We start from the raw sequence: 113017 nt of genomic DNA, 5'->3' as shown, positions 1-113017 counted from the left end.
AAACCCCCCCACGCCTGCCAAGAGCCACAGCCGAATCGCATGGCAACAACAAGAACAGCCACCTTCAAAATTTCACGGACACACTCATCCAGTACCGGCGCCCATCCTCGACATGCCCATAGTCGGTGTAGTTCACCTGCTTGTCGAAGAGGTTGTAGATCCCGGCAAACACCGACACGTTCCTGGTAACCGTGTAGGTCGCCCCCAGGTCGACAAAGGTGTACGACGGCGCCACCACGGTGCTGGATGACGGCCCCGTGATCGGCTGGCTTTCCTTGCCGCGGTAGTTGACGCGCGCCCAGGCGTTGATCTTCTCGCTCGGCCGCCAGTTCAGCGTGGCCACCAGCAGGTGCATCGGCAACTGGTTCAGCGGCTGGCCCTGGTACTGGCCGCTCTTCTGTTCCGACTTGGTATAGGTATAGCTGCCGGTCAGCGACCACGCTTGCGCGATCGGCCAGCGCAGGCTGGCTTCCACCCCGCGCGAGTAGGCGCGGTCCACGTTCATGTAGGTGGTCGGGTTGGCGCCGAACCGGTTAGGTCCGTCGGTGCACTGCGTGGCCGGGCAGGCGACGCGCGTGATCTTGTCCTTGAAGTCGTTGTTGAACAGCGTCACGCCCGCCTGCAGGCCGTTGCCCTTGTCATAGAGCAGGCCCAGTTCCTGCGACAACATCGTCTCGGGCTTCAGGTCGGGGTTGCCGTACATATTGCCGCCGCGGCTGGTCTGGCCCCAGCCGGCCACGGTCTGGCGCAGGTCCGGCGCACGGAAGCCGGTCGACACCCCGCCCTTGACCGTCCAGCGCTCGGCCGCATGCCACACGCCGTACAAGCGCGGGCTGTAGTGCTGGCCGAAGTTCTGGTCGTGATCAATGCGCACGCCGCCGGTCAGGGCAAAGCTCTGCGCCAGGCGCCACTCGTCCTCGGCAAACAGCGCCCACTGGTAGCGCTCGACCTGGTTCGGGCCGCCGGCGATCTGGTTGCCGGTCTGGTCGTTCAGGCGCTGGTTCAGGTATTCGCCGCCGACCGACAGCATATGGTTGCCCAGTGGCATGGCCCAGCTGGTGCGCAGGTCCAGGTTCTTGATCTTCATCCGGCGGCTGCGGTTGTCGAACTCCTCCTGCTGGATATAGCTGTCGGAGACGCCGAAGCCCCAGCGGCCGGTATGCGACAGCGCGTACTTATCGCTGCGGTAGTCGGTCTCGGAGGAGGTGGGGCAGCCGGAGCGCGGGCAGGCGGTGCCGGGCGGCAGCGGCGGCACGGTCTTGCCCACGGTCTCGCTGCGCAGCTGGCGCATGCCGGTGGCCTCGAACACGATGTCGTGGTTGCGCGTGGGCGTCAGCGCCAGCTTGGCGGTCAGGCTCTCGGCGCGGCGGCCGCGGAAGCCGTAGTCGATATCGTCTTCGATGCGGTGCGTGCTCTGGCCGTACAGCTGCAGGCCCAGCAGCTCGCTCTTGAGCGGCCCGGCCAGGTAGAAGTTGCCCTGGTAGAGATTGCCGGAGTCGCTGTTCTCCTGCAGCGTGGCGTCGCCGCGCAGCTCGCCCGTCCACGTCCTGGGCACCTTGCGCGTGATGATGTTGACCACGCCGCCCATGGCGTCCGAGCCGTACAGCGACGACATCGGCCCGCGCACCACCTCGATGCGCTCGATCGCGGACAGCGGCGGCGTCCAGCTGCTTTCCACGCCGGACGAGTCGGAGTTGGTGCGGGTCTCACGCGAGTTCTGGCGCTTGCCGTCGATCAGGATCTGGGTGTACTTGGCGCCCATGCCGCGCAGGCTGATGTCGGTCCGGTCGCCGCCGCCGCTGACGATCACGCCTGGCACTTCCACCAGCGCATCGTTGATGTCGCGATAGGCCTTGTTCTCCAGGTCTTTGCGCGTGACCACGCTGATCGACGCGGGCGCGTCGCGGATGTCCTGCTCACTGCCGGCCGCCGTCACCACCACGGTGGCGAGGGTGGCTTCCGTCTTCAGCGCCTGCGCCTGTGCCCAGGCTCCCGTCATGCCGGAGGCGGCGCATGCCGCCGCCAGCATCCGCATCCATTGACCCCGTTGTACGCCCGCCGGTGCTGGCAACCCTGCCGCCGCTCTTGTTGCCGCCCCGATCCCGGCGACCTGCCTGAACTTCATCATTTTCCCTGTCTTCTGTAAATAACAATCATTCTCATATTAAAATTCGAGATGAAGGTGCCTACCAGTCACTTTGGATAGCTTTTGTTTTCTTGACGTTTCTTGACGGAACCGGGGACCGGCGGCCACGTCCACGTCCGCAAGGCCCCGGCAAGCTGCATGCTGATGTGCTTCCACACGCCGCTCGCGCGCGTGCTGCTGATCGACGACGACCTGGAACTGGCGCAGATGCTGCGCGAGTACCTGGAGCCCGATCACTGCACCGTCACGCTGGCGCACACCCGCCAGCAGGGCGAGACCCTGCTGGCCCGCAACGACTACGACGTCGCCCTGCTGGACCTGATGCTCCCCGACGGCAACGGCCTGGACCTGCTCAGGCTGCACCGCGCGCGCTCGCAGCGCCCGGTGATCATGTTCACCGCGCACGGCGATGAAGCCGACCGCGTGCTGGGGCTGGAACTGGGCGCCGACGACTACCTGAGCAAGCCGTTCAGCCCGCGCGAGCTCAAGGCGCGCATGCATGCGGTGCTGCGCCGTTTCCACCGCGCCGCGCCTGCCGCGCCCGCACAGGCGCCGTGGCTGGAGGCTGGCGCGCTGCGCCTGAACCTGGCATCAGGCCTGGCCATCCACGGCAACGCCGAGGCGCCGCTGACCGGGGCCGAGCAGCGCGTGCTGGAAATCCTGATGCGGGCGCCGGGCCGGGTGGTCGCGCGCGCCGAGATCGGCCGGTTCGCGCTGGGCCGCGCGCCGGAACGCTACGACCGCAGCCTCGACACGCATATCAGCGCGCTGCGCCGCAAGCTGGCGCTGGACGGCATCACTTCGCCGCTGCTGATCCGCAACCTGCGCGGGCAGGGCTATTTGCTGGTGCAGGCGCCGTGAACTGGCGCCGCCGCGTGCGCGCGCTGTTTCCGCTGCCGCTGTTCTGGCGCAACTTCCTGACCTTCTGGCTGGGCATGGCCGCGATCGTCGGCATCGGCATGGCGCTGACGGCCGCGGTGGCCTGGTACCGCTTCGACGCGCTCGATGGCCTGAGCCCCGCGGTGCTGACCGAGGATGCGCTCGAGGTCGCCCAGACCCAGGGGCGCCCCGGACTCGAGCGCTGGCTGCGGGCGATCGATTCGCACGCCTCGGCGCTGGACATCTACATTGTCGACGACACGCTGCAGGAACTGCTGGGCCGCCCGTTGCCGGCGCGGCTGCGCAACCGCCTGGCCGACCGGCTGGTGCCGATGTGGCGCGCGGGGTTGATCGGCCATGCTGTCGCGCATGTGCCCGGGCCCGGCGCGCGCGTGTCATGGTGGGACCCGCAACCCATCGCGCTGCCGCAAGGCGGCGAGTTCCTGATGCTGTTCCTGCCGTTCGATTCGTCGCGTTGGGAGGTGCTGCACCTGTCGCCTGTGGTGCTCTCCCTCGGCCTGTTCGCGCTGGCCGTCTCGGCGCCGCTGTGCTGGGCGCTGACGCGGCATGTCACCGGCCCCGTGCGGCGCCTGCGCGAAGCCACGCAAGCGCTTGCCGACGGCGAGCTGGCCACGCGCACGCCGCCCGTGCTGGCCCGCCGCGCCGACGAGCTGGGCCAGCTCGCGCGCGATTTCGATGCCATGGCCGACCGCCTGCAGCGCCTGATGGACTGGCGCGAGCAGCTGCTGCGCAATATCGCGCATGAACTGCGGTCGCCGCTGGGGCGGCTGCGCCTGTCGCTGGAACTGGCGCGGCGGCGCGATGCCATGCTCGACCTGCAGTTCGAGCGCATCGAGCGCGAGACGGAACGGCTCGACGCGCTGGTCGAACGCACGCTGCAGCTGGCGCGGCTGCATGCGATGGCGCCGGTGCTCCGCCCGATCGACCTGGCGGAACTGCTCGACGTCATCGTCACCGATGCCCGCTTTGAAGCCGCGGCCCGGGGCGTGGCGATCTGCTGGACTCCCCCGGATGAACTGATCGTCGACGCAGATGCCGCGACGCTGGGCAGCGCCATCGAGAACATCCTGCGCAATGCGATCCGGTACACCGACCCCGCCGCGCCCGTGACCGTGACGCTGCAGGCTGATGAGACGGCGATCCGGATCGACATCGTCGACGGCGGGCCCGGCGTTCCGCAAGACGCGCTGGCGAGCCTGTTCGAACCCTTCTACCGCGTACGCAGCGGTCCGGGGCATCCGACCGGGGCGGGACTGGGTCTCAGCATCGCACAGGCGGGCATTGCCGCGCATGGCGGCACGGTGTCGGCGCACAACGTGGCGCCGAGCGGGCTGGCGCTGCAGGTCTGCCTGCCGCGCAGGACGTGTGACGGCGCTGTTGGCACGGCCGGGACTTTGGCCAGTTAAGGGCGGACGGATGCTGCGGAGATGGCCTTTGCACCATGCAGTCGCTGCAAGCGGCGCGTACCCTTTGGCGTAGATGCAGCGCTTCAATGCGGCTGCCATGATGCAGATCAATCCGGCGCCTGTCTCCTCACCGTCCAGGCTCTTCGCAGGCACATCTGCCTTGCGCCGGCAAGTCAGATTTACACCTCATGACGCATAAGAACCACGGCGAGCTGTTCGCGGCAAAGGAAAAAATTCCGAGCAAGATCTAAGGCTTGCCTGATTGGTGGCATTAGGTGCCATACATATAGTTCAGCTGTCCCCGGGGCAACCGGCAACTGCAACACAGATCTGGCGGTTCAATGGCGGCACGGGGCGGGGCGGGATCCGTTGGATCCGAAAGCCATCTACCTATCAACTTATTTGAATCACCCATCATGACCCATACCAAGCTCCTCGCTGCTCTGATCGTCGCCGGTACCGCCATGGGCGCGCAGTTTGCACATGCCGCAAATGCCGACGGCCAGATCACCTTCAACGGCCAGATCACCGCCCAGACCTGCACGATCAACGGCAACGGCACGGGCAGCAAGAACTTTACCGTGACACTGCCGACCGTTTCGGCCTCCACCCTGGTCCAGGCTGGTGACACCGCTGGCCAGACGCCGTTCTATATCGCCCTGACCAACTGCACGCCGAACACCGGCAACGTGCATACCTACTTCGAGGCTGGCCCGACCACCGACACCACCACCGGTAACCTGATCGTGGACGCCGGCGGCGCCACCAACGTGCAGATCCGCCTGCTGAACGGCGGCACCGATAACAGCCCGATCAAGGCCGGCTTTGCCGACGCCGCGCAGAATTCCGGCGTAGTCGCCATCAACAGCGGCGCGGCCAAGCTGGAGTACTACGCACAGTACTACGCAACTGGCGCGGCAACGGCCGGTGCCGCCAACTCGACCGTGATGTACTCGATCGCTTACCAGTAAGCCCTGGTACCACAGGGCGCGGAGCGTGTTACCGGCGCGCTCCGCGCCTTCCGAATATTGAGTGTGTGCCGCTTCACCCGGTCAAGTCCGCTGCAACCATCATGAAAACGTCCATCAAGTCCCTGATTTCCGCCGGCGTGATTGCGCTGGGGCTCATGAGCGCGCTGCACGCGCAAGCTTCCGTGGTCATAGCGGGCACGCGGGTCATCTACAAGGCAAAAGACACCGAGACCACGATCAAGCTGACCAACGAAGGTCAGTCGCCGGCGTTGACGCAGGCGTGGATCGACAAGGGCGACGCGAAGGCTGCGCCGTCGTCCATCGACGTACCGTTCACCGTGACGCCGCCGGTGTCGCGCATCGACCCGAAAAAGGGCCAGACGCTGCGCATCATCTACACCGGCGAGCCACTGCCGCAGGACCGCGAATCCGTGTTCTGGCTCAATGTGCTGGAGATCCCGCCAAAGCCCACCGCCGAAGAAGCCGATGTCAACAAGCTGCAGCTGGCTTTCCGCTCGCGCATCAAGCTTTTCTTCCGCCCCGCGGGCCTGGAGGGCAACGCCGACGACGCCCCTGGCAGCATCAGCTGGCGCGTCACCCATGCAGGCGGCAAGCCGGCGCTTGAGGCAAGCAACCCCAGCAAGTATCACGTTTCTTTCGCCAACCTCGAACTGGTTGGCGGCGGCAAGACCGCGAAGTTTGAAGAAGGCGGCATGGTCGGCCCGGGCGAAGCCAAAACGTTCCCGCTGACCGGCGATGTTGCGCAAGGCACCGAAGCCAGGGTTCGCTACAAGGCCATCAATGACTACGGCGGCGCCGTAAGCGGCGAAGCCGCACTGGGCAGCAGCGCCACCAAGGCCGCTTCGCGCTGACCACACGCCGGGCCGCGTCCGGCGTTCTTCCGAGCTGATTTCTCCGATTGACGATGCCGCAACCAGCGGCAGGGGCAAGTCTTGCCCGCGCAAGGCCAGATATCCGGCATAAACCCATGAAAACCCAGAAGACCTCTTCCTTCCCGTCCCGGCTGCGTCCGGCCAGTGCGGTGGTATTGTCCTTGTTCGCCGGCGTGGGGGCATGGGCCGCGCCCGGTGGTAACAGCGCGCCGACGCTGGTGGCGGAAGTGGAATTCAACGACACCTTCCTGCAGCAGCCCGGCGGTGCCCGCATCGACGCGAGCCGCTTCAACAAGGGCAACGTGGCCTTGCCGGGCAACTATCGCGCAGAGCTGTACGTCAACCAGGTCTGGTTGGGCCGTGCCGAAGTGACGATGCGCCAGGTGGGCGAAGACAGCCGCAACGTGCAGCCGTGCTTTGACCGTGCCGCGATCGAGCGCATGGGCGTGGACCTGGCCAGGTTGTCACCGGAGGCGTCGGCGCGGCTGGACACGGGGTGCGTGTCGCTGCCCGACCTGATCCCCGATGCCACGGCCAGCTTCGACAACGGCGAGCAGCGCCTGGACGTCTCGGTGCCGCAGATCGCCATGTCGCGCTCGGCGCGCGGCTATGTCGATCCCAAGTACTGGGACGAAGGCGTGACCGCGGCGCGCCTGCAGTACAACGCCAACGTCTATCACTCCGACTCCAGCGGGATATCGACCACGCAGAGCTACGTCGGGGTGAACGCCGGACTCAACTTCGGTGGCTGGCGCTTTCGCCATCTGGGCAACCTGACGCACGGCGACGTCGAGGGCACGCGCTACCAGAGCGTGCAGACCAACCTGCAGCGCTCGATTGCGCCGATCAGGAGCCAGCTGATCATCGGCGATGCCTTCACCGACGGCACCCTGTTCGACAGTTTCGGCTTCCGTGGCGTGCAGATTGCCAGCGACGACCGGATGTACCCGGAATCCCAGCGCGGCTATGCGCCGGTGGTCCATGGCATTGCCAACAGCAACGCCCGCGTGCAGGTCCGCCAGGGCGGCAACACCATCTACGAAACCACGGTTGCCCCCGGCGCATTCGAGATCAATGACCTGTATCCGACCGGCTACGGCGGCGATCTCGAGGTGGTGGTCACGGAAGCCGATGGCAGCGTCCATACCTCGCGCGTGCCCTACGCCGCAGCCGTCAATGCGCTGCGCCCGGGCGTCACGCGCTACAGCGTGACCGTCGGCCAGTACCGCAATACGTCGATCCAGAGCAGGCCGATGCTGATGCAGGCAACCGTTCAGCACGGCATCAGCAATATGCTGACCGGCTACGGCGGCGTCATCGCGGCACAGGACTACACGGCGGTGATGGGCGGCGGGGCGCTGAACACGGACTTCGGCGCCTTTGGCGCCGACGTGACCCAGGCCTGGACCAACCTGCAGAATGCACCCAACCGGAGCGGCCAGAGCATGCGGCTGTCGTACAGCAAGCTGGTGGCACCGACCAACACCAACCTGACGCTGGCCGCCTACCGCTATTCCAGCAGCGGCTACCTGAGCATGACCGATGCCATGGCGCTGCGCGACCTGGACCAGCGCGGCCTGGGCCCTGGCACGTTCCTCGGCGGCATCCAGCGCGGGCGCCTGCAGGTGACCATCAACCAGATGCTGCCGCAAGGCTATGGCTCGTTCTACCTGTCCGGCTCCACGCAGAACTACTGGAACCGCGGCGGTTCCGATACCCAGTTCCAGGCGGGCTATAACAACAGCTACAAGCGCATCAACTATGGCGTCTCGGCGTCGCGCCAGTTCAACGTCGGCTCAGGCAAGTGGGACACCCGGGTGATGCTCAACGTGGGTATCCCGCTGGGCAAGGGTCAGCACGCGCCGTACTCGATGACCAGCCTGAGCCACGATTCCACCGGGGGCACGTCGCTGCAGGAAACAGTGACCGGCACCCTGGGCCAGGACAGCGCCTTCACCTACGGCGTGAACGCCGGCTACACCGGTGGCGGCGACACCAGGGATGCAGCCACTGTCGGCGCCAACGTCGGCTATGTGTCGCCGATGGCGACCATGACGGCCAGTGCCAGCAAGGGCCGCGACTTCTCGCAAGCAGGCCTGGGCATCAGCGGCGGCATCGTGGCCTATGCGGGGGGCGTGGCCTTCACGCCCACGGTGGGCGACACCATGGCCATCATCGAGGCCAAGGATGCCGCGGGTGCGCGCCTGGCCAACGGCAGCGGCCTGCGCGTGGACCCCTGGGGCCACGCCGTGGTGCCGACCCTGACGCCATTCGCCACCAACCAGATCGAGATCGACCCGAAGGGGCTGCCCATGAGCGTTGAGCTGAAGACGACGCAGCAGAACGTGGCGCCGACCGCAGGCGCGATTGTGAAGATGAAGTTCGAGACCGACAACCCTGGCCGTGCGGCGCTTCTGCGGGCCAACAGACCGGATGGCAAGCCGCTGCCGTTCGGGGCGGAGGTCTTCGATGCACAAGGCCAGAGCGTCGGCACTGTCGCTCAGGGCGGGCGCATCATTGCGCGCGGGCTGAAGACGGATGCAGGCCAGCTGAGCGTGAAGTGGGGTAGGGCCGTTGCGGAAGCATGCAAGCTGGACTATGTCCTGCCGAAGCTTGAAAAAGACGCGAATGCCTCGTATCAGACCGTGGAAGCGGTTTGCCGCTAAAGCTGGAGCGAATGGTGCCGCCCCCATTTTCTTAATGCATGCCAGCCACGGCATGCGCAGGACATCAGGATGTTGAATTCTACAAGCCCATATCAAAGCCAGCGCGGTGGCGCCTTGCACAAGATATTGTCTGTCCTCACACGATCAGTGAGCAGAGGCCAGGCGACGGCCAGGCCATGGCACGGCATACTGAAGGCAGCTGCGCTGCTGTTTTGCCTGGCACTGCATGGACAGTCGTTCGGCGCGACCTTCTCCTGCACACCGAGTGCCGGTACACTGGACTTCACCGCGCCCACTGGTACATACGGCGTGCCGCGCGATACCCCGGTGGGCACGCATCAGAACAAGGAGTTTGCCGGGCCGGGCACTTATACGTCATCGCCGGGATTCAATATCGCGCTGAACAACTGCCCGGCCGGCATGACTTCGGTGAGCTATCGCATCGATGCCGTGACCCCGGCTCTCGATGCCGCCAACTCGGTGGTATCGCTCGATGCCTCCTCGACGGCATCCGGCATCGGCGTGCAGTTGCTCGATGATTCCGGCAATGTTTTCCGCTGGGGACCACCAAGGTCTTGAGCGACTATAGCCAGCACTGGTGGCAGCTACGTCATTCCACTGAAGGCACGCTACTACCAGACCGGAAGCACGGTGGCGGCCGGCGCCGCCAACTCGGGAATGACGTTCACCATGACCTACCAGTAGGGACGAGTCCCTCCGCGTAATGCCACTGAGCCCTGTGCGGCGCTGTATGCTGCCGCGCTGGGTTTCTTGTTTTGGCCGGCGATGGGATTGGTGAGGACATCTGTCGTGCTGCAATGTGATGCATAATCCCAGAGACAGTATTTCACCCACTTTGGGCGCTTGCCGATCCCCGCGCCGGGCGCTACGCGGCGTCAGGCAGGCTGCCGAGACGGAGCCCGCCAATGGTCAGCTGGCTGTCGCGCGCGAACCGGCAGGTGCACAGCAGCCTGCTCACCGTTGTCGTTGGCCTGCTGATCTTCGTGATGAGCGGCTTCCTTGCCCTGTTTCTCCATAGCCTGTTCCAGCGCATCCTGTGGGAACAGGCGTCGGCCAACCGCTTGCATTTTGGCGCGGTGCTGGAAGTGAAGGCCATGCACGAGTATTTCATACGGCGCATGGCAGAAATCTCCGGGCCGGAGTATCGGCTGGTGCGCAGCGACCGGCTGGCGGGCCAGCTCGAAGCCATGCTGACGGGCGTGCCTCCAGGCAGTGCCCGTGCCGTCGAAGTGCCTGGACTGACCAATCCTGCCACCATGCTGATGGGCACGTCCGCGCCAGCGGCGCAGCGTCCCGCCACGGTTTCGCACATCGTTCGATTCGCCATCTTCGAGCGCGCGTACTGGGGTAAGGCGCCGCAGAGGATGCGCTCGGCTTTCCTGGCTGCCGACGGGAGCCAGGCATACGTGACACCAGCGCTTCCGGGTGCGCCGGGGTTGAACGGGCCGCTGCTCGCTGAGGTTGTCAGCAACTGGGCCAAAGCGCTGGCGAACCGGTCGCGCGAAGCGCAAGCCGAGACGCCGGTCGCCTCACCGCTGTGGACCGGGCCGTACCAGGGCACCATCGAGCGGGGCCCTATACTGAGCTGCTTTCTGCCAGTCCTTGACGCCAGCGGCAATCTCGTGGCGTATGGCGCGACTGCCATTCCCGTACGCGCGCTGATGGACGACGTCAGTATCCCGGATGCCACGCATACCGCGTCAGGCAGCCGGGCAATGTTCTTCGATGGCCAAGGGCGCCTGCTGTACCGGGGCAGCGACGCCGGCTGGCTGCGCCCGCAAGCGCTGGGTGAGCGGGTGGCGCGTGAGTTGGGCAGCGGCGGGCAAAGCGTAGCCTACTGGTTCGAGCAGGGCAGCCTGATGATTGGCCGCATGGAACGCGACCATGGCTGGCGCGCGGCTTACGCCTATCCGCTGTCGCAGGCGCTGGCCGATCATGGCTCGGCGCTGGCGGCCGCGCTTCTGCTCTACGGGCTTGGTGTGCTTGCGGTGCTGACCGGTGCCGGCATGCTGCGGCGCCGGATGTTGGTGCCGATGCAGGAAGACGCCGAACGGATCGAGGACAGCGAACGCTTCAACCGTACCGTGATGCAGGCCGCTCCGGTAGGCCTGCGGGTGGTGCGCACAGCCGATGCCCATGTACGGCTCGAGAACGCGCTGGCTGCGCAATGGCTGCCGCTCGACACGCGCACTGCGGGCCGCCCGTGGCTGGACCAGATGCTGGCGCGGCGGGGCGACCAGCCCGCGCGGCTGGAGCTGCAGGTGCCATCCGGCCATGGGGGTGCACGCGACGTGCTGGTAGTCGGCCGCCACACCCGCTTCGAGGGTGAAGACGTGCTGCTGTGTGCGATCCACGATGTCACCGGCGAACGCGAAGCGCACCGCGCTCTCGCGCGCGCGCGTCGGCTGGCGGATGAGGCAAGCGCTGCCAAATCGCAGTTCCTGGCCGCCATGAGTCACGAAATCCGCACGCCGCTGTACGGGATGCTGGGCACGCTGGAGCTGCTGTCCCTGACACAGATGGCGCACAGCCAGCGCGAGATGCTGTCGACCATCCAGTCCTCGTCGCAGGTCCTGCTGCAGATACTGGATGACCTGCTGGACTACTCCCGCGCGGAAGCCGGCCAGATCGAACTGGACGCCGTGCCGTTCGATCCGGTCGACCTGCTGGAATCGACGGTTCGCGCGCAGGCGCCGATCGCGCTGCAAAAAGGCATCGCGCTGCCGTGCTATCCACAGCCCGGCCTGCCTTGCCTGATCGGGGATCCGGTGCGGGTGCGCCAGATTATCGGCAATCTGCTCGACAACGCGCTGAAATTCACGGCACAGGGCCATGTCATTGTGCGCCTGCAGCGCGCGCCGCAGAGTGAAGCGCCCGATGCGGACGGCAGGATCGGCATCCAGCTTGAGGTGGCGGATACCGGGCCAGGCATTGCGCCCGAGGTCCAGGCGCGGCTGTTTGAGCCTTTCGTGCAGGCAGATGCTTCCACTGCAAGGCGGTTTGGCGGGTCGGGCCTGGGCTTGTCGATCTGCAGACGCCTGGCCGCCCTGATGGACGGCAGCATTTCCGTGCAGAGCGAACCGGGCAAGGGCAGCGTCTTCCGGGTATTGCTGAGGTTGCCGGAAGCCGGGCCGCGCGAACAGGTGGAGCCGGTGCTGCCGCCGGTGGCCGTGCTGTCGGAAAATGATGAAATCCGCAACAATGCCATCGACAATCTGCGCGCCATGGGCTGCAGGGCGATCGCTTGCCGCGGGCCGGCGCCGGAACCAGGGATGGTGCTGTTGGTCGCCACCCGCCACGTCGAGGCCATTCCCGATGGCTATGCCGGCGTGGTCTTTGCGCGCGCCGACGGCCCGGCGGAACCACAGCAGATCGCTGGCAGCTGGCTGGTCAGTGCCTATCATCAGGCGGGCATCCTGCGGGCTTTTTGCAAGTCGGCCGGCATGACGCCGGTCAGTGCGCCACCGCTGGCTGCGCCTGTCGACCCCACGCCGCAGTTGGGGCTGGAGATACTGGTGGTCGACGACCATCCCTACAACCGGCTGCTGATGCAGCAGCAGCTTGAGCGCCTTGGCTGCCGGCCGACGCTTGCTGCCAGTGGCGAAGAAGGGCTTGCGGTGTTGCGCCAGCACAGGTTTGACCTGATGCTGACGGATATCCATATGCCCGGCATGGACGGCTACGAACTGAGCCGCACGCTGCGTGCGCAGGGGGCGACGCTGCCCATCGTCGGGCTCACCGCGAGCATCGCGCAGGGTGAGGCCGAGCGCTGCCTCGAAGCCGGCATGAATCGCTACCTGTCCAAGCCCATCCTGCTGGGCGACCTGGCCGAGTGTCTGCGCGCCGTGCTGCCGGCACAGGCATCCGGCCTGGCACAAAGGGCCGCGGGCGCGGCGGGCGCCGCCCATGTGGAGGATAACGTTGCCAGCTTGGCGTTGCTGGAGCGCACCATGCGCGAGGATTTCAGGCAACTGTCCGCGGCCGCAGCCAGCGGGGAAATGAAGGCGATCCGCCACCATGCCCATCGTATGAGGGGCGCCATGGCGCATGCCGAAGATGGCGAGGAGATTGTCGAACTGTGCCGGGAACTGGAGCTGGGTGCGGCCCAGGCGCTGGCGGTCGTGCAAGCCCATGTCGACAACCTGGCGTTGTATCTTGCAGCATACTTTGACGACCCTGAAAGCGATAAGGGCAGCCAGGATGCGGCACGACGCAATTGGCCGGATACTATTTAAGGAATTCCTTAATTCAGTCTTCTCGGAAGACTCCTAATATTCAGAGCAGCGAAGATGACCGGCATTGAATGCCGGCAGTTCGGCGGCGCACCGCTACGCGGCCGCAGAATCGATAAAAAACAGGGGGATCGTAAATGATCAAGGTAATCATTGCAGATGACCACCCCGTCGTCCTTGACGGGATGAGCCGGGTGCTGGCGAACGAAGTGGGCGTGCAGATCGTGGGGAGTGCCGCCAATTCGACCCAGTTGGTGGAGTTGCTTGAAAGCACGGATTGCGACGTTATCGTGACCGACTACTCCATGCCGGGCGGCCAGTTTGGCGACGGCCTGCCAATGCTGCAGATGCTGCGCCGCCGTTATCCCACCACCCGGATCGTGGTGATGACCATGCTGGATAATCCGGCGCTGATTCGCAATATCCAGAAGGTCGGCATTTCCGTGATCCTGAACAAGACCGATCCGGTCCAGGAGTTGGTGCCGGCGGTGCGTGCCGCGTTCAGCGGGCTGAGCTACCAGCCCGCATCGGTGCGTGCGATCCTGGCTTCGGGCGGCCTCGACGAGCCGTCACAGCGGCCGGTCCTGACGCGCCGCGAACTGGAAGTGATACGGCAGTGTGCGGCCGGTGTCCCGGTCATCGAGATTGCGCGCCAGGCCAACCGCAGCAGCAAGACCATCAGCGCGCAGAAGAGCATCGCCATGAAGAAGCTGGGCCTGACCAACGACTACGAACTCTACGAATACGCCAGGACAAACGGCCTGCTGGGCGGCCCCTGATCCTGGCATCATCCCCTTCCTTGCGGCCGGTCCCCGGGCCGCGTTGCATTTCCCCTCCCTCCGCTGAATAGCATCCCTGGCTGCGCCGATGCCGGCCGGCTCCTCCCGTGCGGCGGCGCGTGCGCTATTCCTCTCCTCGGAAATATCCCCGCTTTTTTCAGGCTTGGCTGATTTCGAAAGCCAGGCGCATGGTTCATCCTGAATGCAGGAACGACAACGCTGGAGCCTAAGGCGGCCATGGAAAAAATCCGGGTGATCATCGCGGACTCGCAACCTGTCATGCGGCGCCTGCTGGGCCGGCGGCTCGCGGCCAGCGCCTGCATCGAGCTGGCTGGCGTGGCGGGCGACGAACCGAGCCTGGTGCAAGCGCTGCAGCAAGGCTCGTGTGATGTCGTGACACTGCGTTACCCGCTGTGGGACACCAAAGACCGCGAGCCTTCCGGCTATGCGCGCATTGGCACGCGGCTCGCCGAGCTGGGCGGGCAGCGCGTGGTCGCGATCGCCAACGTCGTCGACCGTGCCGCCGTGCTGCAGTTGCTCAAGGACGGCTGCCGCAATGTCGTGACAGCCAAGGACGGTGTCGACGAGATCATGAAAGCGGTCTGGATGGCATACCTGGGGCTGGCTTCCGTATCGGAAACCGCTTGCACGCTGATCTGGGGCAGGCCCTGCAGCGGTCCGCCGGACGGCGATTGGGCGGAGCTGCTGACCAGGCGTGAAAGCGAAGTGCTGCGCCTCTACCTGTCGGGCATGTCCGTGACCGGGATCGCCATGCGCACCGGCCGGACCGTCAAGACGATCAGTACGCAAAAGCAGAGCCTCATGCGCAAGATCGGCGCCGAGAACGACGTGGAGCTTGCCGCCATTGCCATCCGGCGCGGCATGTTGTGAGGCCCGGTACGTCGCTTGCCAAGTGCACTACGACCCATGCACTGTCCGGACGCTCCGGACAGTCTCGATGTCAAAACGAGGTATTCAATGAAACGGCTGATGTCGATCGACAGCAGCTCCGCGTTGCCGTTGAGCATTCGCCAGATCCGTTATCTGGTCTACCTGTTCTCCGCCTGCGTGCTTGGGCTGACCGTGTTGTCGTGGGGGGTGCTGCTGCGCTACCGCCTGCACGAGGCGGTCGAGCGTCAGGAGATGGTGCTGCAGTCGCAGTCCGAGCAATTGCAGGCAAAGCTGCACGGGGCCGAGGCGCTGACCGTGCGCGCGCTGGGATCGCTGACGCGGCTTTCCGATATCGGCCTGGCCGATGAACTCGCCGCCGTCAGCGATGAGCAATGGACCGACCGCCTGCGGCGCCGGGGCGACCGGCAGTACATCCCGCTGCTGGTCCCGCCCGCCAGCGCCAGGGCGCCGGGCGCCAGGCTGAAGAGCCTGGCCGACGTGATGACATTCACCTTCCGCGTGAACAACCTGCAGTACCGCGACGTGCAGAACGCCTACCTGGTCGACCTGCAGGCCGACCAGCTCTATGTCATCCCGCGCCGGCTGGACCCGGCACGCGCGCTCATGCAGCGCGATGACGTGCGCCAGACCTTCCTGCGTGACACGCTCGCGCGCCTGCGCAATGACGCGCTGGTCGCACGCCTGCGCGCCCATCCGGGCCAGGCGGTGGTGCTGCCGCCGGCGCTGGACTGGGTCAGCGGCATGCGCACCGTCACTTTCGCCACGCTGGTGCAAGTCGGTGGCGAACCGGCCGCGGTGCTGGCCATGGAGTTCCCGCTGTCGCCGATGCTGCCGGACGGACAGACCATTGACGGCGATTTCGTGCTGGTGACCGATGCCGGCATGGCACTGAGTGCGGATGGCATGCCGGCCGGCACCCTCGGCCAGTCGGTCACGGCATCGCTGGCCGCGCCCGGTACGCGCCCGGGTAGGGTGAGTTCGGCGCTGGTACGGCAAGGGCTGCTGGACTATGTCGTCGTGCTGGAATACCAGTTTGACGCGTGGGGCTGGCGCACGGTCGGCGTGATCGCACTGGGCCAGGTATGGCACCAGTTCCGGCAGAACGCCTTATGGATGCTGGGGCTGACCGGCTCGCTGTCGATGCTGATCCTGGCGTGGATCTGGCTGATCGACCGCCGCATCATGCGCCCTGCGCAGCGTCAGTCCTTGCGCCTGCAGGAAAGCGATGCGCTCGGGCGCTTCGTGATCGAAGTGGCCGGCGTGGGCCTGATGATCGTCGAGCGCAGCACCCGGCAGGTGCTGCTGGCAAATGCCGCGGCCCACTCGATCACCGACCAGGCCACGCCCGCCGGCCTGGCGCAGTTGCAGGATGCCTGTGACGCGCGGCTGACGAGCGAGGGCACCACAACCGAAGGCATGCCGCGGGTGCAGCCCTGCTTCGATGTCGATCTGGTCGGCCGCAACGGCCAGACCCGGTACCTGGAAGTGCGCCAGGTGGAGATTACCTATGAAGGGCGGGCGGCCGTGCTCCGCGCGCTGAACGACGTGACCGACGCGCGCCGCAGCGAGGCGCGCCTGCGCGAGGCGATCCGCGCCGCGGATGCCGCCAACCACGCCAAGTCCTCGTTCCTGGCCACCATGAGCCATGAAATCCGCACACCGCTCAACGGTATGCTGGGCAGCATCGAGTTGCTTGGCCTGACCCGGCTCGATTCGCGCCAGCGCGACCAGCTGGCGGTCATGCAGCACGCGTCGCAGTCGCTGATCTACATCATCAATGACGTGCTCGACTTCAGCAAGATCGAGGCAGGGCAAATGTCATTGCAGTTGCGGCCCTGCCGCGTCGAGGAGATCGTCGAGGACGTGACCCGGCGCTTTGCCGTGGAAGCGGCGCGCAAGCAGCTGCGCCTGCTGTGCGTCAATGATCCTTCGCTGGTTGAGCCGGTGATAGCTGACGTGGTCAAGCTCGAACAGATCCTGAACAACCTGGTCAGCAATGCGGTGAAATTTACCGAACAAGGCAAGGTGATCGTCACGGCCATGCGCAAGCCGGGCGGCGGCGTGGAAATCCGCGTCATCGACACCGGCATCGGCATCGCCGCGCGAGACCAGCGCCGGCTGTTCGAGCCCTTCGTCCAGGCCGAGCAGCCGGACACGCGCCACTACGGCGGCACAGGCCTCGGGCTGTCGATCTGCCGCCGGCTGGTCGGGCTGATGTCTGGCGAGATACGGCTGGTCAGCGAGCCCGGCCTGGGCAGTTGCTTTACCGTCAGCCTGCCGCTGGCCAGCGCTGGCGCCGAGGCGCCGGCCGATGCCTGGCCGCGGACCGCGTTGCGGGGACTGACGGTCGGCCTCAATGTCACCTTGCGCGAGCTCTACCAGGGCGTGGAGCAGTTGCTGCAGTTCTATGGCGCACGGGCGGTCAAGTATGACCCCGCCGCGCCGCCGGCCACGCCGGTCGATGTCCTGGTGTGCGATGAGCAGGCCATGCCTCGCTGCAACGACGCCGATGTGGTGGTGTCGGCCATGGCGCCGGCAGTGCCGGACCTGACGCAGACCCCGGTGGTGGCATCGCCCTATGCCTGGCGCGGCTTGCTGGCGGCGATCGCGGCAGCGGCAGGCGTGGAGGTGACGGCAACGCAGGCGCCCGTGCCGGCGCGCGACGATACGCCTGCCGTGCAGCTGGCGCTGCTGCTGGTGGAAGACCATCCGATCAACCAGGTGGTGATGCGGGAACAGCTTGAAAACCTGGGGCAGAAGGTCGATCTGGCCGGTGACGGGCCCGAGGCCCTGTTGATGGCATCGGGCCGGCATTACGACCTGGTCCTGACCGATCTGCAGATGCCTGGCATGGATGGCTTCACGCTGGCGCGGTGCCTGCGCGATGCCGGCCTCGCCACGCCGATCGTTGCCGTCACCGCCAGCGTGGGGCCCGATGTCGCCGAGCGATGCCAGCAGGCCGGCATCGACCGATGCCTGACCAAGCCGGTGGGGCTGGGCACGCTGCGCAAGCTGCTGGAAGATCTGTCCGGCACCCATATGGCGACGCGGGCAGCGCCGGGCGCGCATGCAGGCGGCGACACACTGCTGCATGCCGACGCGCTGCGGCGGGACCAGCGCGCACTGGCCGAGGCGCTGCTGGCGGGCGACGCCGAAGCGTTTGCCCAACGTTTGCACGGCTTGGCCGGGGCGCTGTCGGTAATGGGCCATGCGCTGCAGAGCCAGGCGTGCCGCTGGCTGGAGCAGGCGGTCCGGCGCTCGGGGCTGGTTGCCATCGGTCCGGACTGGCAGGCCTTCCATGCCGAACTGGAACTGCTGGCAGACGGGCTGGAGTCGCAAGGCGGCACGCAGGGTGCCAACTACACGGCCGATTTAAGGCATGCCTGATGGAGCGGTCACGCGCCGGGCGCGATACTGCATTTGTGGAGCGTCTTCCCGATCGCTCCGCATTCTCCCGGGTGCGTCCCGTCGCGAGAATTTTCCCTGCCGCCTGCTTCCCCAGCAGGCGTTTTTTTTTGCGTGTTTCACAAATTCGTGAAATGAAAGCGCTTCGCCGAGCCCGGATGCGCGGATGTGCTCGACGACGCGACCGGCCGCAATCTGGAGCCAGCCCCGCTTAGCCTACCTGCGCACCTCCCAGCAGATGTTGGATCTTGCCCCTCTGAGCTTGCTTTCAATATCAGTCGCCCAATAGCACGAGGAGATGCCCAGCTCAGTGCCTTCGAACCTGCCGATGATGAAGATGTTTCCCGAGGCGCCGCTGAGGAAGACCTTCTCGCCATTGCTCTGGATGATGACCCGATTCAGCACCCTGCTGGTTTCAATGGCAACGTCCCGATAGGGCCTAAGTGCCTGTTGCAGGGCAAAATCGGCAAGCTGAGGTTCGTCATTGAATGCCTGATGGATGAGAAAGCGGCGCAAGTGGTCGCCAGCCAGAGGGTTCAGGCCATCAAACAGGCTTTGAACCAGTGGTTTCGGGTTGACGGCGAGGCGGTTGTAATCTGCCAGGGTCAGCTGTATGCGCAGGAAATCCCACCAGAACATGGTTTCGGCAACGCCGACTTCGAGCAGCAACGGTTGCCGGCAGACATGCTTCAACGCATGGGCGCGCAGGTTGGCATCGGGATTGCCATGGTCGCCCGGCCCCCAGCGCGTATATCCCATGAATCCGCTCAACGGAGGATGGGCACGCAGCATCCTGGCCAGCGCAACAATGGTTCTGGACGTGATGCCGGCAGCGTTGCCCCCGTTTTGCATTACGGCTTTCATCACGCGCAGCGCATCATCGCCCATTCCTTCCTTGTTGGCGGTGTAAAAGATTTCCTCGATATCCGACAGTGCGCTTCGGGCATTGCGAGTCCGATAGAAGCGATCGAGATAGATCCTGTCCTGCTGTGCCACGCGAGCGCATGCCTCGCCAAGCGCCTTCCATCGCGACAGGGAGTTGATCTCCGGGAGGGCGCTTGCCGTGATGTTGAATGCGGCATTTATGCGCTTGATTGCATCGACCTTGATGGTAGCGAACTGGCTGGGCCGCAGGTAATCCAGGAAGGAGACCAGCCACTGGTACTTTCTGTCACAGCAGGCTCGCAGTTCGTCGGCAGCATCGTACGCGGCATCCAGGATCGGGCGCCCATATCCCGTCAGCCGGGTGACCTGTCCATGTTGAATGTTGGCGATGGAGTATGCCTGGACCAGATGGGAGGCTGCTGTCATTAGCGGCATGGACAATGGAAGGGGCATGGGATTCTCTCCGGGTCGGTCAATGCGTGCCAGCAGGCGGCCAAGCCCGATGTTACTTATCGCAGGAATGGTCGGAAATCCCTGAAATCGGGTAGGCCGGCGGCATGGGCGCGGCGTCAAATTTGGTCGCGCCATGACGCGCTGGCCGAACCGTGTCTATAATGCTTGACAACGCAACGATTGATCGGGCAATAAAAGTGACCCCACAGCCAGAAAAGTCCGAGGCCAACGGCCAGGTGCTGCCGTTTCGCGAGTCCCTGCTGGCCATGCTGGGCGTGGCCTTTGTGGTGATGCTGGTGGCGCTGGACCAGACTGTGGTCGGCACGGCGCTACCGACCGTGGTGGCCGAGCTGCAAGGCTTCGAGTACTACGCCTGGGTAGCCACGGCCTACCTGCTGACATCGGTGATCACCGTGCCGGTGTTCGGGCGGCTGGGGGACTATTACGGGCGCAAGCCGTTCGTGCTGGCATCGATCGTGGTCTTCTCGGTGGCCTCGGCGCTGTGCGGCATGGCGCCGAGCATGCCGTTCCTGGTGCTGGCGCGCGCGCTGCAGGGGATTGGCGGGGGCATGCTGGTCGGCACTGCCTTTGCCTGCATTGCCGACCTGTTTCCGGATACGCATGTGCGGCTGCGCTGGCAGGTGATGATGAGCGCGGCTTTCGGCATTGCCAATGCGGTGGGGCCGTCGCTGGGCGGGCTGCTGACGGAGTGGTACGGCTGGCGCGCGGTGTTCTATGTCAACCTGCCGATCGGCGTGCTGGGGCTGTGGTTTGCGTGGCGCTACCTGCCGCACCTGCGCCAGCAGGCCCATAGCGGGCCGATCCGCGTGGACTGGCTCGGCGCCTTGCTGATCGCAGCCGGGCTGGGGTGCGTGCAGCTGAGCGTTGAACTGCTGCCGGCGCGCGGGTTCGATGCCTATACGGGGGGCTTGCTGGTGCTGGCGGCGGTGGCACTGGTGGCGCTGTGGCGGTGGGAGCAACGCTGTACCAACCCGATCCTGCCGGTGGAGATGTTCCGCAACCCGGGGCTGGCGCCGTTGTTCCGGCTGGCGGTGTTCACGGGCTTCACCATGTTCGCGCTGCTGCTCTATGCGCCGCTGCTGTTCCAGGGCGGCTTTGGCTATTCGCCGAAGGAGGCGGGCATCCTGATCACGCCACTGGTGGTCTGCATCACCGCGGGCAGCATACTTAACGGCCGCATCGTCACGCGCATCCACCGCCCGAATACCATGCTCTATGCCGGCTTTGGCATGCTGGCGGTGTCCTGCCTTGGCCTGTCGCAGGCCACGCGCAGCATGCCGCACGGCGTCTTGCTGACGATCATGCTGATCGGCGGGTTCGGGCTAGGCTTCATCATGCCGAACCTGACGGTGTTTGCGCAGCAGACGGCAGGGCGCGAGCACCTGGGCATTGCCACGGCCATGCTGCAATCGCTGCGCATGGTGGGCGGCATGGTGGGCACCGCCATCGTGGGCACGCTGGTCACGCGCAGCTATACCGGTGGTGTGGAACATGCGCTGTCCGCCGCCAATGCCGGACAATGGACGGCGCGCATGGCGGATCCGCAGGTGCTGATCGACAAGGCCTCGCAAGTCGCGTTGCTCGGCCAGCTGGAGCAGGCCGGGCACAATGGCGCCCTGCTGCTGGAACAGGCGCGCGTATCGCTGGTCAGCGCCATCCACCTCGGCCTGGTGGTGGCTGCGGTGGCTGCCGCGCTGGGTGTGTGGTGCGCCCGCCGGGTACCGTCGATCAAGCTGACCCGGGCGCCGGCGCCCGCCATGGCAGCCGACTGAAGAACGTAACCTGAGGAAAACGGATGGAACTGGAGCGACAAAGCGTGGCCGTACTGCAGCAGTTCGGCCGCACCTACCGCGCCTACGCGGCCGCGTTCGAACAGCGCCTGGGGCTGCCGCTGCCCCGCTGGCGCATCCTGCATGCGCTGCATCACCAGGAGGGCGCGATCGGCCAGAAGGCGCTGGCTGACCTGGTCGGCATGGACCCCGGCGCGCTGACGCGCCAGCTCAAGGCCATGCAGGAACTTGGCTGGGTGGAGCGCAGCACCTCGGAACGCGACAACCGCGTGACCCACGTCACGCTGTCACGGACCGGCCAGCAGGTGGTGGCGCACGCCATGCCGCTGCGCTCAGCCTTTCTGGAGGATGTGCTTGCCGAGGTGTCGCCGTCGACCATGCGCGAGCTGTCGCGCGGACTGGCGCGGCTGGAGGCCGGCATTGCATACGCGCAGGCCCATGCGGCACAGGCAGCCGACGCCGCCTGATACGGCCGCGCCCGTGCCGCTGGCGCTCAGGCAGTCAGCAGCATGCCGTTCAGCGCCGCGAATTCAAACAGTTCCCGGTCGTTGGTGACGCCGAGCTTCTGCATGGCGCAGTTCTTCTGCCGGCTGATGGTCTTGACGCTGCGGCAGAGCAGGACGGCGATCTCACTCACGGACCGTCCGGTCAGGTACAGCCGCAATACTTCCATTTCACGCCGGGACAGGCGCTCCGCGCCGGCCTGGCCGGGTGTGGCCGGGTTGCCGGGATCGGCCTGCGACAGTACTTCAAGCGCGGATTTGCCGATGTAGTGGAAGCCCCGCTGGATACGGCAAACCACAGTCACCAGTTCTGACAGGGGCGAGTCCTTGAGCAGCAGGCCGTGCACCTGGGTGTCCAGGATGGAGCGCAGCACCAGCGGATTGGTGATCATGGTCAGCACGATCACGGCCAGCGACGGATGCCGCCGCCGCAGGCTGGCAAGCAGGCGCAGGCCGTCGCTGTTGCCTTCGCCGTGCGCGGGCATGTGGTAGTCGGTGATCACGACATCGGGACGCAGGCTTTCCACGCTGTTCAGCAAGGCCGTCGCGCTGGTCACGCAGCCGCACACCTCCCACCCGGTCTGGGTATGCAGGCGGTCCGCGACGGCTGCGCTGACCAGGGGGTGGTCGTCGGCAAGCAGGATCCTCAATGTCATCTGGTTGCTCCTCGATTCTTGTTCGTGGCAGCGCCGGCATCAAGAAAACGCCGCACGTCAGCGAGACGTGCGGCGCAAAAACGACGCCAAACAATACGACGCCAGACAACTGCGTGCATTGCCCCGGGACCGGGCCAAACGGGAGACGGCCGGACCGCGGCAATGCCATTGCAGGATATCGGCCGCGCGGTCTGGCGAAACTAGGAGGATTCGCAAAGCGCCGCCGTGGCGCAGCGGCCTGCACCGGTCAAATTGGCGCGAGTGTAGCGCAGGGTCAGCGCTCGGAAAAATGTCTCAAGACTGTAATAAGAACGCCGCCGCTTCTGCGCAGCCAAAGAAAAAGGCGCTGGCGCCATGGGGCTGCCAGCGCCTTGCGGGCGCCGCCGCTGCGGGGCGTTGCGTCACGCCAGTGCGGATTGCGCGTGGGCTGCGGCGCGGCCGTTGCGGCGGCTGTCGATGGCCTTGAGAGGGGCGCGCAGCACGGCGCTGCCGACATCCATGATGTCGCGCAGCACGCCCTTGTCGCCGCTGCGCTCCGGTGCCCAGAAATGCAGTGCGGCCCATTCCGGGAAGCTGCTCGGCGGTGCCAGCAGGCGCGTCTTGCGCTCGCGCGTGACCAGCGGCACGTTGAAGTCCAGCACCGGGCAGATGCCCCCGGCCGAATGCAGCAGCGTGATCTGGGTATGCCATGATGGGACCACGGTCTCGCGATGCCCCGGAGTGCTGGCCTGGCGGCTCAGGAAGGCCCGCAGCGGGCTGCCGGCCTCGCAGTCTTCCTGCAGCAGGATCCAGTCGCTTTCGCCTTCGTCATGGCTGCCGCCGCGCGTGGCGCTGACCAGCCGGCGCGGCGTGGCCATGATGTTGTGCTGGCGCACGCGTTCGGGATCGTGGCCGCTGTCGACGATGAAGGCGCAGTCCAGTTCGCCGCTGCCGAGATGGCCGGCAAGGGTGGCGTCGGCGATCACCGGGCGCGTGATAAAGCTGTCGCGCGGAAACTGCTCGCACAGTGCGGTCAGGATCTCGGTGATGACCGGGTCGCCGATCGACGATGAAAAGCCGATCGAAACGCGTCTGCCGTCGTCACGGCGCTTGCTCAGGCCAGGCTCGCCGGGGCGCACCAGCTGGTTCCATTTGGCCAGGATCTGCCGCGCCGTCTGCTCCAGGCGCAGCGCATGCGGTGTGGGTTCGAGCATCCCGTTGCGCTTGACGAACAGCGGATCGCCGGTGATTTCGCGCAAGCGCGCGAGGCTGTAGGCCACCGTCGGCACGCGTCCCTGCGTGCAGGCCGCAACGGCGCTGAGGTCCCGGTATTCCATGACCAGGACAAAGACATGCAACAACTTCGTGCTGACGTGACGCATTCCGACTTCTCCCGATCCATGACTTTGTTTTCTCTATTTTCTTGTTGGTCCGACACCTACAGCACTGCGTCGAAACAAAGGGCGCAAGCGCGGCCTGGTGTCAGGGCAACGATCCGGTCCCTGACAGTGACAGGCGCAAGCGGCATGCACGGCGCGCGCTGCGGGCATGTCCGGATGAAAGACAGGTGGGCGAAAGCCCGGGCAGGATGCTGCGAAAACGCATGGCACGACTCCTAAATGTCCGACTTGCGTCGACAAATGGCGCAGTGACGATTCGATCCTTCAGGCCCGGTACTGTTGGCAGCGTGAACGCGCACCACGTCTGGGTGGTGCGGGCTGCCTGGCCGCTCTTCTGCCGGCGCCGCCAGGGCGCCGCGCGAAGGCGTGCGAAATTTAGTTGTGCCGAGGAATCTTAATACATGCTCAGCAAAAGTCATAGAAACTTGAATTGATGGCAGTCTTCTAATTTTGTTTAGTACCTCTTTGTCTGTACATCAATACATGGCTTGAAATCGGGGCCACCGGGCGATTCATCCACGATCACTGCCGTGCAGAAGGTCGTCATGCCCATGTGTTATCGCGGCCGGCATCTTCGTTTCCGCGATGCGCAGCGCGAATGATCTAACTGGACTCCAAATTGGCTTAACGAAATTTGGCAATGCGCGCCAGCGCCGGCGGCAGCTTGTGCAGAGATAATTTTCTTAACTCGCGCAGCGAAGACACTGAATTGCTTTTTGGCGCGGCCGTGGGCTAACGTAGGGCCAGAGTCGGCACGGTTGGCGGCGCGGCTGGCGCCGCTTGTGGCCCGCCGTTGTGATGCGGAGAGATTCGTGAACAGACGGTATTCGGAAGAGCAGATCCGCGGCTACCTGGCCGAGGCGGCCAGCGGCGTGCCGGTGCGTGAGCTGTGCGCGCGCTATGGTTTCAGCGATGCTTCGTTCTACGGATGGCGGGCCCGTTACGGCCAGCCCAGCCAGGGTGATGCACGTGACGGCCGCAAGCTGCGCGAGCTGCAGGAAGAGAATGCCCGGCTGAAGAGTATGCTTGCGGATGCGCTGCTCAAGCTTGAGCTGATGCGCAACCGTACCGGCCGCCGCAATGGCACTGGCAAGGATCGCTAGCGGCGGACGGTTCTTGCAACTTGCAATGCGCCGCGGTGTCGCTTCCACGTGCCGCGGAGGGTTCTGGAGTATTGGTTTGACGAAGTTTCTGATCAAGGCGGGCGTGCTGGCATGCGCCGCCATGGTGGTTGTCCCGGCGTGGGCAGCCAGTGCTGCATCGGCGGCTGCGGCCGCCGGCACTCCGATGGTGGCCCCGCCGCCGCCACGGATGCTGGACGAAGCCACGGCCGTGGTGGAAGGACCTGATGGCAAGGTGTCTGCGTCGCAGCGGCAGCACTGCCAGTCATTGCTGGACCAGGTCAACGCGCTGCCCGGCGGGCCGCAGTGGTCCACTGGCAAGTCGTCGGTAACCACTGCCGACGGGCGCACATATCCGACACTGGAACGCCAGGCAGACCGCAAGCGCCTGGAAGAGGCGTATCGCCAGGAATGCACGCAGCAGCGCCGCTGAGGCGCCCCCCGGCAGCGGGCCGTCACCTGCGTATTTGTGGAGAGCCGACATGCACCGTTTCAAACACCTCTTCGCATGGTGCCTGGCACTGATGCTGATGGCGCCGCTCGGGCCAGCGATGGCGCAGTCCAAGCTGAGCAATGCCCAGCTTGACCAGCTGACCGCGCCGATTGCCCTGTATCCCGATGCGCTGTTGTCGCAGGTGCTGATGGCTGCCACCTATCCGGCCGACGTCGCAGCTGCGGCGCAATGGTCCAAGGCCAATCCCAGCCTGTCTGGCGATGCCGCGACCAAGGCGGTCGCCAGCCAGGCCTGGGACCCCAGCGTGCAGTCGCTGGCCGCGTTCCCCTCCGTGCTCGACATGATGGGCCGCCAGCCGCAGTGGGTGCAGTCGGTCGGCGACGCTTTCCTGGCCCAGCCCAATGACGTGATGGATTCGGTGCAGCGGCTGCGGGTGCAGGCGCAGAAAGCCGGCACGCTGAAGACGACCGAGCAGCAGAAGGTCGTGACGCAGACCACCGGCGGCACCACGATCGTGCAGATCGAGCCGGCCAATCCGCAAGTGGTCTACGTGCCGACCTACAACCCGACCACGGTTTACGGTACCTGGGCGTATCCCGCGTATCCGCCGGCCTATTACCCGCCGCCGCCCGGCTCCGTGTTTGCCACGGCACTGGTAACGGGCATCGGCTTCGGGCTTGGCGTGGCGGCGGTCGATGCGATGTGGGGCGGGTTCAACTGGAATAGCCACGACGTCAACATCAATGTGAACCGCTACAACAACATCAACGTCAACCAGCGCCTGGACGTCAACCGTGCCAACGTGAACTGGCAGCACAACCCCGCCAACCGCGGCAACGTGCCCTACAACAATGCGGCGGTGCGCGGTCGCTATGACCAGCAGCGCCAGTCCGGCCTCGCCAGCCGCCAGCAGGCTGCGCAACCCGGCCAGCGCGTGGGGGCCGCCGGCGGCGGGGTGCAGCGCCAGCCTTCCGAGCGCGACCAGGCGCGTGAGCGCGCCGCGCAGTCGTTCGAGGGCCGTACCGGGCAATCCATACCGGGCCATGCGGGCGGGGTGGCAGACCGCTCGCGCCCGGGTGCCGCCGGCGGTGGCGTGCAGAATCCGCGGCCGGCCGGCGCCGACCGCCAGCGCGCAGACCAGGCCCAGGCCCGCGACCGTGCGCGCAATGCCAACCGGGACAGCGCGCTGCGCGATGCCGGCAACGGCGACCGCGTGCGCCAGCAGACCCAGCGCGCGGCGACGCCGCAGCGGGAAGCGCCGCATGCGCGCCCGGCCGGGCTCCACCAGGGCGGCGGGCACCAGGGCGGTGGTCTGGGCGGCGGCGGTGGAGGCCGGCTCGGCGGCGGCGAACATTTCGGCCATGGTCGGAGGTAAGTCATGATGCACATGACCGCTAATCCCTTCTCTGCCGCAGCCCGAGCGCGCGCGCTGCGCACGCTGGCGGCGGCCGCGGCCCTGTCCCTGGCCCTGCCGGCGATGGCCCAGCAGGTCTTCCCCAGCCCTGACGCTGCCGCCGAGGCGCTGGGTGATGCCATCGCGCGCAGCGACGGCGATGCATTGCAGCGCGTGCTGGGCAAGCAATACCAGTCGCTGGTGCCGGAGGGCTCCATCAACCGCGACGACGTGTACGAATTCCTTGGCGCCTGGGCGCGCCACCATGCCGTGCAGCCCGATGGCGAGCGCCGCGCGCTGATCGCGGTCGGGCAGAGCGGATGGACCTTCCCCGTGCCGCTGGCAAAGCAGAAGGACGGTTGGCAGTTCGACCTGCGTGCCGGCCAGCAGGAAGTGCGCCGCCGCCGGCTCGGGCGCAATGAACTGGTGACGATGGAAACGCTGCTGCAGCTGGCCGATGCCCAGCAGCGCTACGCGGAGCAGGTGGGGCTGGGGCGCTACGCGACCCAGTTGATCAGCGCGCCGGGCAAGACCAACGGCCTGTACTGGCCCGCGGCCAGCGAGCAGGACGCCAGCCCGATCGGCCCCGATGCGCTTGCCATGGGCCCGGATACGCCCGCCGCAGATGCTTTCTACGGCTACCATTACCGGATCCTGCCGCCGGCCAAGGGCAGCGACGCCAAGTATGGCCTGATTGCCTGGCCGGCCCGCTATGGCGATACCGGCGTGCATAGCTTCATGCTCGGCAGCGACCGCGTCTTCTATGAGCGCGACCTCGGGCCCGGCACCGCATCGCGCGCCAAGGCCATCCGCAGTTTTTCGCCTGCCGGCTGGCAGCGCGTGGCGGACCGCTGAGCCCTTGGCCCCTGCGCCCCGGCCAGCCGTCTAGGCCAGCCGGGGTTCGCCGAACTCCCCGCCGTAGGCTTCTGATCTGGCCGCCGCCTGGCGCGGGGCCGGATCCAGGTCGGCATAGACCGCGGCCAGCCCGTCGCGGTCGATGATGCGCAGGTGCCGCTGGCGCACCGAGATCAGCCCGACCGAGGCAAAGCGCGACAGCAGCCGCGACACCGTTTCCAGGGTTAGCCCAAGCAGGCTGGCGATGTCCGTGCGCGACATCGCCAGCGTCAGCGCGCCGTCGCGGTTGCCGTCGCGGCGCGCCTGCTCGCCGGCGAGGTCGAGCAGCAGCATCGCCAGGCGCTGTGGCGCCCTCATCGACCCCACCGCCACCAGCAGCACGCGTTCGCGCTCGGCGTTGCGGCGCATCGCTTCCAGCACCGTTTCACGGAATGGGGCGGCCTGCATGAGGGTGCGCAGGGATTCGACCGAGACCGCACAAACCATTGCATCCTGCAGCGCGATTGCACCAGTCCCATAGACCGGACCTTCGTGCGGCTCAAGCCCCAGCACGTCGCCGGGCAGCGAAAAACCCGTTACCTGCCGCCAGCCCAGCGGCGATTCATAGACCTGCTTGGCGCTGCCATGGCGCAGCGGGTAGACCGTCAGCGCAGGGCGGCCCTGGCGAAACACATGCTCGCCGGTGCGCACCTCTACCAGCTCCGGCTGCAGCGCCATCGGCGCGTGCGGCAGGGGGGCTTGTGGCCCGGCATTGTGGCAAACGTGGCGAAAGAGGCAGAGCAGGCAGGCTGGGGCGCCGCTGTCCGGCATGGTGTCATTGTCCTCCGGTGACGATGGCCAAGTATAAAACGCCGGCAACGCAAGCCATCTCGCTGCGATCTGCATTCTTTCGTATGGCTGGTTTAAAAATTTCGCATTACGGGGGCGAGGCTCGTTGCGTTTGTGCCATAAGCGCGGGAGCACGCCGGCGGGCGTAATGCGGATTGTGATATGCTGCAACGCAACAATAAAGGCATAGGAGGAGATCGCGTCACACGATCAGGAGTCCTCATGACCAAAAGCTTTGCCGCTGACTGGCACGCGCAGATCCGGCGACTGAGCCGTGCGCAAGCCCGCACGGAAGCCCAGGTGAAGTCCTGGCTGGACCGCGTGGATTCGCTTAATCCGCTCACGCCGGCTCGGCCTGACCGCCCGCCGGGCAAGGTCCGGCCCGCCCGGCCAGCACCCGCGCCGGGTTCCCTGCCCGGTACCTGGCAGGCGCACAGGCTGCGCCTGGCGCCGCTGCCGGGCGAACTGGTGCCGCAACTCTCGTATCACCTCTACATACCGTCCAAGGCCCATCGCGGCCCGTTGCCGGTGGTGGTGGTGCTGCATGGCTGTCGCCAGACGCCGGATGACCTGTCGGCCGGCACCCGCATGAATGCGCTGGCCGAGCGCGAGGGATTTATCGTGGCCTACCCGCAACAGCCCTTGCGGCGCCAGGTGCAGCGCTGCTGGCAGTGGTTCGACCTGGGCGCCGCTGAGGGCGGACGCGAGGCGCAGGCGGTGGCCGCGCTGATCGATGCGCTGGCTGCGCGCCACGACGTGCGCGAGCGCGAGATCTACCTGGCCGGCATGTCCGCCGGCGCGGCCATGGCCGCGGTGGTGGCGTTGCGCTACCCGGGCAAGGTGGCGGCCGCGGCGCTGCATTCCGGCGTGGTCATCGGCGCCGCCGACAACCCGCGCGCCGGCCTGCGGGCCATGCAGCAAGGCTCGGCGGCCGATCCGTCATGGCTGCTGGATGCCGCCGGCGTGACGCCGGGCGGTCCCGAGATGCCCGCGCTGGTGATCCACGGCCTGGCCGACGACGCGGTCCATCCGGTCAATGGCCGTCTGCTGGCGCGGCAGTTCCTGGCTTACAACGGCCTGGAAGACCGGCTCGCCGGTGCGCCCGCGCAGTCCGGCCCGGAGGACGAAGCGCCGGGCCGGTCTCATGAATACCGCTTCGGCCGCTGGCGCCGCGACCTGGTCACGCTGGTGGAAGTGGAGGGCTTGGGCCACGCCTGGAGCGGCGGCGATGCCAGCTATGGCTACCACAGCGATATCGGCCCGGATGCCAGCACGATGATGTGGCAGTTCTTCAGCCAGCACCGCCGTTGAAGTCGGGCAGCACCAATGCGCATCAAGCGCGCACAAGTAAAGGGAGGGCGCCTGCCCTCCCTTTTTCCTTGCAGCAGCCGCGTCAGCCGCGCGAGCGGTCCTTGACGAACAGCGCAGTCACCATGCCCAGCACGCACAGCGCGACCACATAGTGGGCCGGTGCCAGCGGATCCTGCTTCAGCATCAGCGTGACGACCATCGGCGTCAGCCCGCCGAAGATCGCATACGACACGTTGTACGAGAATGACAGGCCCGAGAAGCGCACCTGCGCCGGGAACGCATTGACCAGCACGAACGGCACCGCGCCGATGGTGCCGACCAGGAAGCCGGTCAGCGCATAGAGCGGCAGCAGCAGGTCGGGGCGGGTGAAGATCGTCGTGTAGAACATATAGGCGCAGATGGCCAGCAGCAGGCCGCCGACGAACAGCGTGCGGCGCGCACCGATGCGGTCGGCTAATGCGCCGGAGACGACACAGCCGATCGTCAGGCACAGCGTGGCGACGCTGTTGGCGACCAGTGCCGTGCGCGCGTCAAAGCCATACAGCTTCTGCAGGAAGGTGGGCGTCATCAGGATCACCACCACGATGCCGGCCGACAGCATCCAGGTCAGCAGCATCGACACCGCGACGCTGCCGCGGTGGTTGCGCACCACCGACTTCAGCGGCATTTCCGCGGCCAGCGCCTTGCGCTTCTGCAGTTCGGCGAAGACCGGCGTCTCATGCAGCCAGCGCCGCAGGTACATCGAGGCGATGCCGAACACGCCGCCGATCAGGAACGGCACGCGCCAGCCGTGGTCGGCCAGCTCGGCCGGGGTGAAGACGCTGTTGATGCCGGTGGCGACCAGCGAACCCAGCAGGATGCCGGCAGTCAGCCCCGCGGTCAGCGTGCCGCAGGCATAGCCGACATGGCGCGCCGGCACGTGCTCCGATACGAACACCCAGGCGCCGGGCACTTCGCCGCCGACGGCCGCGCCTTGCAGGATGCGCAGCACCAGCAGCAGCACCGGCGCGGCCAGGCCGATCGACTGGTAGGTGGGCATCAGGCCCATCAGCAGCGTGGGCACCGACATCAGCAGGATCGACAGCGTGAACATCTTCTTGCGGCCGAGCAGGTCACCGAAGTGCGCCATGATGATGCCGCCCAGCGGCCGGGCCAGGTAGCCGGCCGCGAAAATGCCGAAGGTCTGCAACTGGCGCAGCCAGTCCGGCACCGACGGCGGGAAGAACAGCTGCCCGATGACCGTCGCGAAAAAAACGAAGATGATGAAGTCGTAGAACTCAAGGGCGCCGCCAAGCGCGGCAAGGGCAAGGGTCTTGTAATCCTGGCCGGTCAGCGGGCGCGCGCTGGCTCGCGGCGCGCCGATACCTGCGGCGGTACTGCTGGTGGTAGACATGAATGGACTCGCATGGAAGAGATCGCATGCGAAGCGCGCAGCACGGAATACGTGATGGGTGTGGCCGGAGGGTACAGCGCAGGGGAGGCAGGCCCGATGTGGCGGGTAAGCCGCAGGCTTGCGACGAAACGCTTCGCAAAGGGCGTAAAGATACCAGATCGGCCTACGCAGCGTTGAGGGGTCAATTCTGATTTCTTTGCTTTGTCCGAAACCGTTGCCATAATGTCGAAAAATGTGAAATCCGGGGCACAAACCATCGTGCAGCGCCGGAATGCGGGGTCAGATCTTCTGGAACGACATGGCTTTCAAGCAATCCATCCAGGCAGTGGCTGCCACGCCACGCGGCCGGCTGACGACGCGCGTCGCCGGCGGCGTGGTCGCGGCGCTCGCGGTGTTTGGGCTGGCCGGGTATTTTGGCGGCCCGCCGCTGCTCAAATACCTGATTGAAAAGAACGCGACCGACGCGCTGGGGCGCAAGGTTACGCTGGGCAGGGCCCACGTGCGCCCGTTCGAGCTGGCGGCCACGCTGACCGATCTCACTATCTATGAGCGCGATGGCAAGACCCCCGCGCTGACGCTGGGCGAGGCCGAGGCCAATACCTCGCTGGCCTCGGTCTGGCACCTGGCGCCGGTGGTGGACAACCTCCACGTCGACCGGCTGGCCGTGCACGTGGTGCGCGACGCCGACGGCCGCATGAGCTTTGCCGACGTCCAGGAGAAGCTTGCTGCCCTGCCGCCCAAGCCGCCCGATGCCAAGCCGGCGCGCTTTTCGGTCAACAACATCGCAGTTACCGGCAGCAGCTTCGGCTATGACGACAAGCAGCTCGGTTCCAGCCTGCGCGTCGACAACCTGACGCTGACCCTGCCGTTCCTGTCGAACCTGCCGCATGACGTCGAGATCGTGACGCGGCCCACGCTGAGCGCACGGGTCAACGGCACGCCGCTGGCGCTGGACGGCGAAGTGCTGCCGTTTGCCGATTCGCGCCAGACCCGGCTCAACGTCAACCTAGACGGCCTGGAGGTCGCGCGCCTGATGGCGTTCGCGCCGCCGCTGCGCGATGCCGAGGTCAAGTCCGGCAAGCTCGATACGCGCCTGACCGTGGCATTCCGACAGCAGAAGGACACGCAGGAGATGCTGGTGATGGGCACGGCCGCGTTGCGCGATGCCGAGGTCGTCACGCGCGTCGGCCAGCCGCTGGTCAAGAGCGGCCGCCTGGCGGTGGATATCGGCAAGCTCGAGCCGCTGGCTCACCGCGCGCAGCTGCGCAGCGTTGAGATCGAGGGGCTGGGCGTGGAAGCCGCGCGGCGCGCGGATGGCTCGCTGAACCTGGCCACGGCGTTCCTGCCACAGGCGGTCAGCAAATCCACGGATGGCGTGGCGCCCGCGCCGGCGCCTGCCTCGGCGCCGGCAGCGGCCGCCGCCTCGGGGGTGCAGGCGGCGCCGGCCAAGGCGGCGCCAAAAGACGTGCCGTGGCGCTATGCGGTCGACCGCATCGTCGTCAGGCAGGCCCGGCTGGGGTTTGAAGATGCGCTGGCGCCATCGGGCCCGGGCAAGCTTGCACTCGGCCCGCTCGATGCCGAGGTCAAGGGCTTCGCCGGCACCGACGGCGACAAGCCGGCCAGGATCGAGGCCACGCTGACCGTGGCCGATGGCCAGACCCTGCACCATGCCGGCGACCTGCTGCTGCGCGACGGCTCGATGGCCGGCACGCTGGAAACCACCGGCCTGCGGCCGCAGGGGTTTGCCGCATGGTGGCCGCGCGAGCTGCGCAGCCAGTTCGGCACTACCGCGGTCAATGCCGAACTGAACTACCGCATGTCGTGGGGCACGCCGCAGTTCCAGTTCGTGCTGGAAAAATCGCGGCTGGAACTGGCGCCGCTCTACGTGGCCACGCGCGATCCGGTGACGATGCCGGTTCCGGCCGCCGCACGCGATGCCGATGCCAGTGCAAGACCCGCCGGCAACGACAATGCCGCCCCGCGCAGCGCACGCCGCGCGCGTGAGCGCGCCGCCGACCGCGAGGGCGCCAACCTGCCGCTGCTGCAGGCTGAAAAACTGGTGCTGGACGATATCCAGTTCGACCTGGCCAAGCAGACCTTCGCCACCAGCCAGGTCACCCTGGCCAGGCCGCAGCTCGCTGCCACGCGCGACCACAGCGGCGAGCTGATCGAGATGGCGCGCCTGTGGGCTACCGAATCGGCGCAGCAGGTGCGCGCCACGCCGCGCCGGAATGGAGCAGCCGCACCCGCCACCAACGGCAAGCCAGCGGGTGGCGGCTGGAAGGCAGACATCGGCAAGGTCACGGTGGAAGGCGGCAGCGCCCGCCTGGCCGACTACCAGCCGGCCGGGGCCAACCGCGGCCGCCCGGTGATCCACCAGTTCCGCAATATCGCGCTGAGCACCGGCTCGGTCGCCTGGCCGCTGACGCCGGCGGCGGTGCCGCTCAAGCTGCATGCCGAATCCGGTCGCCGCGGCGTGATCGGCGTCGATGGCACGGTGTTGCCGACCGTCCCCGCCAGCCGGCTGCAGCTGGACCTGCGCGAGGTCGAGGTGAGCCCGCTCCAGCCCTATCTGGCTGACCGCTTCAACGCCGCCCTGCGCACCGGCACGCTGACGGCAAGGGGCAAGCTCAATGTCGATGCGCCAACCGGCAAGCCCATCGCCGCGCAGTTCAGCGGCAACGTGCAAACCGGCAACGTGCGCACGGTGGACCGCGTCAGCGGCGAAGACTTCCTGCGCTGGCGTTCGCTGGCGGTATCGGGCATCGACTTCGCCATGGACGAGAGCAAGGGCCCGATGCGCGTGAGCCTGGGCAATGTCGCGCTGTCTGACTTCTATGCCCGCGTGATCCTGAACGCCAACGGCCGCCTGAACCTGCAGGACGTGATGGCCGGCGGCGCCGAGAAGGGCGAGGCGGCGCCATCGACCAGCCTGACGCAGGCCAACCCGGCCTCGGCGCCGGCAACGCCGCCGGTGCAGACCGGTGATACGCGTACGGCCCAGGTCGAGCAGAAGCCGGGCGGCCCCAAGCCGCAGGTGCGCATCGGCGGGGTCTCGGTCGAGAAGGGCAATATCAATTTCTCGGACTTCTTCGTCAAGCCCAACTACACGGCCAACCTGACCGGCATGAAGGGCAAGGTGTCCAAGGTGTCGTCGGGCGACCCCACGCCGGCCGACCTGGTGCTGGATGGCCGCATCGACGACGATGCGCCGGTCAATATCAGCGGCAAGCTCAATCCGCTGGGTGAGCAGCTGTTCCTGGACATTGCCGCCAAGGCCTCGGGCGTGGAACTGACGCGGCTCACGCCGTATGCGGCCAAGTACGCCGGCTACCCGATCACCAAGGGCAAGCTGACGGTGGACGTGGCCTACAAGATCGAGAACGGCAAGCTCGATGCGAGCAACCACCTGTTCCTGGACCAGCTCACCTTCGGCGAGCGCGTCGACAGCCCGGATGCGACCAAGCTGCCGGTGCTGCTGGCGGTGTCGCTGCTGAAGGACCGCAACGGCGTGATCGACGTGAACCTGCCGGTGTCGGGCTCGTTGTCGGATCCGGAGTTCAGCATCGGCGGCGTGATCGTGCGCGTGATCGTCAATCTGCTGACCAAGGCGATCACGTCGCCGTTCTCGCTGATCGCCTCGGCCTTTGGCGGCGGCGGGGGCGAGGAGCTGGGCTATGTCGAGTTCGCGCCCGGCACCGCGGCGCTGACGCCGGCGGCCAGGGACAAGATCACCAAGCTGGGCCAGGCGCTCAATGACAGGCCCGCGCTGCGGCTGGAAATCAGCGGCCGCATCGACCCGGCCACCGACGAGGCCGGCGCGCGCCGCGCGTGGCTGGATGCGCGCGTGGCCGAGCAGAAGCGGCGCGACCAGCGCGACAGCGCACAGGTGGGCGGCGAGGCCGACAACGACGAAGCCGGCGAGCAGGGCGCCGAGATCAAGGTCTCGAAACAGGAGTACCCGAAGTACCTGGAGCAGGTCTACAAGCGCACATCGATGAAGAAGCCGCGCAACTTCGTCGGCTTCACCAAATCCCTGCCGCCCGAGGAAATGGAAAAGCTGCTGATGGCCAACGCCACGGTCACCGAGGCCGACCTGAAGCGCCTGGCCGAGCAACGCGCACTGGTGGTCAAGCAGTCGCTCGAACGCGAGGGCAAGGTGTCGGAGAGCCGGCTGTTCCTGACCGCGCCCAAGCTCAGCGCCGAGGGCATCAAGGACAAGGGCGCGCCCAACCGCGTGGACTTCTCCATTCGCGGCTAGCCGGGGCGGGGGGGGGGGGGGGGGGGGGGGCCGCACGGTGCGGCGCCGCCACAGGCCCGGCCCGGAAAACCGGTATGATTCGGCCCGGACAATCCGTTCCATAGCCGATTCAGGAGTGTGTTTTGCAGCAGGATCAATTGGAAGCCGCCGTCGCCTACAAGACCTGGGTGTGCGTGATCTGCGGCTGGGTCTACGACGAAGAACAGGGCTGGCCGGAAGACGGCATCGCCCCCGGCACGCGCTGGGAAGACATCCCCGAGGACTGGCGCTGCCCGGAATGCGACGTCGGCAAGGCCGAATTCGCCATGATCGAGCTGTAACGCCGCACGCACTTTCCTGTCCGGCCGACCCATGCGGGCTCAGCCCCGGGCTTGCGCCAGCATGGCGGCAAGCAGCACATTGGCGCCCGCCCCGAGATGCTCGGGCCTGGCGTCCTCGATCTCGTTATGGCTGATGCCGTCCTTGCACGGCACGAAGATCATTGCCGCCGGCGCTACCCTGGCCAGGTAGACCGCGTCGTGGCCAGCGCCGGTGACGATGTCGCAATGCGTGTAGCCACGCGCCGCGGCCGCGTGCCGGACATGGGCCACAAGCTCGGGCGCGAAGGGCGTCGGCTCGAAGCGCTGGATCGCTTCGACTTCCACCGCCAGCGCGGCACCTGTAGTGCTGCCGCTGGCCAGCGCCGCGCACGCTGCGCGCAGCCTTGCTTCCATCCGGTCGAGCTGGCCGCCATCGAGATGGCGAAGGTCGACGCTGAACTGTACCCGCCCCGGAATGACGTTGCGTGAAGACGGGTGGACATTGACCACCCCGACCGTCCCCCGGCCATCGGGGGCAAAGTCGTCCGCGATCTTCGCCACTTCCTGGAACAGGAACGAAGCGCCATGCAGGGCGTCCCGGCGCAGCGGCATGGGGGTGGGGCCGGCATGCGCCTCCATGCCCGTCACCGTGACGTCATACCAGCGCAGGCCAAGCGACCCCGTCACCACGCCGATGACCTTGTCCTCGGCCTCGAGGATCGGGCCTTGCTCGATATGCGCCTCGAAGTACGCGCCAACCTTGTGGCCGACCGGCGCGGTGCCCGCATAGCCGATCGCCGCGAGTTCGCCGGCAACGGACTTGCCGGCGTTGTCGGTTGCCGTCAAAGCGGTGGCTTCGGGGAAAACGCCGGCGAACACGCCCGATCCCATCATCACCGGCACGAAGCGCGCGCCTTCCTCATTGGTCCAGATCGCCAGTTCCAGCGGCGCCTCGGTGGTCACGCCGTGCTGGTTGAGCGTGCGCATGACTTCCAGCCCGGCCATCACGCCATAGCATCCGTCGAACTTGCCGCCGGTGGGCTGGGTGTCGATATGGCTGCCGGTCATGACCGGGGCAAGCGCGTCGTTGCGGCCCGCCCGGCGCCCGAAGATATTGCCCACGCGGTCGATGCGCACCGCCAGGCCGGCGTCGCGCATCCAGCCGGTGACGAGGTCGCGCGCCTGCCCGTCCAGCGCGGTCAGGGCCAGACGCGCATTGCCGCCCCTGGGCGTGGCGCCGATCCGCGCCAGGTCCATCAGCGCTTGCGACAGGCGTTCGCCATTGATCGTGATTGCGTTCATACGCCCGTCCCTGACTGTTGGATGCCGCCGAAGAAGGCCGTTGCATTGGCGGCGAGCGAATCGAGGTGGTAGCCGCCTTCCTGCACGACCAGCGTGGGCAGGCCCAGTGCGGCAACGGCGCGGCCGAGGCGGCCGAAGCCTGCGGTGGACACGTCCACCAGCGACTGCGGATCCTCGCGGTAGATGTCGAAGCCGAGCGACAGCACCAGCGCGTCTGCCTGGAAGCGTTCGATGGCGCCGCGTGCGGTGTCCAGCTTGTCGAAGAAGACGGACTCGGGCGAACGGTGCGGCATCGGCAGGTTGAGGTTGTGGCCGGTGCCGGCGCCGCGGCCGTGCTCATCGTCGAAGCCCGCGACCACCGGATAGAAGTTGGTCGGGTCGCCGTGGATCGACACGTAGAGCACATCGGCCCGGTCGTAGAAGATCTCCTGGATGCCCTGGCCGTGGTGCATGTCGGTATCGAGGATGGCCACGCGGCCAAGGCGCGCGCGCAGGGCCTGGGCGGCGATCGCGGCATTGTTCAGGTAGCAGAAGCCGCCCGCCGCGTCGCGCCGGGCATGATGGCCAGGCGGCCGGCACAAGGCGTAGGCGCGGCGCGCGCCGTCCAGCAGCGCCCGGGCCCCGGCCACCGCGCTCTGCGCCGACCAGTAGGCCGAGCGCCAGGTGTTCAGGCCCACCGGGCAGCTGCCATCGGCGAGATAGCGCGCGGCCTGCGCCAGCACGCCGCGCAGGGCGTTGGGCTCGCGCACGAAGATATTGGACATGACCTCGTCGCCCCAGTCCTCCGGCAGCTCGCGCCAGCTGGCATGGGCGTCCTGCAGGAACTGCAGGTAAGGCTGGTCGTGCACCGCGGCAAGCGGCGCGAGGCCGTGGTCGGCGGGGGCGTGGAGCGCGAAGCCAAGCGCCTCTGCCGCCTGGACCAGCCGCTGCGCCCGCGCAGGCAGCTCCTGCGGCGAGCGCATCCTGCCGCGCGAGTAGTAGCTCTGCGGATGGTGCAGCAATTGCTCGGGATGGAAAAACGTCAGCATGGGGTTTGCAATGTCCGTGGAAAGGCGTCAGGCCTGCGCGGCTTGCGCGGCCGGTTGTGGTTGCTGGCGCTGGCGTGCATCGATGCTGGCGATGCACAGCAGCGACACGCCGGCCAGCAAGGTGTAGAACACCGCCAGCGGCCACCATTGGCCCTGGAAGCGCTGCGCGAGGACGGTCCCCACCAGCGGTGTCAGCCCGCCCGCCACCGCGCCGCAGACCTGGTAGGACAACGAGATCGCCGAGTAGCGCACGCGCGTTTCGAAGACACCGCTGACAAAGCCCGCGATCACCGAATAGAAGCTCGCCATGCACACCACCGCCAGCGCGATGCCGAGCACGATGGCCGGCGCCTGGCGCGTCTGCACCAGCAGGAACATCGGATAGGGTGAAGCCATCGCCAGCAGCGCGGCCAGCTTGAGGAAGCGCGCGCCGCCAAGCTTCTCTGCCAGCCAGGCGGCCAGCGGCTGCGCCAGGAACTGGATGATGGCGACGGCGAACAGGCAGTCGAGGATCAGCGTCCTGGGCAGCGACAGGTATTGCGTGGTGTAGGCAATCATGAAGGTGTTGGTGAAGTACACCCCCGCAATGCCGATGGTATTGGCGCCGATGCACAGCAGCACCGGCACGCGGGCCGTGCGCCAGACCTCGGCAAGCGGCAGCCTGGCGGTCTTGCGCTGCGCCTGCACCTGCGCGAACTCGGGCGATTCATTCACGCCCAGCCGGATCGCCACGCCCACCAGCAGCAGCGCCGCGCTGGCCAGGAATGGCAGGCGCCAGCCCCAGTCCATGAACACCTCGTGCTCCATCGACGTGACCGCGCGGAAAGCCAGCAGCGACAGGATCAGGCCGGCCGGGCTGCCGAGCTGCGCGAACGAGGCGAAGAAGGTGCGGCGGCCCTTGGGGGCATGCTCGCCCGCCATCAGCACCGCGCCGCCCCATTCGCCGCCCACGGCGATGCCCTGCACCACGCGCAGCAGGACCAGCAGCACCGGCGCGATCGCGCCCGCAGTGGCGTAGGTCGGCAGCAGGCCGATGCCGATGGTGGCCACGCCCATCATCATGAGCGTGATCATCAGCGCCTGCTTGCGGCCGATGCGGTCGCCCCAGTGGCCGAACACGATGCCGCCGAGCGGACGGGCAAAGAAGCCGACCGCGAAGGTGCCGAATGACGCCAGCGTGCTCAGGAAGGGATCGCCGCCGGGAAAGAACAACGGGCCGAACACCAGCGCGGCGGCGGTGGCGTAGATGTAGAAGTCGTACCACTCGATCATGGTGCCGACAAAGGCGGCGGTGGCGGCGCGCACGGGCTGGCGCGTGCCGGAAGGGGACACTTGCATGGACTGGCTCCTCACTATGTTTGTGCCGCTGCATCAGGGGCAGCTGTGGGAGGAGTTATCGCGCGTTGACAAATATCAGTCAAATTTCTAATATTTATTTTTCATATAACTTCAATTTATACGTTGCGTGATGGAGCGTTCTGCCCTGGACCGGGCCCTGCTGACCGACCGGCTCGACTGGAACCTGCTGCGCACCTTCCTGACCATCGTCCACGAGCGCAGCCTGAGCCGCGCCGCGGTGCGGCTGCATATCACCCAGCCGGCGGTGAGCCTGGCCTTGCGCCGGCTCGAAGAGCATCTGGGACACACGCTGATCGAGCGGCGCGGCAGCAATTTCCGCCTGACCCGGGCCGGCGAAGAAGTGCTGCGCATCGCCACCGACGTCTATGGCAGCGTGGCGCGGCTGGGGGCTGAACTGGCGGAGCAGCAGGACGAAGTCAGCGGCCTGCTGCGGCTGCTGACCGTGAGCCGTATCCATTCAGGCGTCTATGACGAATGCCTGGCCGCGTTCCATCGGCAGCATCCGCGCGTCACGCTGCAGGTGGACGTGATGCGCAGCACCGAGATTGCGGACGCGCTCGCGCAGAAGGCTGGCGGCGTGGGCCTGAGCCTGTACCGGCAGCCGGGCCGGCAGTCGGGCGACGGGCTTGAGCACATGCTGTTCCTGCGCCAGCGCTATGCCATCTTCTGCGGGCGCCATCACCGGCTGTTCGGGCGCACCGGGCTGGCCATTGCCGACCTGCTGGCCGAGCACTTCGTCTCGTTCAGCAGCGACCAGCTTGGCGACGTGCTGGCGCCATTGGCCGTATTCCGCGACCAGCACGGCTTTTCCGGCCAGATCGTCGCGACCTCGCCCAGCCTCGATGAAATCCGGCGGCTGGTGTTCGCGGGCTATGGCATTGGCTGCCTGCCCGAACATATCGTTGCCGACGATGTCGCCCAGCAACGGCTGTGGCGCCTGCCGCCCGAAGAGGGCGTGGCCGATATCGACATGTACCTGCTGTGGAATCCGGAGCGGCGCCAGACGCCGGCCGAGGCCGCGTTCATCGAGCACTTCCGCCACTACGTGGCGCGCTATTCGCTGATGGAGCGGCTGGGGGAGTCAGTGAACGCGCCGCTGGCGGCGTTGCGCGCGCCGACGGCATGATGGACTACTGCCCGGTTCGCGTACCGGGCAATGGTGCAGAAGAACGCTTGTTGGGGCCTAGCCGTGCCGTCGCAGCGTATGCCGGCACAGCCCGGCGCGTTGCCGTTGTGCAGCGCAACGCCGGTAGCGCATCCGGTACGGATGGCTGCAGCGCCAGATGGCCCGCAAGACGGTAATGAACAGCAGCGCCGCCATGACGGCAGCAAGCAGGCCGATCGACATAACGGCCCTCCTCCCCAAAAACCGTCTGTCCGACCTCTGGGGTCAGATCAGCAGCGGTAATGCCTCTAGCACCAACACGGCAACCAGTGCGCCGATCAGGGCGCCCATGGTCCGGCAACTGATGCGCAGGTACTTGGCAGTCACCGGGATCGAACCCATGGCGATCACGCCTACCAGCGCCATCGGAATCAGGAATACAAGATCATGCGCGGTGAAGTGCATGGCGGTCTCCTGTCTCTCTTTTGTGATTCCAGTATAGGCAGTGTGTGCCCGATGCATGGCTGCGTGCATCGGGATTGTCCCGAACCCGGGAGATGCGGATGCCACCCAGGTACCGATGCGCGCACTTAGGACGGTTCAGGCGTTGCGCTGCGTACGCATGCCCCACGTTTTTCGCCATGCGAACCCCCGAAGCGGGAAACACGTGTCCTATGCTGATCAGAGACGCGGGGCCCCGTTCCCATTCAAGTCCAATGCCCCGCGGACCGAGAGAGACGGAGGTGGCTATGGAACTTCACATGCAATCGCACCACTACGTGCGGCGGCAGCCGGACTGGACCGCGGCAGCGGTCTCGGGGCTGGCGGCCGGGGCGTTGCTGCTGGTGCTGGAGCTGTTCTGGTCGTCGATGGTGTCGGGCGTGAACCCGTGGATCGCCACGCGCATGATCGCCGGGATCCTGATGGGCCAGGACGTGCTGCAGAGCGCAACGTTTACCGTCGGCACGGTGGCCGCGGCGCTGGTGATCCATTTCGTGCTGGGCGCCGTGCTGGGCATGATCCTGGCGGCCATCATCGCGCCATTCACGCTGGATTCGAGCCTGGGCATGGCAATGCTGGCGGGCGCCGTGTTTGGCATGGTAGTGTACTTCTTCAATTTCTATGTGATGACGTTGGCCTTCCACTGGTTTGTCGAGGTGCGCGGGTGGCATACCTTCATCGGGCATCTGATCTTCGGGATGGCCGCGGCGGCATGCTACTGGAAGCTGGAGAGCAAGGACGTATCGCACTGACAGCGCTTCGGGGCAGGGCGCGGCGAGCGCCGGCTCATGGCGGTTGCGTTGCGCGCGCCAGCCTTTGGGCGGGTACGCGCGCAAGACCTGCGGCGGCCGGAACCAGGGGTTCCCGCCGCCGCTTTTTCTCGCGCTGCGCGCTTGTGCAGTGCGACACCAATGCATTGGCATGTCGCCTTGCAGTGACCTGACGGCATGCACTAGTCTTATGTCTACCTGCGTGACTTGCGCATCCCTCGCCGCGCGCGAGGAGGAGGGTGGATATGGCGTTGGCCATCGCACTCGTAGTCATGGTCGTCGGTTCGGTGCTCTTCCATTTCATGAGCCCGTGGTGGGCGACCCCGCTGGCGTCCAACTGGCAGCAGATGGACGACACGCTGACCATTACCCTGGTCATCACCGGCATTTTCTTCATCGGCATCAACCTGTTTGTCGGCTACATCGTCTGGCGCTTCCGGCATGAGGCGCCGCATCCCAATGGCGGCACCGGCCACCGCGCGTCCTACCACCCGGAGAACAGCAAGCTCGAACTGTGGCTGATCGGCGGCACCACGCTGGGCGTGGTGCTGCTGCTGGCGCCGGGCCTGTTCGTCTACGCCGACTACGTGCGCCCGCCGCGCGAAGCGATGGTGATGGAAGTGGTGGGGCAGCAGTGGTCCTGGGCCTTCCGCTTTCCCGGCAAGAGCGGCCAGCTGGGTGCTTCCGATGCGCGCTTTGTCACCGGTGCGAATCCGCTCGGGCTGGACCCCGACGATCCGCGTGGCCTGGACAATATCGTGATCGTCGGACCGGAGGTGCACCTGCCGCTGAACAAGCCGGTCAAAGTGCTGTTGCGCTCCAAGGACGTGCTGCATGACTTCTACGTGCCGCCGTTCCGCGCGCGCATGAACATGGTGCCGGGCATGGTGACGTCGTTCTGGTTCACGCCGACGCAGGCGGGGCGCTTCGATATCCTGTGCGCGCAGCTGTGCGGCGTGGGGCACTACAACATGCGCGGCACGGTGGTGGTGGAAGAACCGGCTGCGTACGAGGCATGGCTGGCCAGGCAGCAGACCTTTGCCATGACGCTGGCGAAGGCCGCGGCACCGCCGGCGGCAATGGCCGCTGCCGCACCCGGCGCCGCGGGCGACGCCGGCACCGTCGAGAAGGGACGCGCGCTGGCGCAGAGCAAGGGCTGCGTCGGCTGCCACAGCATCGACGGCAATCCGGGCGTGGGGCCGACCTGGAAGGGCCTGTACGGCAAGACCGAGACCTTTGTCGACGGCAGCAGCGCCAAGGTGGACGATGCCTTCCTGCACAAGGAGATCACCGACCCCAATGCGCGGCTGGTCAAGGGCTTCGGCCCGGTGATGCCGAAGTTGCCGATGAGCGAGGATGAGGTCGCGGCACTGACCGCCTATATCAAGTCGGCCGGCAGCGGCGCGGCGGAAGCCGGCACGGTGGCGCCGGTGGCGCCCGCGGACGTGCCCGCCGGCCCGGCTGCCGTGACCAGCGCCGCCACCACGGCAACCGCTGGCTCTGGGGCGCCCGCTGCCACGCCCGGGGCCGCGTCCGGCACCTATACGACTTCGACGGCCGTGGCCGTGCCGCCCTCGGCGGCACCCGCGCCCGCCAGGAAGTGAGGAGACCCGCATGGCTTACGCCGACGATGCCGCCCATCACGCGCCGCAGAGCTTCTGGACCCGCTATGTCTGGAGCCAGGACCACAAGGTGATCGCCGTGCAGTACACCATCGTGGCGATCGTGGTGGGCCTGGTGGGCGTGGCGCTGTCCAACCTGATGCGCATGCAGCTTGGCTTCCCGGGGCGCTTCGAGTTCATCGACGCCAACCGCTACTACCAGTTCGTCACCATGCACGGCATGATCATGGTGATCTACCTGCTGACGGCGCTGTTCCTGGGCGGCTTCGGCAACTACCTGATCCCGCTGATGGTGGGGGCGCGCGACATGGTGTTCCCCTTCCTCAACATGCTCAGCTTCTGGGTCTACCTGCTGTCGGTGATCGTGCTGCTGGCCAGCTTCTTCGTGCCCGGAGGGCCCACCGGCGCGGGCTGGACGCTATACCCGCCGCAGGCCATCCTGCCCGGCACCCCAGGCCATGACTGGGGCATCATCCTGATGCTGGTGTCGCTGGCGATCTTTATCGTCGCGGCCACCATGGGCGGCCTCAACTACGTCACCACCGTGCTGCAGGCGCGCACGGAAGGAATGACGCTGCTGCGCATGCCGCTGTCGGTATGGGGCATCTTCATGGCCACCATCCTGGCGCTGCTGGCGTTCCCGGCGCTGTTCGTGTCGGCGGTGATGATGCTGCTGGACAAGACCCTCGGCACCAGCTTCTTCATGCCGGCGATGGTGTCGATGGGGCAGCAGCTGCAGTACAAGGGCGGCAGCCCCCTGCTGTTCCAGCACCTGTTCTGGTTCTTCGGCCACCCCGAGGTGTATATCGTCGCGCTGCCGGCCTTCGGCATCGTCTCGGACCTGGTCAGCGTGCATTCGCGCAAGAGCATCTTCGGCTACCGCACCATGGTGTGGGCAATCCTGGCGATCGGGGTGCTATCGGTGGTGGTGTGGGCCCACCACATGTTCGTCAGCGGCATGAACCCGTACTTCGGCTTCTTCTTTGCCACCACCACGCTGATCATCGCCATCCCCACCGCGATCAAGGTCTACAACTGGGTCATCACGCTATGGCGCGGCGATATCCATTTCACCGTGCCGATGCTGTTCGCGATCGCCTTCATCAGCACCTTCGTCATCGGCGGCCTGACCGGGCTGTTCCTGGGCAATGTCAGCGTGGATATCCCGCTGTCCAACACCTACTTCGTGGTGGCGCACTTCCATATGGTGATGGGCGTGTCGCCGATCCTGGTGGTGTTCGGCGGCCTCTACCACTGGTACCCGAAGGTCACTGGCCGGATGCTGGACGACAGCATGGGCCGGATCCATTTCTGGGTCACCTTCGTCGGCACCTACGCCATCTTCTTCCCGATGCACTACCTGGGCGTGCTGGGCATGCCGCGCCGCTACTACGCCTACGAGAACTACGCCTTTATCCCGGAGTCGGCGCATGTGATGAACATGTACATCTCGGTGGCCGCCTTCATCGTCGCCACGGCGCAGCTGCTCTTTGTCTTCAACCTGGTGTGGAGCCTGTGGCATGGCCGCAAGGCCGACGCCAACCCGTGGCGCGCGGCCTCGCTGGAATGGCAGACGCCGCAGACGCCGCCCGCGCACGGCAACTGGGGGCCGCACCTGCCGGTGGTGTACCGCTGGGCCTATGCCTACAGCGTGCCGGGCGCGCGCGAGGACTTTATCGCGCAGAACGCGCCGCCGGAAGAGGGCGGGGCCGAGCCTGAACCGCATGCCAGCCGCGGAGCCGTCGCATGAACGCCGAAGCCCTGTACAAGGTCAGCCGCGACGATTTCGGCGGCAGCCCGTCCGACGAGAATGCCGCCAACCACCGGCCGCAAGGGCGCGCCCCCGCGAGCATCGGCCTGTGGGTGTTCATGGGCGTGGTGACCTCGCTGTTTGCGCTGTTCCTGACCGCCTATGCGCTGCGCATGGACAGCCCGGACTGGCACCGCATCGGGCTGCCCTGGCAGGTGTGGCTGTCCACCGCGCTGCTGGGCGCCGGCAGCGTGGCGATGGCGGTGTCGTCGCGCGCCGCGGGCCGGGGCGAGATGGCCGTGGCCAGGCAGGCGCTGCGCCTGGGCGGTCTGGGCGCGGCCGGCTTCGTCGCCTCGCAGCTGTGGGCCTGGCAGGCACTGGGCGCGATGCAGGTGATGCCTGCCGGCAACCCGGCCGGCAGCTTCTTCTACCTGCTGACCGCGATGCACGGCCTGCACGTGCTGGGCGGCCTGGCCGGCTGGGGCTTTGCCATGTCGTCGCGCGGCAGCGGCGAGGCCGCGGTGCTGCGCATGCGGCTGTGCGCGCGCTACTGGCATTTCCTGCTGGCGGTATGGGTGGTGCTGCTGGCGGCGCTGGGGTGGCTTACGCCCGAACTGGTGCGCTATATCTGCGGCACGGCCTAGCGGCGGCGGCAGCAAGGAGGACCGGCATGTCAACGCAACTGTCTTCACCATCGAGCCCACCCGGCGTGGCGCCCGCGCCCCCGGTGGGCGGCGTGCGCGGCCTGCTGGCCGACTGGTCGTCGGACCAGCAGGCCTTCAAGGTGTCGTGGGGCAAGGCCATGATGTGGATCTTCCTGCTGTCCGACACCTTCGTCTTCAGCTGCTTCCTGACCGGCTACATGACCGTGCGCATGTCGACCACGGTGCCGTGGCCCAACCCCAGCGAGGTGTTCGCGCTGCACGTGGGTGGCGCCGACATTCCGTTGCTGCTGATCGCCATCATGACCTTCGTGCTGATCACCAGCAGCGGCACCATGGCGATGGCGGTCAACTTTGCCTACCGGCGCGCGCGCCGCGAGTGCGCGCTGCTGATGTTCGTCACCGCGCTGTTCGGCGTCATGTTCGTCGGCATGCAGGCCTTCGAATGGACCAAGCTGATCGTGGACGAGGGCGTGCGCCCGTGGACCAACCCGATGGGGGCGGCGCAGTTCGGCTCGACCTTCTTCATGATCACGGGCTTCCACGGGCTGCATGTGTCGTGCGGCGTGGTGTACCTGCTGATCGTGGCCACGCGCGTGCTGCGCGGACGCTACGAGGCCACCGGCAACTACCAGATCGTGGAGATCGCGGGCCTGTACTGGCACTTCGTCGACCTGGTCTGGGTGTTTATCTTTGCGTTGTTCTATCTCTGGTGACGGCCATGGCATCGAATCCGGCAACTCCCGCAACCCCGGTGACGCCAGCGCATGGCTCCGGCAACGATGCCGGGCATGCCGCGCACTCCGGCCAGCAGCATCCTATCGGGCTGTACCTGAAGATCTGGCTGCTGCTGTTCGTTCTGTCGACGCTGTCGTACCTGGTCGACTATTTCCATGTCACCGGCTACCTGCGCTGGACGCTGATCCTGGTGTTCATGGGGCTGAAGGCGGGGCTGATCGTGGCAGTGTTCATGCACATGGCATGGGAGCGCATGGCGCTGATCTGCGCCATCCTGGTACCGCCGCTGTGCCTGCTGGTGCTGGTCTGGCTGATGGCGGAAGAAGCGAATCATACGTTCCTGACGCGCGGTATCTTCTTCCGCTGACGGGGAGGCGCCGCCGGCCCCGGGGAGGGAGCCGGCGGCAAGCCGCCTTGCACCGCGCCCGGGCGCTCAGGCCTGGGTGATGAACTTGGTTACCAGGTAGCCATCGAAGGTCTCCTGGCCGCCTTCGCTGCCGATGCCCGAATCCTTGATGCCCCCGAACGGGGTCTCGGCCAGCGCCATGCCGAAGTGGTTGATGTTGACCATGCCGGCTTCCAGGCCGTTGGATACTTCGGTCGCGGTCTTCAGCGAGTTGGTGAACACATACGAGGCCAGGCCAAAGGGCAGGCTGTTGGCGCGGCGCAGCACCTCGGCCGTGTCCTTGAAGCGCGTCACGGGCGCCACCGGGCCGAACGGCTCGTCGGTCATCAGACGCGAGTCGTCGGGCAGGTCGGTGACCACGGTGGGCGCGAAGAAATAGCCCTTGTCCCCCAGGCGCGAGCCGCCTGCCACCACCTTGCCGCCACGCTGGCTGGCATCGTCCAGGAACTGCTCCATTGACAGCACGCGGCGCTCATGCGCCAGCGGCCCCATCTGGGTGCCGTCCTCCAGGCCGTTGCCGACCTTGATCGAGCCGATCACCTCGGTAAAGCGCGCCAGGAAGCGGTCATAGGCTTTCTCCTGGACATAGAAGCGCGTCGGCGACACGCATACCTGGCCGGCATTGCGCAGCTTGAAGCGCGCCAGCATCTCGGCGGCGGGGTCGATGTCGGCGTCGTCGAACACCAGCACCGGCGAATGGCCGCCCAGCTCCATGGTCACGCGCTTCATATGCGCGCCGGCCAGCGCCGCCAGCTGCTTGCCCACCGGCACCGAGCCGGTGAATGAAATCTTGCGCACGATCGGCGATTCGATCAGGTAGGTCGAGACCTCGCTGGGCACGCCCCAGACGATGTTGAGCACGCCCGGGGGCAGGCCCGCATCATGGAACAGCTGCGCCAGCGCCACCACCGCGCTGGGCGAGTCTTCCGGCCCCTTCAGGATCAGCGTGCAGCCCGCGCCCAGCGCCGACACGATCTTGCGGATGGCCTGGTTGAACGGGAAGTTCCACGGCGTGAAGGCGGCGCACACGCCGATCGGCTCGCGCACCACGATCTGGCGCACATTGGGCTGGCGCGGCGGGATCACGCGGCCGTAGATGCGGCGGCATTCCTCGGCATGCCAGTCGGCGTGCTCGGCGCAGACCATCACTTCGCCGACGGCTTCGGCCAGCGGCTTGCCCTGGTCCAGCGTGATATTGCGGCCGATCTCCTTGGCGCGCTCGCGGGTGAGCTCGCCCACGCGGCGCAGGATCCTGGCGCGCTCCAGCGGCGAGGTCTTCTTCCAGGTTTCAAAGGCGCGCTGCGCGGCGGCCAGCGCGCGGTCCAGGTCGGCGCGGCTGGCGTGCGGCAGCTTGCCCAGCACTTCCTGCGTGGCCGGGTTGATGACATCCTGCTCGCGCCGGTCGCCTCCCTTGATGAATTCTCCGTCGATATAGAGGGCGAGATCCTGGTACATGTGTGTTCTCCTGGTGGGCGGTGAAACCGCAAGCTTAACCCGGCGGCCGCGTTCATGCAGCGCGCCGGGTGTGTTCCCAGGAGGAATGTGCGGGAATGTCCCCGCGGCCGGTTCAGCCGATGTCAGGCGGCATCGCGCGTGCGCGCCACCGGCACGACTTCAGCCCCGGTGCGGGTGGCTTCCACCACCAGGATCACGAGCAGCGTGATCAGCGTCAGGCCGAACACCGCATAGCCGATGCTGTCGCCCTCGATGGCGAACAGGCTGGGCGCGTAGGTCGGGCTGGTGCAGATCATGGTGCCCGCAGACATGCCGGTGTAGTGCATGCCGCAGACGGCGACGCCCATGACCACTGCAGCTGCCAGCTGCTTGCCGCGGGTCTTCACCGTGGTGGCCAGCCACAGCGCCACCACCGACACCACCACGGCGATCACCACCGACAGCCCGATGATGGCCAGGTCCCAGTCGAAGCGGGTGTTGGAGCGGATCGCGGCCATGCCGGTGTAGTGCATCGCCACCACGCCCAGCCCGGTCAGCACGCCGCCCTTGATCACGTTGTCGGTACGGCTGCCGCGCGGGCGCGAGGCGATCGCCAGTCCGGCGCCGGCCAGCACCATCACGACCACCAGCGAAGCCAGCGTCATGAACAGTCCGAACTCGCGGTGCGTCGGGGTCTGGTAGGCCACCATGCCGATGAAATGCATCGACCAGACCGCGCCGCCGCCCAGCGCCACGCTGGCGCACAACAGCCGGTCCACGTCCAGGCGGCCGTCGGGCATGCGCACGCGCCGCGACCAGCGCAGGCCCACGTAGGCGCCGCAGACAGAGATCAGGAACGACAGGCCCACCATCGGCCAGTCATAGGCAAACGGCACCAGGGCGCCGGAAACAGGCTGGAAACCGACAAACATGACCCCACCTCCTCGTTTTGACTGCGACTGAAGGGCGCACGCGCATGCCGGGCATTGCTTCCGGCAGCCGGCCTAGGACGCGGTGGTCCCGTGCCGAGTATGCAGGGGGCCGCAACCGGAGGGGAATAACTCATTCAGGTAAAAAGCACGGCGCCGTGCCGGCCGTGTGTCCTTGTAGCTGCCTCCGGGCAGGAATAGACTGGCCGGATTTCCCCATGCGCGACGCCTCATGAAGCCAGACGCCAGACTGACCACCGGCCCGATCGGCCGCACCCTGCTGCTGTTCTCGCTGCCGGTGCTCGGCAGCAACATCCTGCAGTCGCTGAACGCCTCGATCAATTCGGTCTGGGTCGGCCGCTTCCTGGGCGAGGCCGCGCTGACGGCAACCTCCAACGCCAACATCATTCTGTTCTTCCTGCTGGGCGTGGTGTTCGGTATCAGCATGGCCAACACCATCATGATCGGACAGGCCGTGGGCGCGCGCGACCTGGACGAGGCGCGTCGCGTGGTCGGCACCAGCACCACCTTCTTTGTCGGGCTGTCGGTGCTGGCCTCGGCGCTGGGCTATTTCTATACGCCGGCCATCCTCGCGGCGATGCACACGCCGGAAGACGCCGCGCCGCTGGCGGTGAGCTACCTGCGCATCATCTTCCTGGCGCTGCCATTCATGTACTTCTACAACTTCGTGATGATGACGCTGCGCGGCGCGGGCGATTCGCGCACGCCGTTCTGGTTCATGCTGTTGTCGGTGGTGCTGGACGTGGCGCTCAACCCGGTGCTGATCTTCGGTATGGGCCCGGTCCCGCCGCTGGGTATCGCGGGCTCGGCGCTGGCCACGCTGATGGCACAACTGGCGAGCCTGGCGGCGATGATGGTGCTGCTGTACCGGCGCCACCATTTCCTGCTGCTGCACCGTGGCCAGCTTGCACTGCTGCGGCCTGATCCGGCAATCCTGCGGGCACTGGTGGTCAAGGGCTTGCCGATGGGCCTGCAGATGGTGGTGATCTCGTCGTCGGCGATCGTGATGATGGCGCTGGTCAATGCCTATGGCTCGCAGACCACCGCCGCCTACGGCGTGGCCTCGCAGCTGTGGACCTATGTGCAGATGCCCGCGCTGGCGGTAGGCGCGAGCGTGTCATCGATGGTGGCGCAGAACGTCGGCGCCGGACTGTGGCAGCGGGTGTCGCGCATCACGCGCGTGGGGCTGCTGATCAATGTGGTGATGACCGGTGCGCTGGTCGCGCTGATCTATCTGTTCAACCGGCATCCGCTGGGGCTGTTCCTGGGCACTGACGGCGTCGCCATCGGCATCGCGCAGCATATCAACGTGGTGGTGCTGTGGTCGTTCATCCTGTTTGGCTTCACCATCGTCATCTTCGGCACGGTGCGCGCCACCGGCGCGGTGATGGCGCCGCTGGTGATCCTGTTCCTGTCGATGTGGGTGATCCGGCTGCCGTTCGCGTGGTTGCTGGGACCGCGCATCGGCGCCGAGGCGATCTGGTGGAGCTTTCCGCTGGGCTCGGTGGTGTCGCTGGTGCTGGCGGCCGGCTACTACCGCTTCGGCAACTGGCGCCGCAGCCATATCCTGCCCACCGTGCCGCACCCGGCGCAAGCCGTGGGGCAGGCGCCCGATACCAGCATGGGAACGCCCTGCGAAGACGCGGGCGAGGTCGTCGAGGAGACCGCCTCTGCAACGCCCGAGCCCGCAGTCGTGCGCTGAGCTGCAGCGGCCCGCGATCGTGCCGCCGGCTTTGAAAGCCATTCGAAAGATCGGTGTGTCATCGTGTCATCGCTGGCACTCCCTCCCAGCGCACGCGTCGCCTGCCTGGCCAGAGCAGGCGCGCATCCTTCCGGCCGCGCCTTGCCTTGATGCAAGTGCGCGTGCCGTCTTGTTCGCCTGACATTCCCGTCGACTTTTCTTCCGGATTCTTCACCAAGAGATACATCACGTTGTGATGTATTTTTTTCGTAAATAGGCTGGATTTGCCCTTGTTTCCAAGGGGTATCGGTGAATACCCCTAAACCAAGACAAATGAAAGGCACCTGAAAGATCACGTCTCTAAGGTTCGGGTCAACCGTCGGGGAGCATGCGCGCCGCATGCCTTGCCGCTCGAGCCAGTGCGTCCCCGGCATGGCATTTCGTGAACTTTGAGGAGAATCGTTTTGCGCATACGCAGCCAAAAGGACTTTGCCTCCGGCCTGATGTTCGTTCTGGTCGGTCTGGGCTTTTCCTGGGTCGCTCGCGGCTATTCCATGGGAACGGCCGCGAAGATGGGACCCGGATATTTTCCATTCCTGCTGGGACTGGTGCTGGCAGTGCTGGGGGCGGTGGTGCTGCTGTCCTCGCTGTCGCCCAAGGGCGAGGAAGACCATCTGGCGCGCTGGGACCTGAAGACGCTGCTGTGGATCCTCGGTTCGGTGGTGCTGTTCGGCCTGCTGCTCAAGCCGCTGGGCATGGTGCTGTCGGTGTTCGTGCTGGTGATGGTGTCGTCGATGGCCAGCCATGAATTCAGCTGGAAGGGCGCGCTGCTCAACGCCGTGGTGCTGGTGCTGATCAGCCTTGGCGCATTCGTCTACGGCATCAACCTGCAGATGCCGGTGTGGCCGGCCTTTATCACCGGTTAAGGAGCGCCGACCATGGAATTGTTTGATCACCTTGCGCTGGGCTTTTCCACGGCCCTGTCGCTGCAGAACCTGGCCTACGCCTTCCTGGGCTGCGTGCTGGGTACCCTGATCGGCGTGCTGCCGGGCCTGGGGCCGCTGGCCACCATCGCCATGCTGCTGCCGATCACCTACACGCTGCCGCCGGTGGCCGCGCTGATCATGCTGGCCGGCATCTACTACGGCGCCCAGTACGGCGGTTCGACCACCGCCATCCTGGTCAACCTGCCTGGCGAATCGTCATCGGTGGTGACCACCATCGACGGCTACCAGATGGCAAGGCGAGGACGAGCGGGGGTGGCGCTGGCCACCGCCGGCCTGGGCTCGTTCTTTGCCGGCTGCGTGGCCACCCTGATCCTGGCAGCCTTTGCCACGCCGCTGTCTGAACTGGCGTTCAAGTTCGGCCCTGCCGAATACTTCTCGCTGATGGTGCTGGGCCTGATCGGCGCCGTGGTGCTGGCCTCGGGGTCGCTGCCCAAGGCGATCTCGATGATCGTGCTGGGGCTGTTGCTGGGCCTGATCGGCACCGACGTGAACTCGGGCGCGGCGCGCTTCTCATTCGATGTGCCGGAACTGACCGATGGCATCGACTTCGTGGCGCTGGCCATGGGCATGTTCGGCTTTGCCGAGATCATCGCCAACCTGGAGCAGAAGGAAGCGCGCGAGACCTTCACCAACCGCGTGACCAACCTGTTCCCGACCAGGGAAGACTTCAGGCGCATGATCCCGGCTGTGCTGCGCGGCACCGCGCTGGGCTCCGCGCTTGGCATCCTGCCCGGTGGTGGCGCGGCGCTGGCCTCGTTCGCGGCGTACTCGCTGGAGAAGAAGACCTCCAAGTACGCACATGAATTCGGCAAGGGCGCGATCGAAGGCGTGGCAGGTCCGGAGTCTGCCAACAACGCCGCGGCACAAACCTCGTTCATCCCGCTGCTGACGCTGGGCATTCCGCCCAACGCGGTGATGGCGCTGATGGTGGGTGCGATGACCATCCACAACATCCAGCCCGGCCCGCAGGTGATGACCAGCAACCCGGCGCTGTTCTGGGGCCTGATCGCCTCGATGTGGATCGGCAACCTGATGCTGATCATCCTGAACCTGCCGATGATCGGCATCTGGGTGAAGCTGCTGACCGTGCCGTACCGCTTCCTGTACCCGGCGATCCTGGTGTTCTGCGGCATTGGCGTGTACTCAGTCAACAACCAGACCTTCGACGTGTTCATGGCCGCCGGCTTTGGCATCATCGGCTACCTGTTCCTGAAGCTGCGCTGCGAACCCGCTCCGCTGCTGCTGGGCTTCGTGCTGGGGCCGATGATGGAAGAGAACTTCCGCCGCACGCTGCTGCTGTCGCGTGGTGACTTCACCGTGTTCGTGACCCGGCCGCTGTCGGTCGGACTGCTGATCGCAGCCGCTGCCCTGGTTGCAGTAGTGGCGCTGCCGTCGATCAAGGCCAAGCGCGAAGAAGCGTTCCAGGAAGAATAGCGCCACGCGCGCTCCCCGGAAGGGCGCCGGCCTGTTTGATGCCGGCCGGCGCACGCAACGCAAGCAAACGGGGTGCCTTCGCGCACCCCGTTTGCTTTCGCGGGCCGATCGCGTATCCGCCCGCCATCAAGACCAGAGAGCGCCCGACTGCGGCAGCAGTCATGGGCTGCGCATGATGATCAGGATTCCCGCACCATCGGGTGCGCCGACAGCGCCCATGAAACCGCCCATCTTTGACCGGCTTTTCTCACGCATCCATGTGCTCAAGCTTGTGCAGTCGAGCCCGTCCACGGTCCTGAGCCTGGTCGACCGGCTGCGCGAGCGCGGCATCGACAAGAATATCCGCTCGTTGCGGCCGATCCTGCGCAGCCTGATGATGGCGCGGGCCATTACTGCCGAGCTGGTTGAAGGCTGTGGCCGCGTCTATTGCATCACCGAGCAGGGGCGGGCGGAGCTGGAGGCTTATATGTCGCACCTGGCGGTGCTGAAGGCGGAGCTGGAGCCGGGGGCAGAAGAGTAGGGGCAGTCAGCTGCCACCCGTCAGACAAAAAAGGCCGGCCCATCGGACCGGCCTTCTGCATGCTGCCCGCCTGCCGCAGGCAGCTGCAAGCACGCTGTTACTGCGTTACGAGTTCAAGACCAGCTTGCGACTCATCATCGCCGCGTGCCACCAGCACCTTGATCTTGTTCGGCGTCAGGCCGGCAATGCCATCCACCGGGATCGTGGTGATCAGCCAGTCAGCGTTGTTGGCCAGGGTCAGTGCGCCGGAATCGAAGATCACGGTCTTGGTCCCCGCGGTGGTGATGCGCAGGCGGTAGGTGGTGTTGCCATCCACGTCGATCGAGTCGGTGCCCGAGGCTGGCACAGCCTGCTTGTAGCCCACGTTGGCGAAGGTCGGGCCCACCGAGTTCAGGTCGATGGCCGGCAAGGTCAGGTAGATGTCAATGTTCTGCGCATTGAACGAGGCGTTCAGGCTGCGCACGCGTGCCTTGTGCGACAGCAGGCCCTTCTCGAACGGATCGTCGATCGTCAGCGTTTCAGCGGAGCTCGCACCCGGCAGCGCGACCACGGTGTATTTGTGGCCGGTGGCGGCGGTCAGGGTGGCGCGGCCCAGTTCCGTCTGCGTGCCAGCCGTGTTGAAGGAGATCAGCTGGTTGCCGGTTTCGACATTGAAGTAGGTCGAGACGAACTTGTAAGGCTTGTTCACGAAGCTGGTCAGGGTGCCGTTCTGCAGCACGTCGACGTTCGGGCCGCCGGTGATGGCGTGGATCACGCGGATCGTCGGCTTGCTCAGCCCGATGCGGTCGTCGATGCCGTCATCACCGCCGCCGCAGGCAGTCAGGACTGCAGTGGCAGCTAACGCGAGGCCGATAAACAGGGTCTTGGATCGGAACATGGGTCACCTCTTGCTGTTGGAGGAGTCAGAGACGATCTGGCCCATGCCCGCGCGGGGGCGCGCCGGTCGCGTGGCCAGTTGGCTGTCTGTTGTTGCAGGCGCAGCGATTGCACCTGTCGTGATGCAACGATAGGTATCAACCCAGGGGCGAGACAGGCGCGGGGCTCCGAATCGCATGTCGGACAATTCCGACAAGCGGTGACGCGTGCGTGCGTGGCGGGGCCGGCCAGGCCCGCAGGTGCGGGGCCTGGCGGGACGTTGGCCGGGCTGGTGGCCCGGTTGGCCGGTGGCCGCCAGTGTGTAACTGGTTGTTGCGGCTGTGCTGCTGCAGTGACTCAGCCTTGCGCCATCATCACCTGGTTGCGGCCATTGCGCTTGGCCTGGTAGAGGCCTGCATCAGCGGCTTCCACTACCTGGTTCGGCGCCTGGTCAGGCTGGGGCACCAGCACGGCGCCGCCGATGCTGACGGTGACGCAGTCGGCGGTGGGGGAGCCGCCGTGGGCAATGGCCAGCCCCTGCACTGCGCGCCGCACCTTTTCGGCCAGCAGCCGCACGCCGCCTGGCGAGGTCGCCGGCAGCACCATGGCGAATTCCTCTCCGCCAAAACGCGCGGGCAGGTCGGTGGGGCGCACGCAATTGTCGCGGATCACAGCGGCCACGCGGCGCAGCACCTCGTCTCCGGCGACGTGGCCGTAGGTGTCGTTGTAGGCCTTGAACGCGTCGACGTCGATCATCAGCAGCGCCACCTGGGTTTGCTCGCGCAGCGCGCGGCGCCATTCCGCGCCGAGGTATTCATCGAAATAGCGCCGGTTGGACAAGCCGGTCAGGCCGTCTGAATTGGTCAGCCGCTGCAGCTCCAGGTTGGTTTCCAGCAGTTGTTGCTGGCTTTGCCGCAGCGCGCGATAGGCTTCGTCGCGCTGCAGCTGGTTCAGGTAGGAGCGCGAGTGGTAGCGGATGCGCGCAATCAGCTCGATGCTGTCGGGCAGCTTGACCAGGTAGTCGTTGGCGCCGGCGGCAAACGCCGCGCCCTTGGTCGCGGCATCTTCCTTGGTCGAAAGCACGATGATGGGGATGTCGCGCGTGGCGGGGTTCTCGCGATAGCGCTGCACCAGCGTCAGGCCGTCCACGCCCGGCATCACCAGGTCCTGCAGGATCACGGTGGGCTTGGTCCGCTGCGCCACCGCCACGGCCTCGTCGGGCTGCGCGCAGTAGTGGAAGTCGATGTCGGCTTCGGTGGAGAGCGCGCGGCGCACCGCTTCGCCGACCATGGCCTGGTCGTCCACCAGCAGCACCATGGCAAGGTAGTCCTTGTCGGCCGCAGGCGCTGCGGGTCGGTTGGGTAATTCGGGTTGCATGTTCAGTTCCTGGGTGTCACGGTCCCGGTGCCGGCCGCGACGTATTGCATCGGGTCAAAGCGGCACGGTGCCGCCGCATGCCTGCACCAGCCGCGGCGCAATGCGCGGCAGCGGCAGGATCTCCGCGGCCGCGCCCATGGCTGCGGCGGCCTTGGGCATGCCGTACACGGCGCTGGTGGCGCGGTCCTGGGCGATGGTCAGGAAGCCGCGCTCGCGCATCGCCTTCAGCCCCAGCGCGCCGTCGCGGCCCATGCCGGTGAGCAGCACGCCGATCACGTCGCCGCGCCAGTGCTCCACCACGCTTTCAAAGAACACATCGATGGAGGGGCGGTACAGGTAGTCGCAGGGCTGTTCGGAGTAGGCCATGCGCGTGGGACTGGCCAGGCGCAGGTGGTCGTTGGTGCCGGCCAGCAGCACCGTGCCGGCCTGGGGCGCGTCGCCGGCGCGGGCAATGCGCACCGGCAGCTTGCACTGTCCGTCGAGCCAGTCGGCCATGCCGGCGGCAAAGGCTTCGTCCACATGCTGCACGGTGACCACCGCGGCGCCGAAGTCCGCCGGCAGCGCGCCCAGCAGCGTGGCCAGCGCGGCCGGGCCGCCGGCCGAGGCGCCGATCGCCACCAGCCGTGGTGCGGCCACTGCGCGCGGCGCTGCCGTCAGCCTATGCTGCGGGGCCACGCGGCCGGCCAGCAGGCGGCCGATATTGCGCAGCTTGCGCAGCAGCGGCCCGGCGGCAAGCTGGGCGTCGGGCTCGACCAGCGTGGGGGTGTCGACCGCGTCGATGGCGCCGTGGCCCATTGCGTCGAACACCTGCGAGGCATTGCGGCCCAGGTCCATGGTCACCACCACGATGGCGCAGGGGGTGGCGGACATGATGCGCCGGGTCGCCTCGACGCCGTCCATGACCGGCATCAGCAGGTCCATCAGGATCAGGTCCGGGGTCTGGCGCGCGGCCATCTGCACCGCCTGTTCGCCGTCGCCGGCGACCCAGGCGATCTCGAACGACGGATCCAGCGCAAGCGCGCGGCGCAGCGCGGCTACCGCAAGCGCCGAGTCATTGACGATGCCGATCTTCATGGGCGTGCCTCGCCGATCAGGTCATGGACCGCGTCGAGCAACGCGGCGTCGTGGAAACTGCCCTTGGCCAGATAATAGTCCGCGCCGGCCTCGAGCCCGCGCTGGCGGTCCTGTTCGCGGTCCTTGTACGACACCACCATCACCGGCAGCTGCCGCAGCGCGGCGTCCTGCCGGATCCGGCGCACCAGCTCGATGCCGTCCATGCGCGGCATGTCGATATCGGTGATGACCAGGTCGAAGGGCTCGGCGCGCAGCACATTCCAGCCGTCCATGCCGTCGACCGCCACCGCCACGTCATAGCCGCGCCCGGCCAGCAGCTTGCGCTGCAGCTCGCGCACGGTGAGCGAGTCGTCCACCACCAGCACGCGCCGCGCGCGCGCCTGGACGCTGGCCACGGCCGCCTGCCGCACGCCTTCGATGCGGCCCTCGGAGACCAGCTTCTCGACCGAGCGGATCACGTCCTCGACATCGAAGATCAGCACCGGCGTGCCGTCGTCGGTGAGGCTGCCGGCGGCGATGTCGCGGACCTTGCCCAGTGCCGCCGGCAGCGGCTGCACCACCAGCAGGCGCTCGCCCAGCATGCGGTCGACGGCAATGCCATAGATGCGCTCGGCCTCGCCGATGACCACCACTGGCACTTGCGCGTGCGCATTGGCAGCGTCAGCCTCGGGGCGTTGCAGCACCTGCGCCGCGCTGACCAGCCCGATGGCGCGGCCTTCGTGGCGGAAATGCTGGTGCCCTTCGGTCTGCTCGATCTCGCTGCGCGCCACCGAGGCCGCGCGCAGCACGCGGCCCAGCGGGAAGGCATAGGCTTCGCCCGCGACCTCCACCAGCAGAGCGCGCACCACCGACAGCGTCAGTGGCAACTCCATCCGGAAGTGCAGGCCCTGGCCCGGCTGCTGCGTCAGGCGCAGGCTGCCACGCACGCGGCGCACCATCTCCTGCACGGCATCGAGGCCCACGCCGCGGCCGGAGACCTCGGAGACCGAGTCGCGCATGCTGAAGCCCGGCAGCAGCAGGAAGTCGAGCAGCTCTGCCTGCGACAGCCGTGCCGCGGTCTCTGCGGACGCCAGCCGCCGCCGCACGATGGCGTCGCGCAGGGCTTCCAGGTCGACGCCGGCGCCGTCGTCGAAGATTTCGATCACCAGGCGGCCCGCGTTGTGGCGCGCCTGCAGCGTGACGCGGCCTTCCGCCGGCTTGCCCTGCGCCGCGCGCACCTCGGGCGCTTCGATGCCGTGGTCCACCGCGTTGCGCAGCAGGTGCGCCAGCGGCGCGTCCAGTGCTTCCAGGATATCGCGGTCCACCTGGGTGCCGGCGCCGATCAGGTCCAGGTGCACCGGCTTGCCGAGCGCGCGCCCGAGGTCGCGCACCATGCGCGCATAGCCGGTCAGCGCGTCCGCCAGCGGGCGCATGCGCGAGGCCAGCGCGCTGTCATAGAGCCGGCGCGCCAGCCGCGTGGCGCGGTGATCGTACTGTTCGAACTCTTCCAGCCGCGCGGCCAGCTGATCGTGGCTTTCGTCCAGCAGCTGGCGCAGTTCTGCCAGCGCGGTGTGCGCAGCCGCGCCCGCGTTGCCGTCCTGCAAGGCTTGCTGCAGCGCATCGACGGCGCGCAGTGCGCGTGCCTGTTGCCGCCTTGCCTTCTGCAGCGAGGTGCCGAAGGGGCGCAGCCAGTGCGACTCGACCATGGCCTCGCCGGACAGCGCCAGCAACTGGTCAAGCGCGTCGGCATTCACGCGCAGCATGCGCTCCTGTGTGTCGTCTGCCGGTGCCGGCGGCGCCGGTATCGCGGGCGCTGGTTCCGGTAACGGGGCCGGCGCTGGCTGTGCCTGCACGACCGGCGCCGCGGCACCGCCATCGACCGTGCCCAGCCGCTGCACCACTGCATCGATCTCGGCGCGGCCCGCGTGCTCGGCCCAGCCCGGATTGCCGCCGGGCGGATGGCCGATGCGCAGCAGCAGGTCGGTGCCTTGCAGCAGCGCGTCGATATGCGCGGCGGTCAGCGGCATGCCGCCCTGTGCGGCGACCAGGCAGTCTTCCATGGCGTGTGCTACGCGCACGCCGCCATCGAGCCCGACGATGCGGGCCGCGCCCTTGAGCGAGTGGGCGGCACGCATGCAGGCTTCGAGCTGCTCGGCGGCTGCCGGGTTGCGCTCCAGCGCCAGCAGGCCGGCATTGAGGACTTCGGCCTGGGCATCGGCCTCGAGCGCGAACAGTTCCAGCAGCGAGGCGTCGCGCAGTTGCTCGGAATTCATGCCAGGCTCCTGGCCAGCGCCTGGCGTACCAGTGCGGCATCGAGCAGCCCGACGCTGCGGCCCTGGTCGAGGAACAGCGCCTGCGTGTAGCGCGCCGAGGCCCGCGCAAGGGTGGCGGGCAGCGGCTGCAGCGCGGGCTGCGGCACGCGGGCGATGCCAGACACCTCGGCCACCGGCAGCGCGATCGCGGCGCGGCCCTGCCCGAGGATCAGGAAACGGCTGCCGCTGGCACTTTCACCGGCGCCCGCGTCGAACAGCCGGGCCAGCGACAGGCAGGCCAGCAGGTTGCCGCGCACCGCGGCCAGCCCCAGCACGGCGGCATCGCGCCGGTGCGGCAGCGAATGGATCGGGCAGGGGGCGGTGACTTCGCTCAGCGCTGCGGTTGGCAAGGCCAGCCACTCATCGCCGATGCGGAACACCAGGCAGGCCAGCGCGGTGCCGCGTTCTGCCGGCAAGGCCCCGTCATCGTCGGTGAACGTGGCGGCATCGGGCAGTGCCTCCGGCATTACGTCCAGCCGTTGCGCGTCCAGCAGCATGGCCGCGGCCCGGGCGTAGGTGGGGCAGTTGCGGCAGTGCGCGTGCTCGGCCAGGGCGGGGCACGAGCCGTCGCCGCGCACGCCGATGCGCCGCCAGCAGTCGTCGACGTTTTCGGTGCGCAGGAGAATGCCTGGGGGCTCAGCCATGGTGCTTGCGGGTGTGGCGTTGCGCGCGCTGGCGCAGGTGCATGGCGCCAGCGTGATCGCCTTCGGTATCGAGCAGCGCGGCCAGGTGGTACAGGCTTTCCTGGTGCGCCGGGTCCAGGTACAGCGCCTTGCGGTAGGCGGCATGGGCCTGCGCGGCGCGGCCCGCGGCGTCGTGCAGCACACCCAGCATGCAATAGGCGTCGGCGTTGGCATCCGCGGTGCGCTCGAGCAGCGCCAGGCAGGCTGCGGTGGCAGCCTCCAGCTCGCCGCGGTCGGCCTGGGCGGCAATGGCAGCCAGCGCGGCGCGCTGATCGTTGCCAGGCGCGGGCGCTGCGGGCCGCAGGGGCGGGGGCGTGACCGGGACGGGCCGCATCGAGGCAGGCGGCCGCGGCAGCCGTGGCGGTGCGGCCATGCGCGGCGGCTGGGCCGCGTGCACGGGCGCACGCGGCGCCGCCCTGGCGGCGGGCACGGCGGACGGCTTGCGGAAGGCAAAGGTCAGCGGCAGGCCGACCGGCTCCAGGCCCTGCGCGCTCAGCACGCTGGCCTCGGCCGGCCCGACAAAGAGAATGCCGTCGGCAGCGGCCAGCCGCGCCAGCGTCTGCACCGCATGCCGCTGCCCCGGCGCGTCGAAGTAGATCAGCAGGTTGCGGCAGAACACGAAGTCATAGGGCCGCTCGCCGGCCAGCAGGCCGGGATCGACCAGGTTGCCCTGCAGCAGCCGCACCTGTGCGCGCACGCGTGCATCCAGCACATAGCCGCTGGGCGTGGCCGTGAAATAGCGGTCGCGGAAATCCAGCGGCGCGCTGCGAAACGCGTTTGCGCCGTATTCGCCCTGGCGTGCGCGGGCCAGCGCGCGGGCGCTGATGTCCACCGCATCGATGGCAAAGCGGCCCGCCGGCACGCCCGCATCGAGCATGGCCATGGCGATCGAGTAGGGCTCTTCGCCGGTGGAGCAGGGCAGGCTCAGCGCGCGCAGGGTGCGCCTGCCGTCGGCAAAGGCGCGCTCGGCGGCAAGGCGGCCCAGCGCCAGCAGTGCTTCGCGATGCCGGAAGAACCAGGTCTCGGGCACCACCACGGCCTCGATCAGGGCCTGGAATTCATCGGCGGTGCCGTGCAGCAAGTCCCAGTAGGCCTGGGTGTCCGGCGCCTGCCGTGCCTGCTGGCGCTCACGCACGGCGCGTGCTACCGCGCCGGTGCCGATGGCGCCGGCGTCCAGGCCGATGCGGGCCTTGAGCAGGGCCTCGATGTGCGTGGCAGTGCTCATGCCGCGGCCTCCCCGGAGGTGTCGGCAAACAGCATGGCATGGACGTCGTCCGGCAGCAGGGCATCGACCCGCACCCACTGCAGCAGGCCGCGCGCGTCGTGCCGCACCGGCCCAAGGTAGCGCGGGCTGGCTCCGGCGATGCCGCCGTCGACAAACGATTTCACCGGGCAGCGCAGCGTCTGGGTGGCCGATTCCAGGCGCAGGCCCAGCAGCCGGCCGGCCTCGCCGCCATGGCGGCGGTAGTGGACCAGCACCGTGCGCGTGCTGGTGCGCAGCGCCGCCGGCACGCCGGTGGCCAGCGCCGGCAGGTCGATCACCGGCACCGGCTGGCCGCGGCGCTCCATCAGGCCCGCCACCCAGGCCGGCGCGCCGGGGATCTGCTTGAGCCGCGTGAGCGGCAGCACCTCGGCCACCTCGGCGGCATCGAGCGCATAGTGGTCAGCGCCGAGGCGGAACAGCAGGAAAAGTTTCATGGCGGCGGGGCGCAGGCCCTAGACCTTGAAGCGCGAGACGCCGCTGCGCAGGTCGTTGGCCACCAGCGTCAGTTCGTCGATCGCCTGGCTCGACTGGCGCAGCGACTCCACGGTCTGCTGCGCGGCCTCGGACAGCTGCATCAGCGCCTGGTTGATCTGCTCGGCGCCGCCGGCCTGGGCCTGCATGCCTTCATTGACCATCAGCACGCGCGGCGCCAGCGACTGCACCTGCGCGATGATCTGCGACAGCTGGTCGCCGACCTGCGTGACCTCGGACATGCCGCGGCGCACTTCCTCCGAGAACTTGTCCATGCCCATCACGCCCGCCGACACCGCCGACTGGATCTCGCGCACCATCTGCTCGATATCGTAGGTGGCCACCGCGGTCTGGTCGGCCAGGCGGCGGATCTCGGTCGCCACCACGGCAAAGCCGCGGCCGTATTCGCCGGCCTTCTCGGCCTCGATCGCGGCGTTCAGCGACAGCAGGTTGGTCTGGTCGGCCACCTTGGCGATGGTGGTCACGACCTGGTTGATATTGCTGGCCTTTTCGTTGAGCGTGGCCAGCTTGGCATTGACCGAGCCGGCGGCGTCCATCACATGCTGCATGGTGCCTTCCATGCGCGACAGCCCGACCTGGCCGGTGCCGGCCAGCCCGGCCGCCTGCTCGGCGGCGCTGGAGACTTCATGGATGGTGCGCACCAGGTCGCGCGCGGTGGCCGAGATCTCGCGCGAGGTCGCGCCGATCTGGGTCGTGGTGGCGGCGGTCTCGGTGGCGGTGGCCTGCTGCTGGCGCGCCGTCGCGGCGATCTCGTTGACCGAGGTGGTGACCTGGATCGCGGTGCGCTGCGCCTGGCCCACCAGCGAGGTCAGCTCTCCCGTCATCTGGTTGAAACCTGCCTCCACTTCCTGGAATTCGTCCTTGCGGCGCAGCGCCATGCGCAGGCGCAGGTCGCCGCCGCGGATGCCGGACAGCAGGTTGACGATCGACTGCATCGGCACTGTGATCGCGCGCAGCAGCAGGTAGCCGCAGACGATGGCGACCACCAGGGCCACGATCAGTGCCGCTTCGATGCCGATCTTGGCGGCATTGACGGCGTCGTCGATGCCGCGCGCCGCCCGCGCATTGACCGCGCTGTTGTCGTCCACCAGGTGCTGGGCGGCCTTGCGCGCCTCGATCCAGCGGTCATGCACGGTGCCGCGCAACGCGGCTGAGGCGGCGGCGCCGTTCCACTCGCCCGTCCGGGTCAGGATCTGGGCTGCCTGTTCGTATTGCGCGCGCACGTCCCGATAGGCCCTGAAGGCGGCGCGGTCTTCGTCGCGCGTGATCGAGGTCTCGTACTGCTGCTCGACCTTGTCGAGCCGGCTTGCGGCGTCCTGGCCCTGTTGCTGGAAGCTGCGCCGCTCGGCCTCGTCGGCGGCATTGATGGTCTGCCACGCCAGCACGTAGCGCTCGCCCCAGATGCCGCGGATGCCGGTACTGTGGTTCAGTCCGGGCAGCGCGTCCTTCAGCATCAGCGTGGTTTCGCGCTCAATGGCGCTCAGGCGGGTGTAGGAGACAACGCCCATCAGCGCCATGACAAGCAGGATCAGCGAAAAGCTTGCCAGGATGCGCGTGCGGATGGTCCATTCGTTCACGGTGTGGTCCCGGTGATGTTCTTGTTCAGGAGCGGCCATTCCCCGCAAAGCCGCCTCAGGGGCTCCTCTCGGGGTAGCAAGGGGCGGCGCGGCGGCGGCGGGCGGCCTCGACGCGCGGTAGGGTACTGTAAGCCGGGACCCGATTCAACGCGCAATGCGGCGCCGTTGCGCGGGTGCATAGCCATTCCCGCCACAATCGGAACTGCTTGATTTTTTCCAAGTTTTCGTCACACTTGCTAAATTGCTAGCGGGTAACAATGTCGACAATTACAGATGGGGCAGGGATGGTGGCCAAGTCGGGGGCGAAGGCGACTGGCGCCTCGCCAGGCTCGGATCTCGATCCGCTGACCGGCGTTGACAATCGCCAGGGATTTCTGAAGCGGCTGGAGGCACGCCTGCAGAGCGAGGCGGTGCCCCGCTGTGCTTTGCTGTTGATCGGCATTGACGATTTCCGCGCCTTCAACGACATGCACGGGCATGCCGAAGGCGACCTGATCCTGCAGCGCGTGGCCCGCCGCCTGCGCGACGCCTCGCCGCGCGACGCTGCCATCGGCCGCATTGGCAGCGACGAGTTCGGTGTGCTGCTTCCCTCCATTGCGGATCCCACGCTGGTGCGCCATGTCGGCGCGGCGATCCTCTCGATGCTGTCCTCCCCGCATGAGAACGCGGGTGGCCGCCACCATGTGCTGGCCAGCATCGGCGCCTGCGTGATCCCCGCCGCCGGCGAACAGGGGTCAGACGTGCTGGCCGCGGCCAGCCTGGCGCTGGCCCGCGCCAAGCACGACGGCGGCCGCACCATCCGCTTCTTCAAGCCGCAGATGCGCTCGGACGTGACCACGCGGCTGTCGCTGGTGCAGGCGTTGCACGAAGCCTATGCCCAGCGCCAGTTCGAGCTGCTGTACCAGCCGCAGGTCGACCTGCGCGACGGCCGCGTGCACGGTGCCGAGGCGCTGATGCGCTGGCGCCATCCGACCCGCGGCCTGCTGGCGCCGGCCGCCTTCATCGACGCGCTGGCCGGCAGCAGCATCGCCAGTGATGTCGGCATGTGGCTGCTGCAGACCGCCTGCGCCCAGGCGCGCGCGTGGTCGCTGGCCTTTCCCCAGCCGCCGCGGGTGGCGATCAACCTGTTCGCGGCCCAGCTGTCCGAAAGCCGGCTGCTGACCGAGGTGCGCCACGTGCTGCGCGCGCTGGAACTGGCCCCGGACTGCCTGGAGATCGAGATCACCGAAACCATCGCGCTGCAGCAGGGCGACGAGGTCGCGGACCAGCTGCAGGCGCTGCGCCGCGACGGCGTGACGCTGACTTGCGATGACTTCGGCACCGGCTATGCCTCGCTCAGCTTCCTGAAGTCGTTCCCGGTGGACCGGCTCAAGATCGACCAGTCCTTTATCCGCAACGTGACCGAAGACCCGGTCGATGCCGCAATCGTGCGCTCGGTGATCAACGTGGGCGCAAGCCTGCACATTGGCGTGGTCGCAGAAGGCGTGGAAACGCCCGAGCAGCGCGACTTCCTGCTGGCCAACGGCTGCCATGAGGCGCAGGGCTACCTGTACGGCCGCCCGATGCCGGCCGAGCGCCTGACCGAAATGCTGCGCCAGCAGTCCGGCCGCTGAGCCGCTTCCGCCGCCGTTTTGCCCCCCGCCCTGTCAGGGAAGTTGTTTCCACCTTTGACGGCGAGCCTGCTCGTCCCGGGCACCCGCTGACCCCCCGCCCGCCCGCAGCCTGCCTGGGATAGCGGTCCTGCCCGCGCGGCATGGCCGCATGGCGAAATACGAACTTACAAAGTCTGCCGCCCCGGGCGTGCCGCGGCATCCGGGGCAATGTATGGTGACATTAGGGTTGCCGCTGACATCGGCCGGCCGCCCCGGTGCGTTATGCGTTTTGTCCTGGTCCTGACTTCCATGTTCGATCCTTCCCAATCTGTCCCCCCTGCTCGAGGCCAATTCCGTGGCAGGCTGGCGCTGATGGCCATGGCCGCCGCCGGCCTGGCGGTGGCGGCGGCTGCACTGGCCCAGGTGCCCGCCGGCCCCCCCGGCGAGGCCTATCTTGATGCGCCGACGACTGACGGCCAGTACCAGCAAGCCGATCCTTCCTCGCGCATTGCCACGCTGACCGCCGTCGACGGCAATCTCAGCTTTGCGCCGGCAGGCTCGGACGACTGGGCTGCCGCAGGCCTGAACCGGCCCTTCACCACCGGCGACCGGCTTTGGCTTGACCACGGCGGCCGTGCCGAGGTGCATGCCGGCACGGTGGCGGTCCGGCTGGGCGGTGCCACCGCGGCCAGCATCCTGAACCTGGACGACAGCGCCACGCAGGTCAAGCTGACCCAGGGCACGCTGCAGCTGCGCGTGCGCGCGCTGCCGCCGGGCCAGACGGTCGAGGTCGACACCCCCAACCTGGCCTTCGTGCCGCGCGAGCCGGGCGACTACCGGCTGGACGTGGCGCCTGACGGCAGCACCACCACCGTGACCATGCGCCACGGCAGCGCCGTGGTCTACGGCGACAGCCGCTCGATCGAGCTGCAGCGCGGCGACCGCATGCGCTTTGCCGGCACCGACCTGGCCGACGCCGGTGGCGGCGGCGCGCCGGAAGACGCCTTCGACCGCTGGACCGCGGCCCGCGACGCGCGCGAAGACGCCTCGCCGTCCGCCCGCTACGTGCCGCGCGAGATGCCGGGCTACGCCGCGCTGGACGGCTACGGCGACTGGCAGGAAGACCCCGGCTACGGCGCGGTCTGGTTCCCGCACGTGGTCAGCGCCGGCTGGGCGCCGTACAGCGCCGGGCACTGGGCCTGGATCGCGCCGTGGGGCTGGACCTGGATCGACGACGCGCCCTGGGGCTTCGCGCCTTCGCACTACGGCCGCTGGGCCTATGTGGGCTCGCGCTGGGGCTGGGTGCCGGGCCCGCGCGTGCGCCCGTGCTACGCCCCCGCGGTGGTGGCCTTTGTCGGCGTTAGCGGCCCGAACTGGAGCGTGCGCGTTGGCAGCGGGCCGGGCGTGGCCTGGTATCCGCTGGGGCCGCATGACGCGTACCGGCCGGTCTATCGCGCCAGCCCGACCTATGTCGCCCGCATCAATCGCGTCACCGTGAACAACTTCGTGATGGGCGACCGCCGGCCTCCGCCTTACGCCAACCGCAACGTGCCCGGCGCCATCACCGGCATGCCGGCACGCAATTTCGTCGAAGGCCGCCCGGCGCGCGGCATGCATCGCGACGAATGGCGCAACCTGCCGGCAGGCGAGGCCAGGGGGGCGCCGCCGGTGGCGCCGGTCAAGGGCAGCCTGGTGGGATCGGCCCCGATGCGGCCGCTGCCGCCGCAGGCCCGCCATGGCTTCGAGCGCCAGGCCATCGCCGCCCGCCCGCCGGGGCGGCCCGCCACGGACGACCTGGCCCGCCGCTTCGCGCGCGAGGGCGGGGTTGTGCCCGGCGCCGGCCCGGCCTGGCGCGGCGGCAATGAGCGGCGGCCCGGGCGCGACGTGCAGCGGGCGCCCGATGTGCGCATGAGCCAGGCGGCCATCGCCGCGCGCGACCAGGCGCCGTCGCAGCCGCGCGCCGGCCGCGGCGATGCCGATGGCCCCGCACGTGGCGATCGCAACTATTCGAACGCCCCGGGCGAACCCTGGCGCGGCAACGGCCGCGGCCAGAGCAGCCGGCCCGACGAAGCCCGCGGCTTTGTTGGCCAGCCGGGCCAGCCGGGCGGACCGGCCGACCCGCAACGGCGGGCGCAGGGCATGCAGCGCGAACAGCAGCAGGTTTTGCAGCGCCAGCAGATGGAGCTGCAGCGGGAACAGCAGCGCGCGCTGCGCGAGCAGCAGCGGCAGGCGCCTGATCTGCAGCGGCAACAGCAGGAGGCCCGGCAACGCGACGCCCAGCAACGCCAGTGGCAGGACCAGGCCCGCGACCAGCAACGCCAGCAGGATCAGCAGCGCATGCAGCAGCGCCAGTGGGCGGATGGGCAGGACCGTCCCGATCCGGGGCGGCAATCGCAGGAAATGCAGCGGCAGCGCTTTGAGCAGCAACGGCAGATGCAGGATGCCCAGCAACAGCGCCAGATGCAGGAGGCCCAGCAGCAACGGCAGATGCAGGAATCGCGGCAGCGCCAGGCGCAAGACGCCCAGCGCCAGCAGATGGAGCAACAGCGCCAGTCCGAAGCCCAGCAGCAGCGGCAGATGCAGGAATCGCGGCAACGCCAGGCGCAAGACATCCAGCGCCAGCAGATGGAGCAGCAGCGCCAGTCCGAAGCCCAGCAACGCCAGGCCGCCGACCAGCAGCGCCAGCAGGCGGAGCGCCAGCGCCAGATGGCCGAGCAGCAGCGGCAGGGCCAGGAGATGCAGCGCCAGCGTTTCGAGCAGCAGCGGCAAATGCAGGAGGCCCAGCAGCGGCAGGCCGAGGCGGCTCAGCGCCAGCAGATGGCACAGCAACGCCAGATGCAGGAGCAGCAGCGGCAGATGCAGGAGCAGCAACGCCAGGTGCAGGAGCAGCAACGGCAGCAGGCCATGCAGCGCCAGCAGGCGGAACAGCAGCAGCGCCACATGCAGGAGCAGCAGCGTGCCGCGCAGGAGCAGCAACGTGCAATGCAGGAGCAGCAGCGGCACCAGCAGGACCAGCAACGGCAGATGCAGGAGCGCCAGCGGCAGCAGATGGAGCAGCAGCGCCAGCAGCAGCAACAGCAGCAACAGCGCGCCCAGAACTAACGCGGCCAGATGGAGGCGCGCAACGGGCGCGACGGCGATCGCCGGCAGTGGCACGGCCCGCTTGACGGAGCCCGGAAGGCAGAAACCCCGGCAGGCCTCGCGGCCTGCCGGGGTTTGTTCTTGCGCGGTGCCGCGCGGGCGCCGTCGCGGCCTGGCTTACTTCGCCAGCTCCGACAGCCGGACCTGCGAAATCTTGCCGTTCTGCACCCAGCCGACGATGGTGTCGGCCATCGAACCGCCCTTGGCGTCGATGCCGTCGACTTCGTTGGGGTTGACCTCCTTGGCCAGGCCCTTGACCGCGTCGGGCATCTTCGCCCGGATCGCTGCCGCGTCGCTGGTGGTGCCGGCCAGCTTCATCGCACCGGCCAGCGCGTACACCATGGTGTAGTTCAGCGACATCTCGGTGGTGGCATCGCGCCCGTCATGCAGCTTCTTGTACTTGGCGTTGAAGTTCTGCGCGGCGGGGCGGCTGTCGTTGACCAGCGGCAGCACGCCGATGGAACCCTCGAGCATGCCCAGGCCGTTGGTGACCTTGGCCATCTCGTCCATCTTGGCCTGGTCCATCACGATAAAGCCGCCCTTGAAGCCCAGTTCGCGCGCCTGCTTGACCACCAGTGCGGTCGGTTCCGACGGGCCGCCGACGAACATCACGTCCGGCTTCTCGCTCATCGCGCGCGACACGCCGCTGTAGAAGTCCGTGGCCTTGGTGTACGACATCGGGTTGTTGGCCACCACCTTGCCGCCGGCCGATTCCCACGCCGGCACGAAGGCCTGCACCCAGGCCTTGGCGTAGTCGTGGTCGGCCGGGGCCAGCGCCACGTTCTTGCCGTAGCGCTTCATCTGTGCCTTGACGAAGGGCTCGATATAGCCCGTGTACGCGGGCGGGATGCGGATGGTCAGCTTGTTGCCGGCGTCGGTGATGCGCGGCACGCTGGAGTAGGCCATCACCAGGAATTTCTCCTGCTCATTGAAGGCCTGCAGCGCGAAGATGCCGCCCGAATGCGGGACGAACACCGCCGGGGTCTTGTGCTGCTGCACCAGGCGGCGGCCGTTGATGGCGGCCTCGGCGGGCGAGTACTTGTCGTCCAGCGCCACCACCTCCAGCTTGACCTTCTTGCCCTTGACTTCCAGGCCGGATGCATTGATCTCGTCCACCGCCATCTGCACGCCCGACAGCACGTTCTTGCCATACAGCGCGGCGCCGCCGGACAGCGGGCCGGTATAGCCGATCTTGACCACTTCCTGCGCCAATGCGGCGCCAGAGGCCAGCATGGCGGCCACGGCGCTGGCGGCCAGCGGGAAGATACGGCGCATGATCTTGCTTTGCATTGCTATGTCTCCTGAAAGTACTGCACTTGCTAGGTCTGGTTGTGTTTTGCTGTCGCGAGGCCGGCTCCTCTGAACCTACCCCCCGATATACGCCTTCCGAATCCCCTCATCCTTCAGCAACGTATCCCGATCCCCCTCCATCACGATGCGCCCGCTCTCGATCACATAGGCGCGATGCGCGATGCCCAGCGCCGCGTAGGCGTTCTGCTCGGCCAGCAGCACGGTGGTGCCGGCACGGTTGATGCGCTGGATGATCTCGAACATCTGCTTGACCACCAGCGGCGCCAGCCCCAGCGACGGTTCGTCCAGCAACAGCGCGCGCGGGCGGCTCATCAGGGCGCGGCCCAGCGCCACCATCTGCTGCTGCCCGCCGGACAGCGAGCCGGCCGGGTCGTCCTTCTTCTGCCGCAGGATCGGGAACAGTTCATAGACCTCTTCCAGCGTCTTGCGGATGCCCGCACCATCGCGCCGGTGCACGTAGGCGCCCAGCACCAGGTTCTTCTCCACGCTCATCGCCGGGAACAGCTTGCGGCCCTCCGGGCAGTGCACCAGCCCGGCCTGCACGATCTGCGACGGCTTCATGCCCGACAGCTCGCGCCCATCGAAGCGCATGCTGCCGCCGCTGATGCGGTGGATCGCGCTCATCGCCAGGAAGATCGAACTCTTGCCGGCGCCGTTGGCGCCCAGCAGCACCACCAGCTCGCCGGCGCCGGCGTGCAGGGTGATGTTGTCGAGGGCGCGGAAGCTGCCGTACGACAGCGAGACGCGTTCAAGCTGCAACATGGTCGGCTCCCAGGTAGGCCTCGATGACATGCGGATCCTGCTGGATCTGCGCGGGCGTGCCTTCGGCAATCTTCTCGCCGTAGTTCAGCACCATGATCTTGTCTGCCAGGCGCATGATCATGTCCATCTTGTGTTCGATCAGGCAGACCGTCTTGCCATGGCGCACCATCTTGCGGATCAGCTCGGCCAGGCCCACGGTCTCTTCCGGGTTCACGCCGCCAGCGGGTTCGTCGAGCAGCAGCAGTTCCGGGTCGGTCGCCAGCGCCAGCGCAAAGGCCACCCGTTTGCGCGCCTCTTGCGTGATATCGGCGGCGACCTCATGCGCCAGGTGCGACAGCCCGACGAAGTCCAGCGCCGCTTCGGCCTTGTCGCGGCACAAACGCTCTTCCTCGCGCAGGCGGCGCGTGTTGAACAGCACGTCGCGCAGGCCCGAGTGGGTGCGCAGGCGGTGGCCGACGATCAGGTTGTCGAGCACCGTGGCGCGGTCGAACAGCGCCGTGGCCTGGAAGGTGCGGGCCACGCCCAGGCGCGCGATCTGGTCGGCGCGCAGGCCGGCCACGTCCTGGCCCTTGAACAGGATCTGGCCGGAGCTGGGCGCATGCGTGCCCGCCACCAGGTTGAAGAAGGTGGTCTTGCCAGCGCCGTTGGGGCCGATGATGGCGTTGATATGGCCTGGCTCGAAGGTCACCGAGACATCGTGCACCGCGGTCAGGCCGCCGAATTTCTTGGTCAGGTTGCGGATCTCAAGCATGGTCGGCTCCGGCGCGGGTGGTCGGGACAGCGGTGACGGGTTGTGCAGGGAACTGCGCCGCCAGCTTGCCGCGCCGTTCGGCCGCGGCCTTGCGTGCCTGCTTCTTCAGCCAGGAACCCACGATGCCGTCCGGCACGAAGATGATCAGCAGGATCAGCACCGGGCCGAACACCAGCATGCGGTAGTCCTGCATGAACTGCAGCGACTGCGTGATCCACGGCACCAGCACCGCGCCCAGCAGCGGCCCGAAGATGGTGCCGATGCCGCCTACCAGCATCGACATCACCATGTCGAAGGTCAGGTCGGTGCGCGCGATATCCGGCCCCAGGAAGCGCACCTGCCCGGCGTACAGCGCACCGGCAAAGCCGGCGTAGCCCACCGACAGCACGAACGACAGCACCTTGGTGCGCATCAGGTTGATGCCCAGGGCCTCGGCCAGGGCGTCGCTGTTGCGAACCGCCATGAAACTGCGGCCCAGCAGCGAGGTGACGATGCGGTGCATCAGGAAGGTGCCGACCGCCAGGAAGAACAGCACCAGGTAGTACTGCGCCTGCACGCTGTCGAAGCTGAGCGGCCCGATCGCGGCCGGCACCGGGATTCCGATCAGGCCCACCGTGCCATGCGTCAGGCTTTCCCACTTCTCGATCAGCAGGTAGATGATGTAGCCCACGCACATGGTGAAGATCGAGAAGTAATGGCCCTTCAGCCGCAGCGACACCACGCCGACCACATAGCCCAGCACCATGCAGACCACGCCGGCCAGCACGAAGGCCAGCCAGAACGGCACCTGGTGGTCCACCGTCAGGATGCCCAGCGTATAGGCGCCGATGGCCATGAAGCCGCCATGGGCCAGGTTGAGCTGCCCGGTGTAGCCGGTGATCAGGTTCAGCCCGAGCGTGGCGATGGCATAGATGAAGGCCAGCGTCATCACGGTCAGGTAGTAGCTGTTGGGCGTGATCAGCGGGAAGGCGATGGCCGCCGCAAGCAGCAGCGTCCAGCCGGTTTTTCCTTGCAGTGCTTTCATTGTGTTGTGCTCCTCAGGCCGTCTTGCCGGCAAACAGGCCCTGCGGCCGGATCGACAGGATCACCACCAGCAGCACGAAGGCGATGATGTCCTTGTAGTCGGTGGAAACGTAGAAGCCGCCGAAGCTCTCGGCCATGCCGATGATCAGCCCGCCGACGATGGCCCCGGGGATGCTGCCCATGCCGCCCAGGATGATGATGACGAAGGCCTTGGTGATCACCAGGTTGCCCATGCTGGGGTAGACCAGGTTGATCGGGGCGTAGAGCGTGGCGGCGATTGCGGCAAGCGCGCCGGAGATGGCAAACACCAGCAGCGTCACGCGGGTGGCGTCGATGCCGACCAGTGCGGCGCCTTCGCGGTTCTGCGCCATGGCCATGATGGTGGCGCCGGTCATGGTGCGCGTCAGGAACAGGTGCAGCAGCACCATCAGCGCAAAGGCGGCGCCGATGATCAGCAGGCGCTGCAGCGGCGCGGTCAGCCCGAACACGTCGACGATCTGGCCATAGGGCGTGGGCATGCGGTGGAAGTCCGCGCCCCACAGCGCCTGCGCCCCGGCTTCCAGGAACAGCAGGATGCCGATCGCGGCGATCATGTCGTGCAGCTCGGGCGAGTTGCGCAGCGGGTGGAACACCAGCCGGTCGGCAGCCATCGACAATACGGCCACCACCAGCGCCGCGCCAAGCATCGCCAGCCAGTAGTTCACGCCCAGCGATGTCATCAGGAAGTACGACACATAGGCGCCAGCCATGTAGAAGGCGCCATGCGCGAAGTTGGGCACGTGCAGGATGCCGTAGACCAGCGTCAGGCCAAGCGCCACCAGGCTGTAGACGCCTCCCAGCGTCAGGCCGTTCAGGAACTGTTGAAGGAACAATGCCACAGGGGTACCTCGTGCGGTTCGGGAAACCAGGCACGCAGCGGCAAAGGCCGTGCGTGTTCCGTCGCGGCGGCGCCAGGCGCGGCCACGGTCAGGAAGTCGGGGGTGGAACTCAGGCGGGCGGCAGCGCCGGCTCGCGCGCTGTGATGCGCGGGCGGGATGGCCTGGCCCAGGGCGCGCCGTGGCGCTCACGGTGCGGGTGTGCAGATGCGTGTTGCAGGTACTGCATGGTTGTCTCCTGTGCGATGCGGCACGCTGGCCGCCCGGCAAGCCGGGGCACTTGGCCGCGTCGGCGTGGACGGCGGCGTTGCGATCCGGTGACGAGGTGTCGGGAGTATTCCCGCACGATCGTTCGTTTTCACCGACTTTTGCATAGGCGTCGCGGCATCGTCAAGGAAAGCGGCGGAGTATTCCGCACCGCGAAATAGCAGTCGGCGCGTCTCCGGGTAAGCCCGGAGGCTTGCCCCGCCATCCATCGACAAGGCCGATGACCCCTATGCGTCCCCTGCATGGACAGCAGCCCGCCATTCCTTTGTTGCTGACTTCATTGATGCGACTGCGGATTGCGTGCCCAGCACATCCTGCGTTCTTTTTGATAGCATCGCGCAGGCTTCCTTCTGCCCTGGCGGTCGCCTGGTCGGCTTCCTTTATCGCGTGGGCGCTGGTGTAAAAAACCCTAAAAATCAAGAGGAAGGAGAGTTCTATGAAGAGGCTCATAACGGCGATTTGCAGTTGCCTGCTGCTCGCTGCATGCGGAGGCATGCACGTGCGGCCTCCCGGCGACTATGTGTTGGCTGGTGAGCCAGCGCCTTCCAGCAATCTCGTGAGGGTGGCTTTCGACCAGCTTGGGGATGTTTATCCCCGAGACGCTTCCAGCATTCCCTGGCCGCAACGGGCGCCGGGCGTGAATTCTCGCTTTGCACTGAGCGACATTCTTGAACATGGCGATCACGGTAGGCGACTGTACGGTCCAGAGCAACGGCGGGAAGCGGAAGATGCCGTTGTTGCAGCGCTCAATTCGAAGCTTGCCGCTGGCGACACGCTCCTGGTGCTGGTGCATGGCTTCAATGAGGACTTCGAATCCGCGCAACGGCTGTACAGCGGTTCCCGTAATCTGCTTGGAAGTGAAAAGCCGGCGGTTATTCTTGAGGTCTACTGGGACGGACTTCGAACGCGCAACCCGGAGATCATGACGGAGCAAACGCGACTTACCTTCTGGCCGGATGCGCTTCTGAGCTCCAACTACGCTGGCCAGAGGGGTTTGCGGCCCATCTTGAATCGGCTTTCGAAGCCTGTCGATCTCCGCTTTCTTGTGCACTCGCGAGGTACGGCTGTGGCCCTCTCAGCAGTGGCCGACCCTGTTTATGAGCGCAATTTCGGAAACGATCCGGAGAATCGTGTCCGTCCGCTGGACAACCCCAATATTCGTAGCATTAAGATCGCAGCCTTTGCGCCGGCAGTGGGGAGCGGACATGTTGGCCAAGCCATCTATGACAAGTGGGGAAATCACCCCGTTGATCTGGCTTTCACAGTAAATCCTTGGGACCTGGCACTCTCAAAGCTCTTTGTCTTTCATGACACTTTTTGGGGTGACACAAGTCTAGGCACATCCGAACATTTCGTCCGAGCTCGGATGGAGGAGCATTTCGCGCGGCTCCGCCTCATCCCTGTCAGATTTCCCAATAAAATCGGTCATGCTCTGGACAAATACGTTGAGGGAGACCCCGACGCAGCTACCTGCATCATTCGATTTGCAGGCCTGACATCGTCCGAATGCCCGTCGAGCGTTGAAATCATTCATTTGCGTGATGGGCAGTGACGGCTCTCAGGCTTACGCAGGCGGCTATCCATCGTTAGCTTGGTTTTCGGCTGCGGGTTAGACTCGACCCGCAACTGCGGGGAGGCAAGGAGTCCTCCCTTCCTGCTTGCCGCGTGCGGCATCACTCCGTCAGGCGCAATGTGACCGTGCGTGGTGACGCGTCGACGGATGCCAATGCGGCCAAATTGGCGGGACAATTCTGGAGCCGCGACCACATCACGCCTTCGGCGGTTTTGCGTACGCCGACGGCAACTGCTGTTTGTATGGAAGTGGCTAGCGCCTCATTGTTGATCGAGAACAGCCAGCCACCTCGAATCGCAATGCCAACGGCTGCAAACGTGCCAGCCTCGGCGCGGTCGCCGATATTGTCCACTTGCTTGAGCTTGTCAGTGTTGTCCTTGCCTGCACACATGGAAGCGGAGGCCCTGCACAGGGAAGAATTTTTTGCCCCAGGGACGCGGATGCGGTCGTCACCCGTCGCCTCGAACAGGACACGCACCAAGTCAGAAACCACCGCATTGGGGTCGATCTTGTTTGTTGAAACCTTTTTGTCCCCCGCCAGATCGACCGTGGCGGCCAGACCTGGAAATCCATAGCTCTTGCCCGCACGACTCACAAACGTCTGCTCGCCCAGTACGCCCAGGATCCGGCAGGGGGTGACCTTACCTTCCTCCTGGCACAGCCGCTGTCCGAGGTCCTTGGCAAGCTGGTCGATCTGGGCATCCGCAGCCGTCAAGACCGTCTCGTCCTTGATCGACTTCTTGAGCTTGTCAAGGAGCTTGGACTTCAGGTCGGGGTAGTCAAAATCGAGTGTGACGATTTTTCCATTCCGGAAGTAATCCGACACATAGCGCGCCACGAGGAGCCGCAGTGTCACCTGAGCGGCATCTTGCGCCTGCGTAGTAGTTGTTATCTGGTTGAGTCCATAGGTCTTCGCGTAGTGGCCCAACGCTTGCGCTGCCGCACCGACCCACCCTTCGCCGCTGGTGGCGAACGATACGTCCTGAATCATCCCGGTCCATTCACGGCGGCTGATGGTAATTTCGCCGCCGCCAAATTTCGACGAGGTAACCGCAGGGTCCGCTGGCGCCAGGTCTCGAAACAGCGTCGAAGTCAGTACCTGATTGGCGCGATCCACTGCATCAGGCGCATGAGCGTCGAGATTGACCTCGATGCCGCTCGGATCAATCCCGAGTCGTGCGAACAGCCCTTGTGAAAAGCCCGTGACATGATCATCGTATGCTGCAGCTGACGCCGGCACAGCGCTTCCGGAAGTGGCGGACGCCAGCATACTCAGCCCGAGTTGCAGATCAGTGCGATTGCGCTGGTTGCCCGACAAGCTGGCATTCACTGCGGCCGGCGGCATAGTCGTTGGGGACAGGGCGTATTCAGCTTTCGCACGTGCACAAGCGCTGACAGGCGAGCCAATGACTACCGTCGTGCCTGTGTCTGCGATCTTCTTGTTGAAGTCGCCAGCCGTGATGCATCCGCCGAGTGATGGCAACACCGTCGCGAAAAGCACACCCCTAAAGCATTTCCTCATGGCCATTGTTCCATCGACGAACCGTCGGAGTTGAATAGGATGCCGGGATGTTTAGGGCGGCGGAGAGAACTGTCCGCCCGCCAACTACCTGGCCGACTGCACCTAAGCGACATAAGTCAGCCACGCGGGCAGTTCATTGGATGGCTTCCGTCGTGTTTTTCACATGCTCTGGGGCTGGACGGGCAGGAATATTCCTGACAAGGCAACCACGCCGCGAGTACTACGACGCAATCGGTGAAACTGTTCGTGCGTGACGCGTTGCGCGAGAGTGCGCGATGCATTTGGTCCCCGGAGGGAGTTGCTGAAGGCTACCGCAAGAGTTCAATACCGCAAATCCCCCCAAGAAGGGGGATCTGACACCTTGATCTTTTCAGGCCTGGCGACGGCACGGGCGCCGCTCAGCAGCGGATCGCGCCGGACAGGAAGCGGAAGCAGCCGGCGGCCGCCGGCATCCTGGGCGCCGGTTCCTTGCGCATCATCAACGCCACGCGGCGCTTGAAGCTGGGGCTGCCCAGGGGCACGGCACGCAGCGCCACATCGTTGATGCCCTGGGCGTATAGCCGGGACAGCAGACCGACCGCGAGCCCCGCGCGCACCAGGCTGTAGAGCGATTCGCTGTACTGCAACCTGCAGGACGCGGCGGCCGAAGGCATCCGCTACAGCGAGTTCTTCTGGAACCCCACCGGCACCGTCAGACAGTCCGGCATTCCGTACCGCGCCGCCATGGAAGCCATCGTGCGCGCGATCGTCGATGCCGAGGCAGGGTTTGGCATCGTGGGGCGGCTGGTGCCGTCGATCGACCGCGAAGCCGATCCCGCCGAGGCGGTCGAGATGGTCGACTGGGTCATCGCCGACCGCCGCGACGAGGTGATCGGCATCGGCATCGACTATCGAGAGAATGACCGGCCGCCCGAGCTGTTCGCCGAGGCCTATCGCAAGGCCCGCGCCGCCGGGCTGAAGACCACTGCCCACGCCGGCGAGTTCGGCACGCCCTGGACCAATGTGGCCACCGCGCTGGACCTGCTGCAAGTGGATCGCATCGACCATGGCTACACCGCCATTGACAACCCCGAGTTCGCGCAGCGTTGCGCGGACCGCGGCATCGTCTTCACGGTGGTGCCGACCAATTCCTACTACCTGCGCACGCTGCCGCGCGAGCGCTGGGCGCTCGATCACCCGATCCGCCATATGCCGGGCATGGGCTTGCGTGTGCACCCCAACACCGACGACCCCGTGCTGCACCACGTCACCGCCAGCCAGGCCCGGGGGATGATGGTGCGCGATTTCGGCTTTGGCCTGGACGACCTGCGCGAGTTCATGCTTAACGGGCTGGACGCCGCGTGGATCGACGACAGCACGCGCCGTGCGTGGCGGGCGCAACAGTGCGCCGAGTTCGATGCGCTGCGCGCCAGGCTGTTCGCGGCCCCGGCTGCCCGAGGCTGCAGCCTGGTCCGTTTCCGTTCCGCTGTTCGTGGACCAGTTCCTGTCCAGGCGTACTGACATCTTCCTGACCGGGCGCTACCAGCGTGCTATGGGCGAAGCGACTACGGCGGCGATTTTCGGCTACCCGACTTCCGCCGGGCGCGATCAGGTGGTGGTTACCACGGGGATGCGGCATCGGTTCTGACCGGCCGCGAGGAAGCTGACGCCCGGCAGTGTCATTGCGTGGGGAAATCGATCTCAGCGCGCCTTGGCGATTCCTCAACCAGCCAGCTCGCGGTGCAACGCCACATATTCCTGCGCCAGCTTGTGGCGCGGATCCAGATGGATCATGGGGGTGGCATGCTGATGCGATTCGCGGATCTTCACCGATGCAGATAGCCGCGATTCAAGTACTGGCAGGCCCTCGCTTACCAGTTCGTCGACCAGCTTCTGCGGCAAGCTGGCTCGCGGCTGGAACTGGTTGATCACGATCCCCTCGACCTGCAGCCCGTCGTTGTGGTCCTGTTGGATTTCCTTCACGTTATCGAGCAGCGTGTAGAGGGCACGGCGCGAGAAGTCATCGCAATCGAACGGGATCAGGCAGCGCTCCACGGCGATCAGTGCGGAGCGGGTATAAAAATTCAGGGCCGGTGGCGTGTCGATGTAAATGGCGTCATAGACTGCCTCCAGCTCGAGCAGGGCGTCGCGTAGCTTGTAGATCTTGTAGCGGGATTCGAGCTTGCCGTGGAGGGAATCCAGGTCAGGATGCGCCGGCATCACATCGAGGTTCTCGAACGGCGTCGGGTGGACAAAGGACGTAAATTCCACCGGCCTGAAGTTGTAGGTCAGGGAGGTCTCGAAGAAATTCGCCGCGGTCGGACTTGCCTCCGCGGCCCGCGCGCCAAGCAGGTACTGGGTGGAGTTGCCTTGTGCATCCAGGTCAATGACCAGGGTGCGCAAGCCCTCGCTGGCGCTGATCGCCGCGAGATTGCACACAATGGTCGATTTTCCGACCCCACCCTTCTGATTGAACACGACGCGCCGCATTTGCCCCTCTGGAGAGAATCGATCCGAAAGCGGCAGCATACCTCAGCGTGAGGTTCCCGGCAGCACCCCGCCCGGCTATGACAACGATATTCCAGGCCGTGATGAGGTGGCACCCGCGGGCAGGCGATTCAGTGGGTGCCAGAGTCAGCCGTCCGATTCCTGCTCGCGGTACCATTGGCGCCTTGAGGTGGTCCCGCGCTTGCATCTCATGGACCAGCCTTGTGCTGCACACTATGCGGCTCACGCCACCGAATGCATCGACATGGTTGCCGACCTTGCCCGTTCCTGGTTGACCTTCAGCGCGCCTGTGGCCGCTGCACAGGCTGCCGGCCGCCCGCTCGTGGCGCTCGAATCCACTATCATCGCCCACGGCATGCCCTACCCGGAGAACGTTCGCACGGCGCGTGAAGTGGAGGCCCTGATCCGCGACCTGGGAGCCGAGCCCGCGACGATCGCGCTGATTGGCGGGCGAATCCGCATCGGGCTTTCGAACGACGAGCTGGAGCTGCTGGGGCGCTCGGAGCGGGCACACAAGGTGAGCCGCCGCGACCTGCCAGCCGTGCTGGCCGGCGGCGGGCTCGGCGCCACGACCGTGGCCGGCACGATGATATGTGCCGCGCTGGCGGGCATTGAGGTCTTCGTCACCGGCGGGATTGGCGGCGTGCACCGCGGTGCGCAGGAAACCTTCGACATCTCGGCTGACCTGCAGGAACTGGCCAGGACCTCGGTGGCGGTGGTCTGTGCCGGGGCGAAGTCCATCCTGGACATCGGGCTCACGCTGGAATACCTGGAAACACACGGTGTGCCGGTGCTCAGTTGTGAGCAAGACAATGTTGCTGCGTTCTACACGCGCGACAGCGGCTTTCGTGCTGACTTCAGGCTGGACGGCGCGGCGGAGCAGGCACGCTTCATCCGCACCAAGTGGGACTTGGGCCTGGCGGGCGGCGTGGTGTTGAGCACACCGGTGCCGCAAGCGGCAGCGATGACGTCCGGGGAGATCGACGCGCTGACTCGGCAGGCGCTTGCCGAGGCCAGGGCGCAGGGAATCACCGGCAAGGCCGTGACGCCTTTCCTGCTGGCTCGCATCAAGGCGCTGACGAGCGGACGCAGCCTGGCGACAAACATCGCGCTTGTGAAACACAACGCCGAGGTGGGAGCAAGGCTTGCGCTGGCATTGGCACGCGCGGGGCGCGGGGCGGGCGCAGCCTAGTCATGTGAGCAGGCCGGCATCCGCAGGGTGCGGGCGCGCACCTGGCAAGCTGGGTCTATGCGCCAACGTCGCCTAATCTTGTGTCTTAGCGATCAGCGAGTGGAAAACTCGCCTGAAGTCGCAACGCGTACATTTTCGATCCGGGGCTAGCGGAAGGAGTCATCATCATGCGACTCTCACTAATAGTCAGCGGCGCCATGCTGGCGCTTTCGGCATGTACATTGGAACCGGCCGGAACAGGCGCCTTTACAGTCATGGGGCCGGCCAGCTTCGATCGCACCTTCACCGCAGCAGCCGGGGCCATGCGCGACCAGGGCCTGGCGATCAGCGTCGAGGACCCGGTCAATGGCGTGGTCGTCGGCAGTCTGGATACCACGACGGTGATGGCCGGTGTGCACCAGCAGGCAGACGGCTACGTGCGGGTGGAATTCGACGGCATGGCTGCACACGATCCAGCGTTGATGGCGCGAATTTCGCGCAGCTACAACCGCCGCATGGGCCGCTGAATCGCGTCAGAGGTCAATTCAATGGATGTCCGCTTTCCGGAAGCGGACCCTGACGAGCCAGATCACGACCGGCTGTCTGCCCTTCAGAACGCTCGGACGTCGGGGACGCGGGCATGGCTCGGGCAAAGCGCCAGCGCGAAATCCTCCGGATCCTTCTGGGTGTTGCCGTGAGGCTTCCGGACCCGATCCATGGGTTCAACGCGGATTCGCCTTCCCATGTCCGCGCCGTTCAGCGAGCGCGTCGGCGAGTGCTCTCACCCGCAACGGTATGTGGCGATGGCTGGGGGCCTGAGCAACCTCTCCGTCTGGCAGCAGAGCAGCGCGCCTGGCGGCCTGCTGGCGTTGGCGCAGGGTATGGGTCCGCTCGGCCAGGTAGGGCAGGTTCGCCGATAGGCATGCCCCTTTAGTCGCCGGCTCTGACGGGCTTGGTAATTGCAGTCGCGACTCCGCGTCGTTCACTTTCTTGGCCGGCGCCGGAGCCCGGGGAAAAGGATCGCGGCGAGCAATAGTCCTCCGCCGGTGAGAATCAGAATGTCCTGCATGCCTTGCGCCTCCCACGAAGATGCCAGATCGAGCGAGCCAATCTTAGGGATAACGCTGTCGCAGTGCTATCCGCCTCTGTCCCACAAGGTGTTGGACCGAGCGCAGGAGTTCGGATCGCCGACGCGCGCTCGCATGCAATACGCCGCCGGCCGGCATTGATCGCAAAAATGACCGCAAAGCCAGAGGCACAGGCAGCGAACGTGCGCCGTACGAAACAAATGTAATCGTTTGTTAATGCCGCCCCCGCAGCCCCGTGTTGCCAACAGATGCTTCCTTCCGCTTTGGTACGATGCCGCTCTTTCCGCAAAGCGTCCCGCCACCGTGAATCGCCGCTGTATATTGTTTTTTCGTGAGTATTGCGTACGGTGGCTCATCCGCATCCAATCGCTGGCCGCTGCCGGCATCACGATAGCCAGGCGCGTCTTTCCCGGCGCGCTGCGCCGCCTTGGCCACCCGACGCGACGCGGCATCATGCTGACGCTCGCCGCGGTGCCGGCGCTGTTTCTGCTGTACGTGCTGGCGCTCGTGCCGTTTACGCCGGGCATCGGCGACATCCGCAAAGCCCGCATCGACCGCCCAGCGCTGATCGTATCGGCCGACGGCAGAGTGATCGACGAATTCAAACCGGTCAATCGCGAGTGGGTATCGCTCGGGCAGATCTCGCCGTACATGGTCGCTGCATTGATCGCCACCGAAGATCGCCGCTTTTATGAGCATCACGGGATCGACTGGCTGCGTACCGCGTCGGCTGCGCTGCATACGTTCTCCGGCGACCGGCAGGGTGGCTCGACGATCACGCAGCAGCTTGCGCGCAACCTGTATCCCGACGAAATCGGCCGCGCGCCGACCCTCGCACGCAAGCTCAGGGAAGCGATCACGGCGCTCAAGATCGAAGCCGTGTACAGCAAGGACCAGATCCTTGAGACATACCTGAACAATGTGCCGTTCCTGTACAACGCCTACGGCGTGGAAATGGCCGCACGCACGTATTTCGGCAAATCGGCGCATCAGCTCGATATCCTCGAGAGCGCGACACTCGTCGGCATGCTGAAGGCCAACAGCACCTACAACCCAGTGCTGAATCCCGAGCGCGCATTGGAGCGGCGAAACACTGTGCTAGGGCAGATGAACAAGTACGGGAAGCTCAAGCCCGACGCTTACACCTGGCTGAGGCGGCAACCGCTCAACGTCAATTTCGGGTTGCAGACCGCGCCACGAAGCGCAGCGCCGCATTTTTCCGCGCAACTGCGCAAGTGGCTGATCACATGGGCCGAGCGCAACGGCTACAACATCTATGCCGACGGGCTTGTCGTGCGCACAACCATAGATTACCGTCTGCAGACGATGGCGGTGCAGGCGATGGACTGGCAGGCGAGCCAGTTGCAATGGATCGCGAACGGGGCATGGAACGAACGCACTGGCTGTTGGCCAGGCAACGACCTGTTCCGGACATTCATCCGGCAAACGCCTGACTATCGTGCAGCACGCGATGCTGGTCAATCGGATCAGGTCGCGCTCAGGAAGCTCGGCATGAATCGCACGTTTGTCCGCGCACTCTGCCGGAGCAAGACTCAGGTCCAGGCGGGTTTTGTCGCGATCGATCCGCGCAACGGCGATATCAAGGCATGGGTGGGTAGTCGCGATTTCGGTGATGCACCATTCGATCACGTGCAGCAGGCCCGGCGCCAGCCGGGTTCTACCTTCAAGCCATTCGTCTACGGGGCGGCGTTCGCGGACGGCGCGCGGCCAGGCGATACGATCGTAGACCGGAACGTCGCCATTCCACTGGCCGGCCAGGCGATCTGGCGGCCTACCGATGCGGCGCCGCCCACCGACCGGCCGATGACGCTGCGCGACGCGCTAGTGTATTCGCGCAACCGCGTCACCGCTCAGCTCATGCAAAAGGAAAGCCCCGAGAAGGTCGCACGGCTCGCGCGCGCGATGGGCGTGCGCGACAGTCCCCTCGCAGCGGTGCCGTCGCTCGCGCTCGGCACGAGCCCGGTCACGCTCAAGGAAATGGTATCGGCGTACAGCACGATCGCGAACCGCGGTGCCTATGTCGAACCGCGCATGGTTACCCGGATCGAGGATCACGACGGCAAGGTGCTCGCCGAATTTGCGAGCGCATCGCCGGAACAGGCACTGTCCGCCGCCGCCGCGCAAACGCTCGTCGATGTGATGCGCGACGTCATTATCCGCGGCACCGGCGCAGGCATCCGCACGCGCTTCGGGATTCGCGCCGACGTGGCCGGCAAGACGGGCACCACGCAGGACAACACGGATGGCTGGTTCATCCTGATGCATCCGCAACTGGTCGCGGGCGCGTGGGTGGGTTTTGACGATGGACGTGTGACGCTCGGTAACGACTGGGGCCAGGGCGCGCATAGCGCGCTGCCGATGGTGGGCGCGTTCTACGACATGGCGCTGCGCGCACGAGTGATCGACCCGGATGCGCGGTTCAGTCCTGAGACCCGGGCTCCTCGCAAGCCCCATGCGCGACAGCATCGGCAATTCCTGTTCTGGAAATTCTGATGTCGTCGCTGGCGGACGCGACATTCGCTTTCGCAGGTGCCGCCGCGCGATGCGGTTAAGAGCGCGATGGGATGGATGCCCAAGTGACGGGCGCCATCGCGCGTCGCCTCACTCAGTCGTCGTGACGATGCTTCTTGTGGCCCTTGTGCTTGCCGCGATTGCCGTTCTTGTGGTCATCGGCATAGTTGTTGCGCGACACATTGCCGCCCAGCGCCGAACCCGCTGCACCACCGGCCGCGGCACCGACGATGCCGCCGGTTCGGCCGCCCAAGGCATTGCCGGCCGCCGCGCCGGCGCCACCGCCCAGCGCGCCACCCACGATGGCGCCGGTTCGTTCCTTCTTGTTGGCAGTCACCGCGCCGCCCGCACCGCCGCCCACGGCACCGCCGACCACGGCACCCGTGCTGCCGCCCAGTGCGCCACCGACGGCGGCGCCCGCGGCACCACCCAGACCGCCGCCCACGGCGTTCTTCAGGTCATCGGCCAGCACCGGTGTGGTGGCAGCGGTCAGCACCAGGGTCAGGCACAGCGTACGAAGTGATTGTCGAGTCATGTTCTTCCTCAGTAGGGGATGGTTGGCGATCCGCCGATGCAGGAGTTTACACGGGGCGGCAAGCGGCTCCGTTTGGAACTCGCAACGGTGGTCGACTACCTCCGTCGCCATGAGCCCGAGGTCTGTCGCGCTGAGCCCGGAATGCTGTTGTCAGTCGATATTGGCGCAGGAAATAGCGACCCCCCGGATGCGGCTGGCACCAGCCGCAAAACAGAAAAGCCCTTCGCAATTCGTGGAGGGCTTCGTCAATTCAGGCCGTCGGGTGGGCAGGTCGACTATAGCGGGCGAATCTTTGACGCTTGTGGGCCCTTCTGACCTTGCGTGACTTCGAATTCCACTCTCGCACCTTCCTCCAGCGATTTGAACCCGGTGCCTTGGATTTCGCTGTGGTGGGCAAACAAGTCCTTGCCGCCATCATCCGGCGTGATGAACCCATAGCCCTTTTCACTGTTAAACCACTTCACGATGCCAGTCGCCATCTCGTCCTCGACATTTGGTGCACACAGGTTGCGTGCTGAGAAGTCCCGCCCCAGAATCGCCCCGTCGCCAAAATATGGTTGGATGCGTTACGGCGCGCCGAACCCCTAGCATACCGAAGAGGAGGGCGGGCAGCATCTGCGGGTTAACCTCTGGATCAGAGCGCTGATGATGAGGCGGGCGAGTCGCGATACGGGCTGAGTGCGCAAATTTCCGATCGCCGAATCCGAGGAAAATCCCCTCGATCCAGGCTTACTCAGTCCAAACGGCATCGACGTCCCGCAGCAGGTGCCCGGCCAGGATGTAGTCGCCAGCCTTCATGGCCTTTGTCTCCAAGGCAACCAACTCGTTGGCTGCCAGCTGGTCCAATGCAAACTGGCAGTACAGGTTCCGTTGCCGGAAGGACACCTTCGGCCGGCTGAGGCCAGCAATGAGCGCCGCGAGGGACTTCACGGCAATGCTTTCGTGTCCGCGGTACTCCACCCGTATCCCTACCTTATTACCAAGGCGCCCGAGCTCAATAGCATCTTGCCAACCTGACTCATAGTCGAGCTCGACCAGCGCGACCCCCTCTGCCTCCAGGAGCCTGATGGCTTCCCCTTTGGTTCCAGCCCGAGCCGTTGTCATTTCTGCCTCCACTCACACCATCCCGCGCGGGGTTGCCGGTCTGATTCAATGTGCTACTGAATTCAACTCAGCGTTGCCCTGCTCACCTTGCCCCTTGGCTTCAGATCTGGAGAGTCAAGGTCTTGCTTAATTCTGACGTAAGAAAAATCTAAGTCAATATAGAATCGCCCTGAAGTCCTGCTACTACCACCCGCGTCACCACTCCGGCGACGCGTTTTTTTTGACGCAGAGCGGTCCTCATTCGGCCTGAAGCTCCATGCCTTTCCCCAGCAGCGACATATCGGTAGCGGACCTCGGCGAGTTGCGCTAATGCAAGCCGTCCGGTCGGTCGGCGAATGGTGCTCCCGAACCTGAATGTATGTCATGTTGCGATATTCGTTGATCTGCCCCTGCGCACGTTTTGGTAAAGGAGAAAATACCGGGGATTACGGCAAACATGCTTGCAATCACATTGAACACAAGGTGGCGAGCAACTAAGATGAACGTTCCGGGTGCGAAAACAAGCACCCGCCAGCCAGAACCTCGCGTCCGAGACGAAACAAGCGGCCTGTGCAAACCAGGCCGGCTGTCACGGACAGTAGTGAAGTCCCGTAGCAAAAGTAAACCTACAGCTTGGGAGACGACTGTGCTGAGTCATCATGAATTCGCCACGCTTGTGCTGGTAAGCGGCAGCTCCGACCCAACGGGGCTGGACCGCGCGGATATGGACGCGCTGCTCGCGTATAAACTGGTTACGCTTGAGCGCCTTGGGCCAAACCACAGCCGCCCTCAGGTGACAATCCAGGGCTACGCTTTTCTGAAAGCCCTCGGGCGAGTTCGCGCAAGCGAGGGTCAGGCTCGCCAGGCCTCCTTATGAGCGTATTGCTTTAGCTGGAAGCGACTGCCGGCGTTGGCGCGCTTTCGTCTGATCGGCGTGGCCTGCCAGGGTCACGATGCAGCAATTGTTTTCCACTCGATTCCGGTCCCGTCGGAGCTCTCATCGGATAGCTCAGGTGGCGGGTCGCACTTAGGAGACGCAAGATGACTCAGTGGTCCCCCGAGCAATTCATTAAGGTCCAGATGGCAGGCATTGAAGCCCTGACCGGGCTGACCGGCAAGGCCTTTGAAGGCTTCGAAAAACTGCTGGAGCTGAATCTGCAAGCGATGAAGACGGCGCTGGCTGATTCACGAGAAGGCGCAAGGAAAGCGCTCTCAGCCAAGGACCCGCAAGAATTGGTCGAATTGCAAATCGCGTTATTTCAACCCGCGGCCGACAATGTACTGGCATATCGTCGTCAACTGTACGACATCCTCGCCGCCACCCGGGCGGAGTTCGAGAAGGTCGCCGAGGTCCAGTACACGGCAGGCAAGCAGGGTCTGCACGACTTCCTTGGAAGCGTGGTGAGCCAAACGCCCAGCGGCGCGGCGGCGGCGCCATTGGCTGCCTGGCAGGAGGCCGTCAGCGCGACCACTACGCTCTATGAGTCGATGCAAACGACGGCAAAACAGGCCGTGCAAGCGGCCGAGAGCAGCTTCAATACTGCTGCGCAGGTGGCCTCGAAAGGCATGCAACGTCGCGCAGCACAGGCCTCAAAGGCAGCTGCAAATTAAGTCGGCTTTGGCTCTTGGGAGGCCAGAAGAGGCGGAGCGCTGGGGGCGGCCATGTGCTTTGCACCGCCGCCGGCCTAAACTTCCTTCGTGTCGAAGATGAGCATGTCAACCCCGGCCTGGGCAAAATTGGCCAGGTCAGCTGCTGCTGCGGCGCCCTCAGGCGAAGCCATTGCCTGCTGGAGCGCCGCCAGCGAATCGAAGCTCAGCACCGCAACCAGGTGAAACGGCGAATCGCCGGCCGGGCTTGCAACCGGGCCGCTGCTGACCTCGTAGCGTCGCAGGCCGGCGATCTTCTTGGCGATCGGAACATGGGTCGAGAAGTAATATGAATCAAACGCCGCCGTGTCCGCAGGCTTCTTGTATAGCACCACTAGCTTTGCCATCGTGGTTCCTCCAAGCGTGAGTTTGATATAGCCCGAGCTTGCAAGTGTATCGTCCCTATGGCGGGTGAACCCCATTTCTGTCAGAGGGTCGGGTTGACCAGTTTCTTCATGCTACGATTTTCCTATCTAAGTCGGAGGTCGTCATGACAATCGAAAGCTACCAGGGCTACATCGTCCGCGGCTTTGCAAAGCAGCTTGGCGACGGATCCTTCGAGGCATCCGGTGCAGTTGAGAAGGACGGCCGCATCGAAGAAGGATCGGATCCCTTGGGGTACTACCCCTCGTTTGAGCGTGCCGCGGCAGCCGGCATTGCCTGGGCGAAAGCGTGGGTAGATGATCACGGCTGAACCCCTCTGAAATCGCCCACCCAGACCCACGGATTGGCACCTATGCGCCGCCGCAGTTGATGCCGGATGGTGCGTTCTTTCGTCATGCTAGGATGCCTCGAAACGCTGGGAGGTCGCCATGTCGAGCCATGTCTGGGTCGAAGAAGGGGAGTACTACTGCCACTGCACGGTCTGGAAGTCTAAGTCCGGGACCTGGGAGGCATCGGTATTGTTCGAGCGAAGAATCGATCACGCAAACGAGTTTGTCCCAGGCTTGCGGCACAAGATCAAAGCCTCGTTCAATAGCGAGGGCGAGGCAATGACCGAAGCAATCGCTTACGCAAAAGCATGCGTCGAGAACACTAAGACCGGCTTGTAGCCCCATGCGGCTACCCCAAATCGTTTCGATCCCTGCACCGACTGGCTCGCCATCTCAGGCACGTTGACGATCGGTGCTGCCGTCATCGGCGACTTCGCGCTCGGGACACGATTTCTTACAACCGGGGGAGGTGCCCGTCGGTATCCTTGCGGCAAATTCGCCAACTGCAAGCGCAGGTCACCATGAAACCCCTATTTGTGCTCACCGTGGTCACGGCAGCACTTCTCACCGGCTGCGCCGTCGCTCCCTATGATGACGGCTACTACCACGGCGGATACTCGCGTCCGATTTACGGCGGCGGTTACTCCGATTGGGACGGCGGAAGGTACTACGGCGGCAACCGAAAGTGGGGCGGTGACTGGGATCGAGGCTGGGACCGGGACGAGCAGCGAAACAGGGGCCGTGACTGGAGCGGCCGTGATAACCGCGGCTGGAACCGTGGTGGAGACCAAGGCGAAAACCGCGGCGAGAAGCGTGGATGGAACCGGGGCGATGAGCGAGCAGAGAATCGCGGCCGGGACCGGCGCGGAGAGCATGGCGGGGACCGGGGCAATGACCGTGGCGGTAACCGCGGTGATGACCGTGGGCGGAATCGTGACGCCGACGGTGGCAACGGTCGCGGCAGAGACCGTAACAAGGATTGATGCGACAGCCTCTGACTTCGCAGTGGATACAAAGCCTTACAAGACTCTCAAGCGCCGTGGTCAACTGTCACAACCTGCCGCCGTTACACGAGGTAACCAGCTTTAGGTTCTGCACATACCAAACAGGGCGAGAACGCCATAAGGTATTGGCAACATTCGACGGAACAGCATCATGCAGAAGATCCTGGCAGTTTGTGCAATCGCAGTCGCATCCATGCTTGCGTCTGGCGCCGCCCAGGCAAGGGTAGACGTCGGAATTGGCATCGGTATTCCAGGTGTCGTGGTTGCAGCGCCTCCGCCCCCGGTGTACTACGAACCGGCCCCTGTCTACGTTGCTCCGCGCCCGGTGGTAGTGGCGCCTGATTACTACGACGATTGGCAGGCACGCGCATGGCGTGAACAACAGTGGCGCGAGCAGCGGTGGAGGGAACGCGAGTGGAGGCGGCGCCATCGCGAGTGGCACCGCTGGCACGATGACGATTGAAGCCGTCGGGGCTCTGAGCCAAGTCTGCCTTCGTGCGGGCCTGACCCGAGCCACGGGCTTCCCTGCGCAAGCCCGCTCCCGTCTCAGAAGGTGGCGGGCGAATTCACCCACAGCACCCTGGCCACCACGTCGCCCACATTGCGGTAGCCATGCGGCACCTGGCTGGAGAACGTGAAAGCATCGCCCGGGCCGATCAGGTAGACGTCGTCGCCGAGCATCAGTTCGAGCTGCCCTTCGAGCACGTAGCCAACTTCCTCGCCCTGGTGCTCGATCTGCCCGTCGCTGGCCTCGCCGGGCCAGACGATGTGGATGTTGGCCTGCAGCAGGCCGCCACGCTTGGGCAGCACCACGCGTTCGAGCGCCACGCCGCCGGCCCGGATCACCGGGCGTTCACCATGCCGCAGGATCGGTGACTGGTTTGGCTCCTCGTCGCTGGTCAGCGCGCCGATATTGGTGTCCAGCGCCACGGCCAGCCGGTGCAGCGTGGTAAACGACGGGGTTGCCAGCCCGCGCTCAATCTTTGAAATCAGGCTTTCCGAGCAACCCGCCTTTCCGGCGAGCTGCAGCAGCGTGTAGCCGGCCACCAGCCGGGCGTGGCGCAGCTTGACGCCAAGCGTCAGGGTGGCCGACTTGCTGTCGGCCGCTTCAGGTGTGGGTTGCTCGGTCTTTGCCATGCAGGCTCGGAATTGGTTGGACTTGGGTCGGCCACCAGGCGCCGTACGTCAATGCGTTCAGCGGCTGGCCAGTTCGGCGACAGTGTAAGCCAGTGCCTGGGCTCCAAGGAACAGATCGGCGCCTTCCGTATCTTCGGCGGCATTGTGGCTGATGCCCCCTTTGCTTGGCACGAAGATCATCGCCGTGGGGCAATGGTCGGCCAGGTACATGGCGTCGTGGAACGCGCCGGAGGTCAGCCGCACCGGCAGCGCGCGGCCGGCGTTGCGGCTGGCACGCGCGCAGGCGCGCTCGATGGTGCCCAGCATGGCCTCGGGGAAATGCGTCGGCTCGCGATGGAAGAAGCGCGTGACCGTGACCGCTTCGGGCGCATGTGCGTGCCTGACGCACACCGCGCGCAGTGCCGCTTCGGCGCGGTCAAGCGCGGCGTCGTCCAGGCAGCGCATATCGACCGTGAACGTGACGTGGCCGGGAATGGTGTTGACCGAGTTCGGCGCCACGCTCCAGCGGCCCAGCGTCAGGCGCAGTTCAGGAGTGCCGGGGGTGGCCGCATGGCGCGGCGCCAGCGCGTACAGGTCTTGCGCGATGGCCACGGCCGCGGCCATCGCATCGCATCGTACCGCCATCGGCGTGGTGCCGGCATGGGCCATCGTACCCGTGCATTCCACGCGGAACCAGCGCACCGCCTGGATGCCGGTGACCACGCCCAGCGGCACATTTGCGCCTTCCAGCACCGGCCCCTGTTCGATGTGCAGTTCGACGCATGCCGCCATGGGCCGCGCCATCGGCACTCTGGTGACATCGTGGCTTTCCGCGAGCGCGGCATCGAGCGCCTCGCCGAAGCGAATGCCGGCGGCGTCAGCCACGTCGCGATAGCCTGCCAGCCGGGCGGGTTCGACGAAAGCGCTCGACCCCATCGCGCCGGGACCGAAGCGGCTGCCTTCCTCGTTGGTCCAGGACACGACCTCGATGGGGCGCAAGGTCTCGATGCCGGCCGCGTTGAGCGCGGCAATCACTTCCAGGCCGGCCAGCACGCCGTACGCGCCGTCGTACTTGCCGCCCACCGGCTGGGTATCGGCGTGGCTGCCGGTCAGCACCGGCGGCAGGTCTTCGCGGCCGGGGCGGCGGAAGAACAGGTTGCCGCAATCGTCGATGCCGACGGTGCAGCCCAGCGCGCGTGCCTGGTCGATCAGGTGGCGCCGGGCGGCCAGGTCGGTCGCGGTCAGTGTTTCGCGGGAAACGCCGCCGTCGTGGCGCAGGCCAAAGCTGGCCAGGGCTGCCAGCGATGCGGCCAGGCGCCCGGCGCCCACATGATCCTGTGCGCGTTCGGCAATGGCTTGTGCGTTGGCGAGGGGGGGCGGGTTCGATACGGTCAATTTGGTCTCCAGATATCAGGCAAGGCTGGCGCCAAGCGCCTGCTCAAGGCGATGAGCCATGCCGAGCACGCGGGCATCGGCATGGCGCGGCCCCGTCACGGTCACGCCAACCGGCATGCCGGTGGCGCCGGTGCCCGTCGGCACATGGACGCATGGGGTGCCCAGCAGCGACCACATGCGGCAGAAAATCGGATCGCCGGTGGCGCCAAGGCCAGCAGGCGCTTCGCCTTCGGCGCTCGGGGCCAGCACGACGTCGAATCCTGCCATCGCCGTGTTGAACGCCGTGCGGGCCGCTTCCGCGTATGCCAGCGCGACATGGAAGCGCTGGCCGGTGACGGCGCGGCCCGCTTCGAGCTGGCGCGCGAAAGCCGCGCTGAAGTCTTCTGCGTGCTCGCGTGCTTCCGGCGCGAATGCGGCGAGTGCCTCGAATGCCATGATGTCCAGTTGGGCTTCAGTCAGCCCGTGGCAAGCCTGCGGCAGGTTGAAGTCGCGCACCGTGCCACCGATGCGTTCGAGCGCACGGATCGCGGTGTCCAGTGCGGCTTGTGTATCGGCACCAGCACGTTCCCAATGCGGCGTGCGGCAAATGCCGATGCGCAGCGGCGCGTGGCGTAGCGTCGACGCGTCCGCTAGCGCGGCATCGCGCGCCAGGGTGCCGATGAAGAAGGCCGCGTCGTCCACGCGGCGGGCCAGCACGCCCACCGTATCCAGGCTTGGTGCCAGCGGCTTGATACCGGCCAGCGGCAGTGTGCCATGCGTGGGCTTGTAGCCCACCACGCCGCAATAGGCGGCCGGCCGCACAATCGATCCCGCGGTCTGTGTGCCGAAGGCCAGCGGCACCATGCCTGCGGCGACGGCGGCGGCCGATCCGCTCGACGAGCCGCCGGGGGTGCGGGGCCTGTCCGCCGGCGCGCGCGGGTTGCGGGTCGGCCCCGGCTGAAACGTGGCGAATTCGGTGGTGACGGTCTTGCCGACCACGACCGCGCCCGCCGATCGGGCCAGTGCCACCGCCGCCGCATCCACGCCCGGCCGATGTCCGGCGTATATCGGCGAACCATAAGTGGTCGGCATGTCGGCTGTATCCATCAGGTCCTTGGCGCCAAGCGGGACGCCCGGCAACGCGCCTGACGCGCCGCCGGCATCCAGCCGCCGCGCCTGCGCCACGGCGGTGTCGCCACCCACGTGCTGCCAGGCCAGAATGCCTGCGTCTTGCGCCGCAATGCGGGCCAGTGCCGCACGGACCACCGCTTCGGCGCTCAGTTCGCGCCGCGACACCATCGCCGCCAGCGTGCGGACCGGAAGATCGAGGAAGTCGTCCATCGCATGTTCTCCGGATCAGCCGAAATAGGCTGCGCGAACCTCATCGTTCTCGCGCAGCGCCTGCGCGGTGCCCTGGGCCACGACACGGCCCTGGGTCAGCACATAGCCCTGGTGTGAGATGGCCAGCGTCTGGCGCGCGTTCTGTTCCACCAGCAGCACCGTCATGCCCAGTTCGTTGATCTGCTGGATGACCTTGAAGTTTTCCTTCACATAGAGCGGCGACAGGCCCAGCGACGGCTCGTCGATGACCAGCAGCCGCGGCTGCGCCATCAGTCCGCGCCCGATCGACACCATCGCCTGTTCGCCGCCGGACATGGTGCCGGCGAGCTGGCCCGCGCGCTCGCGCAGCCGGGGGAAGATCGTGTACACGCGCTCGATGCGCTCGCGCACCCTGGCCGGGTCCGCCTCAAGGAATGCGCCCAGCGCAAGGTTTTCGGCCACCGTCATGCGCGGGAACACCTTGCGGCCTTCGGGAATGCAGGAGATGCCGCGTGCGATGATGTTGTGGGTCTTCTCGCCCGCGATGTCCGTGCCGTCCCACAGGATGCGTCCCTGGCGCGGCGGTGTCAGGCCCAGGATCGAACGGATCAGCGTGCTCTTGCCGGCGCCGTTGGCGCCAAGGATGCATGTGATCTTGCCCGGCGGCACCTCGATCGAGACATCGTGCAGGACGTTGACCCTGTCGTAGCCCGTGGTCAGCCCTTCCACGCGCAGTGTGCTGTCGCTCATGCGGCTTCCTCCCCCAGATAGGCGGTCTGCACGTCGGGATCGGCGGTAATCTCGGCGTAGGTTCCCTCGGCAATCTTCTTGCCGTAGTTCAGCACGATGCAGCGGTCGGTGATGCGCTCGATCACGTTCATTTCGTGCTCGATCAGCACCACCGACAGGTCCTGCAGCTTGCCGCGCACCTGCAGGATGTCGTCCATCAGTTCATGGGTCTCGTCATGCGTCATGCCCGCCGAAGGCTCGTCGAGCAGCAGCAGGCGGGGGCGGCTCATCAGGGCCCGGCACACCTCGATGCGGCGGCGGTCGATCATCGTGAACGTTTCCACCGGCTCGAACAGCCGCGCCACCAGTGGCGGGCTGAAGATGCCCAGCAGCTCGCGCACCGACTCCACGTAGCGTTCGTACTCGGCGCGGAACGCCTTGCGCCGGAACAGGTTGAAGACCAGCCCGTGACGCATGTTCTGGTAATCGCCGATCACGATGTTGTCGAACACCGTCAGCGGCAGCGACAAGCGCGAACGCTGGAACGTCCGCGCCACGCCGCTGCGGTAGATCTGCTGTGGCGTCTTGCCGATGACGTTGTTGCCGTCATAGGTAATGGTTCCGGCGCTTGCCTTGTACAGCCCCGTCAGCACGTTGAAGAACGTGGTCTTGCCGGAGCCGTTGGGGCCCAGCAGGCCCAGGATCTCGCCACGGCGGATCTCGAGCTGGAGGTTGTCCAGCGCGGTCAGGCCGCCAAAGCGCATGGTCAGGTCGCGCACCTGGATCATTGCGTCGCTCATTGCGCATCCTCCCGGGGAAAGAACAGGCGGGTCTTGCGCGGCATCAGGCCGTCCGGGCGGAACAGCAGGATGGCGATCACCAGCGCCGCGTAGAACAGGAAGCGGTATTCCTGGATGAACTGCAGCTTTTCGGGCAGCACCAGCACGATAATGGCCGCCGGCACCAGGCCCACCACGTTGCCGAGGCCGCCCAGGATCACGATCGACAGCATCAGCAGCGAGTCGGCGAAGGTGAAGTTGTTGGGCGCCACGAACGCAGTGACCATGCCGTAGACACTGCCGGCGATGCCGGCAAAGAAGTTGCCGAGCATGAACGCAATCACCTTCCACCGGGCGATGTGCAGGCCGAACGCGGCGGCGGCGGTCTCGTCGGTGCGCACCACGTCCATCGCCAGGCCTACCCACGAGCGCTCCAGCGCCTTGACCACGGCAAACGTGCCCGCACAGATCAGCAGGCTCAGCAGCGCATAGCTGGCGTAGAACGACACGTCCACGCCGAACAGTGTCACGCCCTCATTGAACGCGAAGCCGAACAGCGTCATCCCGGGCACCTGCAGGCCCTGCGGCCCGCCCAGCACGTCGTTGACCTCAAGGAAGGTCTTGAACAGGATGCCGAACGCGATGGTCACCAGCGCCGCATAGTGGCCGCGCGTGCGCAGCACGGGCGCAACCAGCACCGAGCCGATCACGGCCGCCGCCAGGCCAGACAGCACGATCACCAGCACGTGAGGAATGCCCGTGTGCGTGGCCAGCACGGCCGTGGTGTAGGCGCCGATGCCAAAGAACGCCGCGCCCGCGAAATTGGACACGCCGGAAAACCCGAACTGGACTGTCAGCCCCAGGCAGGCGGTGGTGTAAAGCAGCACGGCACACAGCATCAGCAGGACGAAATGGCTCTCGTGGAACAGCGCGACCAGCGCCAGCGTGCCGGCCAGCGTCCATAGCCTGGACTGCCCTGGCCGCCGCGATGCTGCCTGCTCCACGGCCTGCGTCAGGCCCAGCCGGCCCGCCGCGAACACCGCGGCCCCGGCCAGCGCCAGCAGCACGGCTACCGCCAGTTGCGATTCCGCATGCAGGAAGAAGTAGAGATAAGCCACCAGGGCGATGGCCGAGATGGCCAGCACCATGGCCGGGCGCCGCTGGGGGCCCTCGGCCGTGGCGGCGGAGGCCGCCGGCAGCGGCTTCGAGACGTTGTCAGACACGTTCACTGGCTTTCTCCGCGATGAGTCCGGTCGGCTTCCAGGCCATCAGCACGATGACCACGGCAAAGGCGAATACGTCCTTGTAGGCGCTCGGGATGTCGGGCACCAGGGCCGGCAACATGGCACTGCCCAGTACCTGCAGCGCCGCAAACAGGAAGCCGCCGAGGATGGCACCGTAGATATTGCCTAGCCCGCCAAGGATGGCAGCGGCAAAGCCGATCACCCCCAACAGCAGCCCGACGTTGAAGTTGATCTCGTTGTAGTAGAGGCCGTTCATCACGCCCGCCAGTGCCGCCATGGCGGACCCCAGCGCAAACGTGACCAGTACCACCACCTCGAAGTTGATGCCCATCAGCCGGGCCGTTTCGCCATCCTGGGCCACGGCACGAATGGCCATGCCAAAGCGCGTGCGGGTGATCAGCAGATGCACGCCGAGGATGATGGCCACGCCGGCGGCCAGCAGGATCAGGTTGTCCGCGCGGATGGAGAGCGCGCCGATGGTGAACTCGCCAGCGGGCAGCAGCGCGGGAAATGGCTTCGGGTTCGAGCCGTCCGGGTAGAACAGCCGGACCGCCTCACGCAGCACCGTGCCCAGCATCAGCGTGGCCAGCAATGTGTTCAGCGGCGGCGCACGGCGCAGCGGCAGGATCAGGACGCGGGCGATGCCGGCGCCCAGCAGGCCGGTCACCGTCACCGCGCACACCACGATGGCCAGCAGCTGCAGCCACGGGGAATCCACATGCATCGCCACCACGCCGGCTGATGCCGCCAGCCCGGCAAACGCACCCACCATCAGCACATCGCCATGAGAAAACTTGATCACGTCGAGCACGCCGAAGAACAGCGTGAAGCCTACCGCCACCATTGCGTAGATCATCCCGAGCATCAGCCCGTTAAAGACGTACTGCCCTAATACACTCATCGGTATCCCCCGAATTCCGGATGCCCAGGCGGGCGCGGGGCCGGGCGGGGGCAGGATTGCCCCGAACCCGGCCGCCATGCTTACAGGCCGGTCAGCTTCTTCTTGCCCTTGCCGTAGGTGCTGTCTTCCCAGATCACCCACTTGCCGTCTTCCACCACATACTTGGTGATCAGCGGCACCACGTTCTGGCCGTGGTCGTCGAAGGTGACCTTGCCGATGATGGTGTTCACGTCCCTGGTGCCGTTCAGCACATCACGCACCTTCTTGCGGTCCGGGCCCACCTTTTCCACGGCGTCGATGATCAGGTTGGCCGCGGCAAACGCAAACGGGCCGTACGCTTCCGGCGGTTCACCGTATTTCTGCTGCGTGTAGCGTTCCATGAAGAACTGGCCGCCCGCCAGCTTCTCTACCGGCGCGCCTTCGATGAACGCCAGCGAACCCTCCGACAGCGATTTGCCCACGCCTTCGATATAGGCATCGGACTTGATGCCCGACGTGCCCTCGAACTGAGCCTTGATGCCGAGCTTGTCCATCTGCGTGCGGATGCGCACGCCCAGCGGCGTGAGGCCGCCGAAATACACCACGTCGGGCTTCAGTTCGCGGATCTTAGTCAGCTCCGTGGTGAAATCTTGCTGATCGGCTGTCACGCCGAACGTGCCGACGATGGTGCCGCCGTCCTTCTTCAGGAACTCGCTGAAATACTTGTTGTGGCCCTTGCCATAGTCGGTGGTGTCATGGATGATCGCCCACTTCTTGTAGCCCAGCCCGGTCATGAATTTGGCCGCCACTTCGCTCTGGTTGATCATCGTGCCGTTGACGCGATGGATCTCCTTGAACTTGTTGCCATAGGTGACCTCGGGCAGCACGGCGCCCCACACCACGGCGGGCATGCCGAAGCGGCTGTAGACGCCCACTGTGCCCATGGCCACGGCAGAGCAGAAGTGCGTCACGCCGGCAACGATGGACTTGTCCGCCGCGATCTTGGTCGCCACCTGCACGCCGACGTTCGGCCGGCACTCGTCGTCCTGCACCACCAGTTCATAGGTGTACCTGGCCTTCGGGTCCGCATTGCGCAAGCGCACGGCCAGGTCCGCGGAATTGCGTCCGCCCAGGCCGATCGACGACACGCCACCGGTCAGCGGACCGACAAAGGCAATCTTGACGACATCCTTGGCCTGCGCCGGTGCTGCCGTCAGGACCATTCCGGTCGCTGCGGCTGCGATGGCGGCGGCTACTGCAGTGTGTTTCTTGCGCACTCTCTTCCCCCCTGGGTTGCATGGACAATTGGACGGACCGCTGCGCGGCGTCACCGACCCGAACCGATGCAAGGCGCGTGTGGACGCCCGGGAAAGCTCTTGGAAAGCTGCCTGCACCATATTCAAGTCACTTGAATACTATGCAACAGACATGCCAACGTTCAACGAGCGAAAACCCGTAGCTTTGAATGGGCGCTGGGGAAATGAGGGGGAGCCCGTGCTCAATCCGGGCGCATGGGTGCACGGTTGCGGTGCGCCGCAGAGCAAAACAAGGGACGAAGCATTGCTGGGACGTAGGTGTTGCTTAGCGCATTTTTCGTCCCATCTCGTTAGACATCCCACAGATACAGCTAGTGGTAGCTATCTTGATATCCATCGCATGACGGTATATCTTTTGGTATCTATCAAAGGAAATATCGTGAGCACCACTGCCAAGATCTTCACCACCGGCCGCAGCCAGGCGGTACGGCTGCCGCAGGAATTCCGCTTCGCCGAGCGCGAGGTATATATTCGCCGTGACCCGTCCACCGGTGACGTGATCCTGTCGCGCCGGCCGGAGAGTTGGGACGGCTTTTTGGCTGCCATCAAGGACAGCGCCGTGCCGGAAGACTTTATGGCCGACCGCGCGCAGGGCGAGCAAGCCAGGGATCCGCTGGCGGGTCTCGAATGACGCGCTACATGCTCGACACCAATATCGTGAGCCTTCTGTTGCGGGCACATCCGGCAGTCGTGGCACGCGTGACGGCAGCGCCGATGGTGGCGCTGTGCCTGTCAGCCATCACCGGTGCGGAACTGATGTACGGGCTGGCCAAGCGTCCCGGCGCAGCGCGCCTCGCGCGCGCGGTCGACGAGTTGCTGCGCAGGGTCGAGGTATTGCCCTGGACCCCTTCAGTGATGGCCGGCTATGGTGAAACCCGCGCTGCGCTGGAATCCCAAGGACAGCCGGTGGGGGCACTGGACCTGCTGATCGCCGCGCACGCGCTGGAGACTGGCGCGGTGCTGGTGACCAATGACCAGGCATTCCGGCGCGTCCCTGGCCTGGTGGTGGAGGACTGGACGGTTCCGACCGGAAATTGATCGCAGCAATCTGAAAGATTGGCCAACTGCGCGTCTGGCCGACACCCGGCATCGGCCAGTCCTGCGGCAACCGCCGTGCGCTACTGGTCTGCCTTGGCCCCCGAGCGCCGCACGATTTCCGCCCATTTTTTGCCTTCGGAAGCGTTGTAGCGGGCAAAGTCGCCAGGTGAGGAGCCGACCGGCTCGGCGCCCATGTCGGCATATTGCTGGCGCACATCGGGCCGCTTCAGCGCGCCGGCCGCATGCGCGGCCAGCTTTTCCACGACCGGGGCCGGCGTGCCGCGCGGCGCCCACAGCCCATACCAGGTGCTGATGTCGAAGCCGGGCAGGCCGGACTCGGCGACGGTGGGCACGTTTGGCAGCGCGCTCGCGCGCCGCGCGGTGGTCACGGCAACGGCACGCAGCTTGCCGGACTTGATGAAGGGCATCGCCGACGGCATGGAATCAAACATCAGCTGGATCTGGCCGCCCATCAGGTCCGTCAGCGCCGGCGCGCTGCCCTTGTACGGCACATGCTGCATCGGCACCTTTGCCGCCAGCTTGAACGATTCGCCGGCCAGGTGCTGGGCCGAGGCATTGCCCGCCGAGCCGAAGTTGAGCGCACCGCCCTGGCTATTTGCGTAGGCGATCAGGTCCTGCACTGTCTTCACCGGCGAGGCGTTGTTGACCACCAGCACCAGCGGCACGTCGGCCAGCTGCGTGATCGGCACGAAGTCCTTGAAGGAGTCATAGCGCATCTTCGGCTGAATGCTGGGGTTGATCACATGCAGCGAGGCATTGGCCAGGATGGTGTAGCCGTCGGCGGGAGCGCGCGCCACGGCTTCGGCGCCGATCATGCCGCTGGCGCCGGGTTTGTTGTCGACCACCACGCTCTGGCCCAGGCTCTCGCCCATCTTGACCGCGACCACGCGCGCGAGCAGGTCGGTGGGCCCGCCGGCGGGGTAGGGCAGCACCATGCGCACGGGATGCTGCGGGAAGTCCTGCGCGACGGCGGCAGCCGGCAGCGCGGCCGCGGCTGCCGCCAGCATCAGTGCCGCGCGCAGCCGCGGCCAAGCCGGAAGTCGTTTCTGGTATCGGTTGTTCACGTCTCTGTCTCCTTGATTTTTATGGCTACCTTGCCCACCACCTGGCGGGATTCCAGCGCGGCCAGGGCGTCGTCCAGGCCGGTGATCGGATAGACCGCGGATACGGTCGGCTCCAGCTTGCCCCGCGCGGCCCAATCGAACAGCGTCGCCATGACCTCCTGCAGCGCCGTTGCATGCTCGGCCCGCTCGTTGGCGGGCGTCCAGCCGATGTAGCGGCCAAAGAAGAACCCGTGCAGCGTGAGGTTCTTGACCAGCAGCAGGTTGACCGGGGCCTGCGGGATGGTGCCGCTGGCAAAGCCGATGCTGAGGATGCGCGCGTTCGCCGCCGCCGCACGCAGGGCCTGGTTGAACAGGTCGCCGCCGACCGGGTCCACCACTACGTCCGCGCCACGGCCGTGCGTCAGCGCCTTGACCGATGCCGCCAGGTCCGCCGGGGCCAGCGCGTGCGTGGCGCCGCGCCGCAGCGCGTCGGCACGCTTGGCCTCGGTGCTGGCGCAGGCGATGACGGTGGCGCCGAGCTGGCGCGCAATTTCCACGGCAGCCAGGCCGACACCGGCCCCGGCGCCAAGCACCAGCACCGTGTCATTCGGGCGCAGCGCGCAGCGCCACACCAGCCCGCAATACGCCGTGCCATAGGAAATCGGGATCGGCAGCGCGGCCTTTGACGGCAGCGCATCCGGGACGCGGTAGACGGTGTACTCGGGCACGGTGACCTGTTCGGCAAAGCAGCCCCAGTCCGCGATCGCCACCACCCGGTCGCCGGGACGCAGCCGCGTGCACGCGTCACCGCAGGCCACCACGCGGCCGACCGCTTCGGTACCGGGCACGAAGGGCAACGGGGGCCGGCGCTGGTACTGGCCGGCGATCATCAGGCCGGTTGCGTGGCTGACGCTGGCGTACTCGACGGCAATCGTGACCGCATGCGGGTCGGCCAGCACCGGTTCCGGGATGGCCTGCAGCGCCACGTCCTGCACGCCGCCGAACTGCTTGCAGACAAGCGCCTTCATTGCACACCTGCCTTGGCCGCGGGGGCCGTCGCCTGTCGCACCACACCCTGCTGCAGCCATGCGTCGATGGCCTGCTGGCCGAAGCCGGCCTCGCGCAGGACCTGCACGGTATGTTCGCCGTTGGCCGGCGCCGGGGCGGCATCCCGGCGCATGTCGCGCGCCGGGATGCCGGCGAAGGGCAGCGGTCCGAGCCCCGGCTGCGCGATCGTCTGGAAGGTCTGCCGGTATGCCGCCTGCGGGTGCGCCAGCACGTCGTCATAGCTGCGCACCGGGGCATGCAGCACGTCGTGCCGGCTGAGGATGTCTTGCCATTGCGCGGTCGTGCGCGTGGCGATCTGCTCGGCCACCTGCTGGTTCAGCAGCGCGGCGTGGGCCATGCGCGCGGCATTGTCGGCAAAGCGCGGGTCTTCCAGCCAGCCGGTGCGGTCCAGCGCATGGCATAGCTTGGCGAACTGCGCGTTGTTCAGCGCCAGCAGCGTCACGCTGCCGTCGCTGCTGGCATAGACGCCATTGGGCGCGCTCACCGGGCCGGCGGCCGTCGGGCCACCGATGGCATGCTCGAGCAGGTTGTTGGCCTGCAGCGCACAGCAGGCATCGAACAGGTTCAGCTCGACATGGCCGCCGAGCCCGCTGCGAAAACGCCGGCACAGCGCCGCGGCGCAGGCCTGGGCGGCATAGAGGCCGGTGGCGGCGTCGGCGAGCAGCATGCCGATGCGGCGCGCGCCACCGTCGGCGCCACGGTTGGCGAACATCAGCCCGGAGTCGGCCTGCATCACCGAGTCCGAAGCCGGATAGTCGGCATAGGGACCATCCGGGCCATAGCCGCTGATCGACACATAGATCAGCGCTGGCCGCTGCGCGGCCAGCGCCGCATAGCCCACGCCCAGCCGTTCCGCCACTTGAGGGCGGAAGTTCTGCACGACGATGTCCGCCTGCAGCGCAAGGCCGAGCAGCACCTCCTTGCCGGCGTCAGTGGTGGCGTCGATGCAGGCGCTGCGCTTGCCGGCGTTATAGGCGATCGCCAGCGCGCTGGTATCGCCGCGCACGACCCCGACCTTGCGGCCCCAGTCGCCCGCGGGCGGCTCGACCTTGACGATTCCAGCGCCTTGCTGCCACAGGATGTGCGCGCAATACGGGCCGGCAATGCCCTGGCTGATGTCGAGCACGCGCAGGCCGGCGAAAGGCAGGTCGGTGTCGGACAGGTCGGAAGCGGGCAGTGCGGACATGGCGTTCGAAAGGTGGGTAAGCAGGAGGTTTATGCTAGGGTTGGCTTCCTGCCAGGACAATCCCTCGATTTGTGCCTACGGTGTTGACTCATGATTGACAATAATTTCGATCTCAACCTGGTGCGGCTGTTCGTGACCATGGTCGAGTCGCGCACGCTGACCGCCGCCGCGGAGCGCAGCGGCATGACCCGCTCCAACGTATCGCGCCGCCTGAAATTACTGGAGCAGCACCTGGGCGCCCAGTTGATGCGCCGCACCACGCGCCATGTCGAACTGACCGAGGCGGGCCAGTTGCTGTACGCGCATGGCTTGCGCATGCTGGACGAACTGCAGTCGGCCAATACCTCGATCGACAGCCTTGGCCAGGTGGTGCGCGGCGACGTGCGTATTCGCCTGCCCACGGGACTGGGTCATCTCTACCTGACCCCATTGCTGCTGGAATTCGCGCGCAACTACCCGCAGATTTCGCTGCGCGTCGTCATCAACGACAACATTGGCGACCTGATCCCGGCCGAGGTCGACGTGGCGCTGAAGATCACCTCGCAGCCGCCCGATGACCACGTGGCGAGGCGCATCTGCGATGTCGGCTGGTGCCTGTGCGCGTCGGCCTCGTTCCTGGACAGCCACGGGCCGATCCGGACCGTGGCCGACCTGGAGCGCTGCGACATGATTGCCCCGGCATCGCTGGGGCGCCGCTTTACGCTGAAGGTATGGCTGGCGGGCACGCCGATGACGCTGCGCGTGTCGCCCCGGATCCAGTCAGGCGACTATCCGTTCCTGTTCGAGTCGGTGATGGGCGGGCTGGGCGTGGCGCTGCTGCCGCGCTATGCGGTCTGGCGGCAACTGCAGTCCGGACAGATGCGCGAGGTGCTGGCCGAGTGCGAAGCCGAAGGCGTGGGCGACAGTGTCTACATGCTGACCGCGCCAAACCGCTATCCCACGCTGGCAACGCGAACGCTGATGGACTTTATCCGCCTGCACCTGGAGCGGCAGGCAGAGAACTGGGGGCGCCGCAACCTGCCTGCGGCAACGGCCAATGAAAGCCGTGCCGCCCCGGCGTCCTGACCGATGGGGCGGCATGGCGGGCACAGCGATTACTTCTCCTGCATCCTGGCGGCCTTGACAATCTCGCCCAGCCGCTTGCGCTCCGCCTCGACAAACTTCACGAAGTCCGCACGCGTGCCGCCGACCGGTTCGATGCCCACGGCCTTCAGCTTGGCGGCGGCGGCCGGGTCCTTCATGGCCTTGTCCACCGCGGCGGCCACCTTGTCCAGGATGGCGTCGGGCGTCCCCTTGGGGGCATGGACGCCGGCCCAATGCGCGATCTGCAGGTCCGGGAAACCTTGCTCCACCGCGGTGGAAAGCTGCGGGTAGGCCGAGATGCGCTGCGTCCAGGTGGTGGCGAGCGCCTTGAACTTGCCATCGTGCAGGATATGCGGAAGGGCGATGATGCTGGCCTCGGAGGTTCCTTCCACCTGGCCGCCCAGCACTGCCGTAGTGCTTTCCGACCCGCTCTTGTAGGGCACCGGCTGCAGCTTTGCGCCGTACTTCACATTCAGGATCTCCGCCACGAAGTGCGGGGTGCTGCCGGTCCCCGCGGTCGCGAAGTTGAAACCGTTCCCCTTCTTTGACGCCTCGACGAAGTCGCGCAGATCCTTGTAGGGCGCGTTCTTCGGCACCACGATGACCGAAGGCGCAAGGCCGATCATGGCCACGGGAACCAGCGCGTCATCCTTGAACGGCATTGACTTCTTGATCATGCTGTTGGAGATGACGCCGGCTGCGCTGATCAGGAAGGTATAGCCATCCGGCGCGCTCTTGGCCACGATGTCGGCGCCCACGGTGCCGCCCGCGCCGGGCCGGTTCTCGATCAGCACGGTCTGGCCCAGCGCCTTGGTTGCGCCCTCGGCCGCGGCGCGCGCCATCAGGTCATTGGCGCCGCCGGCGGCAAAGGGCACGACAAAGCGAATCGTCTTTGCCGGCCACTGTTCTTGTGCGCAAGCCGGGGCCGCCGCGATGAGGGCTGCCGTTGCCAACAGGCCCAGGGTGAATCGGTTTTTAATGGTCAAGGCATGTCTCCGTTCTTGGGTAGGGATATGAGCGCCGGCGGCGGGCGCCGGCTATGGCGCCGTCACTCACCTGCGCCATCGGCGGCAGATCTGCGATTCCCGCCCTGCCTGCCATGACGCGATTATCCCATTCGACCAATACTGTCGGAGCTTGCGCTTCTCATATCAAGCAAGCGGCAATGGCGCAGGGCCAGGCGTGGTTCAGGTTCTCAGCAGACTGCAGACTTCGCCATGGCCTGGCCGTGCTTGCGCCGGCCCGTCGGCGCCCTGTTGCTATTCGGCGCCCAGCCCGCGACGCGCACGCCGCGAGTAGTAGGCAAAGGTGGCTTCGAATCGCTTTTGGGTGCTGACCCAGCGCTGCGCTTCGCAGCCCAGATCGTGCGGGATCGGCTGGATCGGGCCCGCCGCCATGGCCAGCAGTTGCAGCCGGGCGGCACGCTCGAACATCACACCCAGTACGCAGGCTTCTTCCACCGTGGCACCGGCCACCAGCAGGCCGTGGTGGGACAACAGGATGGCCTTCTTGTCACCAAGGGCTCCCGAGATGATTTCTCCCTCTTCATTGCCGACAGGAATGCCAGGCCATTTCTCAAGGAACGCGCACTGGTCGTAGAGCACGCACGTGTCCATATGCGAAATGACCAGCGGCACCTCCAGCATCGCCAGCGCCGAGGCGTGCGGCGCGTGCGAATGGACAATGCAGTTCAGGTCCGGACGCGCACGGTAGAGCCAGGAATGGAAGCGGTTGGCCGGGTTCGGCATGCCGCTGCCTTCGAGGACTTCCAGGTCTTCGTTGACGAGCAGCAGGTTGTCGGACGTGATTTCGTCGAAGCCCAGACCCAGGCGCTGGGTCCAGTAGGTGCCAGGCTGTTCTGCGCGCGCGGTGATCTGGCCTGAGAGGCCGGAGTCGTGCCCGAAGGCGAACAGGATCCGGCAGGTTTCGGCTACTGCCTCGCGCAGCGGCATTTTCTGCGTGCGCAGTTCCATCTGGATTTTCTGGAGCGAGGCGGCGACGATTTCGCTCTTGCTCAGTTGCATGGTGCTGGCCATGGGATTTTCCTTTCGTTGTGCTGGAGAAGCGGAGCTTTCAGTCCGCGTTACCTGGTCTTGTTGTCAGCCTTGAGCAAGGCCGACCAGCGCTGGTCTTCTTCTTTGATCAGCTTGCGGAATTGTTCGGGCGACGATGACATCGGTTCAGTGCCCTGTGCCATCAGCGTGGCCTTGAACTTGGGGTTCGATACCACGCCGGCAATGGCTGTGTTGAGCTTCTTCACGATGGCGGCATCAAGGCCGGCAGGCGCAATCAGGCCTGCCACCGAACCGGACACGATGGTCGGCAGGCCCAGTTCCGGTGTCGCCGGCACGTCCGGCGCGGTGGCCAGCCGCCGCGGATTGGCAACGGCCAACGCCCGCAGCTTGCCGGAGGCGACGAATGGCATCACCTGCGGCGTGGCCTCGAATGTCATGTTGACCTGCCCCGAGACGACGTTGGTCACCGATTCTGCGCCGCTCTTGAACGGTACGTGCAGGAATTCGGCCCGGGCCGCGTCCTGCAGCACGCGCATGCCCTGGTACGGCGAGCTGCCGACGCCTGCGGTGCCTACGCTGACGGCGCCGGGCTGGCGTTGCGCGAGCTTGATCAGTTCGGGCAGCGTCCTGGCCGGGACGTCGGCGCCGACCACCACCAGATGGGGCGTGGAACCGACGAGCGAGATATAGGTGAAGTCCTTCGCGCTATCAAAGCTGACCTTGACGTCCGTATGCGGATTGACCGCAAGGACGCCCACGGTGGCAAACATCAGTGTGTAGCCATCGGGCCGGGCACGACGTACGAAATCCGCCGCGATGTTGCCGCCCGCGCCGGGGCGGTTTTCCACGACGATCGACTGGCCAAGCTGTTCAGACAGGGCCTTGCCGGTGGCGCGTGCCACCAGGTCAGTGATGCCGCCGGCGCCGAATGGCACCACCAGCGTAATGGGACGATCCGGATAGCCGGCCGCGTGGGCAGCAGGCAAACCACTGAGGAAGAGGGTGACAAACAGGGCTGCTGCACCTGCGAGATGGGGGCGCTTGGGACTCACTTGCATGCTCCTTCGGGGGCGGGTGGGGAAACAAGTGTGTCTATAATGACACCGAAGTGTCATTTAGGCAAACCGAGTTGCCGATGTGTCGTGCCGACCTTACAATCCGAGCCGACCCATGCGCCTGTCCGGGCGCTTCTAACCAGTGACTGCGGATGATCAGGAAGCAAGAATCGGGCGCTCCGGCCGCTCTTTCGACCATCGCCGAACGGCTGGCGGCACTGCGCAAGCTCAACGGGCTGACGCTTGAGGAACTGGCGCAACGGGCATCGCTGACCAAGAGCTACCTGTCCAAGCTGGAGCGCGGCCTGTCGTCGCCGACCATCGGTACGGTGCTCAAGCTGGCCGAGGCCCTCGACGTGACCGTCGACCAGCTGATCGCCAAGCCGCAGCGCGGCAATGAGATCCTGCTGGTCAAGGCCGCGGACCGGGTTCCGTTCAGCCCGTCCGCCGAGCGCCAGGGCTATACCTACGAAGCCATTGCCACGGAGCGCGTGGACAAGGCGATGCAGCCCTTCGTCATGGTGCCGCCGTTCACGCTGGCACAAGACCAGCCAATGGCCAGCCATGCCGGCGAAGAGCTGATCTTCGTCGTATCGGGCGAGATGGAGGTGCTGTTCGATGACCGCACGGTACGGATGCGGGCTGGCGACTCGCTGTATTTCAACGCATCGATCCCGCATCGCTCGCGCTCGATTGGCAAGACCCTGGCACAGGCGCTGGTGGTAGTCAGCGACCGGAAGAGGGTGGGGTAGCGCGTGGTTTGCCACGCCATGGAATCTTCTGATCACGAGTTCGCGCTTTCACAACCGTGCAGGCAAGCGCCCCGATCCGGTGATTGCACCGGGACCGCGGACATGGCGGCCTGTGCTGAATGCCGCCCTGCCCGCGATCCGGCCCTCAGGCCTCAGGCGCGCTCGATCATGCGCAACACCGACGCGGCCAGGGCGCCATCGGCATCGCCCAGCAGGTCGACCGCGTCGAAATGATGGCCGCGCTCCTGCACCACCACCTGCACGTCAAAGCCGCATTCGCCCAGCAGCGCCTGGTATTCGCGCTGCAGCCGGTGGTACTCCGGCGACTCATCCCCGCCAACGGTCAGGATCATGGGCAATTTCACTCGTGGAACATGATGAATCGGGCTGTAGCTGGCGACATCCGCCTCGGTCAGGCCGACCACCTTGTTGAGATAGCACAGGCGGATAGGTTCGAGGTCATACAGGCCGCTGATCGCGCATCCGCCCTTGAGCACGTCAGCGGGGAGGCCGAACGACTCCCAATCGGTTCCTGCCAGCGTGGCGGTGAGATGTCCGCCGGCTGAGTGGCCGGATACATAGATGCGGTTCGCATCGAACCCCAGTTCGGCCGCATTGCCGTGGAGCCATGCCACGGCGTCGCGATTATCGCGGACGATCTCGGCCATCCCGACCTCCGGGGCGAGCCGGTAGTTCACCACGGCGACGTTGATGTCGTGCTTCAGGTACGGGGCGGCAACGTGGCTGAAGTCCGACTTGTCCAGCGATTGCCAGTAGCCGCCATGAATGAAGACGAGCAACGGACGGCTCCTGGTGGCTGCGGGAAAGAAGTCCAGCGCCTGCTTGGCGTCCAGGCCATACGCAAGGTTCTCCTTTACGGGATGGGCGCGACGGAATGCGGCGCTGGTGTTCTCCCATCCCTTGAAGATGTCCTGGAACCCGGGAATTCCCGCCCTGACGTTGTACTGCTTGTCCAGTTCTTCCTGATTGAAGTTTCGATACACTGACATTACTTTTGGCTCCAGACTGTGGGACCGATGCCTCGATTCCATTTGATCGTTGCGACGCATTTGGCGTCCGGCCAAAGATACGTATCGGCGTGTGGCTGCGCGCGCCCCTGGATGACAACGACTATCGCAAAGACGCCATGTTTGGAAAGAGCGAAAACCGGGATGACTACCAGGCGATAGACCGGCGAGTGGGCGGGATGGCGCGCAAGCTGAAGGACGGCTTCTATATCTCCGCGCATTCCCACCCGCGTGGCCAGCTGATCTACGCCTATGTGGGCGCTATCCTGGTGACCACCGATTTCGGCTCCTGGGTGGTGCCGCCTCAACGCGCGGTCTGGGTTCCGTGCAACGTCGAGCACGCCATGCAGGCCTGCGGCGATGTGGAAATGCGCACGGTCTATATTCGCGCTGATGCCATTCCTGATGAGTTGCGCAACTGTTGTGTCGTCGCTGTGCCGCCGCTGCTGCGCGAACTGATATCGGCCGCCGTGCGCATGCCGCTGGACTATGACGAAAGCGGCCGCGACGGCCTGGTGGTGCAGCTTCTGCTGCAGGAACTGCGCCCGCTTTCCGTGGTGCCGCTGCATCTGCCGATGCCCAAGGACCCTCGGCTGAGCAAGATCTGCGCAAAGATCCTCGAGGACCCTGCCGATGAGACTTCCGTGGCGGCGTGGAGCCGTTCGGTCGGCGCCAGCGAGCGCACCATCATCCGCCTGTTTCCCGAAGAAACGGGCATGACCTACAGCCGCTGGAAGCAGCAGGCCCGGCTGATGGCCGCGGTACGCCTGCTTGCCGAGGGCCGCCATGTCACGGACATCGCGCTGCAACTTGGCTATGAGAGTCCAAGTGCCTTCAGTGCCATGTTCAGGCGTGCGCTGGGCATGACGCCGACCGAATACTTCAGGGACATGGCTGGCGACTAGGCGCCAGCCGGCAGGTTGGCGTCTGCGCGACATCAACTGGCGTCGCCACGCGAATCTAAGGCTTAACCGTGCGGCACAGTCGTGGTGTCGGCGGAGGCCCGCACCGTGCTCACTTCGCCGACACTTTTTCAAGTCGAGGAGTCAGTATGTCAGTGATGGATCGTATCCAGGCTGCCGGCATTGTCTTGCCTGCCACGGAATTTCCCAAGGCGCACTATGTCCCTTACACCCTGCACCATGGTTTGCTGACGGTGTCGGGGCAGTTGCCGCTTCAGGACGGCAAGCCGGTCTTCGTCGGCAAGGTCCCGGGCGCAGTCACCGTCGAAGCGGCACAGCAGGCCGCGCGGTTGTGCCTGGCCAACCTGCTGGGTTGGGTGGCGGCAGCGACCGATGGGGATTTCGAACGAATCCGGGGCATCGTCCGCGTTGGAGGCTATGTTGCGGCGGAGCCGGGTTTCCATGATGCGCCGCTGGTGATCAATGCAGCGTCGGAATTGCTGAACCGGATCTTTGAAGAGAGAGGGCGCCATGCCCGCCTGGCGCTCGGCGTGGCGAGCCTTCCCTTCGGTGCCCCGGTGGAGATCGAGGCGACATTTGCGCTGGACGCGTAGGCGATGGGCACCGCGAAAAAGGCGGGGTACGCCGACGTCCTGGTCGGACTGCAATATGGCGATGAGGGGAAGGCGCGGGTCGTCGATCACCTCGCCGGCGAGTACCAGGTGATTGCGCGCTTCAACGGCGGCGCGAACGCCGGGCATACCATCGCCACGCCTGACGGAACCTTGCGGCTACGGCAGGTCCCCTCCGGGGTGCTGCATCCCGGCGTTGCGCTCTACATCGGCTCAGGCTGCGTGATCGGGTTGCAGCAACTGGCAGCCGAAATCGAGATGCTCGCGGCGCAGGGGATCGATCTGGGCGGGCGGTTGACGATCAGTGACAGGTGTCCGGTCGTCCAGCCTCTCCATGTCCTGGCCGATCGCCACGATGGCGCCCAGATTGGCACCACCGGCAACGGCATCGGCCCGTGTTATGCGGATCTCGCGACCCGCGTGCGGGGAGGGGAGCGATCTTCGTTTCAGCTCCGCGACCTGGTGGTTGACGGGAGCCGGGTGTTCGAGCAGATGATGCGGCTGGCCGTGCAGCGCGACGGCGACGGCGAGGGTCTTGTGGCCGTGGTGAACGCGATGCGCCAGGCGTGGAAGGTGGTTGAGCCGTTCGTGACGGACGATCCGGTTGCGCTCTTGCGGCGGGTCGAAGCGGGTGCCAATGTGCTCTTCGAGGGCGCGCAGTCCGTCATGCTCGATGTGGTGCAGGGCGTTCAGCCTTGGGTCACGTCCAGCCATACGATGCCTTCTTACGCGTATGTGGGTGGCGACCTCCCATGCAAGTATCACCGCAAGACCATCGGCGTCGCCAAGGCGATCGTATCCCGGGTCGGCAGCGGGCCGTTGCCAACCGAACTTGGCGCAGGGCGATCCGAGGCCTATTGCGCCGATGCGGCGCGGGAGGGCCGCGGCGGGGCCGACGAGGCGGCCAGGCTGGATCCGCTGGCTTTGCTCGCCGAAGCGGACGAATTCTCCATCGGCGTGGCGATCCGGATGCTGTCGAATGAGTACGGCACCGGAACCGGCCGGCCACGGCGGGTAGGGCTGCTTGACGTGGCGCAGCTCCGGCTTGCTGTACGGCAATGCGGGGTTGACGAGGTGTATCTGAACAAGTGCGACAGCCTGGCGGCCTTTGACCGCACGCGCGAGCGCTGCATCCCGGTCGTTGCCGGCGCCACTGACACCGGTGGCCAGCGCGTGGTGCGGTTTCCTGCCTTTGCCGAAGACACCATCCCGACGGATGCCACTTCCCCCCTGCCTCCGCAACTGGAAGCCCTGCTTGAATGGCTGGCGGATGCCATTGGCCGGCCCTTGCGCGGAATTGGTTTGGGGCCCGGACGCGCGCAGATGCGGCATTTTCAGAACCATCAGCAGACGAGACCATGACGACCACGACACCCGCCTACCTTCACAACGAAATGCGCCGGACCGACCTGGCCTGGACCGACTGGCCGGCCATCGAGGCCTTCCTCCGGAACGAGCTGATCTGCCGGGTCGCGGTGCATGACACACCCTATCCCTACATTACCGCGCAGAGCTTTACCTTCACCGGCGACGCCTTCCTGATCCACAGTTCCAGATTCGGAAAGCTGGCCTCGGCGATTCGGGCGAATCCCCTGGTCACGATCGAGGTCGACCGGCCCGTGGCCTTGCTGAAGGCACCGAAGGGACAGAATACAAGCCTCGAGTACTACAGCGCCATCGCGCGATGCGAAGTCAGGCTGCGGGACAGTACCGACGAGGTGCGTGCCCACCAGTACCAGGCGCTGGACAAGTTCCGGCCCGAGAAAGACTACTCGCCGATCGAGGACGGCGCAGCCAGCCAGATCGTTGCCTATCGCTGCGAGATTCGTGAGATGAGCGCGAAGAAACGCATTCTTGCCGATGGACAGTACTCGCCACCGGGTCAGCCGAAAGCGCCGTACCTGCGCTATCCCTTCCAGTCCGGTGCCACGCTGTCCGGCTTGCCGCCGGAGGCATTCGATCCCCACAGGTTTGCTTCCAGGTGAGTCAGGCCATCGCGCGACATGAAGAGGTGCTCCGGCACCTCTTTTTTTTGGTTCAACGAGGAATTCCGGGGAACGCCGCCTTGATCTTTAGGAAGAAGTAGTCCTCGACACGGTAGCCGTAGGCTCGGCGCTTGATGACTTTGATGGTGTTGTTGATGCCCTCAACGACGCTTGTGTTCAGCGGGTACCGGCATCACGCGCTATACGATGCCCGAGCGAACTGTTACGCCTTCCTGTGAGCGGAGAGGTGAACATTCGGATATCCGCATATTCTGATTTGACGCCTTCATTGCATGCTGCACTGCAAGTGTCGAACAAATCGGAGACACGATTTCACAGCGCGGTCGGCCGTCTCAGTTCGACCCAGTGCTGCCTCTCAAATGAGATGGACGACCGTCAGGTTCCAGCGCGACATGAGACCATCGCGGATGAGACCACGTCGACGACTTTGCGAATTGGAGTTCTGGATGACAGCTAGCGTCACGCACGCAAGCTCGTCGCAGCCTACGGAAAGTCTTCACGGTGCTCCGCCCATGTCAGGATCGCATCCAGTGCCGGGCACAACGCCTGGCCCCAATCAGTCAGGCGGTAGTCCACCTTCGGCGGCACCTGATGATAGACCGTACGTGTCACGATGCCGTCCGCTTCGAGGCGGCGTAGCTGCTGGGCAAGCATCTTCTGTGTGATGCCGGGGATCAGTCTCTCGAGGTCCGAAAAGCGCTGTACCTGACCACCGAAAAGGTGAAACAAGATCACCAGCTTCCAGCGGCCTTCCAGCAGCTTGAATGCGGCTTCGACATCGATTGCGGCAGTCGCGGGGGTGTAGTTTTTTCGGTTAGCCAAGGGTTACTTACTTTTTTGTGCGTTCTTGCGATACGGTAACTGTAGCGCCATGATTGGGGCATGCAAACCTTCACGTTGAGGTAAACCCCGATGAACATGATGCTGCCTCCGCCACTGGATGCCTATCTGCTCGCGGAAACCGTCACGGACACCGCCCCTCTCTCGAACTGCTTTACCGCCGATGCCGTTGTGCGGGACGAAGGCCGCACGATCAAGGGGCTGGAAGCAATCCAGGCCTGGAAGAAGGACAGCAAAACCAGGTACCAGTACAGCATTGAGCCGTTGGACGTCTCCCAGAACGGCGCCACTGTGACGATGCACGCACGACTCACGGGCACATTCCCTGGCAGCCCGGTCGAGCTGACCTACACGTTCGTCCTGGCCGGCGGCAGGATTGCGTCGCTGGAGATTCGCCAATGAGCTCCGCACCCGAACTTCTGGGGCTTCGGGCGCTCGTTACGGGCGGAACGAAAGGCGTCGGCAAAGCCGTCGTCGCACGCCTTTGCGAGGCAGGTGCGAACGTTCTGACGACGGCGCGTTCCCGTCCCGATGAACTTGCCGAAGAACGGTTCATCGGGGCGGACATCACGACGGCCAAGGGCTGTAAAGCCATTGTCGACGCCGTGCTCAAGCGGTTCGGTGGCGTCGATATAGTCGTGCACGTCGTGGGCGGCTCATCTGCACCGGCCGGTGGCTTCAGCGTGCTAGATGACGAT

The 113017-nt window shown here is 66.2% G+C and carries 99 protein-coding genes and 2 pseudogenes (1 of these 101 only partly in view); 51 read left to right on the top strand and 50 right to left on the bottom strand.

Annotated elements, in window-relative coordinates:
• Nucleotides 1-64 precede the first annotated feature (64 nt).
• Nucleotides 65-2035, bottom strand: a complete 1971-nt coding sequence (locus AC3WRI_RS00740) for a ligand-gated channel protein (protein WP_492292325.1) — start codon at nt 2033-2035, stop codon at nt 65-67.
• Nucleotides 2036-2284: 249 nt separating this feature from the next.
• On the opposite strand from AC3WRI_RS00740, the gene AC3WRI_RS00735 reads away from it, so the two are divergent.
• From AC3WRI_RS00735 to AC3WRI_RS00690, 10 genes are all read left to right on the top strand, one after another.
• Nucleotides 2285-3007 carry a response regulator transcription factor gene (locus AC3WRI_RS00735; protein WP_010811042.1) on the top strand — a complete coding sequence of 241 codons (723 nt, stop codon included), beginning with the start codon at nt 2285-2287 and terminating at the stop codon, nt 3005-3007.
• Nucleotides 3004-4452 carry a sensor histidine kinase gene (locus AC3WRI_RS00730; RefSeq protein WP_492292323.1) on the top strand — a complete coding sequence of 483 codons (1449 nt, stop codon included), beginning with the start codon at nt 3004-3006 and terminating at the stop codon, nt 4450-4452. Before AC3WRI_RS00735 ends, AC3WRI_RS00730 begins: the two co-directional genes overlap by 4 nt.
• Before the next feature lie 416 nt (nt 4453-4868).
• Nucleotides 4869-5423 carry a fimbrial protein gene (locus AC3WRI_RS00725; RefSeq protein WP_010811044.1) on the top strand — a complete coding sequence of 185 codons (555 nt, stop codon included), beginning with the start codon at nt 4869-4871 and terminating at the stop codon, nt 5421-5423.
• A 101-nt stretch (nt 5424-5524) separates the two neighbouring features.
• Complete coding sequence (locus AC3WRI_RS00720) at nt 5525-6295, top strand: fimbrial chaperone (protein ID WP_011617636.1); 771 nt, start codon at nt 5525-5527, stop codon at nt 6293-6295.
• 116 nt (nt 6296-6411) lie between these two features.
• Nucleotides 6412-8982 carry a fimbria/pilus outer membrane usher protein gene (locus tag AC3WRI_RS00715; protein WP_041688190.1) on the top strand — a complete coding sequence of 857 codons (2571 nt, stop codon included), beginning with the start codon at nt 6412-6414 and terminating at the stop codon, nt 8980-8982.
• Between the two features lie 69 nt (nt 8983-9051).
• Nucleotides 9052-9561, top strand: a complete 510-nt coding sequence (locus AC3WRI_RS00710; protein ID WP_011617634.1) for a fimbrial protein — start codon at nt 9052-9054, stop codon at nt 9559-9561.
• Nucleotides 9562-9908: 347 nt separating this feature from the next.
• Entirely contained in the window at nt 9909-13238 is a 3330-nt protein-coding gene (locus AC3WRI_RS00705; protein WP_492292322.1) for a hybrid sensor histidine kinase/response regulator, read from the top strand.
• 134 nt (nt 13239-13372) lie between these two features.
• Entirely contained in the window at nt 13373-14014 is a 642-nt protein-coding gene (locus tag AC3WRI_RS00700) for a response regulator (protein ID WP_010811049.1), read from the top strand.
• A 237-nt stretch (nt 14015-14251) separates the two neighbouring features.
• Nucleotides 14252-14905, top strand: a complete 654-nt coding sequence (locus tag AC3WRI_RS00695; RefSeq protein ID WP_010811050.1) for a helix-turn-helix transcriptional regulator — start codon at nt 14252-14254, stop codon at nt 14903-14905.
• Nucleotides 14906-14992: 87 nt separating this feature from the next.
• Entirely contained in the window at nt 14993-18313 is a 3321-nt protein-coding gene (locus AC3WRI_RS00690; RefSeq protein WP_492292320.1) for a hybrid sensor histidine kinase/response regulator, read from the top strand.
• A gap of 234 nt (nt 18314-18547) precedes the next feature.
• Here the strand turns inward: AC3WRI_RS00690 and AC3WRI_RS00685 are convergent, their stop codons facing one another.
• Nucleotides 18548-19669, bottom strand: a complete 1122-nt coding sequence (locus AC3WRI_RS00685; protein ID WP_010811052.1) for a hypothetical protein — start codon at nt 19667-19669, stop codon at nt 18548-18550.
• A gap of 266 nt (nt 19670-19935) precedes the next feature.
• Between AC3WRI_RS00685 and AC3WRI_RS00680 the strand changes: the two genes are divergently transcribed.
• Both AC3WRI_RS00680 and AC3WRI_RS00675 read left to right on the top strand, forming a co-directional pair.
• Nucleotides 19936-21462: an MFS transporter gene (locus AC3WRI_RS00680; protein ID WP_231881519.1), complete on the top strand. Its 1527-nt coding sequence runs from the start codon at nt 19936-19938 to the stop codon at nt 21460-21462.
• Between the two features lie 23 nt (nt 21463-21485).
• Complete coding sequence (locus AC3WRI_RS00675; protein WP_010811054.1) at nt 21486-21947, top strand: MarR family winged helix-turn-helix transcriptional regulator; 462 nt, start codon at nt 21486-21488, stop codon at nt 21945-21947.
• A gap of 26 nt (nt 21948-21973) precedes the next feature.
• On the opposite strand, the gene AC3WRI_RS00670 is transcribed toward AC3WRI_RS00675, so the two are convergent.
• On the bottom strand, nt 21974-22639 hold the full coding sequence (locus tag AC3WRI_RS00670; RefSeq protein ID WP_010811055.1) for a response regulator: 666 nt from the start codon (nt 22637-22639) through the stop codon (nt 21974-21976).
• 401 nt (nt 22640-23040) lie between these two features.
• The gene (locus AC3WRI_RS00665) at nt 23041-24000 is read right to left on the bottom strand and encodes a LysR family transcriptional regulator (RefSeq protein WP_010811056.1); all 960 of its coding nucleotides are present in this window, start codon (nt 23998-24000) and stop codon (nt 23041-23043) included.
• An 830-nt stretch (nt 24001-24830) separates the two neighbouring features.
• Between AC3WRI_RS00665 and AC3WRI_RS00660 the strand changes: the two genes are divergently transcribed.
• From AC3WRI_RS00660 to AC3WRI_RS00645, 4 genes are all read left to right on the top strand, one after another.
• A complete protein-coding gene (locus tag AC3WRI_RS00660; RefSeq protein WP_010811057.1) occupies nt 24831-25121 on the top strand; it encodes a transposase in 291 nt (96 codons plus the stop codon).
• Nucleotides 25122-25197: 76 nt separating this feature from the next.
• Nucleotides 25198-25572, top strand: a complete 375-nt coding sequence (locus tag AC3WRI_RS00655) for a hypothetical protein (RefSeq protein WP_041688188.1) — start codon at nt 25198-25200, stop codon at nt 25570-25572.
• Nucleotides 25573-25621: 49 nt separating this feature from the next.
• The gene (locus AC3WRI_RS00650; RefSeq protein ID WP_010811059.1) at nt 25622-26968 is read left to right on the top strand and encodes a DUF3300 domain-containing protein; all 1347 of its coding nucleotides are present in this window, start codon (nt 25622-25624) and stop codon (nt 26966-26968) included.
• 3 nt (nt 26969-26971) lie between these two features.
• Complete coding sequence (locus tag AC3WRI_RS00645; RefSeq protein ID WP_011617628.1) at nt 26972-27841, top strand: DUF2950 domain-containing protein; 870 nt, start codon at nt 26972-26974, stop codon at nt 27839-27841.
• 30 nt (nt 27842-27871) lie between these two features.
• On the opposite strand, the gene AC3WRI_RS00640 is transcribed toward AC3WRI_RS00645, so the two are convergent.
• The gene (locus tag AC3WRI_RS00640) at nt 27872-28651 is read right to left on the bottom strand and encodes a Crp/Fnr family transcriptional regulator (RefSeq protein WP_011617627.1); all 780 of its coding nucleotides are present in this window, start codon (nt 28649-28651) and stop codon (nt 27872-27874) included.
• 240 nt (nt 28652-28891) lie between these two features.
• Between AC3WRI_RS00640 and AC3WRI_RS00635 the strand changes: the two genes are divergently transcribed.
• Nucleotides 28892-29980 carry an extracellular catalytic domain type 1 short-chain-length polyhydroxyalkanoate depolymerase gene (locus AC3WRI_RS00635; protein WP_010811062.1) on the top strand — a complete coding sequence of 363 codons (1089 nt, stop codon included), beginning with the start codon at nt 28892-28894 and terminating at the stop codon, nt 29978-29980.
• Nucleotides 29981-30062: 82 nt separating this feature from the next.
• Here AC3WRI_RS00635 and AC3WRI_RS00630 read toward each other — a convergent pair whose 3' ends face one another.
• Entirely contained in the window at nt 30063-31373 is a 1311-nt protein-coding gene (locus tag AC3WRI_RS00630; RefSeq protein WP_011617626.1) for an MFS transporter, read from the bottom strand.
• A 271-nt stretch (nt 31374-31644) separates the two neighbouring features.
• Between AC3WRI_RS00630 and AC3WRI_RS00625 the strand changes: the two genes are divergently transcribed.
• Together AC3WRI_RS00625 and AC3WRI_RS00620 are read left to right on the top strand one after the other, a co-directional pair.
• Nucleotides 31645-35634 (top strand): DUF748 domain-containing protein, encoded by a 3990-nt coding sequence (locus AC3WRI_RS00625; protein WP_011617625.1) that lies wholly within the window; start codon nt 31645-31647, stop codon nt 35632-35634.
• 137 nt (nt 35635-35771) lie between these two features.
• A complete protein-coding gene (locus AC3WRI_RS00620; RefSeq protein ID WP_010811065.1) occupies nt 35772-35954 on the top strand; it encodes a rubredoxin in 183 nt (60 codons plus the stop codon).
• A 39-nt stretch (nt 35955-35993) separates the two neighbouring features.
• Here AC3WRI_RS00620 and AC3WRI_RS00615 read toward each other — a convergent pair whose 3' ends face one another.
• From AC3WRI_RS00615 to AC3WRI_RS00605, 3 genes are read right to left on the bottom strand one after another with little or no spacing between them, the layout of a single operon-like run.
• On the bottom strand, nt 35994-37235 hold the full coding sequence (locus tag AC3WRI_RS00615) for a Zn-dependent hydrolase (RefSeq protein ID WP_492292318.1): 1242 nt from the start codon (nt 37233-37235) through the stop codon (nt 35994-35996).
• The gene (locus AC3WRI_RS00610; RefSeq protein ID WP_010811067.1) at nt 37232-38263 is read right to left on the bottom strand and encodes a histone deacetylase family protein; all 1032 of its coding nucleotides are present in this window, start codon (nt 38261-38263) and stop codon (nt 37232-37234) included. Before AC3WRI_RS00610 ends, AC3WRI_RS00615 begins: the two co-directional genes overlap by 4 nt.
• A 27-nt stretch (nt 38264-38290) precedes the next feature.
• Nucleotides 38291-39601: an MFS transporter gene (locus tag AC3WRI_RS00605; protein WP_010811068.1), complete on the bottom strand. Its 1311-nt coding sequence runs from the start codon at nt 39599-39601 to the stop codon at nt 38291-38293.
• Between the two features lie 130 nt (nt 39602-39731).
• Here AC3WRI_RS00605 and AC3WRI_RS00600 point away from each other — a divergent pair, with 130 nt between their 5' ends.
• Nucleotides 39732-40748, top strand: a complete 1017-nt coding sequence (locus tag AC3WRI_RS00600) for a LysR family transcriptional regulator (RefSeq protein WP_010811069.1) — start codon at nt 39732-39734, stop codon at nt 40746-40748.
• A 57-nt stretch (nt 40749-40805) separates the two neighbouring features.
• On the opposite strand, the gene AC3WRI_RS00595 is transcribed toward AC3WRI_RS00600, so the two are convergent.
• Both AC3WRI_RS00595 and AC3WRI_RS00590 read right to left on the bottom strand, forming a co-directional pair.
• Nucleotides 40806-40970, bottom strand: a complete 165-nt coding sequence (locus AC3WRI_RS00595) for a hypothetical protein (protein ID WP_010811070.1) — start codon at nt 40968-40970, stop codon at nt 40806-40808.
• A gap of 42 nt (nt 40971-41012) precedes the next feature.
• Nucleotides 41013-41192, bottom strand: a complete 180-nt coding sequence (locus AC3WRI_RS00590; protein WP_010811071.1) for a hypothetical protein — start codon at nt 41190-41192, stop codon at nt 41013-41015.
• Between the two features lie 284 nt (nt 41193-41476).
• Here AC3WRI_RS00590 and AC3WRI_RS00585 point away from each other — a divergent pair, with 284 nt between their 5' ends.
• The 6 genes from AC3WRI_RS00585 (at nt 41477) to AC3WRI_RS00560 (ending at nt 47137) form a co-directional block, all read left to right on the top strand.
• Nucleotides 41477-41980 carry a membrane protein gene (locus AC3WRI_RS00585; protein ID WP_011617622.1) on the top strand — a complete coding sequence of 168 codons (504 nt, stop codon included), beginning with the start codon at nt 41477-41479 and terminating at the stop codon, nt 41978-41980.
• 263 nt (nt 41981-42243) lie between these two features.
• Nucleotides 42244-43602: a cytochrome c oxidase subunit II gene (locus tag AC3WRI_RS00580; RefSeq protein WP_011617621.1), complete on the top strand. Its 1359-nt coding sequence runs from the start codon at nt 42244-42246 to the stop codon at nt 43600-43602.
• A gap of 10 nt (nt 43603-43612) precedes the next feature.
• Nucleotides 43613-45370, top strand: a complete 1758-nt coding sequence (gene ctaD / locus AC3WRI_RS00575) for a cytochrome c oxidase subunit I (RefSeq protein WP_010811074.1) — start codon at nt 43613-43615, stop codon at nt 45368-45370.
• The gene (locus AC3WRI_RS00570; RefSeq protein ID WP_011617620.1) at nt 45367-46014 is read left to right on the top strand and encodes a cytochrome c oxidase subunit 3 family protein; all 648 of its coding nucleotides are present in this window, start codon (nt 45367-45369) and stop codon (nt 46012-46014) included. Before ctaD ends, AC3WRI_RS00570 begins: the two co-directional genes overlap by 4 nt.
• A gap of 26 nt (nt 46015-46040) precedes the next feature.
• Complete coding sequence (locus tag AC3WRI_RS00565) at nt 46041-46748, top strand: heme-copper oxidase subunit III family protein (protein ID WP_011617619.1); 708 nt, start codon at nt 46041-46043, stop codon at nt 46746-46748.
• 5 nt (nt 46749-46753) lie between these two features.
• Entirely contained in the window at nt 46754-47137 is a 384-nt protein-coding gene (locus AC3WRI_RS00560) for a cytochrome C oxidase subunit IV family protein (RefSeq protein WP_010811077.1), read from the top strand.
• Between the two features lie 66 nt (nt 47138-47203).
• Here the strand turns inward: AC3WRI_RS00560 and AC3WRI_RS00555 are convergent, their stop codons facing one another.
• Complete coding sequence (locus tag AC3WRI_RS00555) at nt 47204-48631, bottom strand: NAD-dependent succinate-semialdehyde dehydrogenase (protein WP_011617618.1); 1428 nt, start codon at nt 48629-48631, stop codon at nt 47204-47206.
• A 122-nt stretch (nt 48632-48753) separates the two neighbouring features.
• The gene (locus AC3WRI_RS00550) at nt 48754-49542 is read right to left on the bottom strand and encodes an MHYT domain-containing protein (protein WP_011617617.1); all 789 of its coding nucleotides are present in this window, start codon (nt 49540-49542) and stop codon (nt 48754-48756) included.
• Between the two features lie 229 nt (nt 49543-49771).
• Between AC3WRI_RS00550 and AC3WRI_RS00545 the strand changes: the two genes are divergently transcribed.
• The 4 genes from AC3WRI_RS00545 to AC3WRI_RS00530 all read left to right on the top strand — a co-directional run bounded on the left by AC3WRI_RS00545 (nt 49772) and on the right by AC3WRI_RS00530 (nt 54202).
• A complete protein-coding gene (locus AC3WRI_RS00545) occupies nt 49772-51262 on the top strand; it encodes an MATE family efflux transporter (protein ID WP_011617616.1) in 1491 nt (496 codons plus the stop codon).
• Nucleotides 51263-51705: 443 nt separating this feature from the next.
• Nucleotides 51706-52167 (top strand): tripartite tricarboxylate transporter TctB family protein, encoded by a 462-nt coding sequence (locus tag AC3WRI_RS00540; protein ID WP_010811081.1) that lies wholly within the window; start codon nt 51706-51708, stop codon nt 52165-52167.
• A gap of 12 nt (nt 52168-52179) precedes the next feature.
• Entirely contained in the window at nt 52180-53682 is a 1503-nt protein-coding gene (locus tag AC3WRI_RS00535; protein ID WP_010811082.1) for a tripartite tricarboxylate transporter permease, read from the top strand.
• A gap of 217 nt (nt 53683-53899) precedes the next feature.
• Complete coding sequence (locus AC3WRI_RS00530; protein WP_010811083.1) at nt 53900-54202, top strand: helix-turn-helix transcriptional regulator; 303 nt, start codon at nt 53900-53902, stop codon at nt 54200-54202.
• 97 nt (nt 54203-54299) lie between these two features.
• Here the strand turns inward: AC3WRI_RS00530 and AC3WRI_RS00525 are convergent, their stop codons facing one another.
• From AC3WRI_RS00525 to AC3WRI_RS00490, 8 genes are all read right to left on the bottom strand, one after another.
• Nucleotides 54300-55079 (bottom strand): DUF4397 domain-containing protein, encoded by a 780-nt coding sequence (locus tag AC3WRI_RS00525; protein ID WP_010811084.1) that lies wholly within the window; start codon nt 55077-55079, stop codon nt 54300-54302.
• Between the two features lie 335 nt (nt 55080-55414).
• Nucleotides 55415-56434: a diguanylate cyclase domain-containing protein gene (locus AC3WRI_RS00520; protein ID WP_011617614.1), complete on the bottom strand. Its 1020-nt coding sequence runs from the start codon at nt 56432-56434 to the stop codon at nt 55415-55417.
• A gap of 54 nt (nt 56435-56488) precedes the next feature.
• Complete coding sequence (locus AC3WRI_RS00515) at nt 56489-57508, bottom strand: chemotaxis response regulator protein-glutamate methylesterase (RefSeq protein WP_010811086.1); 1020 nt, start codon at nt 57506-57508, stop codon at nt 56489-56491.
• Nucleotides 57505-59760: a hybrid sensor histidine kinase/response regulator gene (locus tag AC3WRI_RS00510; protein WP_011617613.1), complete on the bottom strand. Its 2256-nt coding sequence runs from the start codon at nt 59758-59760 to the stop codon at nt 57505-57507. The genes AC3WRI_RS00515 and AC3WRI_RS00510 overlap by 4 nt, the downstream gene beginning before the upstream one ends.
• The gene (locus AC3WRI_RS00505) at nt 59757-60443 is read right to left on the bottom strand and encodes a chemotaxis protein CheW (RefSeq protein WP_011617612.1); all 687 of its coding nucleotides are present in this window, start codon (nt 60441-60443) and stop codon (nt 59757-59759) included. Before AC3WRI_RS00505 ends, AC3WRI_RS00510 begins: the two co-directional genes overlap by 4 nt.
• Nucleotides 60436-61707, bottom strand: a complete 1272-nt coding sequence (locus AC3WRI_RS00500) for a CheR family methyltransferase (RefSeq protein ID WP_011617611.1) — start codon at nt 61705-61707, stop codon at nt 60436-60438. The genes AC3WRI_RS00505 and AC3WRI_RS00500 overlap by 8 nt, the downstream gene beginning before the upstream one ends.
• A complete protein-coding gene (locus AC3WRI_RS00495; protein ID WP_010811090.1) occupies nt 61704-62180 on the bottom strand; it encodes a chemotaxis protein CheW in 477 nt (158 codons plus the stop codon). The genes AC3WRI_RS00500 and AC3WRI_RS00495 overlap by 4 nt, the downstream gene beginning before the upstream one ends.
• Before the next feature lie 18 nt (nt 62181-62198).
• Complete coding sequence (locus AC3WRI_RS00490; RefSeq protein WP_011617610.1) at nt 62199-63854, bottom strand: methyl-accepting chemotaxis protein; 1656 nt, start codon at nt 63852-63854, stop codon at nt 62199-62201.
• A 245-nt stretch (nt 63855-64099) separates the two neighbouring features.
• On the opposite strand from AC3WRI_RS00490, the gene AC3WRI_RS00485 reads away from it, so the two are divergent.
• Nucleotides 64100-65428: a putative bifunctional diguanylate cyclase/phosphodiesterase gene (locus AC3WRI_RS00485; RefSeq protein ID WP_011617609.1), complete on the top strand. Its 1329-nt coding sequence runs from the start codon at nt 64100-64102 to the stop codon at nt 65426-65428.
• Nucleotides 65429-65716: 288 nt separating this feature from the next.
• A complete protein-coding gene (locus AC3WRI_RS00480) occupies nt 65717-68509 on the top strand; it encodes a DUF6600 domain-containing protein (protein ID WP_492292317.1) in 2793 nt (930 codons plus the stop codon).
• A gap of 156 nt (nt 68510-68665) precedes the next feature.
• On the opposite strand, the gene AC3WRI_RS00475 is transcribed toward AC3WRI_RS00480, so the two are convergent.
• The 5 genes from AC3WRI_RS00475 to AC3WRI_RS00455 form a co-directional block, all read right to left on the bottom strand.
• On the bottom strand, nt 68666-69838 hold the full coding sequence (locus AC3WRI_RS00475; protein WP_011617607.1) for an ABC transporter substrate-binding protein: 1173 nt from the start codon (nt 69836-69838) through the stop codon (nt 68666-68668).
• A gap of 75 nt (nt 69839-69913) precedes the next feature.
• Nucleotides 69914-70621, bottom strand: a complete 708-nt coding sequence (locus tag AC3WRI_RS00470) for an ABC transporter ATP-binding protein (protein ID WP_010812719.1) — start codon at nt 70619-70621, stop codon at nt 69914-69916.
• Nucleotides 70608-71372: an ABC transporter ATP-binding protein gene (locus tag AC3WRI_RS00465; protein WP_035824305.1), complete on the bottom strand. Its 765-nt coding sequence runs from the start codon at nt 71370-71372 to the stop codon at nt 70608-70610. The genes AC3WRI_RS00470 and AC3WRI_RS00465 overlap by 14 nt, the downstream gene beginning before the upstream one ends.
• Nucleotides 71365-72396 (bottom strand): branched-chain amino acid ABC transporter permease, encoded by a 1032-nt coding sequence (locus tag AC3WRI_RS00460; protein ID WP_492292315.1) that lies wholly within the window; start codon nt 72394-72396, stop codon nt 71365-71367. The genes AC3WRI_RS00465 and AC3WRI_RS00460 overlap by 8 nt, the downstream gene beginning before the upstream one ends.
• 13 nt (nt 72397-72409) lie before the next feature.
• Nucleotides 72410-73273 carry a branched-chain amino acid ABC transporter permease gene (locus tag AC3WRI_RS00455; RefSeq protein WP_010812722.1) on the bottom strand — a complete coding sequence of 288 codons (864 nt, stop codon included), beginning with the start codon at nt 73271-73273 and terminating at the stop codon, nt 72410-72412.
• Nucleotides 73274-73973: 700 nt separating this feature from the next.
• Between AC3WRI_RS00455 and AC3WRI_RS00450 the strand changes: the two genes are divergently transcribed.
• On the top strand, nt 73974-75089 hold the full coding sequence (locus tag AC3WRI_RS00450) for a hypothetical protein (RefSeq protein WP_136227878.1): 1116 nt from the start codon (nt 73974-73976) through the stop codon (nt 75087-75089).
• A gap of 121 nt (nt 75090-75210) precedes the next feature.
• Here the strand turns inward: AC3WRI_RS00450 and AC3WRI_RS00445 are convergent, their stop codons facing one another.
• Complete coding sequence (locus AC3WRI_RS00445) at nt 75211-76611, bottom strand: hypothetical protein (protein WP_492292313.1); 1401 nt, start codon at nt 76609-76611, stop codon at nt 75211-75213.
• A gap of 419 nt (nt 76612-77030) precedes the next feature.
• Entirely contained in the window at nt 77031-77285 is a 255-nt protein-coding gene (locus AC3WRI_RS00440; RefSeq protein WP_010812725.1) for a LysR substrate-binding domain-containing protein, read from the bottom strand.
• On the opposite strand from AC3WRI_RS00440, the pseudogene AC3WRI_RS00435 reads away from it, so the two are divergent.
• Nucleotides 77260-78132 (top strand): annotated as a pseudogene (locus tag AC3WRI_RS00435) (adenosine deaminase family protein); the annotation flags it as partial. The gene AC3WRI_RS00440 and the pseudogene AC3WRI_RS00435 overlap by 26 nt on opposite strands.
• A gap of 201 nt (nt 78133-78333) precedes the next feature.
• On the opposite strand, the gene AC3WRI_RS00430 reads toward AC3WRI_RS00435, so the two are convergent.
• Complete coding sequence (locus tag AC3WRI_RS00430) at nt 78334-79101, bottom strand: ParA family protein (protein ID WP_010812729.1); 768 nt, start codon at nt 79099-79101, stop codon at nt 78334-78336.
• 262 nt (nt 79102-79363) lie between these two features.
• On the opposite strand from AC3WRI_RS00430, the gene AC3WRI_RS00425 reads away from it, so the two are divergent.
• The 3 genes from AC3WRI_RS00425 to AC3WRI_RS00415 all read left to right on the top strand — a co-directional run bounded on the left by AC3WRI_RS00425 (nt 79364) and on the right by AC3WRI_RS00415 (nt 83892).
• On the top strand, nt 79364-80311 hold the full coding sequence (locus tag AC3WRI_RS00425; RefSeq protein WP_010812730.1) for a pseudouridine-5'-phosphate glycosidase: 948 nt from the start codon (nt 79364-79366) through the stop codon (nt 80309-80311).
• 167 nt (nt 80312-80478) lie between these two features.
• Nucleotides 80479-80817: a hypothetical protein gene (locus AC3WRI_RS00420; protein ID WP_011617600.1), complete on the top strand. Its 339-nt coding sequence runs from the start codon at nt 80479-80481 to the stop codon at nt 80815-80817.
• Nucleotides 80818-81681: 864 nt separating this feature from the next.
• On the top strand, nt 81682-83892 hold the full coding sequence (locus AC3WRI_RS00415) for a penicillin-binding protein 1A (protein WP_492292311.1): 2211 nt from the start codon (nt 81682-81684) through the stop codon (nt 83890-83892).
• A 112-nt stretch (nt 83893-84004) separates the two neighbouring features.
• On the opposite strand, the gene AC3WRI_RS00410 is transcribed toward AC3WRI_RS00415, so the two are convergent.
• The 3 genes from AC3WRI_RS00410 to AC3WRI_RS00400 form a co-directional block, all read right to left on the bottom strand.
• A complete protein-coding gene (locus AC3WRI_RS00410) occupies nt 84005-84445 on the bottom strand; it encodes a YMGG-like glycine zipper-containing protein (protein WP_492292309.1) in 441 nt (146 codons plus the stop codon).
• 275 nt (nt 84446-84720) lie between these two features.
• Nucleotides 84721-84924 carry a cold-shock protein gene (locus AC3WRI_RS00405; protein WP_010812734.1) on the bottom strand — a complete coding sequence of 68 codons (204 nt, stop codon included), beginning with the start codon at nt 84922-84924 and terminating at the stop codon, nt 84721-84723.
• 250 nt (nt 84925-85174) lie between these two features.
• Entirely contained in the window at nt 85175-85549 is a 375-nt protein-coding gene (locus tag AC3WRI_RS00400; protein ID WP_010812735.1) for a hypothetical protein, read from the bottom strand.
• A gap of 1020 nt (nt 85550-86569) precedes the next feature.
• Between AC3WRI_RS00400 and phaP4 the strand changes: the two genes are divergently transcribed.
• Nucleotides 86570-87139 (top strand): TIGR01841 family phasin PhaP4, encoded by a 570-nt coding sequence (gene phaP4 / locus AC3WRI_RS00395; RefSeq protein ID WP_011617595.1) that lies wholly within the window; start codon nt 86570-86572, stop codon nt 87137-87139.
• 74 nt (nt 87140-87213) lie between these two features.
• Here the strand turns inward: phaP4 and AC3WRI_RS00390 are convergent, their stop codons facing one another.
• Complete coding sequence (locus AC3WRI_RS00390) at nt 87214-87522, bottom strand: EthD family reductase (RefSeq protein ID WP_010812738.1); 309 nt, start codon at nt 87520-87522, stop codon at nt 87214-87216.
• Nucleotides 87523-87665: 143 nt separating this feature from the next.
• Here AC3WRI_RS00390 and AC3WRI_RS00385 point away from each other — a divergent pair, with 143 nt between their 5' ends.
• The 3 genes from AC3WRI_RS00385 to AC3WRI_RS00375 all read left to right on the top strand — a co-directional run bounded on the left by AC3WRI_RS00385 (nt 87666) and on the right by AC3WRI_RS00375 (nt 89355).
• Nucleotides 87666-87869, top strand: coding sequence for a hypothetical protein (locus AC3WRI_RS00385; protein WP_010812739.1), 204 nt, complete (start codon nt 87666-87668; stop codon nt 87867-87869).
• Nucleotides 87870-88409: 540 nt separating this feature from the next.
• Nucleotides 88410-88871 carry a transposase gene (locus tag AC3WRI_RS00380; RefSeq protein ID WP_010812741.1) on the top strand — a complete coding sequence of 154 codons (462 nt, stop codon included), beginning with the start codon at nt 88410-88412 and terminating at the stop codon, nt 88869-88871.
• Between the two features lie 172 nt (nt 88872-89043).
• Complete coding sequence (locus AC3WRI_RS00375; protein ID WP_011617593.1) at nt 89044-89355, top strand: hypothetical protein; 312 nt, start codon at nt 89044-89046, stop codon at nt 89353-89355.
• An 83-nt stretch (nt 89356-89438) separates the two neighbouring features.
• Here AC3WRI_RS00375 and AC3WRI_RS00370 read toward each other — a convergent pair whose 3' ends face one another.
• The 8 genes from AC3WRI_RS00370 to AC3WRI_RS00335 form a co-directional block, all read right to left on the bottom strand.
• Nucleotides 89439-90029 carry a helix-turn-helix domain-containing protein gene (locus AC3WRI_RS00370; RefSeq protein WP_010812743.1) on the bottom strand — a complete coding sequence of 197 codons (591 nt, stop codon included), beginning with the start codon at nt 90027-90029 and terminating at the stop codon, nt 89439-89441.
• A 57-nt stretch (nt 90030-90086) separates the two neighbouring features.
• A complete protein-coding gene (locus AC3WRI_RS00365) occupies nt 90087-91403 on the bottom strand; it encodes a M20 family metallo-hydrolase (protein ID WP_011617592.1) in 1317 nt (438 codons plus the stop codon).
• Between the two features lie 15 nt (nt 91404-91418).
• Entirely contained in the window at nt 91419-92723 is a 1305-nt protein-coding gene (locus tag AC3WRI_RS00360; protein WP_010812745.1) for an amidase, read from the bottom strand.
• A gap of 15 nt (nt 92724-92738) precedes the next feature.
• Entirely contained in the window at nt 92739-93452 is a 714-nt protein-coding gene (locus AC3WRI_RS00355) for an ABC transporter ATP-binding protein (protein ID WP_010812746.1), read from the bottom strand.
• On the bottom strand, nt 93449-94231 hold the full coding sequence (locus AC3WRI_RS00350; protein ID WP_011617591.1) for an ABC transporter ATP-binding protein: 783 nt from the start codon (nt 94229-94231) through the stop codon (nt 93449-93451). Before AC3WRI_RS00350 ends, AC3WRI_RS00355 begins: the two co-directional genes overlap by 4 nt.
• Nucleotides 94228-95439, bottom strand: coding sequence for a branched-chain amino acid ABC transporter permease (locus AC3WRI_RS00345; RefSeq protein ID WP_492292308.1), 1212 nt, complete (start codon nt 95437-95439; stop codon nt 94228-94230). Before AC3WRI_RS00345 ends, AC3WRI_RS00350 begins: the two co-directional genes overlap by 4 nt.
• Nucleotides 95426-96355 (bottom strand): branched-chain amino acid ABC transporter permease, encoded by a 930-nt coding sequence (locus AC3WRI_RS00340; RefSeq protein ID WP_013953596.1) that lies wholly within the window; start codon nt 96353-96355, stop codon nt 95426-95428. Before AC3WRI_RS00340 ends, AC3WRI_RS00345 begins: the two co-directional genes overlap by 14 nt.
• An 80-nt stretch (nt 96356-96435) precedes the next feature.
• Nucleotides 96436-97611, bottom strand: coding sequence for a branched-chain amino acid ABC transporter substrate-binding protein (locus AC3WRI_RS00335; RefSeq protein ID WP_011617589.1), 1176 nt, complete (start codon nt 97609-97611; stop codon nt 96436-96438).
• Between the two features lie 418 nt (nt 97612-98029).
• Here AC3WRI_RS00335 and AC3WRI_RS00330 point away from each other — a divergent pair, with 418 nt between their 5' ends.
• The gene (locus AC3WRI_RS00330; protein WP_010812751.1) at nt 98030-98281 is read left to right on the top strand and encodes an antitoxin; all 252 of its coding nucleotides are present in this window, start codon (nt 98030-98032) and stop codon (nt 98279-98281) included.
• Entirely contained in the window at nt 98278-98688 is a 411-nt protein-coding gene (locus tag AC3WRI_RS00325; RefSeq protein WP_492292306.1) for a type II toxin-antitoxin system VapC family toxin, read from the top strand. Before AC3WRI_RS00330 ends, AC3WRI_RS00325 begins: the two co-directional genes overlap by 4 nt.
• An 80-nt stretch (nt 98689-98768) precedes the next feature.
• On the opposite strand, the gene AC3WRI_RS00320 is transcribed toward AC3WRI_RS00325, so the two are convergent.
• Genes AC3WRI_RS00320 through AC3WRI_RS00310 form a run of 3 tightly spaced genes read right to left on the bottom strand, consistent with a single transcriptional unit; the run spans nt 98769 to nt 102006 of the window.
• On the bottom strand, nt 98769-99716 hold the full coding sequence (locus AC3WRI_RS00320; RefSeq protein ID WP_051398610.1) for a tripartite tricarboxylate transporter substrate binding protein: 948 nt from the start codon (nt 99714-99716) through the stop codon (nt 98769-98771).
• Nucleotides 99717-99769: 53 nt separating this feature from the next.
• Nucleotides 99770-100780 (bottom strand): NADPH:quinone oxidoreductase family protein, encoded by a 1011-nt coding sequence (locus AC3WRI_RS00315; protein ID WP_010812754.1) that lies wholly within the window; start codon nt 100778-100780, stop codon nt 99770-99772.
• The gene (locus AC3WRI_RS00310) at nt 100777-102006 is read right to left on the bottom strand and encodes a CaiB/BaiF CoA transferase family protein (protein ID WP_492292305.1); all 1230 of its coding nucleotides are present in this window, start codon (nt 102004-102006) and stop codon (nt 100777-100779) included. Before AC3WRI_RS00310 ends, AC3WRI_RS00315 begins: the two co-directional genes overlap by 4 nt.
• A 90-nt stretch (nt 102007-102096) precedes the next feature.
• Here AC3WRI_RS00310 and AC3WRI_RS00305 point away from each other — a divergent pair, with 90 nt between their 5' ends.
• Nucleotides 102097-103071, top strand: a complete 975-nt coding sequence (locus AC3WRI_RS00305; protein WP_010812756.1) for a LysR family transcriptional regulator — start codon at nt 102097-102099, stop codon at nt 103069-103071.
• Nucleotides 103072-103100: 29 nt separating this feature from the next.
• Here the strand turns inward: AC3WRI_RS00305 and AC3WRI_RS00300 are convergent, their stop codons facing one another.
• From AC3WRI_RS00300 to AC3WRI_RS00290, 3 genes are all read right to left on the bottom strand, one after another.
• A complete protein-coding gene (locus AC3WRI_RS00300; RefSeq protein WP_011617586.1) occupies nt 103101-104075 on the bottom strand; it encodes a tripartite tricarboxylate transporter substrate binding protein in 975 nt (324 codons plus the stop codon).
• Between the two features lie 273 nt (nt 104076-104348).
• Nucleotides 104349-105125: an aldolase gene (locus AC3WRI_RS00295; protein ID WP_010812758.1), complete on the bottom strand. Its 777-nt coding sequence runs from the start codon at nt 105123-105125 to the stop codon at nt 104349-104351.
• Between the two features lie 47 nt (nt 105126-105172).
• Complete coding sequence (locus AC3WRI_RS00290; protein WP_011617585.1) at nt 105173-106162, bottom strand: Bug family tripartite tricarboxylate transporter substrate binding protein; 990 nt, start codon at nt 106160-106162, stop codon at nt 105173-105175.
• 149 nt (nt 106163-106311) lie between these two features.
• On the opposite strand from AC3WRI_RS00290, the gene AC3WRI_RS00285 reads away from it, so the two are divergent.
• Nucleotides 106312-106911 carry a helix-turn-helix domain-containing protein gene (locus AC3WRI_RS00285; protein WP_010812760.1) on the top strand — a complete coding sequence of 200 codons (600 nt, stop codon included), beginning with the start codon at nt 106312-106314 and terminating at the stop codon, nt 106909-106911.
• A 152-nt stretch (nt 106912-107063) separates the two neighbouring features.
• Here the strand turns inward: AC3WRI_RS00285 and AC3WRI_RS00280 are convergent, their stop codons facing one another.
• Nucleotides 107064-107921, bottom strand: a complete 858-nt coding sequence (locus tag AC3WRI_RS00280; RefSeq protein ID WP_010812761.1) for an alpha/beta hydrolase — start codon at nt 107919-107921, stop codon at nt 107064-107066.
• A 137-nt stretch (nt 107922-108058) separates the two neighbouring features.
• Between AC3WRI_RS00280 and AC3WRI_RS00275 the strand changes: the two genes are divergently transcribed.
• The 4 genes from AC3WRI_RS00275 to AC3WRI_RS00260 all read left to right on the top strand — a co-directional run bounded on the left by AC3WRI_RS00275 (nt 108059) and on the right by AC3WRI_RS00260 (nt 111458).
• Nucleotides 108059-108844, top strand: coding sequence for an AraC family transcriptional regulator (locus AC3WRI_RS00275; protein ID WP_492292357.1), 786 nt, complete (start codon nt 108059-108061; stop codon nt 108842-108844).
• Between the two features lie 146 nt (nt 108845-108990).
• Complete coding sequence (locus AC3WRI_RS00270; protein WP_011617582.1) at nt 108991-109455, top strand: RidA family protein; 465 nt, start codon at nt 108991-108993, stop codon at nt 109453-109455.
• Nucleotides 109456-109458: 3 nt separating this feature from the next.
• Nucleotides 109459-110835 carry an adenylosuccinate synthetase gene (locus AC3WRI_RS00265; protein WP_492292303.1) on the top strand — a complete coding sequence of 459 codons (1377 nt, stop codon included), beginning with the start codon at nt 109459-109461 and terminating at the stop codon, nt 110833-110835.
• Entirely contained in the window at nt 110832-111458 is a 627-nt protein-coding gene (locus AC3WRI_RS00260) for a pyridoxamine 5'-phosphate oxidase family protein (RefSeq protein ID WP_176844217.1), read from the top strand. Before AC3WRI_RS00265 ends, AC3WRI_RS00260 begins: the two co-directional genes overlap by 4 nt.
• Nucleotides 111459-111510: 52 nt before the next feature.
• Here AC3WRI_RS00260 and AC3WRI_RS00255 read toward each other — a convergent pair.
• Both AC3WRI_RS00255 and AC3WRI_RS00250 read right to left on the bottom strand, forming a co-directional pair.
• Nucleotides 111511-111651: pseudogene (locus AC3WRI_RS00255) on the bottom strand (transposase); the annotation flags it as partial.
• A gap of 311 nt (nt 111652-111962) precedes the next feature.
• Nucleotides 111963-112301, bottom strand: coding sequence for a winged helix-turn-helix transcriptional regulator (locus AC3WRI_RS00250; protein WP_011617580.1), 339 nt, complete (start codon nt 112299-112301; stop codon nt 111963-111965).
• A gap of 90 nt (nt 112302-112391) precedes the next feature.
• Between AC3WRI_RS00250 and AC3WRI_RS00245 the strand changes: the two genes are divergently transcribed.
• Both AC3WRI_RS00245 and AC3WRI_RS00240 read left to right on the top strand, forming a co-directional pair.
• A complete protein-coding gene (locus tag AC3WRI_RS00245) occupies nt 112392-112721 on the top strand; it encodes a nuclear transport factor 2 family protein (protein WP_011617579.1) in 330 nt (109 codons plus the stop codon).
• On the top strand, nt 112718-113017 hold the 5' end (the start) of the coding sequence (locus tag AC3WRI_RS00240) for an SDR family oxidoreductase (RefSeq protein WP_011617578.1). It continues 480 nt past the right edge of the window; the window shows 300 of its 780 coding nt (coding positions 1-300); its start codon is at nt 112718-112720; its stop codon lies beyond the right edge, outside the window. Before AC3WRI_RS00245 ends, AC3WRI_RS00240 begins: the two co-directional genes overlap by 4 nt.

The sequence above is a fragment of the Cupriavidus sp. FW305-27 genome, from assembly GCF_058787995.1.
Note: the sequence above shows the minus strand (reverse complement) of the source record. Positions and strands in the feature narration are given on the sequence as shown.

Bases quoted from the DNA above. Each gene is read 5' to 3' on its own strand.
- AC3WRI_RS00570 (WP_011617620.1), top strand. From the start codon at position 45,367: ATGAACGCCGAAGCCCTGTACAAGGTCAGCCGCGACGATTTCGGCGGC.
- AC3WRI_RS00260 (WP_176844217.1), top strand. From the start codon at position 110,832: ATGACGACCACGACACCCGCCTACCTTCACAACGAAATGCGCCGGACC.
- AC3WRI_RS00520 (WP_011617614.1), bottom strand. From the start codon at position 56,434: ATGCAACCCGAATTACCCAACCGACCCGCAGCGCCTGCGGCCGACAAG.
- AC3WRI_RS00385 (WP_010812739.1), top strand. From the start codon at position 87,666: ATGACAATCGAAAGCTACCAGGGCTACATCGTCCGCGGCTTTGCAAAG.
- AC3WRI_RS00700 (WP_010811049.1), top strand. From the start codon at position 13,373: ATGATCAAGGTAATCATTGCAGATGACCACCCCGTCGTCCTTGACGGG.
- AC3WRI_RS00485 (WP_011617609.1), top strand. From the start codon at position 64,100: ATGGTGGCCAAGTCGGGGGCGAAGGCGACTGGCGCCTCGCCAGGCTCG.
- AC3WRI_RS00320 (WP_051398610.1), bottom strand. From the start codon at position 99,716: ATGCTGGCGGCAGCCGCGGCCGCGCTGCCGGCTGCCGCCGTCGCGCAG.
- AC3WRI_RS00690 (WP_492292320.1), top strand. From the start codon at position 14,993: ATGAAACGGCTGATGTCGATCGACAGCAGCTCCGCGTTGCCGTTGAGC.
- AC3WRI_RS00525 (WP_010811084.1), bottom strand. From the start codon at position 55,079: ATGTTCCGATCCAAGACCCTGTTTATCGGCCTCGCGTTAGCTGCCACT.
- AC3WRI_RS00430 (WP_010812729.1), bottom strand. From the start codon at position 79,101: ATGCGGCGCGTCGTGTTCAATCAGAAGGGTGGGGTCGGAAAATCGACC.
- AC3WRI_RS00310 (WP_492292305.1), bottom strand. From the start codon at position 102,006: ATGTCCGCACTGCCCGCTTCCGACCTGTCCGACACCGACCTGCCTTTC.
- AC3WRI_RS00650 (WP_010811059.1), top strand. From the start codon at position 25,622: ATGCACCGTTTCAAACACCTCTTCGCATGGTGCCTGGCACTGATGCTG.
- AC3WRI_RS00555 (WP_011617618.1), bottom strand. From the start codon at position 48,631: ATGTACCAGGATCTCGCCCTCTATATCGACGGAGAATTCATCAAGGGA.
- AC3WRI_RS00585 (WP_011617622.1), top strand. From the start codon at position 41,477: ATGGAACTTCACATGCAATCGCACCACTACGTGCGGCGGCAGCCGGAC.
- AC3WRI_RS00685 (WP_010811052.1), bottom strand. From the start codon at position 19,669: ATGCCCCTTCCATTGTCCATGCCGCTAATGACAGCAGCCTCCCATCTG.
- AC3WRI_RS00560 (WP_010811077.1), top strand. From the start codon at position 46,754: ATGGCATCGAATCCGGCAACTCCCGCAACCCCGGTGACGCCAGCGCAT.
- ctaD (WP_010811074.1), top strand. From the start codon at position 43,613: ATGGCTTACGCCGACGATGCCGCCCATCACGCGCCGCAGAGCTTCTGG.
- AC3WRI_RS00315 (WP_010812754.1), bottom strand. From the start codon at position 100,780: ATGAAGGCGCTTGTCTGCAAGCAGTTCGGCGGCGTGCAGGACGTGGCG.
- AC3WRI_RS00440 (WP_010812725.1), bottom strand. From the start codon at position 77,285: ATGCCTTCGGCCGCCGCGTCCTGCAGGTTGCAGTACAGCGAATCGCTC.
- AC3WRI_RS00355 (WP_010812746.1), bottom strand. From the start codon at position 93,452: ATGAGCGACAGCACACTGCGCGTGGAAGGGCTGACCACGGGCTACGAC.
- AC3WRI_RS00470 (WP_010812719.1), bottom strand. From the start codon at position 70,621: ATGTTGCAGCTTGAACGCGTCTCGCTGTCGTACGGCAGCTTCCGCGCC.
- AC3WRI_RS00510 (WP_011617613.1), bottom strand. From the start codon at position 59,760: ATGAATTCCGAGCAACTGCGCGACGCCTCGCTGCTGGAACTGTTCGCG.
- AC3WRI_RS00410 (WP_492292309.1), bottom strand. From the start codon at position 84,445: ATGACTCGACAATCACTTCGTACGCTGTGCCTGACCCTGGTGCTGACC.
- AC3WRI_RS00420 (WP_011617600.1), top strand. From the start codon at position 80,479: ATGCGACTCTCACTAATAGTCAGCGGCGCCATGCTGGCGCTTTCGGCA.
- AC3WRI_RS00375 (WP_011617593.1), top strand. From the start codon at position 89,044: ATGCAGAAGATCCTGGCAGTTTGTGCAATCGCAGTCGCATCCATGCTT.
- AC3WRI_RS00465 (WP_035824305.1), bottom strand. From the start codon at position 71,372: ATGCTTGAGATCCGCAACCTGACCAAGAAATTCGGCGGCCTGACCGCG.
- AC3WRI_RS00590 (WP_010811071.1), bottom strand. From the start codon at position 41,192: ATGCACTTCACCGCGCATGATCTTGTATTCCTGATTCCGATGGCGCTG.
- AC3WRI_RS00610 (WP_010811067.1), bottom strand. From the start codon at position 38,263: ATGCTGACGTTTTTCCATCCCGAGCAATTGCTGCACCATCCGCAGAGC.
- AC3WRI_RS00635 (WP_010811062.1), top strand. From the start codon at position 28,892: ATGACCAAAAGCTTTGCCGCTGACTGGCACGCGCAGATCCGGCGACTG.
- AC3WRI_RS00285 (WP_010812760.1), top strand. From the start codon at position 106,312: ATGATCAGGAAGCAAGAATCGGGCGCTCCGGCCGCTCTTTCGACCATC.
- AC3WRI_RS00270 (WP_011617582.1), top strand. From the start codon at position 108,991: ATGTCAGTGATGGATCGTATCCAGGCTGCCGGCATTGTCTTGCCTGCC.
- AC3WRI_RS00550 (WP_011617617.1), bottom strand. From the start codon at position 49,542: ATGTTTGTCGGTTTCCAGCCTGTTTCCGGCGCCCTGGTGCCGTTTGCC.
- AC3WRI_RS00360 (WP_010812745.1), bottom strand. From the start codon at position 92,723: ATGGACGACTTCCTCGATCTTCCGGTCCGCACGCTGGCGGCGATGGTG.
- AC3WRI_RS00735 (WP_010811042.1), top strand. From the start codon at position 2,285: ATGCTGATGTGCTTCCACACGCCGCTCGCGCGCGTGCTGCTGATCGAC.
- AC3WRI_RS00600 (WP_010811069.1), top strand. From the start codon at position 39,732: ATGGAGCGTTCTGCCCTGGACCGGGCCCTGCTGACCGACCGGCTCGAC.
- AC3WRI_RS00275 (WP_492292357.1), top strand. From the start codon at position 108,059: ATGTTTGGAAAGAGCGAAAACCGGGATGACTACCAGGCGATAGACCGG.
- AC3WRI_RS00480 (WP_492292317.1), top strand. From the start codon at position 65,717: ATGTTCGATCCTTCCCAATCTGTCCCCCCTGCTCGAGGCCAATTCCGT.
- AC3WRI_RS00605 (WP_010811068.1), bottom strand. From the start codon at position 39,601: ATGCAAGTGTCCCCTTCCGGCACGCGCCAGCCCGTGCGCGCCGCCACC.
- AC3WRI_RS00340 (WP_013953596.1), bottom strand. From the start codon at position 96,355: ATGAGTGTATTAGGGCAGTACGTCTTTAACGGGCTGATGCTCGGGATG.
- AC3WRI_RS00630 (WP_011617626.1), bottom strand. From the start codon at position 31,373: ATGTCTACCACCAGCAGTACCGCCGCAGGTATCGGCGCGCCGCGAGCC.
- AC3WRI_RS00380 (WP_010812741.1), top strand. From the start codon at position 88,410: ATGAAACCCCTATTTGTGCTCACCGTGGTCACGGCAGCACTTCTCACC.
- AC3WRI_RS00290 (WP_011617585.1), bottom strand. From the start codon at position 106,162: ATGCAAGTGAGTCCCAAGCGCCCCCATCTCGCAGGTGCAGCAGCCCTG.
- AC3WRI_RS00265 (WP_492292303.1), top strand. From the start codon at position 109,459: ATGGGCACCGCGAAAAAGGCGGGGTACGCCGACGTCCTGGTCGGACTG.
- AC3WRI_RS00515 (WP_010811086.1), bottom strand. From the start codon at position 57,508: ATGAAGATCGGCATCGTCAATGACTCGGCGCTTGCGGTAGCCGCGCTG.
- AC3WRI_RS00350 (WP_011617591.1), bottom strand. From the start codon at position 94,231: ATGAGCGACGCAATGATCCAGGTGCGCGACCTGACCATGCGCTTTGGC.
- AC3WRI_RS00665 (WP_010811056.1), bottom strand. From the start codon at position 24,000: ATGCGTCACGTCAGCACGAAGTTGTTGCATGTCTTTGTCCTGGTCATG.
- AC3WRI_RS00325 (WP_492292306.1), top strand. From the start codon at position 98,278: ATGACGCGCTACATGCTCGACACCAATATCGTGAGCCTTCTGTTGCGG.
- AC3WRI_RS00580 (WP_011617621.1), top strand. From the start codon at position 42,244: ATGGCGTTGGCCATCGCACTCGTAGTCATGGTCGTCGGTTCGGTGCTC.
- AC3WRI_RS00245 (WP_011617579.1), top strand. From the start codon at position 112,392: ATGAACATGATGCTGCCTCCGCCACTGGATGCCTATCTGCTCGCGGAA.
- AC3WRI_RS00625 (WP_011617625.1), top strand. From the start codon at position 31,645: ATGCGGGGTCAGATCTTCTGGAACGACATGGCTTTCAAGCAATCCATC.
- AC3WRI_RS00425 (WP_010812730.1), top strand. From the start codon at position 79,364: ATGGTTGCCGACCTTGCCCGTTCCTGGTTGACCTTCAGCGCGCCTGTG.
- AC3WRI_RS00450 (WP_136227878.1), top strand. From the start codon at position 73,974: ATGAAGAGGCTCATAACGGCGATTTGCAGTTGCCTGCTGCTCGCTGCA.
- AC3WRI_RS00740 (WP_492292325.1), bottom strand. From the start codon at position 2,035: ATGCGGATGCTGGCGGCGGCATGCGCCGCCTCCGGCATGACGGGAGCC.
- phaP4 (WP_011617595.1), top strand. From the start codon at position 86,570: ATGACTCAGTGGTCCCCCGAGCAATTCATTAAGGTCCAGATGGCAGGC.
- AC3WRI_RS00500 (WP_011617611.1), bottom strand. From the start codon at position 61,707: ATGAGCACTGCCACGCACATCGAGGCCCTGCTCAAGGCCCGCATCGGC.
- AC3WRI_RS00295 (WP_010812758.1), bottom strand. From the start codon at position 105,125: ATGGCCAGCACCATGCAACTGAGCAAGAGCGAAATCGTCGCCGCCTCG.
- AC3WRI_RS00695 (WP_010811050.1), top strand. From the start codon at position 14,252: ATGGAAAAAATCCGGGTGATCATCGCGGACTCGCAACCTGTCATGCGG.
- AC3WRI_RS00405 (WP_010812734.1), bottom strand. From the start codon at position 84,924: ATGGCGACTGGCATCGTGAAGTGGTTTAACAGTGAAAAGGGCTATGGG.
- AC3WRI_RS00475 (WP_011617607.1), bottom strand. From the start codon at position 69,838: ATGCAAAGCAAGATCATGCGCCGTATCTTCCCGCTGGCCGCCAGCGCC.
- AC3WRI_RS00460 (WP_492292315.1), bottom strand. From the start codon at position 72,396: ATGAAAGCACTGCAAGGAAAAACCGGCTGGACGCTGCTGCTTGCGGCG.
- AC3WRI_RS00675 (WP_010811054.1), top strand. From the start codon at position 21,486: ATGGAACTGGAGCGACAAAGCGTGGCCGTACTGCAGCAGTTCGGCCGC.
- AC3WRI_RS00680 (WP_231881519.1), top strand. From the start codon at position 19,936: ATGCTGGGCGTGGCCTTTGTGGTGATGCTGGTGGCGCTGGACCAGACT.
- AC3WRI_RS00640 (WP_011617627.1), bottom strand. From the start codon at position 28,651: ATGCCGGACAGCGGCGCCCCAGCCTGCCTGCTCTGCCTCTTTCGCCAC.
- AC3WRI_RS00725 (WP_010811044.1), top strand. From the start codon at position 4,869: ATGACCCATACCAAGCTCCTCGCTGCTCTGATCGTCGCCGGTACCGCC.
- AC3WRI_RS00530 (WP_010811083.1), top strand. From the start codon at position 53,900: ATGAAACCGCCCATCTTTGACCGGCTTTTCTCACGCATCCATGTGCTC.
- AC3WRI_RS00565 (WP_011617619.1), top strand. From the start codon at position 46,041: ATGTCAACGCAACTGTCTTCACCATCGAGCCCACCCGGCGTGGCGCCC.
- AC3WRI_RS00390 (WP_010812738.1), bottom strand. From the start codon at position 87,522: ATGGCAAAGCTAGTGGTGCTATACAAGAAGCCTGCGGACACGGCGGCG.
- AC3WRI_RS00710 (WP_011617634.1), top strand. From the start codon at position 9,052: ATGTTGAATTCTACAAGCCCATATCAAAGCCAGCGCGGTGGCGCCTTG.
- AC3WRI_RS00400 (WP_010812735.1), bottom strand. From the start codon at position 85,549: ATGACAACGGCTCGGGCTGGAACCAAAGGGGAAGCCATCAGGCTCCTG.
- AC3WRI_RS00615 (WP_492292318.1), bottom strand. From the start codon at position 37,235: ATGAACGCAATCACGATCAATGGCGAACGCCTGTCGCAAGCGCTGATG.
- AC3WRI_RS00595 (WP_010811070.1), bottom strand. From the start codon at position 40,970: ATGTCGATCGGCCTGCTTGCTGCCGTCATGGCGGCGCTGCTGTTCATT.
- AC3WRI_RS00545 (WP_011617616.1), top strand. From the start codon at position 49,772: ATGAAGCCAGACGCCAGACTGACCACCGGCCCGATCGGCCGCACCCTG.
- AC3WRI_RS00370 (WP_010812743.1), bottom strand. From the start codon at position 90,029: ATGGCAAAGACCGAGCAACCCACACCTGAAGCGGCCGACAGCAAGTCG.
- AC3WRI_RS00535 (WP_010811082.1), top strand. From the start codon at position 52,180: ATGGAATTGTTTGATCACCTTGCGCTGGGCTTTTCCACGGCCCTGTCG.
- AC3WRI_RS00670 (WP_010811055.1), bottom strand. From the start codon at position 22,639: ATGACATTGAGGATCCTGCTTGCCGACGACCACCCCCTGGTCAGCGCA.
- AC3WRI_RS00720 (WP_011617636.1), top strand. From the start codon at position 5,525: ATGAAAACGTCCATCAAGTCCCTGATTTCCGCCGGCGTGATTGCGCTG.
- AC3WRI_RS00490 (WP_011617610.1), bottom strand. From the start codon at position 63,854: ATGGCCGCTCCTGAACAAGAACATCACCGGGACCACACCGTGAACGAA.
- AC3WRI_RS00645 (WP_011617628.1), top strand. From the start codon at position 26,972: ATGATGCACATGACCGCTAATCCCTTCTCTGCCGCAGCCCGAGCGCGC.
- AC3WRI_RS00495 (WP_010811090.1), bottom strand. From the start codon at position 62,180: ATGAAACTTTTCCTGCTGTTCCGCCTCGGCGCTGACCACTATGCGCTC.
- AC3WRI_RS00505 (WP_011617612.1), bottom strand. From the start codon at position 60,443: ATGGCTGAGCCCCCAGGCATTCTCCTGCGCACCGAAAACGTCGACGAC.
- AC3WRI_RS00280 (WP_010812761.1), bottom strand. From the start codon at position 107,921: ATGTCAGTGTATCGAAACTTCAATCAGGAAGAACTGGACAAGCAGTAC.
- AC3WRI_RS00715 (WP_041688190.1), top strand. From the start codon at position 6,412: ATGAAAACCCAGAAGACCTCTTCCTTCCCGTCCCGGCTGCGTCCGGCC.
- AC3WRI_RS00705 (WP_492292322.1), top strand. From the start codon at position 9,909: ATGGTCAGCTGGCTGTCGCGCGCGAACCGGCAGGTGCACAGCAGCCTG.
- AC3WRI_RS00305 (WP_010812756.1), top strand. From the start codon at position 102,097: ATGATTGACAATAATTTCGATCTCAACCTGGTGCGGCTGTTCGTGACC.